105 protein-coding genes and 2 pseudogenes (2 of these 107 only partly in view) are annotated in these 115,343 nt (G+C 60.6%); 37 read left to right on the top strand and 70 right to left on the bottom strand.

Annotated features, from left to right (window positions below):
- Positions 1–613, top strand: partial view of an ABC transporter ATP-binding protein gene (locus A6U98_RS29710; protein ID WP_027667366.1) — the 3' portion only. 158 nt of this gene lie to the left of the window's left edge; 613 of the gene's 771 nt are visible here — the last part of the coding sequence; its start codon lies off the left edge, out of view; it ends in the stop codon at positions 611–613.
- 37 nt (positions 614–650) lie between these two features.
- Positions 651–788: a hypothetical protein gene (locus A6U98_RS36960; RefSeq protein WP_156667906.1), complete on the top strand. Its 138-nt coding sequence runs from the start codon at positions 651–653 to the stop codon at positions 786–788.
- A 21-nt stretch (positions 789–809) separates the two neighbouring features.
- Here A6U98_RS36960 and A6U98_RS29705 read toward each other — a convergent pair whose 3' ends face one another.
- The 5 genes from A6U98_RS29705 to A6U98_RS29685 form a co-directional block, all read right to left on the bottom strand.
- A complete protein-coding gene (locus A6U98_RS29705) occupies positions 810–1,718 on the bottom strand; it encodes a homocysteine S-methyltransferase family protein (protein ID WP_064654506.1) in 909 nt (302 codons plus the stop codon).
- 120 nt (positions 1,719–1,838) lie between these two features.
- Positions 1,839–2,528 carry an ABC transporter permease gene (locus A6U98_RS29700; RefSeq protein ID WP_064654505.1) on the bottom strand — a complete coding sequence of 230 codons (690 nt, stop codon included), beginning with the start codon at positions 2,526–2,528 and terminating at the stop codon, positions 1,839–1,841.
- A 12-nt stretch (positions 2,529–2,540) separates the two neighbouring features.
- Entirely contained in the window at positions 2,541–3,266 is a 726-nt protein-coding gene (locus A6U98_RS29695; protein WP_017992548.1) for an ABC transporter permease subunit, read from the bottom strand.
- Positions 3,267–3,278: 12 nt separating this feature from the next.
- Positions 3,279–4,052, bottom strand: a complete 774-nt coding sequence (locus A6U98_RS29690; RefSeq protein ID WP_064654504.1) for a transporter substrate-binding domain-containing protein — start codon at positions 4,050–4,052, stop codon at positions 3,279–3,281.
- Between the two features lie 47 nt (positions 4,053–4,099).
- Positions 4,100–4,879 carry an ATP-binding cassette domain-containing protein gene (locus tag A6U98_RS29685; protein ID WP_064654503.1) on the bottom strand — a complete coding sequence of 260 codons (780 nt, stop codon included), beginning with the start codon at positions 4,877–4,879 and terminating at the stop codon, positions 4,100–4,102.
- A 163-nt stretch (positions 4,880–5,042) separates the two neighbouring features.
- Between A6U98_RS29685 and A6U98_RS29680 the strand changes: the two genes are divergently transcribed.
- The 5 genes from A6U98_RS29680 to mctP all read left to right on the top strand — a co-directional run bounded on the left by A6U98_RS29680 (position 5,043) and on the right by mctP (position 9,589).
- Positions 5,043–5,507 carry an Lrp/AsnC family transcriptional regulator gene (locus A6U98_RS29680; RefSeq protein ID WP_003555489.1) on the top strand — a complete coding sequence of 155 codons (465 nt, stop codon included), beginning with the start codon at positions 5,043–5,045 and terminating at the stop codon, positions 5,505–5,507.
- Positions 5,508–5,628: 121 nt separating this feature from the next.
- Positions 5,629–7,014 carry a sensor histidine kinase MctS gene (gene mctS / locus A6U98_RS29675; RefSeq protein ID WP_064654502.1) on the top strand — a complete coding sequence of 462 codons (1,386 nt, stop codon included), beginning with the start codon at positions 5,629–5,631 and terminating at the stop codon, positions 7,012–7,014.
- Positions 7,011–7,655 (top strand): two-component system response regulator MctR, encoded by a 645-nt coding sequence (mctR, locus tag A6U98_RS29670; protein ID WP_064654501.1) that lies wholly within the window; start codon positions 7,011–7,013, stop codon positions 7,653–7,655. Before mctS ends, mctR begins: the two co-directional genes overlap by 4 nt.
- A gap of 271 nt (positions 7,656–7,926) precedes the next feature.
- Positions 7,927–8,124 (top strand): DUF3311 domain-containing protein, encoded by a 198-nt coding sequence (locus A6U98_RS29665; protein ID WP_064654500.1) that lies wholly within the window; start codon positions 7,927–7,929, stop codon positions 8,122–8,124.
- Positions 8,114–9,589, top strand: a complete 1,476-nt coding sequence (gene mctP, locus A6U98_RS29660; RefSeq protein WP_064654499.1) for a sodium:solute symporter family monocarboxylate transporter — start codon at positions 8,114–8,116, stop codon at positions 9,587–9,589. Before A6U98_RS29665 ends, mctP begins: the two co-directional genes overlap by 11 nt.
- 90 nt (positions 9,590–9,679) lie before the next feature.
- Here the strand turns inward: mctP and A6U98_RS29655 are convergent, their stop codons facing one another.
- The 13 genes from A6U98_RS29655 to A6U98_RS29595 all read right to left on the bottom strand — a co-directional run bounded on the left by A6U98_RS29655 (position 9,680) and on the right by A6U98_RS29595 (position 24,167).
- Entirely contained in the window at positions 9,680–11,641 is a 1,962-nt protein-coding gene (locus A6U98_RS29655; RefSeq protein WP_064654498.1) for a methyl-accepting chemotaxis protein, read from the bottom strand.
- A 528-nt stretch (positions 11,642–12,169) separates the two neighbouring features.
- Positions 12,170–13,240 (bottom strand): LLM class flavin-dependent oxidoreductase, encoded by a 1,071-nt coding sequence (locus A6U98_RS29650; RefSeq protein WP_064654497.1) that lies wholly within the window; start codon positions 13,238–13,240, stop codon positions 12,170–12,172.
- 59 nt (positions 13,241–13,299) lie between these two features.
- On the bottom strand, positions 13,300–14,670 hold the full coding sequence (locus A6U98_RS29645) for an LLM class flavin-dependent oxidoreductase (RefSeq protein ID WP_064654496.1): 1,371 nt from the start codon (positions 14,668–14,670) through the stop codon (positions 13,300–13,302).
- 37 nt (positions 14,671–14,707) lie between these two features.
- Positions 14,708–15,457, bottom strand: a complete 750-nt coding sequence (locus tag A6U98_RS29640; RefSeq protein ID WP_064654495.1) for an ABC transporter ATP-binding protein — start codon at positions 15,455–15,457, stop codon at positions 14,708–14,710.
- Positions 15,433–16,332: an ABC transporter permease gene (locus A6U98_RS29635; protein ID WP_064654494.1), complete on the bottom strand. Its 900-nt coding sequence runs from the start codon at positions 16,330–16,332 to the stop codon at positions 15,433–15,435. The genes A6U98_RS29640 and A6U98_RS29635 overlap by 25 nt, the downstream gene beginning before the upstream one ends.
- 34 nt (positions 16,333–16,366) lie before the next feature.
- On the bottom strand, positions 16,367–17,392 hold the full coding sequence (locus A6U98_RS29630) for an ABC transporter substrate-binding protein (protein WP_064654493.1): 1,026 nt from the start codon (positions 17,390–17,392) through the stop codon (positions 16,367–16,369).
- 313 nt (positions 17,393–17,705) lie between these two features.
- On the bottom strand, positions 17,706–18,044 hold the full coding sequence (locus A6U98_RS29625; protein ID WP_064654492.1) for a hypothetical protein: 339 nt from the start codon (positions 18,042–18,044) through the stop codon (positions 17,706–17,708).
- Between the two features lie 95 nt (positions 18,045–18,139).
- Entirely contained in the window at positions 18,140–19,237 is a 1,098-nt protein-coding gene (locus tag A6U98_RS29620) for a substrate-binding domain-containing protein (protein WP_064654491.1), read from the bottom strand.
- 51 nt (positions 19,238–19,288) lie between these two features.
- A complete protein-coding gene (locus A6U98_RS29615; protein ID WP_064654490.1) occupies positions 19,289–20,329 on the bottom strand; it encodes an ABC transporter permease in 1,041 nt (346 codons plus the stop codon).
- A gap of 18 nt (positions 20,330–20,347) precedes the next feature.
- On the bottom strand, positions 20,348–21,844 hold the full coding sequence (locus tag A6U98_RS29610; RefSeq protein WP_064654489.1) for a sugar ABC transporter ATP-binding protein: 1,497 nt from the start codon (positions 21,842–21,844) through the stop codon (positions 20,348–20,350).
- 107 nt (positions 21,845–21,951) lie between these two features.
- On the bottom strand, positions 21,952–22,845 hold the full coding sequence (locus A6U98_RS29605) for an NAD(P)-dependent oxidoreductase (RefSeq protein WP_064654488.1): 894 nt from the start codon (positions 22,843–22,845) through the stop codon (positions 21,952–21,954).
- Positions 22,835–23,392, bottom strand: a complete 558-nt coding sequence (locus tag A6U98_RS29600) for a gluconokinase (protein ID WP_064654487.1) — start codon at positions 23,390–23,392, stop codon at positions 22,835–22,837. Before A6U98_RS29600 ends, A6U98_RS29605 begins: the two co-directional genes overlap by 11 nt.
- 10 nt (positions 23,393–23,402) lie before the next feature.
- Entirely contained in the window at positions 23,403–24,167 is a 765-nt protein-coding gene (locus A6U98_RS29595; RefSeq protein ID WP_064654486.1) for an SDR family oxidoreductase, read from the bottom strand.
- Positions 24,168–24,302: 135 nt separating this feature from the next.
- On the opposite strand from A6U98_RS29595, the gene A6U98_RS29590 reads away from it, so the two are divergent.
- Entirely contained in the window at positions 24,303–25,244 is a 942-nt protein-coding gene (locus A6U98_RS29590) for a 2-hydroxyacid dehydrogenase (protein ID WP_064654485.1), read from the top strand.
- A 10-nt stretch (positions 25,245–25,254) separates the two neighbouring features.
- A complete protein-coding gene (locus A6U98_RS29585; protein WP_064654484.1) occupies positions 25,255–26,286 on the top strand; it encodes an L-idonate 5-dehydrogenase in 1,032 nt (343 codons plus the stop codon).
- Positions 26,287–26,355: 69 nt separating this feature from the next.
- Here the strand turns inward: A6U98_RS29585 and A6U98_RS29580 are convergent, their stop codons facing one another.
- Positions 26,356–27,432 carry a LacI family DNA-binding transcriptional regulator gene (locus A6U98_RS29580; protein WP_064654483.1) on the bottom strand — a complete coding sequence of 359 codons (1,077 nt, stop codon included), beginning with the start codon at positions 27,430–27,432 and terminating at the stop codon, positions 26,356–26,358.
- Positions 27,433–27,656: 224 nt separating this feature from the next.
- On the opposite strand from A6U98_RS29580, the gene A6U98_RS29575 reads away from it, so the two are divergent.
- A complete protein-coding gene (locus tag A6U98_RS29575; RefSeq protein ID WP_064654482.1) occupies positions 27,657–28,583 on the top strand; it encodes an SMP-30/gluconolactonase/LRE family protein in 927 nt (308 codons plus the stop codon).
- 59 nt (positions 28,584–28,642) lie between these two features.
- Here the strand turns inward: A6U98_RS29575 and A6U98_RS29570 are convergent, their stop codons facing one another.
- Both A6U98_RS29570 and A6U98_RS29565 read right to left on the bottom strand, forming a co-directional pair.
- Positions 28,643–30,763 carry a VWA domain-containing protein gene (locus A6U98_RS29570; RefSeq protein WP_064654481.1) on the bottom strand — a complete coding sequence of 707 codons (2,121 nt, stop codon included), beginning with the start codon at positions 30,761–30,763 and terminating at the stop codon, positions 28,643–28,645.
- A complete protein-coding gene (locus tag A6U98_RS29565) occupies positions 30,760–31,284 on the bottom strand; it encodes an RNA polymerase sigma factor (RefSeq protein ID WP_064654480.1) in 525 nt (174 codons plus the stop codon). Before A6U98_RS29565 ends, A6U98_RS29570 begins: the two co-directional genes overlap by 4 nt.
- A 225-nt stretch (positions 31,285–31,509) precedes the next feature.
- Here A6U98_RS29565 and A6U98_RS29555 point away from each other — a divergent pair, with 225 nt between their 5' ends.
- Positions 31,510–32,421, top strand: a complete 912-nt coding sequence (locus A6U98_RS29555; RefSeq protein ID WP_064654478.1) for an alpha/beta hydrolase — start codon at positions 31,510–31,512, stop codon at positions 32,419–32,421.
- Between the two features lie 3 nt (positions 32,422–32,424).
- On the opposite strand, the gene A6U98_RS29550 is transcribed toward A6U98_RS29555, so the two are convergent.
- From A6U98_RS29550 to A6U98_RS29505, 10 genes and pseudogenes are all read right to left on the bottom strand, one after another.
- Positions 32,425–34,428, bottom strand: a complete 2,004-nt coding sequence (locus A6U98_RS29550) for a CocE/NonD family hydrolase (protein ID WP_064654579.1) — start codon at positions 34,426–34,428, stop codon at positions 32,425–32,427.
- Between the two features lie 51 nt (positions 34,429–34,479).
- Positions 34,480–36,107, bottom strand: a pseudogene (locus A6U98_RS29545) (ABC transporter ATP-binding protein).
- Positions 36,100–36,927 (bottom strand): ABC transporter permease, encoded by an 828-nt coding sequence (locus A6U98_RS29540; protein ID WP_064654477.1) that lies wholly within the window; start codon positions 36,925–36,927, stop codon positions 36,100–36,102. The pseudogene A6U98_RS29545 and the gene A6U98_RS29540 overlap by 8 nt, the downstream one beginning before the upstream one ends.
- Complete coding sequence (locus A6U98_RS29535; RefSeq protein WP_064654476.1) at positions 36,924–37,928, bottom strand: ABC transporter permease; 1,005 nt, start codon at positions 37,926–37,928, stop codon at positions 36,924–36,926. Before A6U98_RS29535 ends, A6U98_RS29540 begins: the two co-directional genes overlap by 4 nt.
- A 97-nt stretch (positions 37,929–38,025) precedes the next feature.
- The gene (locus A6U98_RS29530) at positions 38,026–39,615 is read right to left on the bottom strand and encodes an ABC transporter substrate-binding protein (RefSeq protein WP_064654475.1); all 1,590 of its coding nucleotides are present in this window, start codon (positions 39,613–39,615) and stop codon (positions 38,026–38,028) included.
- Between the two features lie 118 nt (positions 39,616–39,733).
- The gene (locus A6U98_RS29525; protein WP_064654474.1) at positions 39,734–40,516 is read right to left on the bottom strand and encodes a carnitinyl-CoA dehydratase; all 783 of its coding nucleotides are present in this window, start codon (positions 40,514–40,516) and stop codon (positions 39,734–39,736) included.
- A gap of 6 nt (positions 40,517–40,522) precedes the next feature.
- Positions 40,523–42,577 carry an acetate--CoA ligase family protein gene (locus tag A6U98_RS29520; RefSeq protein WP_064654473.1) on the bottom strand — a complete coding sequence of 685 codons (2,055 nt, stop codon included), beginning with the start codon at positions 42,575–42,577 and terminating at the stop codon, positions 40,523–40,525.
- A 4-nt stretch (positions 42,578–42,581) separates the two neighbouring features.
- Positions 42,582–43,742, bottom strand: a complete 1,161-nt coding sequence (locus A6U98_RS29515) for an acyl-CoA dehydrogenase family protein (protein WP_064654472.1) — start codon at positions 43,740–43,742, stop codon at positions 42,582–42,584.
- A gap of 10 nt (positions 43,743–43,752) precedes the next feature.
- The gene (locus tag A6U98_RS29510; protein WP_064654471.1) at positions 43,753–45,243 is read right to left on the bottom strand and encodes a carnitine 3-dehydrogenase; all 1,491 of its coding nucleotides are present in this window, start codon (positions 45,241–45,243) and stop codon (positions 43,753–43,755) included.
- Between the two features lie 7 nt (positions 45,244–45,250).
- A complete protein-coding gene (locus A6U98_RS29505; RefSeq protein WP_064654470.1) occupies positions 45,251–46,153 on the bottom strand; it encodes a 3-keto-5-aminohexanoate cleavage protein in 903 nt (300 codons plus the stop codon).
- Between the two features lie 40 nt (positions 46,154–46,193).
- Between A6U98_RS29505 and A6U98_RS29500 the strand changes: the two genes are divergently transcribed.
- Positions 46,194–47,252: a GlxA family transcriptional regulator gene (locus A6U98_RS29500; RefSeq protein WP_082934016.1), complete on the top strand. Its 1,059-nt coding sequence runs from the start codon at positions 46,194–46,196 to the stop codon at positions 47,250–47,252.
- Here A6U98_RS29500 and A6U98_RS29495 read toward each other — a convergent pair.
- Positions 47,227–48,102 carry a LysR substrate-binding domain-containing protein gene (locus A6U98_RS29495; RefSeq protein ID WP_064654469.1) on the bottom strand — a complete coding sequence of 292 codons (876 nt, stop codon included), beginning with the start codon at positions 48,100–48,102 and terminating at the stop codon, positions 47,227–47,229. The two genes, A6U98_RS29500 and A6U98_RS29495, sit on opposite strands and share 26 nt — an antisense overlap.
- Before the next feature lie 112 nt (positions 48,103–48,214).
- Here A6U98_RS29495 and A6U98_RS29490 point away from each other — a divergent pair, with 112 nt between their 5' ends.
- Together A6U98_RS29490 and fdhA are read left to right on the top strand one after the other, a co-directional pair.
- On the top strand, positions 48,215–49,120 hold the full coding sequence (locus A6U98_RS29490; RefSeq protein WP_064654468.1) for an EamA family transporter: 906 nt from the start codon (positions 48,215–48,217) through the stop codon (positions 49,118–49,120).
- Positions 49,121–49,439: 319 nt separating this feature from the next.
- Positions 49,440–50,630, top strand: coding sequence for a formaldehyde dehydrogenase, glutathione-independent (gene fdhA / locus A6U98_RS29485; protein ID WP_064654467.1), 1,191 nt, complete (start codon positions 49,440–49,442; stop codon positions 50,628–50,630).
- A 130-nt stretch (positions 50,631–50,760) separates the two neighbouring features.
- On the opposite strand, the gene A6U98_RS29480 is transcribed toward fdhA, so the two are convergent.
- Positions 50,761–51,564: a transporter substrate-binding domain-containing protein gene (locus A6U98_RS29480; protein ID WP_064654466.1), complete on the bottom strand. Its 804-nt coding sequence runs from the start codon at positions 51,562–51,564 to the stop codon at positions 50,761–50,763.
- A gap of 105 nt (positions 51,565–51,669) precedes the next feature.
- Here A6U98_RS29480 and A6U98_RS29475 point away from each other — a divergent pair, with 105 nt between their 5' ends.
- Positions 51,670–54,060, top strand: a complete 2,391-nt coding sequence (locus A6U98_RS29475; RefSeq protein ID WP_064654465.1) for an EAL domain-containing protein — start codon at positions 51,670–51,672, stop codon at positions 54,058–54,060.
- A 79-nt stretch (positions 54,061–54,139) separates the two neighbouring features.
- Positions 54,140–54,724 carry a cysteine hydrolase gene (locus A6U98_RS29470; protein ID WP_064654464.1) on the top strand — a complete coding sequence of 195 codons (585 nt, stop codon included), beginning with the start codon at positions 54,140–54,142 and terminating at the stop codon, positions 54,722–54,724.
- Positions 54,725–54,816: 92 nt separating this feature from the next.
- Here the strand turns inward: A6U98_RS29470 and speB are convergent, their stop codons facing one another.
- A complete protein-coding gene (gene speB, locus A6U98_RS29465) occupies positions 54,817–55,872 on the bottom strand; it encodes an agmatinase (protein WP_064654575.1) in 1,056 nt (351 codons plus the stop codon).
- Between the two features lie 96 nt (positions 55,873–55,968).
- On the opposite strand from speB, the gene A6U98_RS29460 reads away from it, so the two are divergent.
- Entirely contained in the window at positions 55,969–57,132 is a 1,164-nt protein-coding gene (locus A6U98_RS29460; protein WP_064654463.1) for an aminotransferase, read from the top strand.
- Here A6U98_RS29460 and A6U98_RS29455 read toward each other — a convergent pair.
- The 4 genes from A6U98_RS29455 to A6U98_RS29440 form a co-directional block, all read right to left on the bottom strand.
- On the bottom strand, positions 57,109–57,648 hold the full coding sequence (locus tag A6U98_RS29455; protein ID WP_064654462.1) for a flavin reductase family protein: 540 nt from the start codon (positions 57,646–57,648) through the stop codon (positions 57,109–57,111). The genes A6U98_RS29460 and A6U98_RS29455 overlap by 24 nt on opposite strands.
- Positions 57,645–59,000, bottom strand: a complete 1,356-nt coding sequence (locus tag A6U98_RS29450) for an LLM class flavin-dependent oxidoreductase (RefSeq protein WP_064654461.1) — start codon at positions 58,998–59,000, stop codon at positions 57,645–57,647. The genes A6U98_RS29455 and A6U98_RS29450 overlap by 4 nt, the downstream gene beginning before the upstream one ends.
- Positions 59,001–59,110: 110 nt before the next feature.
- Positions 59,111–60,049, bottom strand: coding sequence for a LysR family transcriptional regulator (locus A6U98_RS29445; protein WP_064654460.1), 939 nt, complete (start codon positions 60,047–60,049; stop codon positions 59,111–59,113).
- Positions 60,050–60,079: 30 nt separating this feature from the next.
- A complete protein-coding gene (locus A6U98_RS29440; protein ID WP_064654459.1) occupies positions 60,080–60,787 on the bottom strand; it encodes a UTRA domain-containing protein in 708 nt (235 codons plus the stop codon).
- 215 nt (positions 60,788–61,002) lie between these two features.
- Here A6U98_RS29440 and A6U98_RS29435 point away from each other — a divergent pair, with 215 nt between their 5' ends.
- From A6U98_RS29435 to A6U98_RS29420, 4 genes are all read left to right on the top strand, one after another.
- Positions 61,003–61,830: a transporter substrate-binding domain-containing protein gene (locus tag A6U98_RS29435; protein WP_064654573.1), complete on the top strand. Its 828-nt coding sequence runs from the start codon at positions 61,003–61,005 to the stop codon at positions 61,828–61,830.
- A gap of 98 nt (positions 61,831–61,928) precedes the next feature.
- The gene (locus A6U98_RS29430; protein WP_064654458.1) at positions 61,929–62,570 is read left to right on the top strand and encodes an amino acid ABC transporter permease; all 642 of its coding nucleotides are present in this window, start codon (positions 61,929–61,931) and stop codon (positions 62,568–62,570) included.
- Positions 62,567–63,235, top strand: a complete 669-nt coding sequence (locus tag A6U98_RS29425; RefSeq protein ID WP_064654457.1) for an amino acid ABC transporter permease — start codon at positions 62,567–62,569, stop codon at positions 63,233–63,235. The genes A6U98_RS29430 and A6U98_RS29425 overlap by 4 nt, the downstream gene beginning before the upstream one ends.
- Positions 63,232–64,023, top strand: a complete 792-nt coding sequence (locus A6U98_RS29420; RefSeq protein WP_064654456.1) for an amino acid ABC transporter ATP-binding protein — start codon at positions 63,232–63,234, stop codon at positions 64,021–64,023. Before A6U98_RS29425 ends, A6U98_RS29420 begins: the two co-directional genes overlap by 4 nt.
- A gap of 48 nt (positions 64,024–64,071) precedes the next feature.
- Here the strand turns inward: A6U98_RS29420 and A6U98_RS29415 are convergent, their stop codons facing one another.
- The 9 genes from A6U98_RS29415 to A6U98_RS29375 are packed head-to-tail and all read right to left on the bottom strand — an operon-like array spanning position 64,072 to position 72,636.
- Positions 64,072–64,425, bottom strand: a complete 354-nt coding sequence (locus A6U98_RS29415) for a cupin domain-containing protein (RefSeq protein WP_064654455.1) — start codon at positions 64,423–64,425, stop codon at positions 64,072–64,074.
- Positions 64,418–65,086, bottom strand: a complete 669-nt coding sequence (locus A6U98_RS29410; RefSeq protein ID WP_064654454.1) for a cysteine hydrolase — start codon at positions 65,084–65,086, stop codon at positions 64,418–64,420. Before A6U98_RS29410 ends, A6U98_RS29415 begins: the two co-directional genes overlap by 8 nt.
- On the bottom strand, positions 65,086–66,636 hold the full coding sequence (locus tag A6U98_RS29405; RefSeq protein WP_064654453.1) for an ABC transporter ATP-binding protein: 1,551 nt from the start codon (positions 66,634–66,636) through the stop codon (positions 65,086–65,088). Before A6U98_RS29405 ends, A6U98_RS29410 begins: the two co-directional genes overlap by 1 nt.
- Position 66,637: 1 nt before the next feature.
- Positions 66,638–67,693, bottom strand: coding sequence for a cyanuric acid amidohydrolase (atzD, locus tag A6U98_RS29400; protein ID WP_064654452.1), 1,056 nt, complete (start codon positions 67,691–67,693; stop codon positions 66,638–66,640).
- The gene (locus tag A6U98_RS29395; protein WP_064654451.1) at positions 67,693–68,394 is read right to left on the bottom strand and encodes an isochorismatase family cysteine hydrolase; all 702 of its coding nucleotides are present in this window, start codon (positions 68,392–68,394) and stop codon (positions 67,693–67,695) included. Before A6U98_RS29395 ends, atzD begins: the two co-directional genes overlap by 1 nt.
- Positions 68,395–68,405: 11 nt before the next feature.
- Positions 68,406–69,422 carry a formamidase gene (locus A6U98_RS29390; RefSeq protein WP_064654450.1) on the bottom strand — a complete coding sequence of 339 codons (1,017 nt, stop codon included), beginning with the start codon at positions 69,420–69,422 and terminating at the stop codon, positions 68,406–68,408.
- Between the two features lie 12 nt (positions 69,423–69,434).
- On the bottom strand, positions 69,435–70,361 hold the full coding sequence (locus tag A6U98_RS29385; RefSeq protein ID WP_064654449.1) for an ABC transporter permease: 927 nt from the start codon (positions 70,359–70,361) through the stop codon (positions 69,435–69,437).
- Positions 70,361–71,488 (bottom strand): ABC transporter permease, encoded by a 1,128-nt coding sequence (locus tag A6U98_RS29380; protein ID WP_064654448.1) that lies wholly within the window; start codon positions 71,486–71,488, stop codon positions 70,361–70,363. The genes A6U98_RS29385 and A6U98_RS29380 overlap by 1 nt, the downstream gene beginning before the upstream one ends.
- A gap of 20 nt (positions 71,489–71,508) precedes the next feature.
- Entirely contained in the window at positions 71,509–72,636 is a 1,128-nt protein-coding gene (locus A6U98_RS29375) for a BMP family ABC transporter substrate-binding protein (protein WP_064654447.1), read from the bottom strand.
- A gap of 340 nt (positions 72,637–72,976) precedes the next feature.
- Here A6U98_RS29375 and A6U98_RS29370 point away from each other — a divergent pair, with 340 nt between their 5' ends.
- Positions 72,977–73,651, top strand: coding sequence for a GntR family transcriptional regulator (locus tag A6U98_RS29370; RefSeq protein ID WP_018246795.1), 675 nt, complete (start codon positions 72,977–72,979; stop codon positions 73,649–73,651).
- A 93-nt stretch (positions 73,652–73,744) separates the two neighbouring features.
- Here A6U98_RS29370 and A6U98_RS29365 read toward each other — a convergent pair whose 3' ends face one another.
- The 5 genes from A6U98_RS29365 to A6U98_RS29345 form a co-directional block, all read right to left on the bottom strand.
- The gene (locus A6U98_RS29365) at positions 73,745–74,542 is read right to left on the bottom strand and encodes an ABC transporter ATP-binding protein (RefSeq protein ID WP_025398334.1); all 798 of its coding nucleotides are present in this window, start codon (positions 74,540–74,542) and stop codon (positions 73,745–73,747) included.
- An 11-nt stretch (positions 74,543–74,553) separates the two neighbouring features.
- Positions 74,554–75,447 carry a nitrate ABC transporter permease gene (gene ntrB, locus A6U98_RS29360; RefSeq protein WP_064654446.1) on the bottom strand — a complete coding sequence of 298 codons (894 nt, stop codon included), beginning with the start codon at positions 75,445–75,447 and terminating at the stop codon, positions 74,554–74,556.
- A 56-nt stretch (positions 75,448–75,503) separates the two neighbouring features.
- Positions 75,504–76,817: a CmpA/NrtA family ABC transporter substrate-binding protein gene (locus tag A6U98_RS29355; RefSeq protein ID WP_064654445.1), complete on the bottom strand. Its 1,314-nt coding sequence runs from the start codon at positions 76,815–76,817 to the stop codon at positions 75,504–75,506.
- A 467-nt stretch (positions 76,818–77,284) separates the two neighbouring features.
- Positions 77,285–78,289 (bottom strand): inorganic phosphate transporter, encoded by a 1,005-nt coding sequence (locus tag A6U98_RS29350; protein WP_064654444.1) that lies wholly within the window; start codon positions 78,287–78,289, stop codon positions 77,285–77,287.
- On the bottom strand, positions 78,289–78,933 hold the full coding sequence (locus A6U98_RS29345; protein WP_064654443.1) for a DUF47 domain-containing protein: 645 nt from the start codon (positions 78,931–78,933) through the stop codon (positions 78,289–78,291). Before A6U98_RS29345 ends, A6U98_RS29350 begins: the two co-directional genes overlap by 1 nt.
- Positions 78,934–79,029: 96 nt before the next feature.
- Between A6U98_RS29345 and A6U98_RS29340 the strand changes: the two genes are divergently transcribed.
- Positions 79,030–79,566: an NUDIX hydrolase gene (locus A6U98_RS29340; protein ID WP_064654442.1), complete on the top strand. Its 537-nt coding sequence runs from the start codon at positions 79,030–79,032 to the stop codon at positions 79,564–79,566.
- A 67-nt stretch (positions 79,567–79,633) separates the two neighbouring features.
- On the opposite strand, the gene A6U98_RS29335 is transcribed toward A6U98_RS29340, so the two are convergent.
- From A6U98_RS29335 to A6U98_RS29280, 12 genes and pseudogenes are all read right to left on the bottom strand, one after another.
- Positions 79,634–80,545: an ABC transporter permease gene (locus A6U98_RS29335; RefSeq protein ID WP_064654441.1), complete on the bottom strand. Its 912-nt coding sequence runs from the start codon at positions 80,543–80,545 to the stop codon at positions 79,634–79,636.
- On the bottom strand, positions 80,542–81,642 hold the full coding sequence (locus tag A6U98_RS29330) for an ABC transporter permease (RefSeq protein ID WP_064654440.1): 1,101 nt from the start codon (positions 81,640–81,642) through the stop codon (positions 80,542–80,544). The genes A6U98_RS29335 and A6U98_RS29330 overlap by 4 nt, the downstream gene beginning before the upstream one ends.
- The gene (locus A6U98_RS29325; protein ID WP_064654439.1) at positions 81,642–83,162 is read right to left on the bottom strand and encodes an ABC transporter ATP-binding protein; all 1,521 of its coding nucleotides are present in this window, start codon (positions 83,160–83,162) and stop codon (positions 81,642–81,644) included. Before A6U98_RS29325 ends, A6U98_RS29330 begins: the two co-directional genes overlap by 1 nt.
- A 2-nt stretch (positions 83,163–83,164) precedes the next feature.
- Positions 83,165–84,262, bottom strand: coding sequence for a BMP family ABC transporter substrate-binding protein (locus A6U98_RS29320; protein ID WP_064654438.1), 1,098 nt, complete (start codon positions 84,260–84,262; stop codon positions 83,165–83,167).
- A 26-nt stretch (positions 84,263–84,288) separates the two neighbouring features.
- Positions 84,289–85,668 (bottom strand): amidohydrolase, encoded by a 1,380-nt coding sequence (locus tag A6U98_RS29315; RefSeq protein WP_064654437.1) that lies wholly within the window; start codon positions 85,666–85,668, stop codon positions 84,289–84,291.
- Between the two features lies 1 nt (position 85,669).
- Positions 85,670–86,329 (bottom strand): glutathione S-transferase family protein, encoded by a 660-nt coding sequence (locus tag A6U98_RS29310; protein ID WP_064654436.1) that lies wholly within the window; start codon positions 86,327–86,329, stop codon positions 85,670–85,672.
- Positions 86,326–87,171: an aromatic ring-hydroxylating dioxygenase subunit alpha gene (locus A6U98_RS29305; protein ID WP_064654435.1), complete on the bottom strand. Its 846-nt coding sequence runs from the start codon at positions 87,169–87,171 to the stop codon at positions 86,326–86,328. Before A6U98_RS29305 ends, A6U98_RS29310 begins: the two co-directional genes overlap by 4 nt.
- The gene (locus A6U98_RS29300; RefSeq protein WP_064654434.1) at positions 87,168–87,818 is read right to left on the bottom strand and encodes a Rieske 2Fe-2S domain-containing protein; all 651 of its coding nucleotides are present in this window, start codon (positions 87,816–87,818) and stop codon (positions 87,168–87,170) included. The genes A6U98_RS29305 and A6U98_RS29300 overlap by 4 nt, the downstream gene beginning before the upstream one ends.
- Before the next feature lie 155 nt (positions 87,819–87,973).
- Entirely contained in the window at positions 87,974–88,243 is a 270-nt protein-coding gene (locus A6U98_RS29295) for a hypothetical protein (RefSeq protein WP_064654433.1), read from the bottom strand.
- Positions 88,244–88,457: 214 nt separating this feature from the next.
- Positions 88,458–88,979 (bottom strand): annotated as a pseudogene (locus A6U98_RS29290) (nucleotidyl transferase AbiEii/AbiGii toxin family protein); the annotation flags it as partial.
- A gap of 64 nt (positions 88,980–89,043) precedes the next feature.
- A complete protein-coding gene (locus A6U98_RS29285) occupies positions 89,044–91,047 on the bottom strand; it encodes a CocE/NonD family hydrolase (RefSeq protein ID WP_064654431.1) in 2,004 nt (667 codons plus the stop codon).
- A 21-nt stretch (positions 91,048–91,068) separates the two neighbouring features.
- Positions 91,069–92,649, bottom strand: a complete 1,581-nt coding sequence (locus A6U98_RS29280; protein WP_064654430.1) for an ABC transporter substrate-binding protein — start codon at positions 92,647–92,649, stop codon at positions 91,069–91,071.
- A gap of 122 nt (positions 92,650–92,771) precedes the next feature.
- Between A6U98_RS29280 and A6U98_RS29275 the strand changes: the two genes are divergently transcribed.
- Entirely contained in the window at positions 92,772–93,557 is a 786-nt protein-coding gene (locus A6U98_RS29275) for a helix-turn-helix transcriptional regulator (protein WP_064654429.1), read from the top strand.
- Positions 93,558–93,762: 205 nt separating this feature from the next.
- Here the strand turns inward: A6U98_RS29275 and A6U98_RS29270 are convergent, their stop codons facing one another.
- Entirely contained in the window at positions 93,763–94,791 is a 1,029-nt protein-coding gene (locus A6U98_RS29270) for a LacI family DNA-binding transcriptional regulator (RefSeq protein ID WP_064654428.1), read from the bottom strand.
- Between the two features lie 327 nt (positions 94,792–95,118).
- Here A6U98_RS29270 and A6U98_RS29265 point away from each other — a divergent pair, with 327 nt between their 5' ends.
- The 8 genes from A6U98_RS29265 to A6U98_RS29230 all read left to right on the top strand — a co-directional run bounded on the left by A6U98_RS29265 (position 95,119) and on the right by A6U98_RS29230 (position 102,681).
- Complete coding sequence (locus A6U98_RS29265; RefSeq protein ID WP_064654427.1) at positions 95,119–96,084, top strand: substrate-binding domain-containing protein; 966 nt, start codon at positions 95,119–95,121, stop codon at positions 96,082–96,084.
- A 98-nt stretch (positions 96,085–96,182) separates the two neighbouring features.
- On the top strand, positions 96,183–97,238 hold the full coding sequence (locus A6U98_RS29260; RefSeq protein WP_082934009.1) for an ABC transporter permease: 1,056 nt from the start codon (positions 96,183–96,185) through the stop codon (positions 97,236–97,238).
- 11 nt (positions 97,239–97,249) lie between these two features.
- A complete protein-coding gene (locus A6U98_RS29255; RefSeq protein WP_064654426.1) occupies positions 97,250–98,074 on the top strand; it encodes an ATP-binding cassette domain-containing protein in 825 nt (274 codons plus the stop codon).
- Between the two features lie 89 nt (positions 98,075–98,163).
- On the top strand, positions 98,164–99,165 hold the full coding sequence (locus A6U98_RS29250) for a Gfo/Idh/MocA family oxidoreductase (RefSeq protein WP_064654425.1): 1,002 nt from the start codon (positions 98,164–98,166) through the stop codon (positions 99,163–99,165).
- Positions 99,162–100,121 (top strand): sugar phosphate isomerase/epimerase, encoded by a 960-nt coding sequence (locus A6U98_RS29245; protein WP_064654424.1) that lies wholly within the window; start codon positions 99,162–99,164, stop codon positions 100,119–100,121. Before A6U98_RS29250 ends, A6U98_RS29245 begins: the two co-directional genes overlap by 4 nt.
- Before the next feature lies 1 nt (position 100,122).
- Positions 100,123–100,896, top strand: a complete 774-nt coding sequence (locus tag A6U98_RS29240; RefSeq protein ID WP_156667905.1) for a TIM barrel protein — start codon at positions 100,123–100,125, stop codon at positions 100,894–100,896.
- A gap of 37 nt (positions 100,897–100,933) precedes the next feature.
- Positions 100,934–101,935, top strand: coding sequence for an inositol 2-dehydrogenase (gene iolG, locus A6U98_RS29235; protein ID WP_064654567.1), 1,002 nt, complete (start codon positions 100,934–100,936; stop codon positions 101,933–101,935).
- A gap of 431 nt (positions 101,936–102,366) precedes the next feature.
- Positions 102,367–102,681 (top strand): MurR/RpiR family transcriptional regulator, encoded by a 315-nt coding sequence (locus A6U98_RS29230; protein WP_064654423.1) that lies wholly within the window; start codon positions 102,367–102,369, stop codon positions 102,679–102,681.
- A gap of 881 nt (positions 102,682–103,562) precedes the next feature.
- On the opposite strand, the gene A6U98_RS29220 is transcribed toward A6U98_RS29230, so the two are convergent.
- The 3 genes from A6U98_RS29220 to A6U98_RS29210 form a co-directional block, all read right to left on the bottom strand.
- A complete protein-coding gene (locus A6U98_RS29220) occupies positions 103,563–104,990 on the bottom strand; it encodes an aldehyde dehydrogenase family protein (RefSeq protein ID WP_064654421.1) in 1,428 nt (475 codons plus the stop codon).
- A 166-nt stretch (positions 104,991–105,156) separates the two neighbouring features.
- Complete coding sequence (locus A6U98_RS29215; protein ID WP_037132637.1) at positions 105,157–105,567, bottom strand: helix-turn-helix domain-containing protein; 411 nt, start codon at positions 105,565–105,567, stop codon at positions 105,157–105,159.
- 255 nt (positions 105,568–105,822) lie between these two features.
- Positions 105,823–106,707, bottom strand: coding sequence for a LysR family transcriptional regulator (locus A6U98_RS29210; RefSeq protein WP_064654420.1), 885 nt, complete (start codon positions 106,705–106,707; stop codon positions 105,823–105,825).
- 114 nt (positions 106,708–106,821) lie between these two features.
- On the opposite strand from A6U98_RS29210, the gene A6U98_RS29205 reads away from it, so the two are divergent.
- The 5 genes from A6U98_RS29205 to fhuB all read left to right on the top strand — a co-directional run bounded on the left by A6U98_RS29205 (position 106,822) and on the right by fhuB (position 112,589).
- Complete coding sequence (locus A6U98_RS29205; protein ID WP_064654419.1) at positions 106,822–107,454, top strand: DsbA family protein; 633 nt, start codon at positions 106,822–106,824, stop codon at positions 107,452–107,454.
- 101 nt (positions 107,455–107,555) lie between these two features.
- Entirely contained in the window at positions 107,556–108,458 is a 903-nt protein-coding gene (locus A6U98_RS29200) for an MBL fold metallo-hydrolase (protein WP_064654418.1), read from the top strand.
- A 474-nt stretch (positions 108,459–108,932) separates the two neighbouring features.
- Positions 108,933–109,727, top strand: coding sequence for an ATP-binding cassette domain-containing protein (locus A6U98_RS29195; RefSeq protein WP_064654417.1), 795 nt, complete (start codon positions 108,933–108,935; stop codon positions 109,725–109,727).
- Positions 109,728–109,740: 13 nt separating this feature from the next.
- Positions 109,741–110,619: an iron-siderophore ABC transporter substrate-binding protein gene (locus A6U98_RS29190; protein WP_064654416.1), complete on the top strand. Its 879-nt coding sequence runs from the start codon at positions 109,741–109,743 to the stop codon at positions 110,617–110,619.
- Positions 110,619–112,589, top strand: a complete 1,971-nt coding sequence (gene fhuB, locus A6U98_RS29185) for a Fe(3+)-hydroxamate ABC transporter permease FhuB (protein ID WP_064654415.1) — start codon at positions 110,619–110,621, stop codon at positions 112,587–112,589. Before A6U98_RS29190 ends, fhuB begins: the two co-directional genes overlap by 1 nt.
- A gap of 262 nt (positions 112,590–112,851) precedes the next feature.
- Here fhuB and A6U98_RS29180 read toward each other — a convergent pair whose 3' ends face one another.
- Together A6U98_RS29180 and A6U98_RS29175 are read right to left on the bottom strand one after the other, a co-directional pair.
- Positions 112,852–114,996, bottom strand: a complete 2,145-nt coding sequence (locus A6U98_RS29180) for a TonB-dependent siderophore receptor (RefSeq protein ID WP_064654414.1) — start codon at positions 114,994–114,996, stop codon at positions 112,852–112,854.
- A 291-nt stretch (positions 114,997–115,287) separates the two neighbouring features.
- A protein-coding gene (locus A6U98_RS29175) for an alpha/beta hydrolase-fold protein (protein ID WP_064654413.1) crosses the window boundary here: on the bottom strand, positions 115,288–115,343 show its final stretch. The gene runs 823 nt beyond the window's last position; only the last 56 of its 879 coding nucleotides appear in the window; the start codon falls outside the window, past its right edge; the stop codon is at positions 115,288–115,290.

Here is a 115,343-nt window from a genome sequence, read left to right as displayed (position 1 = left end):
CAAGACGACCCTGCTCAGAGTTCTGGCAGGTCTTGAGGATTCCGACACGGGAGAGGTTCTCGTCGATGGCAAGGCGGTGCGAGGCGTCGGCGCGGAGCGTGCCGTCATCTTTCAGGAACCGCGCCTTCTGCCCTGGCTGACCGTGCTCGACAATGTCTCCTTCGGGCTGGAAACAAGAGGCCTATCGCGTGAGCAGGCGAGGGGACGGGCGCGCCACTATGTCAAGCTCGTCGGCCTTCAGCAGTTCGAGGCTGCCTATCCCCGGCAGCTCTCCGGTGGCATGGCCCAGCGCGTCGGCATCGCCCGGGCTCTGGCCGTCCAGCCCGAGATCCTGCTGCTCGACGAACCGCTCGGCGCGCTCGACGCGATGACCAAGATCGGCATGCAGCAGGAGCTCGCACGGATTTGGCGCGATGAGGATGTGACGACCATCCTCGTCACCCACGATCTCGAGGAAGCGATCTACCTGGCCGACCGGATCCTGATCCTGCCGCGGGAGAAGGGCGGCGAGCCGCGTCTGATCGAAATCGATCTGCCCCGCCCTCGCGACCGCAGCGCACCGGAATTCGTTCGACACCGCGAAGAGCTGTTGAACCTGTTCGGACTGCATTGACGTCTACAGGCGCGAGCCTCCGCAAAGAGCAAAGCACTTGCCCGGGACAGAACGGGTCGACGCCATATTCGCGGGTGATGTGCTGACCGCGACGCGCGATCTCCTCGGTGAGGGTCGAGCGGCGCAGCAGAAGGATGGTGACGGCGTCAAACGCGAAATGACAATTGCGACATAGCCGAGTTCCCGACGTGCCGCTTTAACCCAAAAGCGTCTTCCTCAAGCGATGGATATGGGCGGCGCCAATGCCGCAGCAGCCGCCGATGATGGTCGCGCCGGCTTCGGCCCAGGAGCAGGCATAACGCGAATAGGCGTCGTCATTCAGATCGGCGCGGGTATCGTGTAGGCCTTCATTGGCGGCTGCGTCGCCTGTTTCCCCTTCGAAGGCATTGGCATAGACGCCGATTTCGATGTGAGCATCCATCTTTCGGAAGACGCGCGCCGCCGTCTCCACAGCCGCCTGCATGACTTCGGGCTTGCTGCAATTGAACAGTAGAGCTTCAGCGCCCGATGAAACCGCCCAGGATGCCGCATCCTCGACCTTTTCTCCGGAGCGAAGCTTCGGTTCGCCGCCACTGATGGCTGCCTCGTCATCGGCCAATGTGAATGAGATCCAGAACGGCTTGCCTGATGTCGCCACCGCCTTGCGGACAGCCTCTGCCTCGGCGATCAGGCTCAACGTCTCGCCGAGCCATATATCGACGAAGGGAGAAAGGTTTTCGACAAGCACCTCGAGATAGTCCTGCACCCGCGAAGGCTGAAAATTCTGCGGCTCATATGAACCGAAGATCGGCGGCAGCGACCCGGCAACCAGCACCTTCCGATCGGTAACGGCATCCGCCGCCTCGCGCGCCAGGCGACCGGCGAGACGGATCAGCGCCGGCCCTTCCGTCTGGAACCGGTCCTCACCGATATGAAAGGGTACCAGCGCGTAGCTGTTTGTCGTAACGACCTCAGAACCGGCGGCGATAAATTCCTGGTGTACCCTGCGGACGATATCCGGCGCATTGATCAGCGCCAATGCCGACCATTCCGGTTGTTTCAGCTCGGCGCCCAGCCGCAACAGTTCGCGGCTCATGCCGCCATCGAGAATTCGCGTCGTGTTCATGAAGAAGTCTCCATTCAGGCTGTCGCGCCGTCAGCGGCGCCGGGCTTTCATCGTAAAGTGGGCGAGATGTACGTGGTTCGTGCGGGCGGGAGTTCATGACCAGTCTCTTTTCCGGTCAGCCTAGCGGCGAACCGGCACCTGCGCTTCGAGACCTCGAAAGACGCGGGCGATCACGGCGGTCAGCGCGAGATAGAAGAGGGTAACGACCAGCAGCGGTTCATAGACGAGCAGCGTGTCCTGCCGAACCTTGTTTGCCACGGCGTAGAGATCCATCACCGTCACCGTAAAGGCGAGCGGCGTCGCCTTGAGCTGCATGACGATCTCTCCCGCAATCGTCGGCAGGGCGATGCGAATGGCGCGCGGCAGCCAGATGCGGCGGGTCAGCATCCAGGGCGACAGGCCGAAGGCCCGGCCGGCTTCGAGCTCGCCCTTGGGAACGGCAAGCAGCGCGCCGCGCAACACCTCTGCCTCATAGGCTGCGTAGTTCAGGGTAAAACTGACGGCGGCGAAGAAGAAGCCCTCGCGCAGGATCGGCCAGAACAGGCTCTGGCGGATGCCGGGGACCATCGGCAGCAGCGAGCCCACCCCGTAGTAGAGAAGCCACAGCTGTATCAGCAGCGGCGTGCCGCGAAAGAAGGTGCAATAGCTGCGCGCCAGCAGCCGCGTCAGTCTGCCGCCGCTGACCTGCGCGAAGGCGAGGCCTATGGCGATGACGAAGCCGAACACCACCGAGATCACCAGCAGGCAAACAGTCTGCCAGGCGCCGGTCAGAAGCAGCGGCCAGTAGGAAAAGATCCAGGTGAAACTCATGGGGCGCTTTCTTCAGGCAAGGCGCGGCTGTCCCCGCCGTACCCGTCCCTCGATCAGTTTGAAGACGACGTTGGAAACAAGCGTGATGGCGAGATAGAGAAGGGCCGAAGCAAGGAAAAAGACGAAGTAATGCTTGGTGCTTGCCCCGGCAAGACGGGTGGCGAGCGCCAGTTCCTGGTAGCCGACGACCGCCACCAGCGCGCTGTCCTTGGTGACCGACATCCACAGATTGGCAAGGCCCGGCAGCGCGTTCGGCAAGAGCGCCGGCAGCAGGACCCGGCGGAACCTCAGCACCGGCCCCATGCCAAAGGCCTTGGCCGCCTCGATCTGGCCGACGGGAATGGCTAGGATTGCGCCGCGCAGCACCTCCGTCATGTAGGCACCCTGGACGAAGCCCAGCACGGCAACGGCCGCGACGAAGCCGTTCACATTGACCGGTGGCAGCTCCAACGCGGCGAGCAGCCGGTTGAGGCCATCGGTGCCGGCATAATAGAGCCCGACGATCAGGATAAGCTCCGGAACGGCGCGGATCAGCGTGGTGTAGAGATCGAGCAGGAGACGAAGCATGCGATTGCCCGAAAGCTTTCCAAGCGCGCCGCCCGTGCCGAGCAGCAGGCCGATCGCGAAGGCGCAAGCCGAGATGGCGACGGTGGAGACCGCACCTGCCAAAAGGACGCCGCCCCATCCCGGAGGATAGGGAGACAGCAGGTCCAGAATACCTTGTTGCGTGGTCGCCATCGTTCCGGTTGCTTACTTTGCGCCGTAGATGTCGAAATCGAAGTACTTCTTGTTGATGGCGTCGTATTGGCCACTGGCACGGACGGCGGCGATGGCTGTGTTCAGCTTGGCTTTCAGTTCCGTGTCTTCCTTGCGCAGGCCGCCCGAAACGCCAGCGCCGAGAATCTCCTTGTCGTCGGCAACGTCGCCCATCTTGGCGCAGCAATCCTTGCCGCCATCGCTTTTGAGGAAAGCGTCAAGCGCCAGTGAATCGCCGAAGACATAGTCGATACGGCCGGAAGCGAGATCCTGAAAAGCCTCGTCGAGCGTCTGATAGGTCTTTTCCTCCGCAACCTCGGCAAAGTACTTCTTGTAATATTCCGACTGGATCGTCGACACCTGGATACCGATGGTCTTGCCCTTCACGTCGTCGGCGGTGGCGCCCGGCTTCTGGTCCTTGGGACCGATCAAGGTGCTCGGGGTGTTGTAATATTTGTCGGTGAAGTCGATCACCTTCGAGCGTTCCGCGGTGTTCGACATCGACGACCAGATCACGTCGAACTTCTTGCTCTGGAGAGCCGGAATGAGACCATCCCAGGAAATCTCGACGATCGAGCATTTCTCCTTCATCTCTTCGCATACGGCATTCATCAGGTCGATTTCCCATCCCTGCCATTGACCGGAGGCGTCCTTGGCGAAGAAGGGCGGATAGGATTCGTTCATGACGCCGAAGCGGACTTCGGCCTGTGCGGTGACGGCGGAAAGCACGAGTGCGGCGCCGGCAAAAAGCGTGGGGAGCAGTTTCATACGCAGGATTCTCCTGGTTTGTGTTGTCGATGAGAGCTCGGAGTGCATCAGTGGGCGCTGAGGCCGGTGAATTCCCGGCAGCGGGCGCTGACGGGCGCCCCGAATATCTGCTCCGGCGGACCTTCCTCCTCGATCCGTCCCTGATGCAGGAAGAGAACACGGCTGGAGACATCGCGGGCGAAGCGCATTTCATGCGTGACGATCAGCATGGTCCGGCCTTCTTCCGCGAGATCGCGGATGACCTTCAGCACCTCGCCGACCAGCTCCGGATCGAGCGCCGATGTCGGTTCGTCGAACAGCATGACATCAGGATCGACGCAGAGGGCTCTCGCAATCGCCGCGCGCTGCTGCTGGCCGCCGGAGAGGAAAGCGGGATAGGCGTCGCGTTTATCGAAGAGCCCGACCTTGTGGAGCAGGGCTTCGGCCTTTTCGATGGCATCGCGCCGCGAAATGCCCATGACGTGCACCGGCGCCTCGATGACGTTTTCCAGCACCGTCTGATGGGCCCAGAGATTGAAACTCTGGAATACCATCCCCAGTCCGGTCCGTATCCGTTCGATCTGCCGCCAGCTGCGCGGCTGCAGCCGGCCGTCCCGCCCCATCTTCAGCGCGATTTCCTCGCCGTTTACGGCAATGCGGCCACGATCGGGCGTTTCCAGGAAATTGATGCATCTGAGAAAGGTGCTTTTGCCGGAGCCCGACGAGCCGATGATCGAAATCACATCGGACTTTGCGGCCTGCGTCGAGATACCCTTGAGAACCTCTTGCGAGCCGAAGCTTTTATGAAGATCTTCGACGCGAAGAGCAGGAAAGGGTTGATCTGGCATGCATGGTTCCGGGTGAATTGAGCTTGCAAAGGATAATGATAAAATAACGCGGTTTTTTCGCGCAGTTTTCATCTATTCTGCATATTTTATGCAAAATAATCTTCTTCGTGCGGCAAGTACGGCAGAATGCGCGAATTGTTGCGGCGAGAACTAGGATTGGACAATGGAACAGCTGGATCGTTTTGACCGGGACATTCTCGATATCGTTCAGCGCGACTGCCAGCTGAAAGCCGAAACGATCGCCGAACGGATCGGACTGTCGGTCTCGGCCGTGCAGAGGCGGTTGAAGCGGCTGCGCGAAGAAGGGATCATCAAGGCGGAGGTGGCCGTCGTCGACCGCAAGGCGACGGGAACAGCGATGGTGTTCATCGTCGGGATGGAGATCGAGCGGGACAATTACGACGCACTGGCGAAGTTCCGCCTCTGGGCGGAGAAGCAGGATCATATCCAGCAGGTCTATTATGTCACCGGTGCGGTCGATCTGATCGCAATCGTCACCGCCCGCGACGTCGAGCATTATGACGATATCGCCGCACTGATCATGGCTGACAATCCGCAGATCCGCCGCATGCACACGAATGTCGTGTTGCGGGACGTCAAGCTCGGCCTGTTCGTTCCGCTGGATTAGCGCACACGCGATGCCCACCGGCATTGGTTCCGGCTGCGACAGATCGGGCACCGACAAGCCGCTGGACACGCATTTGACAAAGGGCATAATTCCCGGCGCAAAATCTCGGGAGGAATGATCGTTGACGTTACGACACCAGATCATCGCATTGGCGATCGTTCCGCTCGTCATTTCGATCCTTGCGATCACCACCTTCATCACCTGGCAATCGGCAAACCTCGCCAAGAACAGCATCGACACGTTCGAGCAGAACATGCTGAAGACCAAGGAAGCCGAGATCCTCAACCTGACCAACCTTGCCCTGTCCGCCATCCAGGCGATCTATGACAACGCCGGTTCCGACGACGAAGCCGCCAAGCAGCAGGTGGCGGCGATCCTGACCTCGCTCGACTATGGCAAGGACGGATATTTCTTTGTCTACGATTACGACGGCAACAACATCGTCCATCCGCGCCAGAGTTTCCGCCATGGGCACAATTGGCTCGACCTTACCGACCCGGATGGCGACAAGGTCATCGCCGAACTGATCGCCACCGCAAGAGCGGGCGGGGGTCTGCATCAGTACAAATGGCAGAAGCCATCGACCGGGCAGATCGCCGACAAGCTCTCCTTCGTCGTCAGTCTCGACAAATGGCACTGGGTCGTCGGCACCGGCGTTTACCTGGACGACGTCTTTGCCCAAAGTGCCGCCGCCAACGCCGGAATGCGCGCCAACATAAAACGGACCTTCATCATCGTCGCGCTGATCGCCGTGCCTTCGGTGCTTGTCGTTTTCACGACCTGCATGCTGCTGACGTTCCACGAGCGCCGCATGGCCGACAGCCGGCTCAAGGCGCTAACACAGCGGGTCATCGATACGCAGGAAGAAGAGCGTGCGCGGCTTGCACGCGAGTTGCATGACGGCATTTCCCAAAATCTCGTCGGCGTGCGCTATGCGATGGATCTTGCCGGCCGCAAGGTCAGAACCAATGTCGATGATGCGGCTGTCACCATCGACCGCGGTGTCGAAGCGCTGAACGGCGCCATCAAGGAAATCAGGCGGCTGTCGCACGATCTGCGCCCGCGCGTGCTCGATGATCTCGGCCTGACGGCTGCCCTGGAGGCGCTGTGTTATCATTTTGCCGAGCGGACGGGGATCGAGACGAAGATCGAAGCTTCGGGCTTCACTGACACGCTGAAACCCGAAGCCAATACCGCCCTTTATCGCGTCGCCCAGGAAGCGTTCAACAATGTCGAGCGCCACGCGGGCGCCTCCAAGCTTGCGGTCAAGCTCTGGAGCGACAACGGCCGCGCCCGCATGACCGTCACCGACAACGGCACTGGCTTCGACGGCATCAACGACGGCGTCTCCGGCAGATCAGGTCTCGGCCTGCGCAACATGCAGGAGCGGATGGCCCACTTCCGGGGCCTGCTGCTGATCAACAGCAGCGAGGCCGGCACGACGCTGACGGCGATGCTGCCGAAATCGGCCAATCGTCCCGCCGACCAGCAGGCAGAAGCTGCATGACGGAACGCCCGAAAATCAGGGTGCTCTTGATCGACAATCATCCGCTGGTGCTGGACGGGTTGAAGGCCGTGCTCGAAACATTCGACCATATCGAAGTTGCCGGTACGGCCGGGCTCGCGCAAGGAGGGCTCGAGATCGGCCGGCAGGTCCTGCCGCAGGTCGTGCTGATGGACATCAACATGCCGAAGCTGAGCGGCATCGATGCGATCGAATTGTTCAGGAACGAACTTCCCCAGGCGCGGGTCGTGATGCTCTCCATGCATGACAGCCGCGAGTATATTTCCTCCTCGGTCATGCATGGCGCTGCCGGCTACATCCTGAAAGACGTTTCGACCGACGAGATCGTCTCGGCCATCGAGACCGTGGCGGGCGGGGGAACATATTTCTCGTCCGGCGTGTTCGACGCACTGATGGGCGAACGCGCAGAGGAGGGCAGCGATCCTCTGACGCCGCGCGAACGCGACATTCTCGGACTGATCGTTGCCGGCAGGAGCAACAAGGAGATCGCCGACGTGCTCGGGATAACCTCCGCCACGACGGAAACCCATCGCAAGAACCTCAAGAAGAAGCTCGGTATCACCACCACCGCGGGCCTCATCCGCTATGCGCTCGATCACGGCATCGTCTCGAAAGTCGGATAAATCGCGTCTACCCACTTCTGGGTAGGCCTCGGCATTTCACCGCCGCCTCGATCTTGCGAGCTTAAAACCGGCGTCATAGGACTCCATCCACGGCTGGCCAAGTGCGAGCCGTTGGGAGGAATTCACATGCGTTACATCAGCTTCCGATCGGTCGGAAAACCTCAAGCGACCCGAGCCGGGCCTGCCGCGGCCGCCGGCTGACAGACCTGCCTTCCACGCCGACAACTGGAACATGGCGACCGCGGACGCGGTGCCTGAAAGGTATCCCGACATGGAAAAACCACGTAGCAAGGCAGCGCTCTGGCTGCTTGTCATTCCCTATCTAGGTCTGCTCTGGCCGCCATTTTACAATGTCCGCGAGCCATCTCTTTTCGGCTTTCCCTTCTTCTATTGGTATCAGCTTCTCTGGGTGCCGATCACCGCAGCGCTGACCTGGATCGCCTATCGGAGCACCCACCATGACGACTGACATCAACGGCACGGCGCTCGCCGTCTTCCTGTTCTTCTTCGTTCTCGTCACCGTCATGGGCTTCGTCGCCTCTCGTTGGCGAAAGCCGGAAACGCTGGCGAGTATAGACGAATGGGGCCTCGGCGGACGCAACTTCGGCACCTGGATCACCTGGTTCCTCGTCGGCGGCGATTTCTATACCGCCTACACCGTAATTGCCGTCCCGGCGCTGGTCTATACCGTGGGAGCCTACGGCTTTTTCGCGCTGCCATACACTATCGTCGTCTATCCCTTCGTCTTCATGGTTATGCCGGTGCTGTGGAAACGCGCCAAGGAATTCGGCTATGTGACGGCTGCCGACGTCGTCCACGGTCAATACGGATCGCGCGGTCTCGAACTCGCCGTGGCGGCAACGGGCGTCATCGCCACCATGCCCTACATCGCCCTCCAGCTCGTCGGCATGACGGCGGTCCTCAAGGCGCTCGGCCTGCATGGCGAACTGCCGCTGGCGATCGCCTTCATCGTGCTGGCGCTCTACACCTATTCCGCGGGCCTGCGCGCCCCGGCGCTGATCGCCTTCGTCAAGGACATCATGATCTATATCGTCGTGATCGCGGCCGTCGCACTGATCCCGTCGAAGCTCGGAGGCTACGCCAATGTCTTCGCCTCGGCCGATGCGGCCTTCCAGGCCAAGGGTTCCGGCAACCTGCTGCTCGGTGGCAACCAGTATGTCGCCTATGCCACGCTCGCTTTGGGTTCGGCGCTCGCGGCTTTCATGTATCCGCATACGCTGACCGGCATCTTTGCCTCCAACAGCGGCAAGACGATCCGCAAGAATGCGATCATGCTGCCCGCCTATACGCTGCTGCTCGGCCTGCTGGCGCTGCTCGGCTATATGGGGCATGCCGCCAACCTGAAGCTCGACAGCGCCAATGACGTTGTTCCGACGCTGTTCAAGACGCTGTTTTCGGGCTGGTTCTCCGGCTTCGCCTTCGCGGCGATCGCCATCGGCGCGCTGGTGCCGGCAGCGGTGATGAGCATCGGCGCCGCCAATCTCTTCACCCGCAATTTCTGGAAAGCCTATGTCGATCCTGACGTCAGCGATGCGGGTGAGGCCAAGGTTGCAAAGATCACGTCGCTCGTGGTGAAGATCGGTGCGCTTCTTGTCATCATCTTCCTGCCGACGCAGTTCGCACTCGACCTGCAGCTGCTCGGCGGCATCTGGATCCTGCAGACGCTTCCGGCCCTAGTCTTCGGCCTCTATACCAACTGGTTCCGTGCGCCCGGTCTGCTTGCCGGCTGGTTCGTCGGTTTCGGCGGCGGTACTTTCCTCGTCTGGGATGCCGGTTGGAAGCCTCTGCATCTGATCAGCCTCGGCGGCGAACCCTTCACCGTCTACACGGGACTGCTGGCGCTTGCGGCAAACATAGGCGTTGCGGTTGTTGTCAATGCCCTGCTTCCAGTCAAGGCTCCGGCTCGGGCATAAGATTCAAATGCGAAGGGCAGCAAACGCTGCCCTTCGCAAAATTATGCTGCTTTGGTGTTCCAGCACAGACTGGAGGGATGTCAGGGCGACTTAAAACTCCTCCCAATCGCCGGCCAATGCCGCACTCCCGTTCGTCTGGAACGACTTGCCCACTTTGGCAATCATCTGACGCGCCGGCGAGGGCGCCGGTTGAGCATATGGCGCCGCGGCAGCGGGCTGCGATATGCGCTTCGGTGCCACCGCTCCGCCAATGTTGAACTGGCCCAGCAACTGGAACAACGCGTCGGCTTCCTTGGCGAGGTTGTGGGCCGCCGCTGTGGCTTCTTCCACCATGGCGGCGTTCTGCTGTGTGCCCTGATCCATCCTGTTGACGGCGGTATTGATCTCTTTCAGCCCCGTCGCCTGCTCTTGCGAAGCGCCGACGATGGCCCCCACATTGCCGTCGACCTGCTGTACCTGCTCGGCAATCTCCTTCAGCGCCTTTCCGGTCTCGCCAACCAGGGCCACACCGCTTTTCACGTGGCCATTCGAAGCGTTGATCAGTTCCTTGATTTCTTTTGCCGCCTTGGCGGAACGTTGCGCCAGCTCGCGCACTTCCTGAGCGACGACGGCAAAGCCCTTGCCTGCCTCACCGGCGCGGGCGGCTTCGACTCCGGCATTGAGCGCCAGCAGATTGGTCTGGAACGCGATCTCATCGATGACGCCGATGATGCTGCCGATTTCGGTGGCGGAGGATTCGATCTTGCCCATGGCATCGACCGCATCCCGAACGACGCTGCCCGAGCGCTCCGCACTGTCCTTCGTCTTGCGAACGAGCTGGCCGGCTTCCTGAGCCTTGTTGCTCGAGTCGGCAACGGTGGTCGTGATCTCTTCCAGGGCAGCGGCGGTTTCCTCGACGGAGGCTGCCTGCTGTTCGGTCCGCTTGGCGAGATCGTCCGAGGCAGAGCGGATCTCCTGTGCACCGCCCGCGATGGCGCTCGCGTTCTGGGCAACCTTCTGCATGGCGGCACGGAGCTTTTCGACCGCAGAATTGAAGTCGGCTCTGAGCTTTTCCAGAGACGGAATGAACGGAGTGCCGATCTGCTGCGTGAGGTCGCCGTCAGCCAGCGCCTGCAATGCATCGCCAAGCTGACCGACGGCTTGGTCCGTCTGCTCGGCAAGGGTGCGGCGTTCATCTGCATCCTGCTCGAGCCGATGCCGCTCCGACACGGCTCTCTTGGCCTCCGCGTCAGCTTCCCGTTCGGCCTTTGCCGAAATTGCGTCCCGCAGCCCGGCCACGGCTCGTGCGAGCTTGCCGATCTCGTCGCCCCGGGCTTCGAGGCGGCGATCGCCGTTAAGATTGCCGTCCGCCATCGCTTTCAGCGAAAGCTGAAGTTTTGTCAGCGGGCCGACGATCGTGCGTGCCGTCACACCGGCGGCAACCAGTGAAAGAACAGCCGCAATGCCAAGTGCGGTCAGGGCCAATGGCTTGAAGCCGCTTGCCGTGCTGCGAACCTCGCCGCCAATCGATTTGTTCAGCGCTTCCTGATAGTCGATGAATTTGTTGATGGCGCCAAGCCAGGCAACGAAGGCCGGCCGCGCCTGTTCAAGCAGGATCTTGCGGGCGGCCTCGCCGTCGCCCTTCTCCTGCAGCGCAATGATCTGGGCGACCAAAGGATTGGTTTTCGCCTGGATGTCTGCAATCTCGCCGAGAATGGTCTTTTCCTGTTCCGTCGCACCTGCCGGAGATGCAACCATATCCGCCATGCGCTTTTCATTCTCGGCGTAAGACGCTGCCAGCTTTTCGATCAATGCCTCGGCGGCCTTCCGTTCATCGGCAGACGTCACCAGAGTGACGTCGCGGATGGCAATCGCCCGATCATGCACGCTGCCGCGATAGTTGATGGCAAACCGCTGCTTCACGCTGTTGACGTCGTTGATGGTTCCAAGCTTATCGTTGATCTGCGCAACTTTTTCCGTCGAATAGATGGTCAAGCCGACCATCAGCAAAAGGAGAACGCTGAAGCCAAGCGCCAAGCGCGCTACAACCCCGAAACTCATGATATTCTTCATATGCACTCTCCCCTCGCGGTGAGGTTTGTTGGAAGGATGTCTCGCAGCCAGGATTGCTTGTCATATCTCGTTCGAATGCCGAGCCTCGGTATGTCTCCGAGTGCATTCCGACAGGCACCCCTGTGCCCGGAATCGCGCTTGAGATACGGAACATCCGTCAAAGCAATAAAAGCCGATTTCATGCGAAATTCGGGCACCTGGCCCGCCATCATGGCGGAGGTGACGGTCCTCAAGAACGTCGTCCCGATATCTAAAAAAAATTAGAGGAATATATTTTAGAGAGTGTAAACGGAGCCGACGGAGCATGCTATATCGCCATATCTGGATAGCATTTGCGCTTTTCGGACGGACTATTTGAGGAGCGCTCTCCCGATGGTTGCGAAATCCTCGGACTCCCCTGCGCAACAAGGCTCTGCGGCTTGCCTGCGCCTACGCGATGCGGTCCTGGCATCGGGTGGTGATTTGCTGAAAGGTCTCTGCAACGGCATGAATTGCAGCTGTGGTGCCGGAGCGTCGGCGCTTCCGGCTTCAGCCGCGTAGCAGCGGAAGAAGCTGATCGCCCTGCCGCTTGATCTCGGAGAGATACGGCGTGTCGGAGAGCACGAAGTGGGTGATGCCGAGATCCTGGTATTTCCGCAGCGAGCGGGCGACATCCGCCGCCGAACCGACCAGCCAGGTGGTGCCGGCACCACCGCCACCGAACTTGCCCGGCGCGGTATAGAGGTTGTCGTCGAGGACGTCGCCGCGCTCATGCAGCTCGAGCAGCCGCTGCTGGCCGACGGCGAGCACGCGCTGGTGATCGTGCCAGCCGGTACCCTTGCTTCTGGCCATCTCGGCGACCTTTGCCTCGGCGTCGGTCCAGGCCTGTTCGGTGGTATCCCTGACCAGCGTCGTTATCCGCAGGCCGAATTCCAGCGGCGGGAGGTCGCGGTCCAGCTCCCTGCTCAGCGCCTTGAGCCGCGCGATCCGTTCGCGGACACCGTCGAGCGGCTCGCCCCAGAAGAGCTGGACATCGGCCTCGGTCGCGGCCACGCGCTCTGCCGCTTCCGAGGCACCGCCAAAATAGAATTTCGGATGCCGACGCTCGCCGCGGACCTGGATGCGCGGCACCACGGTAGAGTCGGCAACCCGGAAGTGCTCACCCGCCGAAGTGACATTGTCCTCGATCCACAGTCTGCGGACCAGCCGCATGAACTCCTTGGTACGGCCGTAGCGATTCGCCTGATCGCCCTCGCTGTCGCCGTAGGCAGCCAGATTGTCCTTGCCCGACACGATGTTGATCCGCACCCTGCCGCCCGTCAGGTGGTCCAGCGTCGCCGCCGCGGAAGCGAAGTTCGCTGGTCGCCAATAGCCTGGGCGGATCGCAATGAGCGGTTCAAAGGTGGTCGTCCGGGCGGCGAGCGAGGCCGCGACGGTAAACGTGTCGGGGCGGCCCCAACCGGTGCCGATGAGCGCGCCCTTCCAGCCATGCTCCTCCAGCGCCCTTGCGTGGCTGGTCAGCGTATCGAGGCTATTGTGGTTCTCGACGGCGGAATCGCCGCGATGTCCGGCTTTAATGTCGTTCGGAATATACCAGAGAAATTCGGAATTATTGCTCATGCGATGCTGCGGTTCTGTCTGTGATTGAAACAAGGAAACCCGGGGCCCCCCTCAAGAGATCATACGGCCGCCTGCACCTGCTGCTCCGCCTGAACCACAAAGCCATTTGGCGGGCGTTGGAGGCCAAGATTCTCCCGCAGCGTCGTGCCTTCATATTCGTGCCGGAACAGGCCGCGCTTGCGCAGGATCGGGACGACCTGATCGACGAAGTCGGTCAGAGCGGTGGGCAGAATCGGCGGCATGATATTGAAGGCGTCGGCAGCGCCGTTCTCGAACCAAGTCTGCATCGCATCGGCGATCTGCTCGGGTGTTCCGACCACCGTCCGGTGGCCGCGAGCGGTGGCGACCGCCAGATAGAATTGGCGCAGCGTCAGATTGTTGCGCGATACCAGGTCGGAAACCAGCTTGAGGCGGCTTTTGTTGAGTTCGGTATTTTCTGGCAGGGGAGGGGCAGGATCATCCAGCGAGTAGCCGGAAAGGTCGACGCCCTTGTAGTGGCGGGCAAGGATATTCCAGGCGATGGAGGGATGAACCAGCGATTGGATATGGTCGTAGTTCGCCTGGGCTTCCGCTTCCGTCCCGCCGAGAACAGGGAATATGCCGGGACTGATCAGCAGTTCGTCCGGCCGGCGTCCATAGCGGGCCAGCCGCCCTTTGACGTCGGAATAGAATTCCTGCGCATCCTCGAAGGTCTGGTTGGCGGTAAAGATCATCTCGGCCGTGCGGGCGGCAAGTTCGCGCCCCGGTTCGGATGCGCCGGCCTGCACGATGACAGGATAGCCCTGAACCGGACGGCCGACGTTAAGCGGACCGGCCACCGAGAAGAATTTGCCCTTGTGATCGACGAGATGCACCTTGTCGGGATCGAGATAGACCCCGCTTTCCTTGTCGCGAATGAAGGCATCGTCCTCGTAGGAATCCCACAAGCCCTTCACCAGGTCGACGAATTCCTCGGCCCGCTCATAACGATCGGCATGGGCGGGATGGCCTGCGATTGAGAAATTCTTCGAAACATCCGCACCTGTCGTGACGACGTTCCATGCCGCACGACCCTTGGAGATATAGTCTAGCGACGCGAACCTGCGGGCGAGAAGGTAAGGGTCCTCGTAGGTCGTCGATGCGGTGGCGACGAAGCCGATATGTTTGGTCACCTGGGAGAGGGCGGCCCAGAGGGTCAGGGGCTCGAAATGCGCGCCCTGTGCGGTGCGGCGAAGCGCTTCCGGGTCCTTGGCGCGGTCCCATCCAGCCGGACTGTCGGCGACAAAGACGAGATCGAATTTGCCGCGTTCGGCGGTCTGCGCGAGCTCGCGGTAATGATCGATATTGAGGCCGGCATCGGCCTGCGCCTCCGGATGACGCCAGGCGGCGATATGATGGCCGGTCGCCATGATGAATGCGCCAAGCCGCATTTGCCTTTTCGATGTGCTCATTGGCTTATCTCCAGATCAAACTGAACTGTTGCTGATGTCAGGCGGCCTTGCGGCCCGGAAGCTCGACCCCGAGCCGGCTCAGGAGGTGGATTCGGAATTGCGCAAAGCGCGGATCGCCGTGGTCGCGCGGCGTCGGCAGATCGATCTTGAGGTCCTCGATAAGGCGCCCTTCGTCGAGAACCAGTATGCGGTCGGCCAGCGAAATCGCCTCGTCGACGTCATGAGTGACGAGCAGCACAGCAGGACGGTGTCTTGCACACAACTCCCGCAGCAGATCGTGCATTTTCAGCCGGGTCAGCGCATCGAGCGCACCGAACGGCTCATCGGCGAGAAGCAGGGCCGGTTCGCGCACCAGCGAACGGGCAAGCGCGACCCTCTGCTGTTCCCCGCCCGAAAGCTGGTTCGGCCACGCCGTTTCCCGACCCGCAAGTCCTACCTCCGCCAAAGCCTTCCGTCCGGCTTCCTGGCCAGAGGCGCCGGTCAAGCCAAGCGTGACGTTCTGGATGACGGTACGCCAGGGCAGCAGGCGGGCATCCTGGAAAACCACCGAAAGACTCTCCGGCGTCTCGAGGGTGCCCGTTCCCTCGACACCGTGATCGAGGCCGGCAAGAGCCCTGAGGAACGTGCTTTTGCCGGAGCCGCTGCGGCCAAGCAGGGCAACGAACTCGCCTTCCTCGATATCGAGGTCGACGCCGTTGAGGATCGTCTTCGTCGCAAACCGGCGTACGAGGTCTCGCACGTGGACGGCTTTGTTTGCGGGCTTCAGTTTGCCAGGGTGCGGCGCCATGAGAGGGCCCTCCGTTCAAGCAGGCGGACGAGACCGTCCGAAACGAGACCGAGCAGCACATAGACCACCAGGCCTACGAGAATGACGTCGGTCTGCCCGTAGTTGCGGGCAAGATCGATCATGTAGCCGAGCCCGCTGGTGGCGTTGATTTGCTCGACCACGACGAGAGAAACCCAGCAGAGGGTGACGGCAAACCGCAGGCCCAGAAGGAAACCCGGTAGGGCGCCGGGCAGCACCACCTGAAGGATGAAGTCCTTCTGGCTCATCCGCAGGGTCTCGGCCAGTTCGACATAACGGCTGTCGATGCTGCGGAGCGCATTGTGGGTGTGGATGTAAATCGGCACGATCACGGCAAGCGCGATGGTCGTGACCTTCATGCTCTCGCCGATGCCGAACCATAGGATCAGCAAGGGGATCAGGGCCAGCGTCGGTATCGCGCGCTTGATCTGGACCGGCCCGTCGATCAGGGCTTCGCCGATCCGGGAAAGGCCGGCGATCACCGCCAGCAACGTGCCGATCAGCAATCCGATGCTAAGACCGAGCAGGGCGCGGGTCGCCGACGTCACGAAATTGTCCTGCAAGCGACCCTGCTCTATCAGCCTTACGAAAGCCTCGACCACCGTCCACGGCGCCGACAGGATGCGCGGGTCGATCCATCCCAATGCCGAACCGACGACCCAGGTCAGGACAAGCAATACCGGCCCTATCTGCAACCCGAAAGGGATCGCGGGTCCGGGACCCAGCCTGCGCCGGGCGCGGGGGCCAGCACAGCTAGCCGGACCAACCGCCTTTGCCAGGCGTGAGCCTCCATGCGCAACTCTCCCGCCTGATGTCAGGGATAGTTTCGTCTCATCTGCATCCCAAGTGGTTGCCATGCTTCAGATCTCCTCTCCGAAGGAATGTCGAACATTATTGGCTCTTGGCCAAAGCCGCGGCGCCGAGCTTTTCGAAGCGATTGTCGAAAATCTGCTCCACATTGAGGGGCTTGTAGCCGAGCTCGTCTGCCAGCAGGTCGATGGTTTCCTGGTGGCGCTTCTTCACTTCGCTCCAATCGCTGGGAACGATCTGTTCGCCGGTCAGCTTGACGAGATATTCCCCGTCTTCCTGGCTCAGTCCCTGCTGACCGACGTAATATTCCTTGATCCAGAGGTCCGGGTTCCGGTTCACCCATTCCGTGGCGCGTGCCCACAGACCGACATATTCGGCGAGGGCTGCCGCCTTGGCGGGATCATCCAGAACCCATTGCGGCGCATAAAGATGGCTCGGATCGTCGCGCAGGCCATGCTCGACGAGGGTCGCGCCATCGGGTCCGTATTGGGTGATGTAGCGCCTGATGTAGACGCCGCCGAGCGGTGCGATGTCGACCTGCTTGCTTGCCAATGCCTTCGGATAGACGTCGCTGGTGCTTGGCAGTTCCACCAGAGTGACATCGCCGCTCTTCAAGCCTGCGGCATGGAGGGCACGCAGAACGAGCGTGCCTTGGGCCTGCCCCGGGCTGAAGGCGATGCGTTTGCCGCGGAAATCCGCCAGCGTCTTGACGGCCGCGCCTGGTGCGATGCCGAAGCGGTAGATCGGATTGGCGATCGGGTCACGGCGTTCGCGATAGGCGATGTTGCGGACGGGCAGGTTGTTCCAGTTAGCGAAGATGGAGGGGATCTCGGCTACAGACCCGACATCCAGCGCATGGGCGCGGAAAGCTTCCGAAGTCTGCGGCCCGCCGCTGATATTGGCCCATTTGACTTCGAAACTGAGCTCCTTGCCGAGGCCGGACACTTCGAGAGCTTTCTGAGTGACCGGATCGCCGATCGTCAGCACCGTGCCTGGCGGCACCTTGGGAAGGAGCGGAGCCTCTGCCTGAGCTGCCGCCGGACCGTGAACGGCACTGAGACCAAGCAGACTGAACAACGCAATTTTGAATGTCTTTGCCAATGTCATCGTCGATCTTCCCGTTTCGGATTGTTGTTTGCAGGAGCGATGCACGGCAAGATGGAACATAATCTACTAAATCGATAGACTATTTAGTTTAATGAAAGTGACGCTGAGGGAAAATTGTCCTCAAAAGTCGGGCAACCGAAACGATCGCATCCGTCGCGTCTGAGGATACTCGGTGCACCAGACGTGAAAAAGCGCCCGGGAGGCTCGTCCGCGGGCGCTTTCCGGGTCTTTGTTCAAACCCCTACTTTTGTTTAAGCCGGGCAGCGATCGGAGCGGTCGCCCAAGCCGTCACGGACGTCGGGATCACCTGATCTCAGGCAATATGCGGTGCATATTCGTTGGCCGCGAATACGTGATGATGCACCTTGCCGGTAAAGAGCTGCAGAAGTTCGCCGGTGACCTCGCGGCTCTCGGAGCGCACATCGGAGAGAAGTGCTGCGTTCACCGCGTCCATATCGGGATAACGAATGGCCAGCGCCATGGCATAGATCGGGGCGCCTTCGTCGCGCTCCATGCCGTCAAGCACCCGGATTTCCTCGGCGCCCGGAAATTTCGTCCAGAGAGGCACGAGCCGCTGCCGCACGAATTCGCGGAATTCTTTTTCCCGACCGGAATGGATTTCGCCTTCAAACAAAGCATAACGAATGATCATAGGTTCTCTTTTCCAAAACTCGCCGGAGCTGGATCGATGGTGGTGTGTTGTCGGAATATCAGGGCGTATCGGTCGATACGCCCTGATTGGGAGGGTTATTTGCCCCAGATTTTCTTGTATTGGTCGCGATAGCCGTTGTCGGGATCGAAGCTATTCTTCGGTCCACCGTCAAACTCGACGTTTTGGCTGGTCACCACATGGAGCGGCGACACGTAGCCCGACCAGGGAGCGCCCGCAAAGGCGCGGTTCAGTTCATCGACGAGCTGCCAGCCCTGGAGGTTGAGCGGCTCGGCGACCGTGACGGCCTGGAACTGCTTGGCACGGATACGCTGATAGGCGCTCTCCGAACCGTCGCCGGCTGCGACGTTCACTGGCTTTCCATCACCTGCAATGCCGGCCGAGGCGAGCGAAGGTCCCATGAAGTCGTAGTAGAGGTCGTTGATCGCCAGCGAATGCGTCCACTTCGCGCCATACTTCTGCAGAAGCGACGTGGTGAGCTGCGGCATGCGCTGAGAGGTTTCGGCAATCGGCGTGTCGACATATTCGAGCACCGTGCCGCCGAGATCCTCGATCTCCTTCTTCATACGATCGGCTTTGGCGATCGCGATCGCATAGGTGGAGTCGGTGAAGATGATGACACCCGGCTTGCCGGCGGCATCGGCGAAGGCCCAATCCGCCGCGGACTTCGAGACTTCCATCGCATCGGTGGTGACGTTTGCGAAGACACCGACTTCAGGGACCGGACCGACAGCCGAGGCGGCGTGCCAGGAAACCATTGGAATGCCGGCAGCCTTGGCCGCTTCCATCGCCGGCTTCTGTTCGACCGCGTCAAAGCCGTTGATGATGATGCCATCCGGCTTCAGTGCCATGGCCTGGCCGAACGCCGCGGTGCGCCCGCCGATCGAACCGGCGCCGTCAAGCGCCTTCACCGTCCAGCCGAGCGCGCCCGCCGCTTCCTGAACCCCATTCACCACACCGAGGATGCCGCCGTTTTTCATATCGCCGGCAAGAATGACGATGTTCTTTCCGGCAGCGGCCTTCGGGCCGCTCGTCGGGCCATCCCAGGCGCTCACCTTGGAAGCATACTTCTCGACCACGGCCTTGGCGTCGGCCATGGAATCGGCCAATGCCGGCATGCTGAGCATAACGGCGACGGTTGCGACCGTTGCCTGCAATAACATTCTGCGCTTCATGTTCACTCCTCCATTTTGTTTGTTATGAAATGCCGGGATGAGCCGGCATCCTCATTTGGATGCGGGTGTGATCCTCCTCACAGCTCCGCGCTTGCGCTGGGCGTAACCTGCTATGCCGATGGCAATCAGCAGGGTCACACCGTTGAACAGCGGTTCGACGAAGAATGACCCGCCGAATTGCTGAATTCCTGATATTCCGACCGCCAGGATGATGACGCCGATCAAGGTGCCCCAGACGTTCACCCGGCCGGGCTTGATCGTCGTCGATCCGAGGAACGCGCCGACAAGTGCCGGCAGGAGATATTCGAGGCCGACGCTCGCCTGGCCGATCCGCAGCTTCGAGGCGAGAAGGACCCCGGTCAGAGCCGCAAGCAGCCCCGAAGTGACGAAGGCGCCAATCACGAATTTGCGGACCGGAATGCCATTGAGGGCGGCCGCCTTGGGATTGGCGCCGATGGCGTAGAGATAGCGGCCGATCGGCAGGTATTCGAGCACGATCCACATGCAGATCGCGATCAGCAGCACGTAGAAGCCGGTGATCGGCAGGCCGAACAGCATGGTGCCGTTCAGCGCATAGAAACCATCAGGCAGGACGCCGACCACCTGCCGCCCGCCGGTGTGCCAGAGGGCGAGCGCGTATAGGACCGTTCCGGTGCCGAGCGTCGCGATGAAGCTGTCGATTTTCGCGACCTCGACCAGCAGGCCGTTGATGAAGCCGGTCAGAACGCCAAGCGCGAGAACGATAACGACCGCGACCGGCCAGGGCAGGCCGTAGGCCGTCTGCAGGCTGATGGCGAGGATGTGCCAGAGCACGATGCCATAGCCGACGGTTAGGTCGATGCGACCCGATGCCATCGGGATCATCGCGGCGAGCGACAGAAGCGCGATGATTGCCTTGTCGGATACAATCGAACGGACGTTCAACACGGTTGGGAAAGTATCGGGCAGAAGGATCGAGAAGATCACGATCAGACCGACGGTCAGGATCACCAGGCCGTAAACCGGGATCAGGCGCCCGATCTTCTGTCCGGTGGACAGACCGGCCATTTCGCTCTTGGTCGGCTCCAGCGCCGTGGATTCAATGGATTGCATGGCTGTTCTCCCGATGGCTCAAGCGGCTTCCGATGCGGATGCGGCCGTGATGACCGCCTCCGTCGTCAGAGCGCTTCCAGTCAGTTCGCTGACGATTTCGCCGCGCGAGAAAACCAGCGCGCGGTGGCAGATATGGGCGATTTCCTCGAAGTCCGTCGACACCACGACAACCGCGAGACCGGCCTCGAGCGCCTGGGTGATCAGACGGTAGATCTCCGCACGCGCGCCGATGTCGACGCCGGCAGTCGGATCTTCTGCGACCAGCAGCTTGCGGCCGGTCGCCAGCCAGCGGCCGACGACCACTTTCTGCTGATTGCCGCCCGACAGGGCCTCCACCGGCAGATCCGGGTCGTTCGGCCGCAGGCCGACGGAGTGGCCGATCTTATGGGCAAGATCGGCTTCGCCGCGCGGCGACAGGAAGGACAAAAGCCCACGCCCGACGGCTCCCGGATTGAGATAGGTATTTTCCCGGATGGACAGCGAGAGCGCCACGGATTCCTCCGTCCGGTCACGGGCAATCAATCCGATACCCGACGCCATGGCCCGCCGCGGGCTGGAAAGGTCGGGGGCCTCGTCATGCAGCAGAACCGAGCCGTTAAAGGGCTCGCAACCGAACAGGGCGCGGCCGATCCGTTCCTGACCGGCGCCGCGCAATCCAGCCAAGCCCAGAAACTCGCCCTCGCGGATATCGAACGATATCGCGCCTGTGCCGGCGCAAACGAGATCGCGAACCTTGACGATCGCCTTGCCGGGCGTGATCGCCGTCTTGGAAAAGAGGCTGTCACCGCTGCGGCCGATGATCATCGTCACCAGCTCGTCTGGGGTCGTCTCGCTGACCGGCTTCTGTCCCACCATGCATCCGTCGCGCAGAACGGCGACCCGATCGGCAATCCGGAAAATCTCGTCCAGCCTGTGGGAGACGTAGATCATGCCGACGCCGCGATCCTTTAAGGGGCGGATCGCGTTGAACAGCCGATCGACTTCGTCGGCGGGAAGGCTCGCCGTCGGCTCGTCGAGCACCAGCACGTCGGCTTCGACGGCAAGCGCACGGGCAATGGCGACAAGCGATTTTTCGGTGCGCGACAGCGCAGAGACCCGCGTCGTGGGGTCAAAATCACAGCCGACCAGTTTCAAGGCTTCCTTGGCGCGTGCCTGCGTCCTGTTCCAGTCGATCAGGCCGCGACGCATCGAGAAACCCTGAGATAGACCCATGTTCTCGCCGACCGTCATCCACTCGATCAAACCGAGATCCTGGTGGATGAAGGCAACCGGCTGCCGCTCGTTCGGCTTCGGGGGGCGATGATGGTAGCTCTGACCGCGAAAAAGGATGTCGCCGGCATCCGGCTTGTAGATGCCCGCAAGCGTCTTGATGAGCGTCGATTTGCCGGCGCCGTTTTCCCCCAGCAGCGCGAGGATTTCCCCCTCGCGCAGATCGATCGACACGTCACGCAGCGCCTGCGTGCCGCCGAAGCTCTTGGTGATCGACTGGAACTCCAGCAGTCTCTTGGCTTCCACTGTGGCTCCTCCCAAAGCTGCGGTTGTCATGGATGTATGTTATCGATAACATTTATGGATGGTCAAGCGGAAAGATGACGATCTCGAATTTCTCGGAGAGATTGACGTCAGCCGGCCTGAAATCCGTCGAGAAGACGCATCATCTCGGCGGAGTCCTTCGGCCCGAGGCCGGCAGCGCAAAGCAGGCGATGAATTTCGACCGCGGAGCCGGTCATCGGCAATGGCGTCTTCGTCTTCAGCGCAAAGGCCTGAAGCGAATCCAGGTCCTTCAACATGTTGTCGATTCTGCCTGTCGGCGAGAAATCCCGGGCAGCGAATTTTGCCATGAACTCCTGCATTATCCGGTTATCAGCCCTGCCGCCGGCAAGGGCTGCCGGAATGGCGGCCGGATCGACGCCGCCGGCTTCAGCGAGCTTGACCGCCTCCGCGACGGCCTGAAACAGCACGGCGCAAAACAGCTGATTGATCAGCTTCGTCGTCTGCCCGGCGCCCGATGCACCCATCAGCGTGTAATTGGCGGCAAGATGCCGCATCACCACACGCGCCCGCTCGAAATCCTCAGGGCTGCCACCGGCCATAATCGTCAGGCGTCCGCTCAGCGCACCTGGCACGCCGCCGGAGAGCGGGCAATCCACCCATGCCATGCCGGTTTCCCGACGCAGCCGCATCGCCATGTCGGCCGTGTCGGCGGGGTCGATCGACGACATGTCGATCAGCAGCTTGTCGGCATTTGCAGCGGCCGCAACACCCTTTTCGCCGAAGACGACAGCGCGGACGATATTTGCATGATTGAGGCTCAGCACACAAAACGCCGACCGTGAGACCGCTTCCTCCACGGAGCCGGCCGCGCGTGCGCCCTTGGCCTGCAAAGCCGCAACTTTTTCGGTATCCAGGTCGAAGACCGAGACCTTATGCCCGGTTTCGATCAGTCGGGTGACGATCGCCGTTCCCATGATGCCGGCACCGATGACGGCGACATCTGCTCTGTAGTCATCCTGCACGGTAATCTCCTCCCTTGATGGTTATGCCGCTCAGCCCCTTGCAAGCCAGCGCCACGATATCATCCAATGCATTATCGATCGCCACCGTCACGACACCAGCTTCACCGGTCGGCGGCTCCAGTGTTTCCAGCTGGCTGTCAAGCAAGGACGCCGGCATGAAATGGCCTTGGCGTGCCTGCATCCGCGACAATAGGAGCTCGCGGGATCCCTCCAGGAAAACAAAGACCAGCCGCCCGGTAGCCGCCTGCCGCAGCCTATCGCGATAGTGTCTCTTCAGCGCCGAACACGAAATCACCAATCCTTGCGACGCTTCTTGCGCGGTCCTTATTTCCGCGCCGATCCGGTCGAGCCAGGGCAAGCGGTCGTCGTCGGTGAGCGATATGCCCTGCGCCATCTTCTCAACGTTTTCAGCGGGGTGGAGTTGGTCGCCCTCCAGAAACGGCATGCCGTTTTGAGCGGCGAGACGTTCTCCGACCGAGGATTTGCCGCAGCCGCTGACGCCCATGACGATGACGGCCAGAGGTGGTGTCTTTTGCTCCAAGTCCATCGTCTCTCTATCAGAGGCAGGTCGTGATGCCGCCGTCGACATACAGCGTGTGCCCGTTGATGAAGGACGAGCCGCGGCCCGACAGGAAAACGGCGGCGCCGACCAGTTCCTCGACATTGCCCCAGCGTCCGGCCGGCGTCCGCTTCTCGAGCCAGGACGAGAACTCGGGATTGTCGACGAGTGCCTGATTGAGCGGCGTCTTGAAATAGCCCGGCGCAATCGCGTTGATCTGCAGGCCGTACTTGGCCCAGTCGGCGCACATGCCGCGGGTCAGATTGCGCACCGCACCCTTGGTCGCCGTATAGGGAGCAATGCCCGGGCGCGCCAATTCGCTTTGAACGGAGGCGATGTTGATGATCTTGCCCTGGCCGCGGGCGATCATGGGTTTGGCCGCTGCCTGGCCGACGTAGAACACGCTCGAAATATTGGTGGTCAGCAGCAGCTCCCATTTGTCCGCCGGAAAATCTTCCAGCGGCGTGCGAAACTGCATACCGGCATTGTTGATCAGGATGTCGAGCGGCCCGATATCGGCTTCGATCACGTCTATGCCTTCTTTGGCAGCGTCCTTGCTGGTCACGTCGAAGATCGCCGCATGGGCAGACAGGCCTTGATCCCTGAGACTGTCGACCGCGCGTTTGACACTTTCGGGCGTGCGGCCGTTGATGATCACCTCGGCGCCATGCTGCGCCAGGCCTTCGGCCAGGGCATAGCCAATCCCCTGGCTCGAGCCGGTGATCAGGGCGCGCCGTCCGGTAAGATCAAACAAGTTCTTCATGTAAATCACTCCTCCGGTCTCGCCGCAGGCGACGGCTTCGACTGCCGCTGACGGTGAAACTCACTTGACATCCCATTTCCGAATTATATGTTATCGATAACATAATCAACTGTCAAAATGCGGGATGGAAACGGAATGCCTGAGGTAGAAATCTTGATGACCGGAGCTTATCCGGAATGGGACATGGTGGATCTGGAAGCGAACTACCGCATCCATCGCCTGTGGGAAGCGACAGACCGGCAGGAGCTGATTTCCAGGGTCGGCAAGGATATCCGCGCCATAGCGACCCGCGGCGAACTCGGAGCGTCAGCAGAACTGATGGCGCAATTGCCGAAACTGGAAATCGTCTCCTGTTACGGCGTCGGCACCGACGCAATCGACTTGTCCTATGCCCGCGCCAACGGCATTCGCGTCACGAACACGCCCGATGTGCTGACCGAAGATGTCGCCGATATCGCCATCGGACTGCTGCTTGCCACGGCGCGGAAGATCCCGCAGGCAGATGTTCTCGTGCGCTCCGGCCAATGGGGCAGTGTCGCCATGCCGCTGGTGACGCGCGTCTCGGGCAAGAAGGTGGGGATCGTCGGCATGGGCCGGATCGGCAAGGCAATCGCCAGAAGGGCTGCCGCGTTCGGCTGCGACATCTCCTATTTCGCTCGCCATGACCACACGGATGTAACTTACGCCTATGAACCCGACCTGATCGCACTTGCGGATTGGGCCGATTTTCTGATCGTCATCGTCCCCGGCGGGGGGGCGACCATGAAGATCATCAATGCTGAGGTGCTTAAAGCACTTGGTCCGAACGGCATCTTGATCAATGTTTCGCGCGGGACGACCGTCGACGAAGAGGCGTTGATCGCAGCCCTTCAAGACCGCACCATCCAGGCGGCTGGCCTCGATGTCTTCCTGAACGAACCCAAGATCGATGCACGTTTCCTGACGTTGCAAAACGTCGTGTTGCAGCCCCATCACGGCTCTGGCACTGTCGAGACCCGCAAGGCCATGGGCCAACTGGTCAGAGACAATCTCGCTGCGCATTTTGCAGGCAGCCCGCTTCCAACTCCCGTCGTGTGAGGGTCCCGATATGAAAGCCATCGTCATTCATGCCGCCAAGGATCTCAGGATCGAAGAGCGCGAGCCGGAGGTTGCGGGCGCCGGGCAGGTGGAGATTGCCATCGAAGCCGGCGGCATCTGCGGTTCCGACCTGCATTATTACAATCATGGCGGTTTCGGCACCGTTCGCCTGCGCGAACCGATGATCCTCGGCCATGAGATCGCCGGCACGGTCAAGGCGCTGGGTTCCGGCGTCGCCGATCTTGCCGTCGGAGACCGTGTCGCGGTTTCCCCGAGCCGGCCGTGCAACCATTGCCAATATTGCCTGAAGGGGCAGCAAAACCACTGCCTCAACATGCGGTTTTACGGCAGCGCCATGCCGATGCCGCATATTCAGGGGGGCTTTCGCCAGCGGCTGGTAGCGGAACGCTGGCAATGCCACAAGGTCACGGACGGCATTTCCATCCATGAGGCAGCCTTTGCCGAACCCTTTGCGGTGACGCTGCATGCGGCAAACCGCGCCGGATCGTTGCTGGGCAAACGGGTGCTCGTCACCGGGTGCGGCCCCATCGGGATGTTGGCGATCGTTGCGGCGCGTGTTCTCGGCGCCCGCGAGATCGTCGCGACCGACGTGACCGACAGCGTTCTGGCGATTGCCCGCACCAGCGGCGCCGACCGAACGATCAATGTTGCCACGCATGCTTCCGACCTCGCGGCTTACAGCGCTGACAAGGGATATTTCGATGTCATGTTCGAAGCGTCAGGCAATGAGCGGGCCGTGCGCGCGGGCCTGGAGACGCTTAAGCCCCGCGCCGTTCTCGTGCAGCTCGGCCTTGGCGGCGATGTTTCCATTCCGCAGAACATGATCGTTGCGAAGGAAATCGAGATGCGCGGCACATTCCGTTTTCACGAGGAATTTGCCCTCGCCGTCGAACTGATCAACGCGCGTCGCGTCGATCTGAAGCCGCTGCTGACAGGTGTTTTCGGGATCGAAGAGGCAGTTGCCGCCTTCGAACTGGCAGGCGACCGCAGCAAGTCCATGAAAGTGCAGATCGCCTTCTGACCGACTGTATGATCCCTGCAGCCATTCAAAGTGTTGCATCGCCGCGCATCTGAAAAGACGCGCGGCGCTTCAATCGGTCGGCGCGCCGTTCCGGTCTGTGCTTTCGCGCAAGACAACCTTGTAGCCGGTCAACGTGATCTCATCGCCGGTCGCTTCGCCGGTATGGAGGGTATCCAGCAGGCGGGCAGCCGCCTGGCGGCCGATGCCATAACAGTCCACATTGATGGTGGTGATGCGCGGATGACAGATGGACGAGATCTCGTAATCGCCGAAACCGGCAATGGCGATGTCCCGCGGAACCTTCATTCCCCGGCGCGTGCATTCCATGATGGCGCCGAAGGCGGAAAGGTCTGAGACGCAGAGAACCACTTCCGTGTCCGGCCAGCGCTCCAGCAGACTGACGATCGCCTGGCCGCCTTGTTCCATGGTGATGGGCGGGACGCCGAAGGAAATCATCCGTCCTGGTCCGAGGCCCAGTTCTTCGACAGTTTTCTGGAAACCGCTTCGCCGCTGGCTGCCGCGCGTATCGCGCGCCGTCGTTCCGCCGATATAGCCGAACTTCCGATATCCCTGTCCGGCAAGCGTCCTCACCAGCAAGGCCATCGCCTCGCTGTTGGAAAAGCCGACGACCTGATTGATCGGATCTTCCGGAAGTTCCCAGGTCTCGACAACGGGAATGCCGGCTTTTGCGAGCATACGCCGCGCGCGCGCGGTGTGCGAACCACCGGTCAGGATGATGCCTTCAGGGCGGCGGCGCAGCATCGCCTCGATCAGCTCTTCCTCTTTCTCCGCCGAATAGTCGGTATAGCCGAGAAGAAGCTGAAGGCCGGTATTCTGCAGCGCATCGGTCATGCCCCGCGCCGTGTCGGAAAAATTCGAATTGTTGATGGAGGGTACCAGGGCGGCGATGAAGCCGCTCCGCCGCGACGAAAGACTGCCGGCAGACAGGTCGAGCACATAGCCGAGCGCGTCGACGGCTTCCATGATGCGCTTGCGGGTCTCCTCGGAAACGCTCGCATCCTGGCGAAAGGCACGCGAAACGGTCATGGCGGATACGCCGACATATTTGGCGACCTCCGCCATCGTCAGCTTTTGAGCCTCTCCCGGTTTGAGACGCTTGTCTTTCGGCACATCCTCGTTCTTCACTGGTCTCCGCTTTCGCACAGCTTCCGGGTTGGGGCAATTCAACACACGATAAAGTTATCGCTATCATCGCACAATCGATTTTATTGCAGCAACGCACCGAACCAACGGGCGAAAACCAAGATTCCTGGCACATTTTCGCAGAGACCGGCAGGCCGATGCCTATACGAAGCTCGCAAAACGCGACAATATGATATCGATAACAATTGATGATACGGAGGAGCATCATGTTCGGGCAAATTGACGGTACTGGGTTTGAGGTTCTCGACCCTCGCTTTGAAAGCTGCTTTGTCGGTCACGCTCGCGTTGAGCGGCTTTGGACGGGTGGCCGCTGGCTGGAGGGGCCGGCCTGGTTTGCCGCCGGGCGGTATCTGGTTTTCTCGGATATCCCCAACAACCGAATGATGCGTTATGACGATACCAGCGGGCACACATCGGTATTCCGCGCACCCAGCAACAATTCGAACGGCAACACTGTCGACAATCAGGGACGGCTCATCACCTGCGAGCATCTGACGCGCCGTGTCACGCGAACCGAATTCGACGGCACGATCACCGTTCTGACCGATCGAATTGCAGGCAAGCGGCTCAATTCTCCAAATGACGTCACCGTCAAGTCCGATGGAACCGTCTGGTTCACCGACCCGAGCTACGGCATCCTCCACGACTATGAGGGCGACTACGGCGAAGCGGAAATCGGCGGATGCCACGTCTACCGGCATGATCCGGCAACAGGCACGACCGATCAGGTCACGTCCGATTTCGTCAAGCCGAACGGGCTGGCCTTTTCCCCGGATGAGACGGTGCTCTACATTGCCGACACCGGGGCAACGCACCTGGCCAGCGGTCCGCGCCACATCAGAAAGCTCGCCGTGTCGAGCGATGCCCGGCTGACCGATCTCGGCGTTTTCGCAGAATGCACCTCAGGTCTGTTCGATGGCTTTCGCGTCGACCGCAAAGGCAAGATATGGACGAGCGCCGGCGATGGTGTCCACGCCTATGATCCGGATGGAACGTTGCTCGGCAAGATCCATATTCCTGAGGGCGTCTCCAACGTCACGTTCGGCGGAGAGAAACTGAACCGTCTCTTCATCACCGCGAGCACGTCTCTCTACGCTGTTTATCTGACCGCCAACGGGTCGAGACTGGGGTAACGCCGAATAGAGGCCGCCTTGGGACGGCCTCTCGTTTGCCGCGGTTTTTACGTCTTGCCTCACCGTTGACTGAGGCCGTCCGCCAAACGAACGAGGCCGAGGAAATCCGACCTGTAGCCGAAGGTGTCAGTCCCTCGCGATGCCGCGGCGAGATCGGCAATCGCCCGATAGGAATAGGAATCGACGGCGGCGATGTGGCTTAGTTTCTGACCGAAGGCGGCGACGGCCACCGAGAAGCGGACATCCTGCGGCGTGGCGTCGATGGTGGCGACCGCGTTGTTGTCGTCGACAGGCGTGGTGATGAGGGCGCTCTTATCCTCGCCCGGCCGCTTGTAGCGCATCTTGACGAAGGCAAGTTCGCCGTGATGGGCGCTGTCGGAGGCCTCGGCCGGCACCTTGTTGGCTGCGCCGTACCGCAGGTCGTCATTCATCACCGCCGGGCTTCCCTTGGGCGTAATCTCGTAGATTGCCGTGACGCTGTGGCCAGAGCCGATATCGCCGGCATCGACACGGTCATTGTTGAAATCCTCGCGGTTCAGCGCCCGCGTCTCGTAGCCGATCAAGCGGTATTCGGCGATCCGTTCCGGGTTGAACTCGACCTGGAACTTGACGTCGCTGGCGATCGGAAACAGCGTCGAGCCTGCTTCTTCGACCAGCGTCTTCTGCGCCTCGGCCAAGGTGTCGATATAGGCGGCGCTGCCGTTGCCGTTCTGCGCCAGTGTCTGCATCAGGGAATCGTTGAGATTGCCCCGCCCGAAACCGAGAACGGTGAGGAAGATGCCGTCCCTGCGTCTCTCTTCGATGATCCGCTTCAAATCCTCGTCGCTCGACGGGCCGACATTGAAGTCGCCGTCCGTCGCCAGCATTACGCGGTTGACGCCGTCCTTGACGAAGGCCTGTTTGGCAAGATCGTAGGCCGCCTCGATGCCTTCGGCGCCGCCGGTCGAGCCGCCGGGCTCCAGCTTGTCGATCGCCGACAGGATCTTCGATTTCTCCGCCACGCGTGTCGGGGACAGCACGGTGCCGGCATTGCCGGCATAGGTGACGATCGAGACGGTATCGTCGGCCTTCAGCCTGTTGACGAGGAGCCGGAAGGCGCTCTTCAGCAGCGGCAGCTTGTCCGGCTCGTCCATCGAACCCGACACGTCGATCAGGAAGACCAGATTGGCATGCGGCGTGGTCGCCGGCGCGATGTCATAGCCCTTGATCGCCACATGCATCAATTCCGTGTCGTGGTTCCACGGGGTCGGCATCACAGTCACCGTCGCCTTGAAAGGCTGGGCGGCATTTTCAGGACCCGGCCAGTCATAGGGGAAATAATTGATCATCTCCTCGACGCGAACCGATTGCGGATCGGGCAGCGCCCCGCCCGTCAACGAGCGGCGGACGAAGGAATAGGACGCGCTGTCGACATCGGCGGAGAAGGTCGAAACCGGATCCGTCGCGACGCTCTTGATCGGATTGGCCGCTGCATTGGCAAACCGCTCGCGATTGGGATCGAGCTGCATCTGCACGCGCCCCTCCGCAGGCGGCGCAGGCGAGGGGGCGATGGCGGCCATCGGTTCGGCAAACTGCCGCTGAGGGACGATGCCGGGAGCGGCCGGCGCAGCGCGTTTGGCCGCCCCGAGTGCCGCGGCAGAACCCTCCGGCTTGTTCGTGAGGGCGGCGTTGGCATCGAATTCGGATGTCTGCGACGCATCGGGTTTCGCGAGGGCCGGTGCCTCCTTGTCCTGCGGGGCTTGCGCGACAGCAACAGATTGCTCAGCCGGGCTGTCGTTCCCGGCCGGTATTTGCGGCGCAACCGCAACCGGCTGACCGGCGGTTGCAGCCGGTTGTTTCGACGCCTCACTTTTCGAAAGATTGCCGGCGATCTCAGTCTGGTCGGCGATCGGCAATTCGTTGCGAGTCAGCTCGATCGTAAGGTAACCGGCGGCCGGAATGACCAGCAGCGTCGCAAGCGCTGAACCGGCGAGGAATTTCTTGTTCATGGCAGGGCTCCATATCCAGTTGATAATGGAGCTTTGACGCCAGCCTTTTGCATTTCCTTGGGCTGCCTGCGCACTATTTTCCGCGGTGTCGAAGGCCTGCATCGCGGCAGTCAGCGCACGCGCACGCGCCTCCGGCGTCGCTGCCGGCGGTGTCAGGCGGGAGAGCTTTTCGAGTTCCTTGTCCACGGTCATACCTCTTCCTTGCCGAGCACGGCCTTCAGCCTCTTGCGCGCCTCATGAACCTGCCAGGACACGGTCGCCTCCGAACAGCCCATGACATCGGCGGCCGCCGAATGGCTGAGACCTTCGCCATAAACGAGCAGCACGGCATCGCATTGCCTTTCCGGCAAGGCGCGCACGGCTGCCCATAATTCGCTCGATAGCTCGTCGTCATTTCCATCAGGCGCATCGGGTTGCGGTTCGGCGGCGTAAGCTCGGAATGTCTGCTCCTCTCGTGCAAGCTTGCGTCTATGGTCGCGGGCGGCGTTGAGCGTCAGAGTATAGAGCCATGTCCTGAAGCGGCTGGCGCCGCGAAAGCTGCGGATGGCCGCGCCGAGCTTGACGCAGACCTCCTGGGCGATGTCGTCGGCATCCGTGGAACTGCCAGACCAGCGCCACGCCGTCGCATGGACGAAATCATAATGGCGCGAGACCAGTTGCCCGAAGGCCTCCCGGTCGCCGCCCTGCGCTCGTTCTATGAGCTCCGCGTCCAATTCCGCACCTACCCCATGCTACCAAGCAAGATGCTATTTCCAGATTGAGACGTTTCTCGGATGGCTTTCCTTGGGTCGATGGCGAAAAAATTATCGGGAATTTTGAGTTGGCGCGACATTCGCGGGTCGCGACCAGACAGGTCGTCCCCGCCACGAAGGCGCATGATGAGGACAGAGTCGGCCAGGGACATGATCTGTCATGTCCCAAATCGCGAAAGGACCTCCATGTCCGCTCAACCGCCTATCCCCACTGAAAGGGGCATCCTGCAGTTTCTGGCGATTTGCGATTCCTTCTATCCGCCGGACGCCGTTCAAGCATCGATCGAACAGCAGCGAGATTGGTACGACGCTCTCTGCGCACGCTTTGACCGCCCGCTGCCCCCGGAGATGATCTTTGCGGACGGGATGCTGCAGCGCATACCGATCCGGCGTTACCGTCCGCGGAAAATCAGCACGCGCACCATTCTGCTCTACCTTCATGGCGGCGGCTTCGTTGTCGGTTCGCTCGAGAGCCATCATGCCATCTGCGCCGAGATCGCCGATTTTGCCGGCGCGGAACTTGTGTCAGTCGATTACCGGCTGGCCCCTGAATATCGCTGGCCGGCGCAGACGGATGACGGCTTTACCGTGTTGAAGCATCTGCTTTCCGCCAACAGCAAGGTCGTGCTGATCGGCGACAGCGCCGGGGCCAATCTGGCGGCGGGCCTTGCATTGCGGGCGCGCGACGAGGGCCTGTCCGGCGTCGTCGGCCAGGTCCTGATCTATCCGGCGCTCGGCGGTGACCTTGCTGCAGGCTCCTATGTCGAAATGGCAGCGGCTCCCGGATTGACGACGGCGGATGTCGCCTATTACCGCGAGATCCTGCAGGCCCCGGCAGGCAATGAGATCGCCGAGCCGCTGCGGGCAGTTTCGCTTGCCGGGCTGCCGCCGGCCTTCATCACGGTCGCGCATTTCGATCCGCTCCGGGACGACGGCCGGCACTATGCCGCCCGGCTCACCGCGGAGGGCGTCGAAGTCTGGTTCCGGGAGGAGCCGCAGATGGTGCATGCCTGGCTCCGCGCCCGTCACATGAGCGATGGCGCACGCGACGGCTTCCGTGCCGTGTGCGAGGCCATAAGGCGTTTTGCGCAGACCTGACGATCACATCAGGTCACGCGCGATCCGCCTTTCCGCAAAGACCTTTTCGAAGATCTGCACGTCGTCCTCGAAAGCGGTGACGACAGCGCTGATGATCCAGTCGCTCCGGGTGCAGGCAATGCGCGCGGTCGCGACCGTGCGGACGAACCAGCCGGGGCGGCGCATATCGCAGGTCCAGGTCGATGTCCCGGTCATCGACTGGGGATTATCGGGCGCAATCGACCAGACCTCCTCCCGCAATTGCCGGGTCGAGAGACCTGTCTCAGGGTGTTCGGTGAGCCCGGTATCCTCGTGGATGTGATACTCCGTCCGGGCGGCCGAGAGATCGCGGACGACCTGCCGCTTCGTCGCGGCCGCCGCGTGCTCGATGTATTTCGGCAGCGGATCGGGATTGGCCGGTTCCTTGATGTCTATCCGCTGGTGCTCGCCGAGCATCGGCAGCCCCAGACCGATTGCGGCGATATCGACCTCGATGCCCTCGTCATCAGGCGGCGGCAGGATCATCGGCCAATATGCGGTGGACAGGGAAAGGCGGATGCGATGCCCTTTGCGGAAGCGATAACCGCAGGCATCGAGCACCAGCCGGATCGACACCTTCTCGCCTGGTATCAGCGGCTTGGGATCTGCATTGCCATCCCGGTGAGTGAGATTGACGACGCCGAAGGCGACACGCGTTGCCGTGCCATCCGGATGGACATCGACGAGCCGGGCGCAGAGATTTCCGCCCGCCGCCCGCGACCGCAGCACAAGCGTGAGCACAGGCCGGCCGAGATAGTCGTAGTCGCCGGCAAGCGGCATCGTATCGAAAATCAACGAGCCGGCATCGTCCGAGCGTTGATCGATCGCCATTTCGGCGTCGGGCTTCAGCGTGAAATATTCACCGGATGCCGTCCCGGTGTCGAGCGGAGAATGGAGATAGACGGGATGTTCTGGCGCGTGCGGAATCGGCATGCCTTCCGTCAGCTTGCCGAACTGCTCGACATAGAAGCACTGCATCTGTGGCGGCGACCAGACGTTCTTGGCAACCCAGAAACCCGGGTCGCTGTCACGGCGTGGGGCAGGGCGAATGGCATCGAGAATATAGGCGCGGGCTTGGGGCAGCCCGTCGATCCCATTGTCCTCGCCCCGCAACCATTTGTTCCACCAGGCGATCGCTTCGCCATGGAAATCCGTGCGCGGCTTCGGCCAGGCGAAGTGCGGATATTTGTGAATCCAGGGACCAATCAACGCCTTCGCTTTGCCGCCCAGGCCTTCGATCGCCATCAGAGGGGTATTGCGGTAGCCGTCAGCCCAGCCGGCGATGACAAGCGCGGGAATCTCCACGCTCGAAAAATCCTCTGAGATCGAGCCGTGACGCCAGAAATCGTCGCGCCGCTGATGGGCCAGCCACTCCTCCATGAAGAAGGGTTCGCCGGCCAGGCGTTCCAACCACATCTCCTTCCAGCGTTCGCCGACAAGTGCGGGATCGGGCGGGCGCGACTGGTAACCGAGCATCGTCGCCGCCCATGAGAGCTGGGCGGAGAGATGGCAGCCGTTCTTGTAGTGGATGTCGTCATTGTAGCGGTCGACGGTCGAGGCGATCGATATGACGGCTTTCAGCGCCGGCGGGCGCAAGGCTGCGACCTGCAGGCTGTTGAAGCCGCCCCAGGAGATGCCCATCATGCCAACCGCGCCGTTCGACCACGGCTGCGCAGCAATCCAGGCGATCAGCTCGCAGGCATTGGCAAGCTCGCATTCGGTATATTCGCCGTCAATGACGCCGTCGGATTCTCCTGATCCGCGGATATCGACGCGCACGCCGGCAATGCCTGCGGCCGCGAAGACCGGATAGGTCGACTCATCCCTGAGACTGGTTCCGTCCCGCTTGCGATAGGGCAGGAATTCGAAGACAGCGGGAACGGGATCTTCCCTAGCGCCATCCGGCATCCAGATGCGTGCGGCAAGCCGCGTCCCATCCTTCAGCGTAATCCATTCATTCTCGATGGTGGTGAAGCCGCGAGAGGTCATGCTCATTCCTTGATGCACATTCCGTGAGACGAGGGCTCTGCCCTCGTCGAGTCAGTTACCGGCGCTCTCCATGCGACGCGTGGCAAGCACCCGTTCCAGCCAGCCGATTTCCATTTCCGGTACGGATTTCAACAGCAGATCGGTGTAGTCGTCAAAGGGCGGCGACAGCGCCGTCGATTTCGGACCGAACCGCACCAGCTTGCCACGATGCATCACCGCCACGCTGTCGGCAATCGCCCGGACGATCGCGATGTCGTGGGTGATGAAGACATAGGACAGCTGTTCTTCTTCCTGCAGGCGCAGGAGCAGTTTGAGGATACCCTCCGCCACCAGTGGATCGAGCGCCGAAGTCGGCTCGTCGCAGAGGATGAGTTCGGGCTTGGCGGCAAGCGCTCTGGCGATCGCGACGCGCTGCTTCTGGCCGCCGGATAATTCGGCCGGGTAGCGATCGACAAAGCCCTTGCCCATTTCGATCTGGTCGAGCAGTTCCTTGACCCGGGCGGTTTTCTCGGCACCTCTCAAACCATAATAGAAGGTCAGCGGGCGGCCGATAATGTAGCGGACCGTTTGCCGCGGGTTCATCGCCGTATCGGCCATCTGGTAGATCAGCTGGATACGCCTCAGATCGTCGTTCGGCCGGCTCTTGAGGCCCGGCATCAGCGGCTTGCCGTCAAAGACGATGCGCCCGCTGCTCGGCGGCAACAGGCCGGTGATGACGCGCGCCAGCGTCGATTTGCCTGAACCGGATTCGCCGACGACCGCGAGCGTCTGCCCCTTCGGCACATGCAGCGAGACATCGTGCAGCACCTTGAAGCCGTTGGAATATTCAGCGCTGACATTCTCCACTTTGAGAAGTGCTGCTGGTCGGTGGCTTCCTCGCGGTAGGCCTGCCTGACATTGACGAGGGCGCGGGTATAATCCTCCCGCGGCGCCTCGATGATCTGCTGGACGCTGCCGTATTCGACTTGCTTGCCATAACGCAGGACCATGATGTCGTCCGAGATCTGGGCGACGACGGCAAGGTCGTGGGTGATGTAGAGAGCGGCGGTGTGCGTTTCCTCGATGGCATGCTTGATCGCCGCCAGCACGTCGATCTGCGTGGTGACATCGAGTGCTGTGGTCGGTTCGTCGAAGACGATCAGTTCGGGATTGGAGCAGAGCGCCATCGCCGTCATCGCGCGTTGCAGCTGGCCGCCGGAGACCTGGTGGGGAAAGCGCTCGCCGAAACTTTCGGGATTGGGCAGGCCGAGAACCCCGAACAGATAAAGCGCCCGTTTTCGCGCCTCCTCCTTGCTCATCAATCCATGTTTGACCGAAGCCTCGATCACTTGGTCGCCGAGTCTGTGCGCCGGATTGAAGGCGGCCGCCGCCGATTGAGCGACGTAGCAGACCCGGGCGCCGCGAATTTTCCGGATGCCGTTCTTGCCGAGCGTCAGGATATCGGCGCCGTCGAGCAAGACCTCGCCGCCGGTGATTTCGGCGCCACCACGGCCATAGGCAAGCGCGGAAAGGCCGATCGTCGATTTGCCGGCGCCCGATTCGCCGATCAGGCCGAGAACCTTGCCTTTCTGCAGGTCGAAGGAAACCCCGTCGACGATCGTCACTCGCTTCGGCGGCTCGCCAGGCGGATAGCTGGTTGCTTCGATCTTCAGATTGCGAACGGAAAGAAGCTCAGGCATCGCCGCGCCCTCCCTTGAGGCTGGATGTGCGTTTCAGGAGCCAGTCGACGACGAGGTTGACACAGACGGCAAGCACGGCAATCGCCGTGCCCGGCACCAGCGCTGCCGAGATACCGAAGATGATGCCGTCCTTGTTGTCCTTGACCATGCCGCCCCAATCGGCAGCGGGCGGCTGAATACCGAGGCCGAGGAAGGAAAGCGTCGAGAGAAACAGGATCGAGAAGGCGAAGCGCAGCCCGAACTCGGCCAGCAGCGGCGACAGCGTGTTCGGCAGGATTTCGCGGAAGATGATCCAGAGCTTGCCTTCGCCGCGCAGTGTTGCCGCCTCGACGAATTCCATCACCGCGACATCGAGCGCCACGGCGCGGCCGAGACGGTAGACGCGGGTGGAATCGAGGATCGCCATGACAAGGATTAGCACGATGATGTTCTGCGGCAGGACCGCAAGAACCACCAGCGCGAAGATCAGCGTCGGGATCGACATCATCAGATCGTTGAAGCGCGAAAACACCGTGTCGATGATGCCGCGCGAGACGGCAGCGGTGAAGCTCAGGATGATGCCGAGCGAGAAGGAGATGACGGTGGCGGCGGACGAGACCAGCAACGTCGTGCGTGCGCCATAGATCAGCCGCGAGAAGATGTCGCGGCCAAGATTGTCGAGGCCGAAGATATATTGATTATCCGGCAGCTGCCAGACGTCGCCGACGACCTGCGTCTCGCCATAGGGGGCGAGCCAGGGGGCGAAGAGCGCGAAGATGAAGGCGATGGCGATACCAGCCATGCCGATCCAGGCGGTGATGGGGATGTCTCTCAATCTCATCGCGGATGCCTCAGCCGGGGATTGGCGATAATCGCGAGGATATCGGCCGTCATGTTGAGGAAGATGTAGACAGCCGCGAAGATCAGGCCGCAGGCCTGCACCACGGGCATGTCGCGCACTGTGACCGCATCGACCATATATTGCCCCATGCCGGGATAGACGAAGACCACTTCGACAACGACGACCCCGACCACGAGATAGGCAAGGTTCAGCGCGATGACATTGATGATCGGCGCGAGCGCGTTGGGGGCAGCATGCTTGACGATCGCGCGGAAGGCGCTAAGGCCCTTCAGTTCGGCGGTTTCCATATAGGCCGACGACATGACGGAGAGGATCGCCGCCCGCGTCATGCGCATCATATGCGCAAGCACGACGAGCACCAGCGTCGCCGTCGGCAGCGCGATCGCCTTCAATCGCTCGACGAGACCCATGCTGTCGTAGACGGTCGCTGGAAAGGTCGCCATGCCGAGCTTCACCGCGAAGAACAGGATCAGCAGGTAGCCGATGAAGAATTCCGGCAATGAGATCGCCGCGAGCGAGATAATGTTGATGATCTTATCCGGTAGGCGGTTGCGGAAATGCACCGACAGCATGCCGAGGCCGACGGCGAGCGGCACTGATATCACCGCTGCGAAACCCGCCAGAAAGAGCGAATTGCCGAGACGTTTGCCGATCTGTTCGCTCACTGAATTCTTGCTGGCCCAGGAAGTGCCGAAGTCACCCTGGACGGCGTTGCCGAGCCACTCGACATAGCGCGTCGTGACCGGCCGGTTCAGCCCGAGATCCTCTCGAATATTGGCAACGGCCTGCGGTGTCGCCGACTGACCGAGATAGGTTGTGGCAAAATCGCCGGGCAGGGCTTCCAGACCACCGAAGATCAGGATGGAGACGGCAAAAAGCAGGACCAGGCTGAGCACGAAGCGCTCGAGGATAAGGGCAAGCAGCGGAAAACGCTGCCGGAACCCGAGGCCGGGCAAGATGCTTGGGGCAGGATTGGTCATGGCGAGGACCTCGCGCTAAAACGTCGGGAGGACCGCGGGGTTTCATCCCACGGTCCCGGCTTCGTTGGAGATCGGAGGGGCAAACGCCCCTTTGCCATCAGGCGTCCAGCCAGACGCGGGTCGCGACGTAGCCGTTCGACATGTCGTTGCCGATATCGTGGACATAACCCTTCACCTGCTTGGTGGAGGCGTTCACGAAGTCGTTGAACATCGGCAGGATCACGCCGCCCTCGTCGCGCACCATCATCGCCATGGCGCGATACAAATCCTTGCGCTTGGCTTCGTCCAGTTCGGATCGGGCCTGCAACAGCAGCTTGTCGAAGTCAGGACGCTTGAACTTGGTGTCGTTCCAGTCCGCCGTCGAGAGATAGGCGGTGGAATACATCTGGTCCTGTGTCGGCCGGCCACCCCAATAGGAGGTCGAGAAGGGCTGGACGTTCCAGACGTTGGTCCAGTAGCCGTCGCCCGGTTCGCGCTTGACCTCGATCTCGATGCCGGCCTTCTTGCAGCTTTCCTGATAGAGGACGGCTGCATCGACACCGCCGGGGAAGGCGACTTCCGAGGTGCGCAGGAGAACCGAGCCGCTATGGCCCGACTTCTTGTAGTGGAAGGCGGCCTTGTCGGGATCGTAAACGCGCTGCTCGATGCCCTCGGGGAACAGCGCATAGGTGCTGTTGATCGGGAAGTCGTTGCCGACCTTGCCGTAGCCGCCGAGGATCTTCTGCACCATGGTCTCGCGGTCCATGGCGTATTTGAGGGCCAGGCGCAGGTCGTTATTGTCGAACGGCGCCTTGTCGCAATGCATGATGAAGACGTAATGGCCGCGGCCGGCGGTCGAAAGAATCTCGACGTTCGGGGCGCGCTTCAGCAGATTGACGGTCTTCGGGTCGACGCGGTTGATGTAGTGCACCTGGCCGGACGACAGGGCTGCGATGCGGGCGGTCGCATCGTTCATGCCGATGATCTCGATCGAATCGACGTAGCCCCGGTCGGTGCGCCAGTCGTCCTTGTTCCTTTCGAAGGTGGCGCGGACGCCGGGCTCGAAGCTCGTCATCTTGTAGGGGCCGGTGCCGATCGAGGCCAGCGGATCATCGACGCCGCCGTTCGGCTGAATGACCAGATGGTAGTCCGACAGCAGCAGCGGCATGTCGGCATTGCCTTCGCTGAGCGTCAGCACCAGATTGCCGCCGTCGGCCTTGATCTCCTTGATCGAGCCGAGAACACCCAGCGCACCGGATTCCGACTTCGCGTCGGTGTGGCGTTTCAGCGTCGCAACAACGTCGTCGATCGTCAGTTCCTTGCCATCGTGGAACTTGACGCCCTTGCGGATCTTGAAGGTCCAGGTCACCGCATCCTTCGACGGCTCCCAGGATTCGGCAAGCGAGGGCACGGCGGCACCCGTCAGCGGGTCGGACTCGACCAGCATGTCGCCCCAGCAGCGGCCGATGCAGAACATGACCTGCGACAGGAACTTCGCCGGATCCTTGGAATCGGTGGCTGCGCCTCCTTCGAGGCCGAGCTTCAGGTGGCCACCGCGTTTCGGTTCGGCGGCTTCGGCGCTTTCGGTGAAGAGCTTATCGGCGACGGCAAGTGTGATGCCCGCCGCCATGGCGCGTCCCATGAATTCGCGGCGGCTGAGCCCGCCGGCGGTGACACGGCTTGCGAGATATTTCGTGTAGTCGTTCATTCCCCAGTTCCTTCTTTATGGTGCGTTGACAGAACTTCCGGGCAGGTCCGCAGGCAGTTTCCTCTCCACCTCCGGTGCCCGCATCATGCGGGAAAATAATGCGGTTGCTGCCGCCTGGTTATTTCCCTTTCCAAATGGGGCTTCGCTTCTCGGCGAAGGCCCGTGCGCCTTCCAATTGGTCCTCGCTCGAATAGAGCCTGTCGACCGTCGCAAACTGCCGCTTGGTGATCTTGTTCATGGCAGTCTGGAACGTCGAACCCTCCGCTTCGCGCACGATTTCCTTGATGGCCGCATAGACGAGCGGCGGCCCGCTCTCCAGCAGCCGGGCAAGCTCCCATGCTCTCTCCATCAGCCTGTCGGCCGGCAGGACCTCGTTGACGAAACCCCAGCGATGTGCCTCGTGAACGTCGAGCCAGCGACCGGTCAAAAGCATGTCCATGGCGATGTGGTAGGGGATGCGTTTCGGCAGCTTGATCGAAGCTGCATCGGCAACCGTGCCCGAGCGGATTTCCGGCAGAGCGAAGGTCGCATGCTCGGCGGCGAGGATCAGGTCGGCCGACAGCGCAATCTCCAGTCCGCCGCCGCAACAGATGCCGTTGACCGCACAAATGACCGGCTTGTTGAGGTCGCGCAGTTCCTGCAGCCCACCGAAGCCTCCGACGCCGTAATCTCCATCGACCGCATCGCCTGATGCCGCCGCCTTGAGATCCCAGCCGGCACAGAAAAATTTCTCGCCGGCGCCCGAGACGATGGCGACACGCAGCGTTGGATCGTCGCGGAAATTTCGGAAGATCAACCCCAGGGCACGGCTGGTCGCAAGGTCGATGGCATTCGCCTTCGGCCGGTCGATGACGACTTCGACTACTCCGCCGTCACGTCGTGTGCGAATGTGGTCGCTCAACCTATGCTACCTCCTCCGCCGTATCAGAGCATCGACTACGGCAACGCCACGCCCTTCGGGAAGAACCATCAATGGATTAATGTCCAGTTCCTCCAGGGATGTCGCGTTCTTTACGACATAATCTGCCGTTGCTGAGACAGCGCCGACAGCAGCTTCGAGATCGCCTTTTGGCCGCCCACGATAGCCATAGATCAATTTTGCAAGTTTGAGACGCGAAATTGCCGCGTGAATATCGGTTTTCGTCGCCGGAAGAGGCAAGATGATGGAATCTTCAAGCAATTCAACGAAGATTCCGCCCGCTCCAAGCGTGAGCGACAATCCGAAGACAGGGTCGCGGATGGCGCCGACAATGAGCTCGGCGACCGGTGGATCGATCATTTTCTCAACGAGATAGCCGGCATTCGGCGGCATTGTCGCCGCCGCATTCGACACAGCCTTAATATCCTTCAGGTTGAGTACGACGGCCCCAGCCTCGGTCTTGTGGGCAATGCCGAGCGCTTTGAGCACGACGGGAAAACCGAGCCGCTCGGCCTGCTCGGCCGCTTGACCGGGAGAAGAGGCCAACAGCCCGTGCGGAACCGGAAGGCCGAAGGCGGCCAGCTCCGCCTTCGCATCGGCCTCCGTCAACGTCTCGATTTCGCCATCCATAGGGGACACGTCGAGCAGCGGCAGGGGAGGCGGGCGATCCCACGCCTGGCCGATGCCGGCGGCGACTTCCGCTGCCGTGATGGTTTCGTCGATGCCGCAGAAGGCAACGATGCCATTTGCCATCAGCCGATCGGCGATCGGCTCCGGCATGTTTTCCGGAAGGGTCGCCAGAAGGCCGGCCAGCGCACCGGTTGCGGCGGCCGCCGTCATGACCGCGTCTACCGTCATCGCCCATTCGGACGCATCGCAGCGGTCACCGCGGGGGAAGTCGAGGACGACGAGATTGAGCGCATAGCCGCCCTCGAACATGGCGCTGAAGGCTTCAGTCTGGCGTGCGAGATCGCCCCAGACGAAGGTGTGGTAATCGAGCGGATTGGAAAGCGTCACCATCTCGCCGAGGACCCGCCGCAGACGGGGTAGCTGTTGCGGCTGCAGCGCGGGGAATTCCACATTGCGACCGACGGCGGCATCCGCCATCAGCGAGGCTTCGCCCCCCGAACAGCTCATCGACGAGATCGAATGACTTGCGAGCGGTCCGGCGACATGCAGCAGCTTCAGGGTTTCAAGCAGCGCCGGCAAGGTCTGGACACGGCCAAGACCGAGGCGGGCGAGCACGGCATCCGCGACGGCATCGCTGCCGGCAAGCGAGGCGGTATGCGACACCGCCGCGCGTTTTGCCTGCTCGGACCTGCCGACCTTCAGCACGACCACCGGCTTCCTCGACCGCCGGGCCATGGTGGCCAGGCGTTCGAGTGCAGAGAGGTCCCCGAAACCTTCGACATGAAGGCCGACCGCCGTGACACGCGGGTCGTCGATCAGTGCGCAGGCGACATCGGCAAGCGATGTCTGCGCCTGATTGCCGGCAGTGACCACATAGGCGATCGGCACGCCGCGGGTCTGCATGGTCAGGTTGATGGCGATGTTGGAGGATTGCGTGAGAATGGCGACGCCACGTTCGATACGCTGCATGCCATGTTGATCGGGCCAGAGCAGCGCACCGTCCAGACCGTTGATCAGCCCGTAGCAATTCGGCCCGAGGATCGGCATGTCGCCAGCCGCCTGCAAAAGGCCCCGCTGCAGCTCGGCACCGTCGTCGAGTTCCGCCGTCGCCTCGCTGAAACCCGATGCATAACAAACTGCACCGCCGGCGCCGGCCTCAGAAAGGCTGCGGACGATCTCGACGGTCAGCATCCTGTTGACGCCAACGAAGGCTGCGTCAGGCGCCTGGGGAAGATCGGATACGGAACGATAGCAGGACCGCCCGAGCACCTCGTCGAGCTTCGGATGGACAGGCCAGATCTCGCCCGCAAAACCCATGCGGTCGCATTGCTCGATCACCCTGCGCGCCTCGCGGCCGCCGAAGACGGCGATCGTTTGCGGTCTGAGCAGGCGGTCGAGCGGGCGAGGCGTCATCGGCTCACGCTCCCAACGGTCTAAGCAGATCGCGGCTGATGATATGCCGCTGGATTTCAGAGGTGCCGTCCCAAATGCGCTCGACGCGCGCATCGCGCCAAAAGCGGGCGAGCGGCAGGTCGTCCATCAGGCCCATGCCGCCAAAGATCTGGATCGCCTCGTCCGTGACGCGGGCCAGCATTTCGGAGGCGTAGAGCTTAGCCGAGGCGATCTGCCGGTCTGCGGGGTGGCCGGCATCGACCTGCCAGGCGGCGGCAAGCGTCAACCAGTCGGCCGCGTCGATCTCGGTAATCATGTCGGCGAGCTTGAAGGACACGCCCTGATTGGCACCGATCGGTTTGCCGAATTGCTTGCGCTCGGCGGCATAGGGCAGGGCCAGGTCGAAGACACGCCGCGCCCGGCCGACGCAGGTGGCGGCAACCGTCAGCCGCGTGCCGTAGAGCCATTGGTTGGCGATATCAATGCCGCGATGCACCTCGCCCAGCACTTGGGCTTCGGGAATCCGGCAATCTTCGAAGCTGAGCGTGGAGTTGTGGTAGCCGCGATGTGAAACGGAATCGTAGCCTTTGCGGATTTCGAAACCCGGCGTGCCGCGATCCACTAGGAAGGCGGTGATCTTCTTCTTGATGCCTTTCGGCGTTTCTTCCTCGCCCGTCGCGGCAAAGACGATGACGAAATCGGCGACATCGGCATGGGAGATAAAATGTTTCGTGCCGTTGAGGACGAAGTCGCTGCCGTCGCGGCGGGCGGCGCATTTCATGCCGCGCATATCAGATCCGGCGTCCGGCTCGGTGATCGCGAGCGCATCGATCTTCTCACCGCGCACCGCGGGCAGGAGATAGCGCTCACGCTGCTCGCCCTCGCAGGCCATCAGGATGCCTGAAGGCCGGCCGAAGAAAACCGTCAGCCCCAGGGAGCCGCGCCCGAGCTCCCGCTCGACCAGCGTGAAGGTGACATGGTCGAGGCCGGCGCCGCCGACTTCTTCCGGGAAATTGCAGGCGTAGAAGCCAAGATCGATGCATTTGCGCCGGATCTCGTCTCCGAGCTCCGGCGGGACGATGCCGCTGCGCTCGACCTCGTTCTCGTGCGGATAAATTTCGGTCTCGACGAAGGCGCGGACCGTCTCGACGATCATTTCCTGTTCTTCGCTCAGTCCGAAATTCATGCCGATCCTCCTACCGTTTCTGGCCGACGTGACGGCCAACACCTTCAGGCGCGACCAAATTCTCATGCGCTTCGGCGATCGCCTTGACCTTGTCGAGAATGACGGCCGGCGCCGGTGTGGCCCTGCCGGCCTTGCTGTCGACATGCAGCAACATGTGCTCGGCGGTTGCGAGAGCCTCGCCCGTCGCCGTGTCGTACAGGGTGTGGAAGACGTGCAGCCGCTTCTCGTCGACACCAAGGATCTGGCAGGTCGAATGGATGGCCTGGCCGAGCTTCGCCTCGCCGAGATGGCGGATGTGGGTTTCCACCGTGTAATAGCTCTGCCCCGCCTCGACATAGGCGAGATCGACGCCGATGAGGCGCAGCAATGCATCTGATGTATCGCCGAAAACCTGCAGGTAGCGGTGCTCGGTCATATGACCGTTATAGTCGACCCAGGCGGGGCCGACCTTCGTCTCGACGAGCTTCAGCGGCTTCGACGGGTCGAAAGAGGTGGTCGCTGTGCCGGCTGTTGCCCAGAGCGATTGCTCGAAGTCTTTCAACAGCTTGCCGGCGCCCCAGCCCTCGCCGCCGCGACCGCCCTTGAGGGCCTGCAGGATGCCGACGAGGTTTTCATCGCGGGTGCGTTCGAGCTCGCGGATCGACAGGCCCGCCGCCTGTTCATCGGATTGCCGGCCGATCTTTTCGATCAGCGCATCGTCGAGATCGACGACATCGGTGAGCTTGGTCCAGGGCCAGGCGAGGCATGGACCGAACTGGGCAAGGAAGTGGCGCATCCCGGCCTCGCCGCCGGCAATGCGGTAGGTCTGGAACAAGCCCATCTGCGCCCAGCGCAGGCCGAAAGAGTAGCGGATGACGTCATCGAGCGTCTCGACGGTGCAGATATCGTCGTGGATCAGCCACAAGGCTTCGCGCCAGAGCGCTTCGAGCAGCCGGTCGCCGACGAAGGCCTCGATCTCCTTGGCGATGTGGACGCCCTTCATACCGATCGGCACCAGTCTTTCCATCGCCGCCTGGATGGTCGCCGCCGAGGTCTGTTCCCCACCGACGATTTCGACGAGCGGCAGCAGATAGACGGGATTATAGGGGTGGGCGACGAAGAGGCGTTCGGGATGCTTCATGTCGCGCTGCAGATCGGTCGGCAGCAGGCCTGAGGTGGAAGAGCCGATCAGGGCGTCCGGGCGCGCCACAGCATCGATCTCCGTCAGGACGCCGCGCTTGAGGTCGAGCCTTTCCGGCACGCTTTCCTGAATCCAGTCGGCGCCGGCGACGGCTTCCTCGAGCGTCGTGCAGAAGGTCAGCCTGCCGCGCGGCGGCAGGGGTGCTCCGGTCAGCATGGCATAGGCTTTTTCGGCGTTGGCAAGCACTTCGCCGACGATGCGGCTCGCTTCCGGATGCGGATCGAACACGTTCACGTCGATGCCGGCCAGCAGAAAACGCGCGATCCATCCGCCGCCGATGACGCCGCCGCCGATACAAGCCGCCTTGTTGATCCCTGTCATGCCGTCCTCAGCGCTTGGTCAGTTTGAGTTTCTTGCGAACGTCTTCCGGGCCGATGATCCGGGCGCCCATGCCCTCGACCACCTGCACGGCCTTTTCGACGAGCTCAGCATTGGTGGCGAGCTGGCCCTTGCCGACGAACAGGTTGTCCTCCAGGCCGACGCGCACGTTGCCGCCGGCGAGAACCGCGGCCGCCGGATAGGCCATGGCGTTGCGGCCGATCGAAAAGGCCGAGAAGGTCCAACTCTGAGGCACGTTGTTGACCATCGCCATGAAGGTGTTGAGATCGTCGGGCGCGCCCCATGGGATGCCCATGCAGAGCTGGATCAGCACCGGGTCTTCGATCAGGCCTTCCTCGGCAAGCTGCTTGGCAAACCAGAGATGGCCGGTGTCGAAGGCCTCGATCTCCGGGCGCACGCCGAGATCCGTCATCTTCTTCGCCATGGCCCGCAGCATGGCCGGCGTGTTTGTCATGACATAGTCGCCGAGATTGAAGTTCATCGTGCCGCAGTCGAGCGTGCAGATCTCCGGCAGGCACTCGGCGACGTGGCTGACGCGCTCGGTGGCGCCGGCCATATCCGTGCCCTTGGGATTGAGGGGAAGGGGGCTTTCGACATCCCCGAAGATCAGGTCCCCGCCCATGCCGGCGGTGAGATTGAGGACGACGTCGACATCCGCCGAGCGGATGCGGTCGGTGACTTCCGTGTAGAGATCGTTGCGGCGGCTGGCAGCACCCGTTTCTGGATCGCGGACATGGCAGTGAACGACCGCAGCACCGGCCTTTGCCGCATCGATGGCGGACTCGGCGATCTGCTTGGGAGTGATCGGCACGTGGCTGGATTTGGAAACCGTATCGCCGGCGCCGGTGACGGCGCAGGTGATGAAAACATCGCGGTTCATCGCAAGAGGCATGTTTTTGTTCTCCCTCGTCTTGTCCGCATTACGCGACAGGATGCATAGCGATGCGTTGCATTTTCGGAAGCAATCGATACATTATCGGAACTCGAGGGAGGTGACCTTGCTGCAGCGATCGACGGAACGGCTCGATATCGACCTCCTCGTCCTGCCGGACGCGAACCTGATCCTGATCGCCTCGGTTATCGAGCCGCTGCGCGGCGCCAACCGCATTTCAGGCAGCGAGCTCTATCGCTGGCGGCTGCTCACGCCGGACGGAGCACCGGTCCCGACCACCAGCAATATCGCCGTGCCCGCCCAAGGCGCTTTCAAGGCGACCACCGAGGATACGCCGCTGTTCGTGCTTGCCAGTTACAACTGGCGCCGCAGTGCGACGCCGGCGCTCAAGATGCAGCTCTCCCAGGCCGCCCGCTACCGCACGATGATTGCCGGCATCGAATCCGGCACCTGGCTACTGGCGGAGGCGAGCCTGCTCAACGGGCTGCCGGCGACCGTCCACTGGGAGGACTACGAGGATTTCGCGCTGGCCTATCCGGAGGTGCGGGCCGTCAAGGATCGCTTCGTCATCGACGCCAAGCGGCTGACGACATCAGGTTCGCTTCCAACCGTGGATCTGATGCTGGAGGTGATCCGACGAAGGCAGGGTTATTCGCTGGCGCTCGAGGTCAGCCGGCTGTTCCGTTACGAGCAGCCCTCCTTCCATGCGGACGAGCAGCTTTCCGCAGCCTCGGCTGGGTTACGCATGCACGATCCTCGTGTCGCGCAGGCGGTGCGGCTGATGGAGGAGCATATCGAGCAACCTCTGATCCTCACGCGGCTCGCCCGCCGGGTGGGCATCAGTGCCCGACATCTGCAGGATCTCTTCCAGCACAGTATCGGCGCGCCCCCGCATGTGCATTATCTCGCCCTGCGATTGAATGCGGCCCGCCGCAAGGTGATCGAGACGACGGCCTCCTTTGCCGACATTGCGGCGGCAACCGGCTTCAACTCGGCCTCGGCCTTTGCGAGAAGCTACCGGGCGAGTTTTTCCGAAAGCCCGTCGGAGACCCGGCGCCGCTTGCGGCGCCGCATCACACCATCGGAAGCGCCGGCATAGGCTGGAATGCGTCCCGTATCATTTCGGCCAGTTCCCGAACGGCCTCGCTGCAACGGTAAGTGCTCCGGCGGAGCACGACCTTCGAGGAATCGACCGGCGGAAAACCGTCTTCGGCAGTCAGTTCCCGGCAGCCGGGCGGGATGTTGCTGCGGCACAGCGTGGTGACGGCAAGGCCTGCGATCACGGCATTCTTCAGCCCAGAGCCTGTATCGGCGATGAATGCGATCCGGTAGTTGCGGCCGATCTGCTCCAGCGACCGGAGCGCATAATCGCGTGACCACGCGGAGTTGCGATAGGTCGCTATCGGCAGGGGATCGATGTCGTGCAACCGATGGACCATCGACGTGACCCAGACTGTCGGATCGATGCAGATGACCTCGCCTTTGGTCTCATCGCTCCAGTCGAACACGACGGCCAGATCGAGTTCGTCCCGCTCGAGGGCGGCGAGGTTGCGGACGGTATAGTCGCAGGACACGGTGACCTCGACGGCCGGGTGGCGTACGGCGAAAGCCGCAAGGGCTGCCGGCAGCACCGTCTGGCTGTATTCCTCGGGAATTCCGATGCGCACCGGTCCATCCAGCGGCTTGCTGCGGATCGTCGCGGCGGCCTCGCTCAACAGATCGATGATCCGGCGGGCGTAGGGCACGAGCTGTATGCCTGGGCGCGTGAGCAGCACGCCGCGGGCGCCCCGCTCGAAAAGCGTTTCGCCGATCGTCTCCTCGAGCCTCTTGATCTGGCTGCTGACGGCCGATTGCGTCCGCCCGATGCGCTGGGCAGCCGCAGAGAAATTGGAGGTCTCGACAACGACCAGGAAGGTTCTGAGCAGGTCGCTCTCAATCGGTTCGTGCATGTGCTAGCCATAGAAAAAATCGATGACAGCTATCTCTACTATTCGTTTGTCTGATGTCAATTCTTGACGCACAAATGAGCCGCGTTCGACTTCCTTCTTTGAGAATATCTGCGTGACAATTGAAAATCCGGCCAGACGCCTCGCAGGCAGCGAGCACGAGAAGGGTGTGCTTCTCATCATTGCCGCGACGCTTGCCTGGAGCGCGAGCGGCGTCTATTCGCGACTCCTGACGACTGACGTATGGACGGCGATCGCTTGGCGGTCGTTGTTCGGCGGCCTGTTTCTGCTGATCCCCTGCTTTTTCCTCGAAGGGGGCATCTCACGGCAGCAATGGCGATCCGTCTTCCATCCGTCCGGTCTTGCGATGATCGCATGCCAGACCTTCAGTCAGGTATGCTTCATCGGGGCGCTCTATATGACCACCGTCGCCAATGTGACCATGATCTATGCGACCGCGCCCTTTATCGCAGCGTTGCTCGGCTGGCTCATCCTCAGGGAGAGGGTCTCCAAGCGGACGCTGATTGCCGGCGGCATCTCGCTCTTCGGCGTTGCCGTGATCGTCGCCTCGTCGATCGGCGGCGGGACCGGTTGGGGCGACCTGCTGGCGCTCGGCATGACGGCGTCCTTCGCGCTCGTCATCATCATTCCGCGCATCAATCCCGACGTGCCGAGCCTGCCTCCGACCGTCGTTAGCGCCTTCCTGACGCTGGCCATCTTTGCCCCTTTCGGTTCGGTCGGTTCGCTTGACCTGCACAACTGGATCGTCCTCGCCGCTTTCGGCGCGACCAATTTCTCCCTGGCGCTGGTGCTCTTCCTTGCCGGGGCGAAGCGGATGCCGCCGGCGGAGGCGGCACTGATCGGCACGATGGAAATCGTGCTCACGCCGTTCTGGGTCTGGCTGCTGTTTTCCGAAGAACCGCCCGTCGCCACCTTTTTCGGCGGCGCGATCATCCTTGGCGCCGTGCTCTGGCACACGGCCATCGACGTCAACCGCAGCCGGCGACCGCATCGCACCTAAAGCTTTTAGGCGGCGATCAAATCTTCCCGGACGATCCGGAAAACCGCCGTATTCGCGGGATCAATTATTTCCGCTACGCAGCGCTATTGCGACTTTGCCGACTGTCGCCTTTGGGTTGCGCCCATGTCGCTTTCTTGATCGCTGTTTTCCGTCAGGCATGGTTTGTTTGTGGTGTTCAAGGCGCTATCTCGCAAACTGGCGAAATGAACCGATATCCTGTGTTGTGGACACCGGGCTGCGGAGGAGGCAGTCCGGAGGGAAGGTTGCCATCGACTGCATCGGTTGCAGATCGAGGCATTCAAACAAGTGGGAGGAATCCATGAGCAAAAATAGAGGCGTCGTCTATCTCCGTCCTGGCAAGGTCGAAGTGCGCGACATTGACGATCCGAAGCTGGAAGCGCCCGACGGCCGCCGCATCGAACACGGCGTCATCCTGAAGGTGATATCGACCAATATCTGCGGCTCCGATCAACACATGGTCCGCGGCCGCACGACGGCGATGCCGGGCCTGGTCCTCGGTCATGAAATCACCGGAGAGATCATCGAGAAAGGCATCGATGTCGAGATGCTCGACATCGGCGATATCGTCTCGGTGCCTTTCAATGTCGCCTGCGGCCGTTGCCGCTGCTGCAAGTCTCAGGATACCGGTGTCTGCCTGACGGTAAACCCGGCCCGCGCCGGCGGTGCTTACGGTTACGTCGACATGGGCGGCTGGATCGGCGGACAGGCGCGCTACGTCACCATTCCCTACGCAGATTTCAACCTGCTGAAAATCCCCGATCGGGATAGGGCAATGGCGAAGATCCGCGACCTCACCATGCTCTCCGACATTCTGCCCACCGGCTTCCATGGCGCAGTGCGGGCAGGCGTTGGCGTCGGCTCGACCGTCTACGTGGCAGGCGCCGGCCCTGTCGGCCTTGCGGCGGCGGCTTCGGCTCGCATTCTTGGCGCTGCTGTCGTGATGATCGGTGATTTCAACAAGGACCGTCTGGCGCATGCGGCGAAGGTCGGTTTCGAACCGATCGACCTATCAAAAAGTGACCGTCTTGGCGACATGATCGCGCAGGTCGTCGGCACCAACGAAGTGGACAGCGCCATCGATGCAGTCGGCTTCGAGGCACGCGGCCACTCGGGCGGCGAACAGCCGGCGATCGTGCTCAATCAGATGATGGAGATTACCCGTGCCGCGGGTTCGATCGGCATTCCCGGCCTCTACGTTACCGAGGATCCGGGCGCCGTCGACAGCGCCGCCAAACACGGCAATCTGTCGCTCCGCTTCGGCCTCGGATGGGCCAAGGCGCAGTCCTTCCACACCGGCCAGACTCCGGTGATCAAATATAATCGTCAGCTCATGCAGGCGATCCTCCACGACCGACTGCCAATTGCCGATATCGTCAACGCCAAGGTCATCCCGCTCGACGATGCCGCCAATGGATATGAGAGCTTCGACCAGGGAGCGGCGACGAAATATGTCCTCGATCCGCATGGAGAGGTGGCGAAAGCCGCATAGCGATGCGACCTAGAGCAATTCCAGCAAAAGTGCGCAGCGGTTTTGCGTCTGGGATTGCGTAAGACAGGACTTGATAGAATGGCCGGGCGAAAACCCGGCCATTCCGCATTCTCGAAAATTGGCCGGCGAACTACTGGATGCTGAACGGGAAGTATTTTGCGTTGATCATGTCGTAGGTCCCATCCGCCTTGATGCTCTTCAGGGCTTCGTTCAGGCGCGTCAGACGCTCCTTGTCATCCAGGCGCAGCGCTATACCGGCGCCTTCGCCAAAATATGTGATGTCGACCAGATCCGGCCCCTTGAACTCGCAGCAGCTTCCGGCCTTGGTGTTGGCAATCCAGTCGTAGATGGCGAGTTTATCTTCGAGGATAATGTCGACGCTCCCCTCCGCCAGTCCCTTGTACAATTCGGGCGAAGACCGAAAAACCGTCTTCTTCATTTCCGGATAAAGATGGTTGGCATAGGATTCCTGCGCTGTTGATGACGTCACCCCAAGAATTTTGTCGCTGAGGGCGGCGGGGCTGACATCGCTGATCGACGAATCCTTCCGGGCGATGAACACCGACGGGCTGTTGTAGTATTTTTCAGTGAAGGCAACCTTTTGACGCCGCTCAAGGCTCATCGACATCGATGAGATGATCGCGTCGTACTTGTCGGCAACGAGATCGGGGATGATGTCGTCCCACTTCTCGATGATGAACTGGCATTCGAATTTGCCGACCTCGCACAGTGCATTGGCAATATCGATGTCGAAGCCCTGAAGCTTGTTGTTTGCATCGAGATAGTTGAAGGGCGGAAACGCACCTTCGACGGCAATTCTCATCGGTGTGCGATCCTGCGCAGCCACCTCGAGCGGCGAGGCCGCCAAAAAGAGACCGATCCCGCCCGCCATCAGCGCTCCGCGCAATATAGTCTGAATGGATATGCGCAACATCGTCGGGAGCTCCTTAGGGCATAGTCGATCTCGCGCCATAGTGGGTCACAGCTTTTAATTCTACGTGAACGCTTCTTTGTTAGCGTCGACGAATGCGCCCGCGTCGTGGTGTTCAGGGGTCTACGCTTGCACATCGTTCTTCCTTCCAGCTCCAACACGTTTCAGCAATCCTGGATCGCTTCGGGAAGAATTCTGTTTCTTATTGCCGTCAGCGGGCTTGGAGCGATCGGACTTGTCGTGCTTTCGGCGCTCTGGGCAGGAACCGAGAGCGACGCTGCAGCCCTTGATCGACAGCGCCAGCTTGTGAATGCCCGCCTGCGGGAACAGGTCGATCAAGTCGCCCATGTTATCGGCCAGTTCGGCAACGGCTACCTTACACGTGTTTATCCGGCCGCCCGCTCGACCGGAGGCTCCTCCAGCCTCGATGCCGTTCTGACGGCGGCGGCCGGCAGTGCGATCAGCCAGACCGCAATGTCCGCCTTCGGCTACGATCAGGCCTTTGTCGTCGACGATAAGGCGCAACTGCTCATGCTGGCGGACGCCCAAACCGAAAAGCGTTATCGCTGGATGAAGCCTCTCTTCTTGCCTCTCCTTCAGGATGCCCGGCTTGGAGTGAGACAGGGCACGGTTTCCAACGAGCGAACACCGTCCTCGATGGAAAGCCGCCTGGCGACTGCCGCCCGCTCCAACCGGGCGCTGGCCAATCTGATGCGGCTGGAAGGTCGGCCGACGATCGTCGGCGTCGTCGCCATCAACGAGGCCACTGAGAGGCAGCAGCAGCCGATGCGGCAATTCCTGATCGTCGTGCGGTTTATCGATGGTGCGGCGCTGGACGAATTGAGCCGGGAACAGGGCCTCAACGGCGCGCGCTTCGCGCGCACGGCCGATGCAGACGAAAACGAGGTTGCCTTCCAGATTGACGCCACGGCAAACGGCGAACCGATCGGCTTCATCGTATGGCAGCCCGATCTTCCGGGTTCGAGGGTGATTGGCCGATTGATGCCGGCGCTTTCGATTGCCGCTTTGATGATCGCGATCCTGTTCTCGGTCTTGCTGGTTCGCCTGCGAAGCAGTCTCGGCGAGTTGAAGAGAAGCGAGCTGCATGCAAGGCAGCTTGCCTTGCATGATGTGCTGACCGATCTTCCCAACCGCGCTTTGTTCGCGATGAGGTTCGACGAGTGCCTGGCCGAGACGCAGAATTCGACAGAGCGCTCGGCAGTCGCGCTTCTCGACCTCGACCGCTTCAAAGCCGTGAACGACACGTTCGGCCATGCCGCCGGCGATGAACTCATCAGGATGGCTGCGGAGCGGATCCGCTCGCTGCTTCGTCCGGGCGACACGCTTGCCCGGCTCGGAGGGGACGAATTCGCCCTGCTTCTCCGGGACATCAAAGATCATGACCACGTTTTGCCGGCAATATGCGAAGCGATCGTTGCCGAACTTGGCAAACCCTTCCCGCTTTTGAGGGGCGAGGCGGTCGCGCGCGTCGGCGGTTCGATCGGCGTGACCGTCGTGCCGGATGCCGGCCGGAATGCCGATGACATCATGCGCTACGCCGACGTCGCGCTGTACGAGGCAAAGATGGGAGGCAGAGGCCAGTGGCGTCTCTATTCACCGTCCATGGACGGCGGCCGGAATGCGCGCGACATTCTCAAGAACGAATTGCGGGAAGTTCTGGCCAAAGACACGGCCTCATCCGCCGACGGTCCGCGATCCGATCCGATTGTAAACAGGCCGGACTTCGGATCGCTCGAGGTCTATTACCAAACGGTACATCGCGCTGAGGCAGGATATGCGGCGTCGGGCGCGGAGGCTCTGGTGCGTTGGCGTCACAGCCAGCGCGGGCTGTTGACGCCTGCCAGCTTCATCCCTGTGGCCGAGGAGGGCGGCCTCATCGACGCTCTCGGTTTCTGGGTCTTGCGCGAAGCCTGCAGAGCCGCCTGCAAATGGCCGGAAGGCACATTCGTTGCGGTCAACGTGTCTCCCGCCCAGTTGAGAAGACCAAATTTCGCCGAGGAAGTCTTCGGCGTGCTTGAGGAGAGCGGCCTGCAGCCGTCCCGGCTCGAGCTCGAGCTGACCGAGTCCTCGCTCATCGAGGACAACTCGGATGTCTATACGGTGCTGAAGTCGCTGCGCAGCCGGGGTGTTCAGGTTTCGCTCGACGATTTCGGAACCGGCTTTTCATGCCTCAGCCATCTGGTGCGCTTCGATATCGACCGTATCAAGATCGATCGTTCGTTCGTCTCACAGCTCGGCACCAAGGCCAACGGGGCGGCAATCATCGGCGCCATCGTCGCGCTCAGCCGCAACCTCGGTATCTCGACGACGGCTGAAGGGGTCGAAACCGAATATCAACGCGACTTTCTGGCCGCCCTCGGCTGCACCGACCTCCAAGGCTACTTCTTCTCCAAACCGGTTCCTCTTCGCGACCTTGATAATTTCCGGAAAGCTGAAAGCGCCGGGTTATTGACGAACACTCCCGGCGCCGTCGCCTGAGCGGCTTCTGATCTCCGCTGGTTAGGGGAACTTTCACCCCGTGCCGCGGTTGACGCCCGAAGACCGAATGGAGAATGTGATGGGCGAAGTCGGGGAGTGGCGCCACCTTTGCGTCGACATGCAGCGGATGTTTGCCGAAGACACGCCGTGGCACGTTCCCTGGATGGCACGGATCTCTCCCCAGATCGAAGAAGTGGCCGGGCGATACCCCTCCCGAACGATCTTTACCCGCTTCCTGCCGCCCAGGCATGCCGATGACATGCCGGGGAAATGGCGAGATTATTACCAGAAATGGTGGATGATGACGGGCGAACATCTTCCGCGCGGCTTCATCGATCTTGCCCCATCGCTGGCGTCGCTGGTTCCCCCGGCAAGGCACTTCGACAAACGCACCTATTCACCTTGGATCGACGGCCGCCTGCATCCCATCCTTCAGTCGGAGCGGGTCGATACGCTTGTCATAACGGGTGGTGAAACCGACGTCTGCGTATTGGCCACGACGCTCGGCGCGATCGATCTCGCCTATCGTGTCATCGTGCTCAAGGACGCCGTCTGCAGCGGTGCCGACGATACGCATGACGCGTCACTTGAACTTCTGCACGATCGGTTTTCTGTGCAGCTCGAACTCATGGAGACCGAAGAGTTTTTGAGGGTCGTTGGTTAAAGCATGTCGCGCAAAACTGTGCGGCGGTTTTGCGCGAACGACATGGTCTTGGCCCATCCGGCCAATTGCCAGAGATGACCGCAAGGTCGGCCTTAGCGTTTGCCGATCGATGGACTAAACACCATGAGGCTCAGAATCTCAAAGAGCACCTGTGCTGCGGCGTGCGCTGTGTTGGTCGTTGCGTCATATTGTGGGGCAACTTCGACGACGTCACCGCCCACCAGATTTACCCCTTTCAGCCCGCGTATCAGTTCAAGGACTTCACGCGTGGTCAATCCACCGACCTCGGGCGTGCCCGTGCCGGGCGCAAAGCTCGGATCGAGGCTGTCGACGTCGAAGGAAAGATAGGTCGGGCCGTCGCCGACGATGGATTTTGCCTTGGCAACGACAGCCGCAATCCCCATTCGGCTGATGTCCTCTGCGTGGATCACGGTCATCCCCGAGGCATAGGAGAATTCCCACAAATATTCCGCCGAACCACGGATGCCAATCTGGATCGTCCGTGTCGGATCGAGCACGCCGTCCAGCACCGCATTGCGGAACGGCCCGCCGTGATGAAACTTCGTCTGATCGAAGGCACCGCTTGTATCGCAATGGGCATCAATATGAATGAGGCCGACCGGTTGCTGCCGACCGATGGCCTTCAAAATCGGGTGGCTGATGGAATGGTCGCCTCCGACGGAAAGCGGGGCCACGCCGGCATCGACGATCTGGCCGATGCGCTTTTCGATGTCGTCATGGCTGAGTTCCAGCCGGTAACGGCTTTGGAACGATATGTCGCCGATATCGGCGACCCGAAGATCGAAGACCGGCGCCGTGGCGAGGACGTGATTGTAGGGGCCGATCCTTTCGATGGCGCGAAGTGCTCTCGGTCCGAAACGCGAGCCTGGACGATTGGTGACGCCAAGATCCATGGGGATCCCGGTAATCGCAACCTGGAGATTGCCGAAGTCCGGACCCTCGGCCGCGACCTGCATGTAGGGTGCGCTGAGGAAGGTCGGCACTCCGGCGTATGGCGCCAGTCTCGTGCCGCTCTTGGAGATGATCTTCTCCGCCACTTTGCGAAACTTCTCATCAAATATCTCGCCGCCATTGGCGTCTGCAAATTCTGCGCGCAGCTGTTCCAGCCGCGTTTTGTCCCACACCATGCGCATGTGTCTCCGCTTCAGGTCCGTCTCGTCAGACAAAGAGGTTGAGAAAACAATTGGTATCGTTGTAGCAATCGGTATCAAAGAGAAATCGATATGATCGCTGCAAAACCCAATTCTCTCGTTGCCCGCCTCTCTGCCCCGCCCATTCCTTCCGTCGTCGCCTGGAGTCGCGAATACAAGGGGGAAAAAGGGCCGCTCATCGATTTGTCGCAAGCCGTGCCGGGCTATCCCGCGCATCCGGAGATGCTGCGGCTTCTTGGCGAGGCGGCCGGACAACAGGCCATGACCGGATACGGGCCGATCGAGGGCGAACCTCTGTTGCGCAAGACCTATGCGGCTCACGTTGCCGAGCTTTACGGCGCCGACCTTTCCGCCGGCAATATCCACATTACCGCCGGCTGCAATCAGGCGTTCATGTGCGCAGCGATCGCGCTTGCGGGCACCGGCGATACCGTAGCGCTGACCAATCCCTTCTATTTCAATCACGATACGACGCTGTCGATGCTGGGGATCGGGCGTCGATTGGTCGATTGCGACCCCGCCGTCGGCTTTCTTCCCGATCTGAGTTCGGCCGAGGCGGCCCTTGCCGCCGGCGCGAAGATGCTTGCCGTCGTGACACCCAACAATCCCACAGGAGCGGTGTATCCACCAAGTCTGCTTCACGAGCTTTTTGTTCTCTGCCGGAAATATGGCGCCTGGCTGATCCTCGATGAAACCTATCGCGATTTTCTTGGCGAGGATGACGGACGGCCGCACTCTCTTCTGTCCGAGCCGGGCTGGGAGGACACGCTCGTTCTTCTCTACAGCTTTTCGAAATCCTTCTGCATTCCCGGTCATCGACTGGGTGCAATCACGGCAGGCCCTAAACTCATCGCCGAAATCGCCAAGGTGATGGACAATATGCAGATCTGCGCGCCGCGTTCGGCCCAGATCGCCGTTGCATCGGCGATCCCCGCACTCGCCGAGTGGCGAGCCGGCAACCGGCTGGAGATCGCTCGCCGGGCGGACGCTTTGAGGCAGGTCTTTTCCGGGCTGCCGGATTGGGAGATCGGAGCAATCGGCGCCTATTTCGCCTTTGTCCGCCATCCCTACGCTGATCGATCGTCTTCAGAGGTTGCCGAAAAACTCGCCAAGGAATCCGGCATCGTTTGTTTGCCCGGCGCCTATTTCGGCGAGGGCCAGGAGCGCTACCTCAGACTTGCCTTTGCCAATGCGGGTGTCGCTTCGATAGGGCTATTGTCCGAGCGCCTTCCCTAGACCGTTTTGATCAACCTCCGCCGGAAGTTCATGATAGCCGCCGCGCCAATATAGCAGCGGCCCTATGCCCTGCCGGATTTCGATCGCGCAGACATGTCCGACCAAAATCGCATGGGAATTATAGTGGAATGCGGTTTCGAGCTTGCAGTCCAGGACCGTCAGGGCATTTTCAAGGACCGCCGCGCCGGTCTTGAGGCGATACCATCCGGCGTTGCCGTAGCGTTCGGCGCCCTTTCGCCCGTCAAGACCGGCAAAGGATTGTGCCACCTGCCGCTGGTCGGCAGCGAGCACGTTGACGCAGAAGCAGCCGTACCGCTGCAGTGCCGGCCATGACGACGACGTTCGGTTGACACTGACGATGACGGAAGGCAACTCCGCCGAAAGCGAGGAGACCGACGTTGCGGTGAAGCCGGTGCGGTCTTTACCGTCGCCGACCGTGATGACGCTGACCGCACCCGCCAGATGACGCATCGAAAGCTTGAAGTCCGCCTCGCTGATCAAAGCCTCGGCACTCATCGGGCTGGCTCTTTCGTTTTGGCAAAACGGTTTACCGGCATTGAAAGACCAAGGTTTTCGCGCAAGGTCTTGCCCTCGTATTCCTCACGGAACAGCCCGCGACGTCGAAGCTCGGGCAGGACCAGCCGCACGAAGTCGTCGAGACTGGACGGCAAGGTCGGAAACATCAGTATGAAGCCGTCGGCGGCGCGCGTCTCAAACCATTCCTCCATGAAGTCGGCAATCTGGGCTGGCGTCCCCGTCATGCCATTTCCGGTATGCTTCTCGGCATAGTGCCGGATGAGTTCGCCGACGGTGCGGCCGCTTCTGACGAAATCGACCAGTTCGTCGAACAGAGCGCGTGATCCCTTCGGCGCCGCCGGCAGCCGATCCATGGGGAAGGGTTTGTCGAGAGCGACATCGCGCAGGTCCGCCTCCAGGAATTCGGAGAGCATCAGCCGGCCGACATCCGGATGCATCTTGTCGATCAGATAGTCGACCTTCGCCTTTGCCTCGGCTTCAGTTTCACCGACGTTGATCACGATACCCGGCATGATTTTCAGGTCGTCCGGATCGCGCCCATGGGCCGGCATCCGGCGCTTGACGTTGTCGTAGAAGGCCCGGTTTCGGTCGATATTCGATGCGAGGCTGAAGACGATCTCGGCGGTGCGTGCCGCCATGTCCATTCCGGGTTCCGAACCGCCCGCCTGGGCGATGACAGGACGGCCCTGAGGCGTTCGCGCGATGTTGAGGGGGCCGCGAACCTGGAAGTGCTTGCCTTTGTGATTGAGCGTGTGGTGCTTGTCCTTGTCATAGTAGACACCGTTTTCACGGTCGAGAAGCAGTGCGCCTTCCTCGAAGCTGTCCCAAAGACCGAACACGACATCGACGAACTCGTTGCCGCGCTCGTAACGCAGTGCATGCGGGTCGAGCCCCTCGCGATTGAAGTTGTAGCCGGTTTCGTCGTGATCTGACGTGACGACGTTCCAGCAGACGCGCCCCTTGCTCAAATGGTCGATCGAGGCGAACAGACGCGCGACATTGTATGGTTCGTAATAACTCGTCGACACCGTCGCCACGAGACCGAGATCGTTGGTGGTGACCGCCAGAGCCGAGAGCAGCGAGAGGGGTTCGAAACGGTTCATCTTGGTCGGAATGCGGGCAAGCGCCTTCGGGTCGCCGACGGCGGCGGCAGGAGAATCCGCCATGAACATGAAATCGAACTTGGCCGCCTCGGATCGCTTGGCGACATCGAGCAGATGAGCGAAGTCGTTGGCGCCGTTGACGTCACTTGCCGGATGCAGCCAGGAGGCAGGATGAAAGCCGAACGTATAGACGAAAGTCCCAAGTTTCATCTTGTCGGTTCGCGCCATCGAGTTCTCCTGCTTTGTCGGCCATGCCGCCAAGGAAAGGCGGTTGCGCAAATTATCGTCAGGCGCAAATTTTCATCAATACCGCGCAGCTGGGTTCCGTTTTAGTTTTTCTAAAGTATCGGCCTAGGCGCGGATGCCACTGCCTGCTGACGGGAAATAGCGACGAGCCAATCGCGGAATTCCCGCCCGTGGGGCTTCTGCAAGGCCGCCCGGTCCCAGGCGAGAAAATAGCTTTCACGCAGTGCAATGCGCATGTCGACCGGAATGACGAGCGTTTGCGCCTCAAGCTCATCTGATATCATCGACATTTGTGCGAGCACGACGCCTCGCTTGTTGACGGCTGCGTCAATCGCACTGCTCGACAAAGTGAAGGAAAGGCCCGGCGTCGACACATCGAAGGAGACGCCGGCCTTGGCGGCAAACTCCGCCCAGCTGGGGTAGGGGGTGAAGTGTCGTTCCCACTCGACATGGAGGAGGGGTTGTTCGAAGAGATCGCGCGCCGCGTGCGCGCGATCCTGCATCAGCGCCGGCGAACAGGCTGGCACCACCCAATCGCGAAACAGTTCGGTATAATGTTCGTGCTGGAGGACGTCCGATCCGTAGCTGACGCGGAAATCGACATCGTCGAAACCGATCCGGGGCTCTTTGTCGCGTCCGATAATCCGCACTGGAACTTCGGGATGAAGCGCCTGCCAGTCGAAGATCCGCCTGCCGATCCATTTGTTGACGACGGAGGAAAGCGCACTGAGGACCAGCGCCGTCTCGTTGCGCGCCTTTTCCAACAGTTGCTGGGCGAGCGCAAATTGCTCGAACCCCTTCGATATCTCCTGATGGTAGAGCCGGCCCCAGGCGGTCAGCTCGACGGTTCGCCCGCTGCGCTCCAGAAGCGAAATTCCAAGAAAGCTTTCGATCTTGCGAATCTGCTGGCTGATGGCCCCCGGCGAAACCCTTAGCTCCAGTGCCGCGGCGGTCACGCCGCCGCAGCGCCCCACCGCCTCGAACGCCTGCAAACTTTTCAGCGGGATCGCCTTGAGGCGCTCATCGGTCACTTGCAGAACCTCTCGTGATTTGCGTCGAACTCAATTTGCTGCCGGATGAAACGTCCCCGCAAACTGGAACCGGTCGCCCGGATGGGTAAACTCGACATAGGTCACCGTGCGGCCGTTCTGCCAGGTCTGGCGGATGAGGCTAAGACAGGCCTCGCCCCTCTCCGTCTGCAGGATTCGGGCCGTCACGGTATCCGCCGAGACGGCCCGAATGACATGCTTGGCCTTGGACCAGGGCACCTCGTCAAGCAGCCATTTGCCGGGCGGGATCGAGGCGAAGCTCTCTTCTCTCGCCCGTGGCACGGCGTCGAGCATGATGATCCGCCGCTCGATGGCATTCGGTCTGCCATCGACGATATGCAGGCACTGAAGCCTGAGGACTTCCGCATCGGCAGGCTCCGACAGCTGCTGCGCCTCCGCCTCTCCAAGGCGCTCGATCTTGCGGGCGAGGATTTCGAAGCGGTGTTCGTGCCCGGCCAGTTCCGCTTCGGTGCTGATATCCTGGATATCCATCACCGTGCGGTCGATCTGAGGCGATGCGACAAACGAACCTGTCTTGCGCCGTCTGACGATCATGCCGCGCGCGGCCAGCGTCGACAGCGCCTTGCTGACGGTCATGCGCGAACACCGATATTCGGCCACCAGCTCGTGCTCGACGGGAATACGGTCGCCGGGCCGCCAATCACCACTGATGATCTTCGTCTCGATATCGGTGAAAATACGCTGAGAAATCGACACCAAGTCCGCACCTCATCCGGCATCAACGATCATAGATCCGGAACGATCATCACGGCCACTCGGCACAAATTTTGCGTTCCTCGTCTTTTACATTGACACTCTAGGCCCGCCTATATCTATTTGTATAGTCAAAAGCGGAGCATAGAAATCCGCGCAGAGGAAATCGAAGTCGGGAACCAAAACTCCTCCGCCGGGGGAAAAAAACTGGAGAGATGATCATGAAGGCAAATTCACTGCTGAAGGGTCTGGTCGGCGCTGCGTTCCTCATCGGAGCAGCCGTTTCCGCCCATGCAGCCGACACGCTGGCCGCCGTCAAGGCAGCCGGCACCCTCAAGGTTGGCACCGAAACGGCTTTTGCACCGTTCGACTATATCGATGCCGGTGAACATACCGGCTTGAACGTCGACCTCTTTGCCGAGATCGGCAAGGAACTCGGCGTCAAGATCGAGTGGGTCGCTCTTCCTTGGGACGGCGTCTTCCCCGCGCTCGAGGCCGGTAAGTTCGATGTCGTCGCAGGTCCTGCAACAATCACCAAGAAGCGCTTGGAGCGCTATCGCTTCACGCCGCCGATCGCCGAGGCAACGATCGCCATTCTGAAGAAGGCGGGCGACACGACGATCAGCAAGCCGGAAGATATTGCCGGCAAGACGATCGGTGTCGGCAAGGCCACCGCCCAGCTCGACCAGTTGAAGGAATTCTCCGGCACGCTGCCGACCAAGGTCGACGTGCGCGAATATCCCGCCTTTACCGAATCCTACGCCGATCTCGCAGCCGGCCGTATTGCCGGCGTTGCCAATTCGCTGCCGAATATCGCCTTCGTCGCCAGCCAGCGAAAGGGCACGTTCGAAGTCGTTCTGCCGCCATTCGGCAAGAAGTCCTATTTCGGCTTCATCGGCCTCAAGGATGCCGATCACGCCCCGCTGATGGATGCGATCGATGCCGCGATGCTCAAGATCAAGGCAGATGGGCGCATGGCTGAGCTGCAGAAGAAGTGGTTCGGTGCATCTTTCGATACGCCTGATGCTGTCAAGGACCCGGCATTCTGATTGGCTGCCGGTGAAACGAACGCGCCCCGCCAGTGGTCGGGGCGCAATCCGCCGTGGCATCAGAGTTCACGGCCGCAGCGCCCAGGCAAGCACCGCCCATGTCCATCAAGCTATTCGAACTGCTTCTGCAAGCCTCGATCTATACGGTGACGATCAGCGTGGTGTCCATCCTGATCGGCTTTGCGATCGCGATCGTCATTTCAGCCATGCTGCTCTCACGGCAACGGCTTTTCATGCTACCGGCGCAGATTTTCATCAGTTTCTTTCGTGGTGCACCGCTGCTGGTCCAGCTGTTGCTGATCTACAATCTGTTGCCGGTGATCGGCATCAACGTGCCGAGCATCGTTGCGGCCGTCGTTGGCCTGTCCTTGTGTACTGCGGCCTATCAGGCTGAAAATCTGCGCGGTGGTTTTTCCAGCGTTCCCGCAGGCCTGGTCGAATCTGCCGAAATGGTCGGCATGACTCCCATTCAGATCTTCCGCCGTATCAGGGCGCCGATCGCCCTGCGCCTGACTTTCCCGGCGCTCGTCAACGAAGCGATCCTTATTCTGAAGGCGTCTTCACTGGTCTCCGTCGTCGGAATCGTCGAGCTGACACGCATGGCTCAGGACCTTGCCGGCAGCACCTTCCTGCCGCTCGAGATTTTCGCTTCCGCGGGTTTGATCTATCTCATCATCAATTGGATCGTTGCCCTTGCGGGCGGCCTGATCGAACGCTCCCTGCCAGGAGTGCCGCGATGACCTTCGATACCAATGTGATTTTCAACAACTTGCCGGAGATCCTCAACGGTGCGTGGGTCACCATCCTCATCTGGATCGTCACCACTCTTGCCGCAGCCGTACTGGGTTTCCTTGTCGCTGTCGCGCGACGTTTTGGCGGCGTGCTGTTGGACAGGGCGTTCGGCATTGTCATCGCGGTGCTGCGCGGCACGCCCTTCCTGATTCAGATCTTCCTCGTCTATTATGGCGGCCCCTTCGTTGGATTGTCGCTCGATCCGATCCCGGCCGGCATCGTCGGCCTTTCCATCTACGGCGCGGCTTACTTCAGTGAGATATTCCGCTCGGGCTTTGCCGCCGTCCCGAAGGGACATATCGAGGCTGGCCTGTGCGTTGGCCTGACACAAGGGCAGATCATCCGGCGCATATTGCTGCCGGAGATGACCATGCTGGTGTTGCCGCCTTCGGTCAACATGACGATCATCCTCATGAAGGAGACGGCCGTTCTGTCCATTATCACCGTGCCAGAGTTGACGGCGACACTCAGCGCCATCGGCTCGCAGCAATATGCGTTCGTCGAGGCGCTCTTCGTGCTTGCGCTATTTTATTGGGTACTGGTCGAAATCACCGGCTGGCTCGGCCATCTCGCCGAAACGAAACTCACCAGATTCAGGTTTTTCAACATATGAGCGTTCCTGCGATCGCAGTCAAAAATCTCGTCAAGACGTTCGGCGGTTCCACCGTGCTGCACGGCATCGACCTCGAAATCGAGCAGGGACAAGTTTCCTGCGTCATCGGCCCGTCGGGATCCGGCAAGAGTACACTGCTGCGCTGCATGGCGTTTCTGGAGGAATCGACGAAGGGGACGATTACCGTCAACGGCGAGGTGCTTGGCTTTGCGGAAAACGCCAAGGGTGTCCGTGAACGGGTGCCAGCGGCGGTGAACCGGCAGATTCGATCGCAGATCGGGATGGTTTTTCAGCAGTTCAATCTCTGGCCGCATATGACGGCGCTCGGCAATGTCAGCGAGGCGCTGAAGACGGTTCACAAGATGAGCCGTAGGGATGCAGAGGAGCGGGCCATGGCCCAGCTCGTCAAGGTTGGCTTGGAGGGCAGGGCCGGGCACTATCCATCGCAGCTCTCGGGAGGGCAGCAGCAGCGTGTCGCTATCGCCCGGGCGCTTGCCCTCAACCCGAAGATCATGCTGTTTGACGAGCCGACCTCGTCACTCGATCCCGAGCTGACCGGCGAGGTGCTCAACGTCATGCGCGATCTCGCCGCCGAAGGCATGACGATGGTCGTCGTCTCCCACGAGATCGGATTTGCCGCGACGGTCGGACAGCAGATCGTCTTTCTCGATCACGGCAAGGTGCTGTTCACCGGCCCGCCGCAGGACGTCTTCAAACGACCGAGAAACCCCCGCCTCGAACAATTCCTGGACACCTATATCGATCGCGGGGCCTCGATGCTGCTGTGAAATTCATGTCCTTCCCGGTCGGGCAGACCTCCAAGGCCGGCGTCGGGTTCAGGCAATTTCATCTTCGAGTATTTTCACGGGCCGGTCCCACTGGATGAGGACGACACAGCCGGTATCGCTCCAGACCGAGTGTTCGCTGCCCGGCGCATTGACGATATAACTGCCGCTGATGTAATCGCCCGTCTCGTCGGATTGAACGCCGTCGAGCACCAGGATGGTCTCGAGCCCTTCGTGGCGATGGCGGGGAACGGAGGCGCCGGGCTCATATTTCAGCAGCGCCACGCCCGGCTGATCGCCTTCGAAGGGGCGGACCCAGTGAATGGTGACGGCATCGCGGAAGGGGCCGAATTCCAGCGCCTTCCAGCCGCCTGAGATCAGGCTTTCGCGGGTCGTTTCAGGCATGGGCGATGCTTTCCAGAATGTCGTCGACATGCGCGGTCCAGCCGACGATCGCGCCTTGGGCGCGGATCATGGCGATGGCTGCGGCTTTGAATTCGGGGAAGTAGCTCTCCGTCGCCTCCTCGGCGAGCAGGCATTCATAGCCGCGGTCGTTTGCTTCGCGCATCGTCGTCTGCACGCAGACTTCGGTGGTGACACCTGCAAAGACGAGCTGACGAATGCCCTTCTCTTGCAACACGGTGCCAAGTTCGGTGGCGTAGAAGGCGCCCTTGCCGGGTTTTTCGATGACGACTTCGCCCTTCACAGGAGCGAGTTCCGGAAGAATTGCCGTGCCGGGTTCGCCCGAGATCAGGATGCGGCCCATCGGACCTTCGTCGCCGATCTTGAGCGACGGATTGCCACGGTCGCGTTTGGCCGGCGGCAGGTCCGAAAGGTCCGGCCGGTGGCACTCCATCGTATGGATCACAGGCAGGCCGGCATTGCGGAAGCCCTGGATGAGGCGTTTGACATCAGGCACGATCCTGGTGATGCGGCTGACATCATTGCCGAGGCTTGCACCGAAACCGCCGGGCTCGGCGAAATCACGCTGCATGTCGATGACGATGAGGGCGAGCTCATCGTGCTTCACCGGAAAGGCGAAAGGTTCAGCTTTGATCTTCGCCATCAATGATGCCCCGCCATGTGGGCGCCGATCACGCCAATATCGGCCGAGCGCGCCGGTGTCTCGTAGACCAGCTTGCCTTCCGAAATGACCATGATGCGGTCGGACATCTCGAGCAGCTCGTCGAGGTCCTCGGAAAGCAGCAGCACGGCAGCGCCCAAATTGCGTGCCTTCATGATGCGGGCGCGGATTTCGGCGACGGCCGAGAAATCGAGACCGAAACAGGGGTTCGAGACGATCAGCAGATCGACATCGCCGGTCAGTTCGCGGGCGAGCACGGCACGCTGCACGTTGCCGCCCGAAAGCGCTGCGATCGGCGAGGCGGAAGAGGCCGTCTTGACCTTGAAGTCGGAAATCAGCGCCGAGGCACGCTTCTTCATGCTGCCCTTGTTCAGCCAGATCGCGTCCTTGCCGTCCTGCTTCAAGTCGAAGGTGCGGAATGCAAGGTTCTCGCTCACGGTCATCTTCGGCGCACAGGCATTCTGCAACGGCTCTTCGGGGATGAAACGCACCCTGTTCTTGCGGGTCTCGTCGCGGGTGGCGCCATAAGCCTCGCCGTTGACCATGACCTGGCCGCTATCGGTCGGGCGCTGGCCGGCCAGAATTTCGGTCAGCTCCTTCTGGCCGTTGCCCGATATGCCGGCAATGCCGACGATCTCGCCCGAGCGGACCATAAGCGCGTCGATCTCGATGGTCTTCAGGCCGGAGCGATCCGGGGCCTTCACCTGGCTGACGGTCAGCACCGGTCTTGCCGCTTCCGCCACCGGCAGACGGCTGTCGAGCTCGGCGAGCTTGACGTCGCCGATCATCATCGCCGCCATCTCGGCGGTGGAGAGCTCGCCAACCTTGCCGGTGCCGACCAGCTTGCCGCGCCGCAGGATCGAGACGGCATCAGCGAACTTCGTCACCTCGTGGAACTTGTGGGAAATCATCAGCACGGTGAGCTCGCCGCGCTCGGTCATCCCGCGCACGATGCCGAGCATCTCATCGGCTTCGGCCGGCGTCAGCACCGAGGTCGGTTCATCAAGCACCAGGAAGCTACGGCCGAGATAGAGCTGCTTGACGATCTCCAGCTTCTGCTTCTCGCCGGCGGCAAGCTCGCTCACCGGCCTGTCGAGCGGGATCTGGAAGGGCATGCGCTCCATGAAGGCTGCGAGGTCCTTGCGCTCCTTCGCCCAGTTGATGATTGAAGGCACCTCGGTGCGGCTGATGACGAGGTTCTCGGCGCCTGTCAGCGAGGGAACCAGTGTGAAATGCTGGTAGACCATGCCGAGGCCATAGGCCGCGGCATCCTTGGGTGAGGCGACCGCCACCTCGCGGCCGTCGACCGACAGCGAGCCTGAGGTTGCGTGATAAAAGCCCATGATGCATTTGACGAGTGTCGACTTGCCGGCGCCGTTTTCACCGAGAAGCGCGTGAAAAGAGCCGGCCGGAACGGCGATCGAGACGTTGTCGAGCGCGGTGAAGCTGCCGAAACGCATGGTCATATCGAGCGTCTCGATGCCGACGGCCTTGCCGGCTTGCGGAAGGGGCGTGTCGCGGACTGTGCTCACTTCATTGCTCCTTTTCGACGATGATGGCGACGGGACCGCCGCCGGGCGGACCCTGGTGTTCGGCGCCGCCGGACACATAGAGATCGGTAATGCCGAAGATGCCGGCGAGAACGCCGCCGACGAAGGCACGGGCATGGCGGGTGCCTGCAATATCCGAGTCATCGAGCATCGTGTGGCGCCTGCCGCCGATCCTGCCGGACGGGTCCGGCTCGGCCTTGGCGAGAACCGCCGCCAGCCGGCTGTTTTCCGGCAGGCGTTCGCGGGCTTTCCTGACGGAATGCGCGTCGATCGCATCCCGCATGACTGCGTGGTCGATCGACAGCGGACCGGACCATTTTGCGCTCATGCCGAGAACGATGATTTCGTGATCGGTGAGTTCGACCCCGGACGAGGTTGAGGCGCAGCGGGAAAAGAGATCGAAACGTGTGCAGATGTCGGCATCGCCGATCGATGTCGCATCTATCTCGCCGAGTGCCACGGCGACGCCGAGAGCCGAAGCGCCGCGCGAGAGGCCCATGGATTTCAGCGTGTCGTGGGTTGCGACCGTCCTGCCTGATGCCTCGGCCTCTACAATCCGGCGCGAGGTGAGCAGCGGACACTTGATTTGCACGAAATGGACATCGGCGGGATCATCGATGCCGGCATCCCTCATCGCGGACTTCACGCCTTCGGCAACGAGCAGGATCTGTTCCCGGCGCCCGAGATGTTCGGAGGGCAGGGCGGGGGTACGCGACACACCAATGGCCAGCGCCCGTTCGCCTGGGGTTTCTACGGTTTCACGCGCAAAAACCGTCCAATGCGGCGAGAGCGCACCCTCGGTGCCGCCGGACATGATGATCGAGACGCCGTCGACGCCATATCTACTGAACAATGTCTCGAAGCTGCGGGTGGCATAACCGCGGGTAAAATCATTGACGCAGCCGTTGCCTTCCGTCTTGCCGAGAACGGCGACGACGTTGTTCGCCTGAAGGCCGCTGGCAAAGAGCGCCTCGACGCCGGCAACGTCATCGGGGCCGTCGGCTGGCACGCGAAAGACATGGGCACGCAATGACGGCATCAGGGCAGCGCCTCGACTAGAGCCACGGAACTGGAGACCGAGCCGAAGACGCCGCCCTGCATCTTCACCATCTTAATGGCAGCGAGGTGGTTTCCATAGTCGGTCGCACCACAGCAGTCCTCCAGCAGCAGGCATTCGTAGCCGCGGTCGTTCGCCTCGCGCATCGTCGTCGAGACGCAGACATCGGTGGTGATCCCGGTGAGGATAATGTTCTCGATGCGCTTCTGGTTGAGGATGAGTTCGAGGTCGGTGGCGCAGAACGAACCCTTGCCGGGCTTGTCGATGATCGTCTCGCCTTCGACCGGGTAGAGTTCGGGGATGATGTCCCAGCCGGGTTCGCCACGCGTCAGGATGCGGCCGCAGGGGCCGGGATCGCCGATGCCGGCGCCGATCCGCTGCGAGCGCCAGCGCTTGTTGGCCGGCAGATCGGCGAGGTCGGGGCGATGGCCCTCCCTTGTGTGAATGATGTGGTAGCCCTTGGCTCGCATGGCGGCAAGCACACGTTTGATGGGTTCGATCGGCGCCTGCACCAGCGACAGGTCGTAGCCCATGTGGTCGACATAGCCACCCTTGCCGCAGAAATCCGTCTGCATGTCGATGATGATGAGGGCGGTGTTATCAGGCCTCAGCGCGCCATTATAGGGCCACGGATACGGATCGGCGTCGATAAAATGCCCTTTGGTTTCGACCATCGCGTCCATCATTCTCTCTCCTATTCCGCGGCAGGTTTGAGGGGTTCGCCGTAACGGCGCATCGGCTTGTCAAATCCGCAGGACGTGCCGTCCTTGACCTTTATCTCGTCTTCCCATGGCAGGCGGTATTTGCCGGCGGCAAGGTCGTGCATGTAGGTGTAGGGCGCATCCTGGGCGCCGCCGGCGACGGCGACGTAGCCGCGATGACCGAACTGGTAGATATTGTTCTCCACGCCCCAGCCGAGCCGGGCCTCGCGAACGAGATCGGGACGCACCTCCGCGGTGATGATCTCGTTGACGCGGCCGGAGGTTCCGTGGGCGATGATCGTGCCATCGAAATTGCAGACCATGCCTTCACCCATGGAATCGAACGTGCCGTCCGAGCCGCACATGCAGACATTCGCGGTGATCATCAGGTTGCAGAAGGCGTTGGCCTGGTTGGTGAAGCGCCAGGCATCGCGGATCGGCGCCGTATAGCCCGCCGTGCGGATCATGATTTCGGCGCCCTTATAAGCACATTCGCGCGCCATCTCCGGGAACATGCCGTCATGGCAGATGATCAGCGCGAGCTTGGCGCCCCGCGGGCCCTCGATGACAGGGATGCCAAGATCGCCGGGCTCCCACGGCTCGACGGGGATCCAGGGATGCATCTTGCGGTAATAGAGCTTCAACTCGCCCTGATCGTCGATGACGATGCCGGAATTGTAGGGCATGCCGCCAGGGTTCAGCTCCATGATCGAGAAGCAGCCCCAGATCCGGTGGTCCTTGCAGGCCCGCTTGAAGGCCGCGACCTCCGGCCCGTCGAGCGTGCACATGATCTCCGGATTGATGTCCATGGAGAGGCCGTGCAGCGCGTATTCGGGAAAGACAACGAGGTCCATGCCCGGCTGGTTGCGCCGCGCTTTGGCCACCAGATCGACGATCACCTGCGTCTGTTTTGCCAAGTCCGCTTTGGTGACGGTCACCGGCAACTGGAGCTGTACCAGGCCGACACCGACGCCGTGTTCGGATTTGTTGAGACCGCCAAGTCCGTTCATCGGGATGCTCCGTTATTTCGTGAGCGACAGCGCTCCCGGCGCACCGGCGAGCGAGCGGGTGGGCGAGGAGGTGGCGATCAGGATGATGAGGGTGAGCACGTAAGGCGCGGCGTAAAAAAGATAGTAGCCTTGTGTAACGCCGACCGATTGCAGCGCCGGGCCGAGCGCGCCGGCGCCGCCGAAAAGCAGGGCGGCCAGGAAGCAGCCGATCGGGTTCCAGCGAGCGAAGATCACGAGAGCCACAGCCATCAGGCCTTGGCCGGACGAGATGCCTTCGTTCCAGGAGCCCGGATAGTAGAGCGAGAGATAGGCGCCGCCGATTGCCGCCAGCGAACCGCCCACTGCCGTTGCCAGCAAGCGAACGCGGTCCGGGTGAATGCCCATGGCCCGGGCCGCGTCGGTGCTGTCGCCGACGACGCGTAGGATCAGGCCAATGCGGGTGTTCTTGAAGGCCCAGAACAGGAAGAGGGCAAGTGCCGCGCCGATGAAGAACAGCACGTTGATATTGAGCGCCGCCTGGACCTGCGGAGTGCTCGACCAGCCGCCGAGCGGGATCGAGGGCAGTTTCGGGGCAACCGGCTGGATGAAGGATTTGCCGAGGAAGAACGCCATGCCGAGACCGAACTGCATCATGGCGATGCCGATGGCGATGTCGTTGACCTTGGGGAACTTGCAGATCCAGCCGTGGATGAGGCCGAAGATCGCGCCCGCCATCATTGCGGCCAGCACACCGAGGGTCGGGGAGCCAGTCATGACGGCCACCGCATAGGCCGTCATGGCGCCGAAGACGAGTGTGCCTTCGAGGCCGAGATTGATGCGGCCGGAGCGTTCGGTGATCGTCTCGCCGAGGCTGACGAAGATGAAGGGCGTGGAAACGCGAATGGCGCCGGCAAAGATCGCCAGCGGCACGCCCCAGATGCCGATGCCTGTCTCTTCCATCAGAGGCTCCTTTTCCAGAGGTCGGGATTGAAGATCTTGAAGCGGCCGTAAAAGGTCTCGCAGAAGAGAATGACGATGAAGAGCGTCCCCTGCAGCACCAGAACCGTCGCATCCGGCAGGCCCATGCGCCGCTGGATGAGGCCGCCCGAGGCGTCGATGCCACCGAGCAGGATCGCCACCGGAATGATCGCCAGCGGATTGTGCCTGGCGAGGAAGGCGACGAGGATACCGGTATAACCGTAGCCGGCGGCAAGCGAGGCATTGGCACTTCCTTGCACCGCCGCCACTTCGATCATACCCGCCAGACCGGCAAAGCTGCCGGCAAGCGCGGTAAAACCGGCGATCAGCTTGCCCACCGGCAGCCCCTGGATCTGCGCGGCGCGCACGTTGCCACCGGCGATGCGGGCGGCAAAACCGTAGCTCGTCGCCTCGATCACGATCCAGGAGACCATGCAGGCGAGGATGCCGATGACGAGGCCCCAATGCACGTCCATGCCGGGAATATTGCCGAGCATGTATTCCGCCGGCAGCGGCCTAGTCGACGGCTTGTTGAGGCTTGCCGGATCGCGCAGCACTCCTTCGACGAACTGGTTCATCAGGGCAATGGCGATATAGGAGAGCAGCAGCGAGGAGATGGTTTCGTTGACCCCGCGGTAATGGCGCAGGAAACCGGCAAGGCCGATCCAGATACCGCCGACCGCCATTGCAGCGATTGCCATCAGAATGAGGGTAATGAAAACAGGCGCGGTGCCGGCGAGCGGCAGAGCCATGGCTGCGGCGGCAACGCCGCCCAGCACGACCGCTCCTTCCCCGCCGATGATGACGAGGCCGAGACGGGCGGGCAGGGCGACGCAGAGTGCCGTCAGGAGAAGGGGTGCGGCACGACTTAAGCTGTTCTGCACCGAAAACCAGCTGCCGAAGCCGCCGGTATACATCAGTTGGAAGAGGGTGGCCGGCGACTTGCCGACCGCCAGGATGAAGAGGGAGAAGAACGCAAGACCGATCAGGATGGCCGCGAGGCCGATGACAACAGGCTCGGCTCGCCGCGCGATCCATTCGAGGACGGGGCGCAGCGAAGCCGGTTTTTCCACGATGGCTATTGCGGGATCATTGGCCTCGATGGTCATGGCACTTCTCCCTTCGCGGTTTACGCTGTGGACCCGACCACGCCCTCGACCAGATAATTCATGCTCTCGAGCTCAATCGCGTCTTCGGCGTAGCTCTTGTCGGCAGCCACGACAGTGTCGCCCTTGTTGTCCTTCAACGGACCCTTGAAGACCGAGAAGCCGCCCTTCATCATCTCGGCTTGCGTGGTTTCGAAGGCCTTGCGGCCCTCCGCGGACACGGCGGGGCCGAGCGCGCTCATCTTCACGAAGCCGTCCTTCAGGCCACCACGCACGAAGTTGCCGAGCTTTTCGCCGGCCTGCGCCTTCTTGACGAAGTCGCTGTAGACGTTACCCCAGGCCCATTCGGCGCCGGTGAGGTACTTTTCGGGAGCAAGCGGGCTCTGGTTGGCGTGATAGCCGCAGACGAAGGCGCCGCGGCCGGCAGCCGTCTCGACGACCACTTTGGGGCTGTCGACGTGGCAGGTGATGACGTCGGCGCCCTGATCGACCAGCGCATTGGTGGCCTCGGCCTCCTTGACGGCAAGCGACCATTCGCCGGTGAAGATCACCTGGCAGGTGATACCAGGATCGACCGTGCGTGCGCCGAGCAGGAAGGCGTTGATATTCTGCAGAACCTGCGGGATCGGCTTGGCGGCGACGAAGCCGATCTTCTTGCTCTTCGTCGCATGGCCGGCGGCGATGCCGTTCAGATACTGGCCCTGGAAGATATAGCCGAAGTAGGAACCCGTATTGGCCGGGTTCTTGCCTTCCTGCCAGAGGCCGCCGCAATGCCGGAACTGGATGTCGGGATGTTTGGCGGCCACGGCCAGCATGTGTGGGTCGAAGTAGCCGAAGGAGGTCGGAAAGAGCAGGGTCGCGCCGTCCAGGTTGATCATGGATTCCATCGTCTTCTGGACGTCGACGGTTTCCGGCACATTCTCTTCTTCGACCAGCGTCACGCCCGGCAACGCCTTGATGACGGCCGCGCCTTCCGCATGTGCCTGGTTATACCCGTAGTCGTCCTTGGGGCCGACATAAATGAAGCCGACGGTCAGCGCGGTTTGGGCTGCGGCGGAGGAGGCGATCAGGCCCGGCATGGCGCCGGCAAGCGCACCGGCGGCGGAAGCCTGGAGGAAATTGCGGCGGTTCATGGAAAGGAGTTTGGTCATCGGAAATGCTCCTTGCGGCGCTGGGCCGGTTGTGAACGGATACAGAAAAGTGCATGCAATGCATGTGCCAGAAATTAATCCATTGTTTTTTATAATTTATCCGCTATCGCAAGACTTGTGCGCTGCAAAGTGCATACAGATTGATCGAATTCTTGCGCAAAAAGTAATCAATAGATATTTCTTGTTCATTGCCACTGCGCGGTTGGCACAAAGTCGAGTTACCCGAGGTATATCGGGCATCAGAAAGCGAAAATTTAACAATATCTTCGCCGCCCGATTTGACTTATCGAGTCTCGAACGTCATCTGTATGCAGAGTGTTGACGTGAGCAGATTCGTATCGTGAAGCAGACCAGGCGCAGAGAAGTGATCCGCACCGGAACCACCGTCGAACAGATGGTGCGGGCGATTGCCGACATGATCGTCACAGGTGAAATCCTGCCGGGCGCGAAGTTGGACGAGGTATCGCTCGCGGTTCGTTTCGACGTTTCGCGCACGCCGGTGCGCGAGGCTCTGCGTGAGCTCGGCGCCATGGGATTGATTGCGCGCGAGCCGAACCGCAGTGCCGTCGTGACCAATGTAACCGAGGCCTATCTGCATTCGATGTTCGAAGCGATGGCGGAACTCGAAGCGATCTGCGCGAGGCTCTCGGCCGAGCGTATGACGGTCGACGAGCGGCGCGCGCTGGAGCTGGAGCATCGGGGATCGGTGAGGCTCGTGCATGCCGGCGCGGAGGAAGAATATTCAGCTCACAATACCGAATTTCATACCCGGCTTTATCGCGGCGCGCATAATGATCATGTCTTCGAGATGGTGACGCAGACACGGGCGCGGCTTGCGCCTTTTCGGCGGGCGCAGTTCCGTCTGCCAGGGCGTCTGGCAAAATCCTATGAGGAGCACGGCCGGATCGTCACCGCGATCATGCGCGCGGACGCCGCCGCCGCGGGGCAGGCGGCATATTCCCATGTGGAAATCGTCAGCGATGCCAGCGCGGTCTTTGCAACGCCCGGGGAGTAAAGAGGGCGCGACGCCCTAAATCAGGCGCCGCTAGGCCCCGCTACGAAGGCGAGAAAACCACGACCGACAAACGCCGAGGTTATTTCCCGGTCTCTACTCCGCCGCTTCGATGAAGCGGTGGCGTTCGTAGAGGAACTTCAGCACGGCTTCACGGCATTTGAGATATGTCCGGTCGGAGGCGAGTTCGATGCGATTGCGGGGACGGGGCATGGTCACATCGAGCACTTCGCCGATGCGGGCCGCCGGGCCGTTGGTCATCATGACGATGCGATCGGACAGCAGCACCGCCTCATCGACATCATGGGTGATCATCACCATCGTGTTGCCAAGCCGGGCGTGGATTTCCATCACCGCGTCCTGAAGATGGGCGCGGGTCAGCGCATCGAGCGCGCCGAAGGGTTCGTCGAGCAGCAGGATCTTCGGCTCCATTGCAAGCGCGCGAGCGATGCCGACGCGCTGTTTCATGCCGCCTGAAATTTCCGAAGGTCGCTTATCCCTCGCATGCGCCATCTGCACGAGGTCGAGGTTGGCCATGACCCAGTCATGCCGCTCGGCCTTGGTCTTCGTTCGGTTGAAGAGTTTGGAGACGGCGAGATTGACGTTCTCGTAGACCGTCAGCCAGGGCAGCAGCGAGTGGTTCTGGAAGACGACGGCGCGCTCCGGACCGGGTCCGTTGACCTCACGGTTTTCAAGCAGCACGGCGCCCGCCGAAACCGGGGTCAGGCCGGCGATGAGGTTGAGCAGGGTAGACTTGCCGCAGCCCGAATGGCCGATGATCGAGACGAATTCGCCCGCGGAAATCGTCAGGTTGATATCCTTCAGGACCTCGGCGCGCACGCCGCCCCGATCGAAATGTTTGTCGATATGATCAAGCTTCAGATAGGCGTTCATAGGTGCGTTCCTCAGTTGGCCATGGCGCCGCGGGTGATGAGTTTGCCGAGTGCTGCCACCAGCTTGTCGAGGGCGAAGCCAACGATGCCGATATAGGCGAGCGCGACAATGATGTCCGGAAGACGCGACGAGTTCCATGCGTCCCAGATGAAGAAGCCGATGCCGACGCCGCCCGTCAGCATTTCGGCCGCTACGATGGCGAGCCAGGAGAGGCCGACGCCGATCCTGAGGCCGGTGAAGATGTAAGGCGCTGCCGAAGGCAGCATGATCTTCCAGAAAAACTCGAACTGGTTGAGGCGCAGCACCTCGGCGACATTGCGGTAGTCCTGCGGGATATTACGCACGCCGACGGCGGTGTTGATGATCACCGGCCAGATCGACGTGATGAAGATCACGAAGATCGCCGAGGGATTGGAATCCTGGAAGGCTGCGAGCGACAGCGGCAGCCAGGCGAGCGGCGGGACCGTGCGCAGCACCTGGAAGATCGGATCGAGGCCACGCATCGCCCAGATCGACTGGCCGATGATCGCACCGATGATGACGCCGGTGACCGCGGCAAGGCCAAAGCCATAGAGAACGCGCTGCAGCGAAATGAGCACGCGCCAGCCGAGCCCGATATCCTGGGAGCCGTAGTTGAAAAACGGATAGGCGATCAGGTCATAACTATCCTGCCAGACCCGATGCGGCGAGGGCAAAGACGCATCTGCCGACGAACAGAGCACTTGCCAGACGAGCAGGATGAGTGCCAGCACGACGACTGGCGGAACGACATTGCGAAGTGCGGTCAGTGCCGCTCGACGAAAATCGATCCGCGATCCGTGCTTGCCGGAAAATGGCAGAACCTTTGCCGCCAGCTTGGCAGAGGCTGCCGTGGAGGGATTTTCTTTATTTGCCAGGGCGGACATCAACGTGCTCCTCACGTGAATGAAAGGCCGGCGCGCCGGTCGCGCGCCGGAGCGGGTCAGGAGACAGCCTTGATCGAAAGGCTGTCGAGATAGGCGGAGGGATTTTCAGGGTCGAAGACCTTGCCGTCGAAGAAAGTCTCCTTGCCGCGAGAAGACGATGCGGGAATATCGGCCGCCGCGACGCCGAGATCCTTGGCGGCCTCGCGCCAGATGTCTTCGCGGTTCACCTGGTTGACCAACGCCTTGATGTCGGTGCTCGCCGGCAGATTTCCCCAGCGGATGTTCTCCGTCATGAACCAGGTATCGTGGCTCTTGAACGGGTAGGAGGCGCCGTCCTTCCAGAACTTCATATAGAGGTCGGTGGCCTTGACCTCGCGGCCATTGCCATAATTGATATCGCCCTTGAGGCGGCCGAGCACGTCCTTCGTCGGAACGTTGAACCATTGGCGCTTGCCGAGAATGTCAGCCATCTCCGCCTTGTTGTCCGTGCTTTCGCACCACTGCTGAGCCTCCATGACAGCCATCAGCAGGGCCTTGGCAGCATTGGGATTCTTTTCGATCCAGTCGGCGCGCAGTCCGAGCGCCTTTTCAGGATGCCCCTTCCAGAGCTCGCCGGTGGTAGCTGCGGTAAAGCCGATGCCCTGGTTGACGAGCTGCTCATTCCACGGTTCGCCCACACAGAAGACGTCCATGTTGCCGACCTTCATGTTGGCAACCATCTGCGGCGGCGGCACGACGATGGTCGAAACGTCCTTGTTCGGATCGATGCCGCCCGCGGCGAGCCAGTAGCGAATCCAGAGGTCATGGGTGCCGCCTGGGAAGGTCATGGCGGCCTTGATCTCCTTGCCCTCAGCCTTCTTTTTCTCGAATGCCGCCTTCAGCTTGGAGGAATCCAGCTGCACGCCGGTGTCGGCATATTCCTTGGCGACGGAAATACCCTGGCTGTCGAGGTTGAGCCGGGCGAGGATAGCCATCGGCACCGGCTTATTGTTCTGCGTCACCTTGCCGGTATGCATGAGATAGGGGAGCGGCGAAAGGATATGGGCACCGTCAATGCCGTTTGCTGCGCCGCCCAGCACGAGATTGTCGCGGGTCGCACCCCAGGATGCCTGTTTGGCCACATCCGTTTCCGGAAGGCCATGCTTGTCGAAGAAGCCCTTTTCCTTGGCGATGATCAACGGTGCGGAATCCGTGAGAGCGATAAAGCCGAGCTTGGCACCTTTCACCTCAGGGCCTGCTCCGGCTGCGAAGGCCCCGGACGGAAAGGCAGCCTTGACGGCGCCGATGAGGGCAGCCGCTGCGGTCGTCTTGAGCATGCTGCGGCGGGTAATGCCGGTTGTCGAAATCCCAGTCTGCAAATTCTTTGTCATGCGCAGGTTCCCTCTGCTGGCTGAATTTGGACACAAAAAAACGCCGCCGGAAATTGCGTCCAGGGGATGGGAGAATCCCGGAGCAAAGACCTTGCGACGTCGGTGTCTAATGTAGGCGCTTATGCCGCGCCTATCCGCGCCGGTCGCCATTGACCGATGCGTCTCAGAACTTGCAAGCAGCGTGCCAATTTCGAGAGGAATCGGTAACGGCATGAAGTAAAAGGGGAATTGGCAAGAAATGACGAATGCCTATTTCTTAGGCCTTTTTATTTTTTGCTTCTGTTTTGTGCGATTGCTAACGTAATCGCAGTCATGGGAGCGCTCTATTTGTGCAGTGCACGCAATATCGAAGCCGCGATGACTCAGACGGCAGAATGGATTCTGCCCACTTTATTCGTCGGTATTTGCCGGCGGCAAAGCTCAAGAGGGAAGGGCAAACGTAGCGATTGCCTCGCCATCACCTCATTTCATTGCAGCAAGGATACGAGGCCGTAGCACGCTGCGGATATTGCTGCAGCCGCCGGCATCGTTACGATCCAGGCTACCACGATGTTGCCGGCCAACCCCCAGCGTACGGCTGAGACACGACGAGCCGCGCCCACCCCAATGATTGCTCCGGTGATGGTATGCGTCGTCGAAACGGGAATACCGAGCCACGTCGCTCCGAAGAGTGTCAATGCTCCGCCCGTCTCCGCGCAGAAACCTTGCATGGGGTTGAGCCGGGTGATCTTCGACCCCATGGTATGAACGATCCGCCATCCGCCAAAGAGCGTACCGAGAGCCATTGCCGACTGGCAGGAAATGACCACCCAGAAAGGCACGTAGAATGTCGGGCCGAGATATCCCTGGCTGAACAGGAGCACCGCGATGATGCCCATCGTCTTCTGCGCATCGTTTCCGCCGTGGCCAAGCGAATAGAGCGAAGCGGACACGAACTGCATGACGCGAAATGTCCGATCCACCGCAAACGGCGTTTGCCGGACGAATGTCCAGGAGACGGCGAGCACCAGCACCAGGGCAAGCAGGAAGCCGATGGCTGGCGAAAGGAAAATGGCACCGACGGTCTTTAGAAGGCCGTGCCAGACGATCGAGCTGAAGCCCACCTTTGCCAGACCGGCCCCCACCAGCCCACCGACCAGCGCATGCGACGAACTCGATGGAATCCCGAAAATCCAGGTAAGAATATTCCAGATGATCGCGCCCATCAGTGCGGCGAAGATCACTTGAGGCGAAACGATCGCAGGATCGATAATGCCGGTGCCCAGTGTTTCGGCTACATGCAGGCCGAAGAACAGGAATGCGATGAAATTGAAGAATGCCGCCCAGGCGACCGCATATTGCGGCCGCAGGACGCGGGTCGAGACGATCGTGGCAATCGAATTGGCCGCATCATGCAGACCGTTGAGAAAATCGAAGAACAGGGCGACAACGACCAGGCCGACGAGCAGCGGCAGAGCGAGGGAGGCATCCATCAGACGTTCTCGATGAGAATGCCGCTGATTTCATTGGCGACATCCTCGAAGCGGTCGACAACTTTCTCCAGCTCTCCGTAGATTTCGCTTCCGATCATGTAGGCCATCGCATTGCCGCTGGCGCCATGACGCAAGAACAGATCCTTCAAACCCTGGTCGTAGAGCTCATCGGAACGTCCCTCCACTCGGGTGACTTCCTCCGCGATGGCCGTGAGCCGCTGCGCATTGGCTCCCAATCTGTCGAGGAGAGGGATCGCTTCCGCGACAAGGTTTGCCGCCTTGACGATTTCGCTGCCCATCTGCTGCATGAGCGGATCGAAGCTCGATTGCTCGAACAAGCGGATCGTCTTGACCGTCTTGTGCATCATGTCGATCGCATCATCCATCGACTGGATAAGATCCTTGATGTCACCCCGGTCGAAGGGCGTGATGAAGCTTCGTCGAACGGCAAGAAGAACCTCACGCGTGACATCGTCGGCCTCGTTTTCCAATGTGACGATGCGTTCGCAGTTTTTCTCAACGTCATTGCCCTTCAGGAGTTGATCGAGGGCGTGCGCGGCGGCAACGACGGTCTTCGAGTGCTTGGAAAACATTTCAAAGAATCTGTCTTCCCGTGGCATCAGCTTGCGAAAAATGCTCATCATGCCTGGGAACCTTCCTCGTGCGGCCGATTGTCATAAATCTGTCATAAACACGCCCAGGCAATTGAAGCAACAAGCAAATTCGGTAATTCATTCACTATGACGCCGAGCAAAAAAAACAGGAAGCCCCGACCGGACAAGTCCCAGCCACTGCTGCGGCAGCTCGCTGCTGTTCCTGAAATGCTGTTCGCCGGTGCATTCCGTCAACAATACGGCGCACTTTGCTTCCGCTACGGCAATGCCGGATCCGAGGTTGAAATCCTGGTGATCACATCTCGGGAGAGCGCACGCTGGGTCATCCCGAAAGGATGGCCGATGAAAGGGAAAAAGCCTTTTGAAGCAGCAGCAATCGAGGCCTGGGAGGAGGCAGGCGTGCGCGGGGTAGTGAAGAAGAAACCGGTCGGCCGCTATACCTATCTGAAAGAACTCGACAATGGCGATGTGGCGCCCTGTATCGTCGACATGTTTCAGATTGAAGTCACGGACATCAGCGGCGACTTCAAGGAGCGGGGTCAGCGTATTCTCGAATGGGTCAGCCCGGATGAAGCGGCAAGACGCGTTCGCGAGATCGAACTCAAGTCGCTGCTCGTCCAATTTGATGCGCACGGCCGCAAGAAGAAACGCGATCGCGGCTGACCACGGACTTTTTCACCGGCGCGTTGCGAAGGCGTTTGATCCCGAAAACCGCTTTCCGCACTATGCCTTATCGCTCGAATGGTTCGCCGAGCGAAGCGACACCGTTCAGTTTCAGCAGGCGACGGTCGGCGGAGATGATGCCGAGCACGATGATCGTGACAAGATATGGCAGGCTCGAGAGCAGCTGTGAGGGAACGTCCAGTCCGGTTGCCTGAGCTGCAAGCCCCATCAGCGAAACCGCCCCGAAGAGGCAGGCGCCGAGGAAGATACGGCCGGTGAGCCAGGTCCCGAAGACGACCAGGGCGATGGCGATCCAGCCGCGCCCAGCGATCATCCCGTCGGCCCAGAGCGGAGTGTAGACCACCGACGCATAGGCGCCGGCGAAGCCGGCCATCGCGCCGCCGAAGGCGATGGCGAGGACGCGGACTGAGATTACCGAATAGCCGATGGCATGGGCGGCCTTCGGGTTTTCGCCAACGGCGCGAACGATGAGGCCAAGCTTGGTGTAGGCAAATATGGCCCAGAGGGCGAGAGTCGCGGCGAGCGAAATCCACACGACGATGTCCTGCACGAAAAGGCCGCCGACAACCGGCAGTTCCGAAAGCCCGGGAAGGGCAAGCTTGGGGAGTCCCCTGACCGTGAGGCTTTCATAGGTCTTGCCGAAAAGCGCAGAGAGGCCCTGGCCGAGAATGCCGATGGCAAGACCTGCAGCCACCTGATTTGCCCGGAATCCCAGCGTGACGAAGGCAAAGAGCAGGGAAAGCACAGCGCTGCCGAGCCCGGCGACGACGAAGCCCAGGAGATGTCCGCCGCCCTGGTAGACGATGATGAAGGCGAGCACGGCGCCGAAGGCCATCAATCCCTCGACCCCGAGGTTGAGGACGCCGGCGCGCTCGGCCACCAGTTCGCCGAGTGCTGCCAGAAGAAATGGTGTCGCAGCCGCGAGCATGCCGGCAAGAATGAACTCGATCGCGTTCATGATGGGCTCCGGTGGGCGGCGCGGCGCCATTCAAGGCGATAGCGTACGAAGGCGACGGCGATGAGGTAAGCGAGCAGCAGACTGCCCTGGAAGACACGGACGGCAGCAATTGGCAGGTTGGCCGAGACCATGGCATTGTCGCCACCGATATAGATGACCGCCATGACCAGCGCCGAGACCACGATGCCGATCGGATGCAGGCCGCCGAGATAGGCGACGATGATGGCCGCATAGCCATAGCCGCTCGCGACCGAACGCTGCAGCTGGCCGAGCGGGCCTGCGACTTCGGCGGCACCGGCAAGACCGGCCGCAAAACCGCCGATCAGCAGCGACAGCCAGATCGCCCAACCTTCCTTAAAGCCGGCATAGCCGGCAGCCCGCGGCGCCAGACCGCCGACCTGCAGTTTGTAGCCGATGAAGCTCTTCTGCATGAAGACCCAGGCCGCAACCGACAAAGCGAGCGTAATCAGGAACGAGACATTGACGCGGGTCCCGGCAATCAAGGTCGGCACCATCGCATCATACTGAAACATCACCGACTGGGGGAAGTTGAAACCGTTCGGATCCTTCCAAGGGCCGAGCAGCAGATAGTTCAGCAGCTGCGCCGCAACGAGGCTCAGCATCAGTGAAACGAGGATCTCGTTGGCGTTGAGGCGCACGCGCCAGAAAGCGGTGAGAGAAGCCCAAAGTGCGCCGCCGATGGCACCGAGCAGCAGCATCACCGGCCAGATCCACTGGCCCGTCGCTTGCGGAAACCAGACCGGAATGGCAGAGGCGAAGATCGCACCGAGAATGAACTGGCCTTCGGCGCCGATGTTGAAGACCTTGGCGCGAAAGCCGATCGCCAGTCCTTGGGCGATCAGAAGCAGCGGTCCTGCTTTTAAAAGCACTTCCGAAAATGAGGCCCAGGAGAGGAAAGGCTCGAAAAGCATCGCATAGATGACCGCGACAGGGTCACGGCCCATCAAGATGTAGAGGCCGAGGTTGATCGCGATCGCTATGACAAGTGCTACGACGGGCGCCAGCAAGGTTGCAGCAAGCGAGGCGCGCTCCCGGCGAACCAGGGTGGGAACGAAAGCAAGGGACCAAGCGCTCATTACTGGACTTTCTCAGGCGAGGCTTGTGCCCCGATCATGTGTCGGCCGATCTCCTCGGGCTTCGTGTCCCGCGTTACGAGCGGCGGGCTGAGCCGGCCGTGATGCAGCACCTGGATGGAGTCGCAGAGCTCGAACAGTTCTTCCAGCTCCTCGGAAATGACGAGGATCGCCATGCCCTGATTGCGCAATGCGACCAGACGGCTGCGGATGGCGGATGCGGCACCGATATCGACGCCCCAGGTCGGCTGCGCCAGGAAAAGCAATTTGGGAGCCAGCATGATTTCGCGGCCAACGATGAACTTCTGCAGGTTGCCGCCCGATAGAGTGCCGGCCTCCGCATCCGGGCCGGGTGTGCGCACATCATACTGACGGATACAATCCTTGGTGAACGCCAACGCCCGCGCCCTGTCGACGAGACCGTGCCGCAAAAGTTTGAGCGGATGGGCCGTCAGCAGGCTGTTGAGGGCGAGCGACATTTCGGGTACGGCGCCGCGTCCGAGCCGGTCTTCCGGAACGAAGGCAAATCCGAGCGTCCGCCGCGCAGCGGCATCGAACCTGCCGACGTCGATCCCCATCATGTAGATCCGGTCGCGTTGGTCGCGCCCCAGTACCGTCTCACCTGAAATCAATGCAGCAAGCTCGCTTTGGCCGTTGCCCGAAATACCGGCAATCCCAAGGATTTCGCCAGCACGCACTTCGAGGCTGATGCCGGAGAGCGGCACAGCAAAGGGATCGTCGGGCTGATAATCCAAACCGATGATCTCCAGCCGCTTTTCCCCGCCAGACAGCGGCAGTGCCGAGATGGGTGCGGGCATGTCGCGACCGATCATCATGCGGGCAAGGTCATGGGCATCATGTTCGCGCGGGTCGACATCCCCGGTCACCCGTCCGCCGCGCAGGATCGTCGCCCGGTCACAGATCGCCCGGATTTCCTCGAGCTTGTGGGAGATCAACAGGATGGAGACGCCGCCGTCGCGCAGCCGGCGGAGCGTGTCGAAGAGCTTCTCCACCAATTGCGGCGGCAGGACAGAGGTGGGCTCGTCGAGGATCAGCAGCTTCGGATTGGTCATCAGGCTTCGGATGATCTCCACCCGTTGCCGCTCGCCGACGGACAGCGCATGCACATGGGCGAGCGGATCGACTTCGAGGCCGAACTCCCGTCCAAGCGTCCGAATGCGTTCCTTGAGCTCAGCCTTGCGGCCCGGCACAACCAGCCGAATATTCTCCAGGACGGTCAGGGTCTCGAACAGCGAAAAATGCTGGAAGACCATACCGATGCCGTGGCGCCTCGCCTCGGCGGGGGAGGCGAGGCGCAAGGGTTTGCCTTCCCAGACGACGTCCCCGTCGTCCGGTTGCTCGACGCCGTAGATCAGCTTCATCAGCGTCGATTTTCCCGCCCCGTTTTCTCCGAGGATCGCATGGATCGATTGCGGAGCCACGTCCAGATCGATTGCCTGATTGGCGTGGATCTGGCCGTAGCTCTTCGAAATGCCGCGCAGCGACAGGAGCGGGGTCGTCATGACTATTTCGGCAACGGCGTGGACACGCCCTTGACGTGCCAGTTCATGGCGATGATCTCGGGGTCGGCCATGGTTGCGCCGGATGCGACACCCTCGCTGCCGTCGGCCTTGGTGATCGGCCCAGTGAAGGGCGAGAAGCTGCCGTCGGCGATCTTTGCCTCGATCTCCTTGATCTTGGTCATCACGTCAGCCGGAACATCCGGATTCCAGTCGACCACTTCGACGACCTTGTCGGCGACGCCGAGGAACGCATTGGCGCCCTTGAACGTGCCGGCGAGATGGGCGTCGACCGAAGCCTTGAAGAACGGCGACCAGTCCGTCGAGATGCATCCGAGATAGGTTTTCGGTGCGTATTTCTTCATCGAGGAGTTGAGGTTGAAGGCGTAGACGCCGGCTTCCTCGCAGGCCGAGATGACGGACGGCGTGTCCTGGGCGTTGGAGAAGATCACGTCGCACTTCTGCGCGATCAGGGCTTTGGCGGCTTCCTGCTCCTTGGCCGGGTCGAACCAGGAGTTCACCCATACCACCGAGACCTCGATATCGGGCTTGACGGCCTGGGCGCCGAGGGTGAAGGCGTTGATCGAAGTGATGAGTTCGGGAATGGCGAAGGCAGACACAGAACCAAGCTTGCCGGTCTTGGAAAGTGCTGCGGCAGCCATGCCGAGCAGATAAGTGCCCTGGAAATACTTGGCGGCGAAAGGCGAGAAGTTCGGAGCGACCTGGAAGCCGGAAGCATGCAGCACCGTAACACTCGGATCGCGGCGGGCGATCTGCAGGGCGCCGTTCTGATAACCGAAAGAGCCGGCAACCAGGAACTTGTTTCCGTCGGCGACCGTCTTGTTCATGATGCGGTCGGCATCCGGGCCCTCTGCGATATTCTCGAGCACGGTGACCTTCACCTTGTCGCCGTAAGCGGCCTTGATCGGCTCGAGACCGGCGGCAAGCGCATGCCCCCAGCCGACATCGCCGATCGGCGACGGGATGACAAGCGTGATGCCGAGCGGTTCGTCGGCAGCGAAAGCAAGGCGGCTGCCGAGCGCGCCGGCAAGGCCGGTGGCGGCAGCAGCCGTCATCAGGTTTCTGCGGGTCAGTTTGGTCATGTTCTCAGTTCCCTCTTTTGGTTTTTTTAAAATTCCACGGCGGATAGTGCGGCCTCGGCATCGGCGGACAGCTTGGCCTCGTCGAGCCCGGGAAATTCGCCCTTCTGCCAGACGATGCGGCCATTGATCATGGTCATGTCAGTCGCCATGCCGATACCGACGCGGGCAAGCAGGCTCAGCGGATCGTGCCGCGTGCCGACATAATCCATACGGCGGCTGTCGATCACAAACAGGTCGGCGGCCATGCCGGGCGCCAGCCGGCCGATATCTCGGCGGCCGAGCAGACTGGCACCTCCTGTCGTGCCGTAGCCGAGGAAATCGACCGGCGGCGGCACGGGATGGGCGCGGCTGGAGGCGACGAGGCATTGCAGCATGTAGGCGGAATGCAGGCAGTGCATCAGGTTGGAATTGTCGTTGGAGGCAGCGCCGTCGCAGCCGAGGCCGACGCGCAGGCCGAAGGCGGCCATGGCGGGAATGTCGGTGACCTCAGCGCCGACCAGATAGACGGGTTCCGGGCAATGCGCGACACCGGTGCCGCTGGCGGCCATCTTCCTGAGTTCGTCGTGGGTGAGCTCCCAGCAATGGGCATAGAAGGCGTCGGGTCCGGCAAAACCAAGTTCTTCCACATAGTCGACCGTGCGCATGCCGTGGCGCGCCTGAATGACCGGGCTTTCGCCTTCGCCAACATGGGTATGCATCATGACGCCGCGATCGCGCGCCAATGCCACCGATTCCACGAAGGTCTCGCGGTAGCAATTGACCGGCTGGCAGGGCGCGACCACGACCTGGCGCATGCTGAAGGGGCTGGTATCGTGATAGGTCTCGATCAGCCGGGCGCAGTCGGCGATGAATTCGTCGGTCGTTTCCAACATCTCGTCGGGAATGGTCGAACCTTCCGACTTCGGCAGGGTATTGCCGCCGCGCCCGGCATGGAAACGCATGCCGAGCAGTTCGGCCGCCTCGAACTGACGGTCGATCAGCCGCTTCCCGGCATGCCGGGGGAAATTGTACTGGTGGTCGAAGGCCGTGGTGCAGCCATGCTTGATCATCTCGGCCATCGCCGTGACGGAGGAGTGGTAAAAGCACTCCTCGTTGAGCTGCGAAAAGATAGGGTAGATGCGGTCCAGCCACTCGATCACCGAGAGCTTCGTCCAGTCGAGATCGGCGCGGTTGCGCACGAAGCACTGAAAGAAGTGATGGTGGGTGTTGACGAGGCCGGGATAGACGAACCAGCCGGCAGCATCCTCAACGGTCGTGCCGGCAGGCAGTGCGTCCGCCCCTAGATTTTCGCCGATCGCCACGATCGCCGGACCGTTGGTCAGGAGATCGACATTGCGATGGACGACCGGCCCCTTGCCCTCGTCGACGATCACGGCTGCGCAGTTCTTCAGGAGGTAACCAGCCATCTCACGCCTCGCCCGGTTCGATCTGGGGTTCGGGCTTCAATTCGTGCAGCCGGTGAATGCCCGGCATCTCGATAAACCTGTCGAGGGCGCGCAGCGCGCGGGACCAGAGCCGGATGGCAGGATAAGCGTCCAACGTGACGCCGCCATCGGGTGCCAACGCCACGTAGGGAAAGCACGCGATGTCGGCAATTGTTGGCCGGTCGGAAGCGAGGAAGCGCATGCCGCGAAGGCCCTGCTCGATAAGGCCGGCTTCAAGCTCGCGAAGCGTGGCGATGCCCTGGGCCTGCAGCGCGCCGATATCGCCCGGCCTCAACAGCATTTCATGGAGCCGTGCACCGCCGAGGCTTGCCGTCAGCCGGCCGGAGAAGGACAGCCATTGCTGCACCCGCGCCGCTTCCTCGGCCTTACCGCTGCCGAGCCATTCGGGTGCTGCCTTGGCGGCGAGATAGACGAGGATCGCCGACGATTCCGTCAGGATCAGATCGCCATCTTCCAGGATCGGAATGGAGCCTGCCGGGTTGAGCGCAAGCAGCTCGGGGCCGCGATGCTCGGCGCCGGGATGGAAATCCACCGGGCGCAGGTCAAGCTTCACGCCGGTCAGCGCCGCCATCAGGCGCACCTTGTAGCAACTGGGCGAGAGAATATAGTCGTAGAGCTTCATTGCGCCACCAGCTGTGCGCCGTAGGTATAATTGTGGCGCTTCAGCCAGCGCCGGTAGGCGATCGATGTCAGATCGGCCCGCGTCGGGATTTCCATGCCGGGGTCGAGCGGCAGGAGCCGCGGGATCTGGTTTTCGAGGATCGAACGGTCCTGCAGAAAGATCGTCTGCTGGAAGTGGATCAGGTCGGTCATCGCGGTTTCGTCGTCGAAGAGCGCCATCCATGGCCAGACGTCGCAGAGGTCCTCGGCCAGCGGCTGCACAAAGAGCGTGATGACATCCCATTCGCTCGGGCGCGGCGGGCAGGTCTTGTAAAGCACCGAGCTGGTAGGTGCCGGCACGCGGTACATATATTCCGTCGTGATCCCGCCGCTTGCCGACTTGGCGGCCTGCGGCTGGTAGAATTTCACCTGCGTTGCCCAGACCTCGTCTTCTTCCTCGCGGATCTCGACCTTGTAGTTCTGGACCTCGGTGTGCGGCTCCGCGCCGAGAATGTCGGTGTGGACGAAGGGGAAATGGGCGATGTCGAGGAAGTTCTCGACGGCGCGCAGCGGCGAGCAGCGCACGCGCACCACGCCGACATCGACGAAGCGGCGACCGGGCTGATCGGCCTCGGGAATGGGGAAAAGTTCCTTCTGCGGCTGGCCGAGGGAAGACCAGACATGACCGTAACGCACACGCACCGGCAGAACACGGCCGTCGTTGCCCGTCACCTTGGCATTGCCATCGGCATCGCGCGTCACTTCGATCGGCTCGCCCATCAGCGCCGTCGTGCGGCCGGCGCTGTCGAGCTGGCTGAAAAGCCCGACCGGATACCATTCGTCGATCATCGCCTGCATGGTCATTGCGCGATCTCCCTCTGAAGACCCTCAGCCCGGCGGCGCAGGCTTTCGGCGGCCCGTGTAGCGCCGATGCCCGCGGCAACGCCGGGATCACCCTTCAACAGCACATGGATCAACGTCTGTCCGTCTTCCCAAGCGGATAATAGCAGACAGACGGCCCCGATGGATGCGTCGATTTCGACAAGACCGTCAGGGCTCGCCTTCGCACCGGCCGCCGCCTCGATCGCCGCGATGCCGGCGAACGCCGTCATGGAGCGCAGGGGAATGAGGCCCTCGAGCTTCGGCGGCTTCGATGCGGGCGTGCCCACGGCCACCCAGATCACGCTATCTGTTTCCTCGACGTCATGGGTGGCGACGCGAATGGTTTCCGGTGGCGTCAGCCCCGGATGGGCCGGAATGCGGAGACAGTTTCCGGCCTGTCCATAGCTCCAACCGTGATAGATGCAGGAAAGCGTCTCGCCGCGCACGAAGCCGTGAGACAGGCGCATGCCGCGATGCGGACAGCGATCCGCCGAGGCCGATATGCGCCCCGAAGCGCTGCGCCACAGGGCAATCGATCCGGCTGCCGTCCGTGCCGGTATGACGGTTCCGGCTGGCAAATCCCGGGAAAGGGCGACTGGCGTCCAAAAGCCGGTCGTAGCGGATGGCATGACGAGAGTTCCCAAACAAAATCATATGCTTGCCGAGCACGTTTTACCTCGGCATCGAGGCAATTCCGCTCAACCTTATCAGGTTTGCATAATTATTTCGCATTGGCAACATTGAGTAAATAATATGCACGGGGGAAATAAGCGACCGGCCGGTGCTAAGTCCTTTCGCCGCTGATCGCCATGCGATCTATCCTCTCGACCCATACGTCGATAGGCCCAAGAGAGCAGCCCATCTCCATCATGTCGATCAACTCCTCCGGCCCAGCAACCTCAAGTTCGATCCGCATGGAACTCGTATGAGATATGGTGTGCGAGAGCCCAAGCTTGGCGGCATGGCGCCGGATCCAGGGGACAAAGGAGGCGACCTCGAGATCCCCGACAATCGTCATCCGCTCCAGGGGGTGGCTTGAAACTTGTTCCGTCATCGGGATGTTCGCCCTTGGTTTCCCATAAACATAGCGCCTGATTGAACTTGCGGAAGGAATTATCGTCAAGGCGAGGATATGGCCGCCGCAGACCCAGTAAATCAGGTCCGGAGGCAAGTTCTGCGGTTCGCATCTCTTCAAGGCGAGGCTTCGCGAAGTATATTTCTCATCGTGTAGCGTTCGCTCGCTTAGCAAGATCTGCGCATTTTCTCCATCAGTTCATCAAATGGCTCCGCGCTCCCACCAGGAGGCCATCACTCACCAGATGAGCGTAGTCCTCCGCCAACATGGCTCGAGCATCTTGCTCGGGCACAAGATGAAGGCCGCCATCAACCGCTCGCTCATAGTCTATCAAGATTTTTTCTGAGTCTTTCTCTGGAAAAAACATGGCCTTGTGATTTGGCGACCGCATTCGCGATGTCGCGATCACTGATGGTTGCCTCACCGTAGCCGACGGCGTCCAGACGCACGAGATCATACCGATGCCTGGCATAGCGTTCACCACGAAGACGCCCTTGCAAACAGAAGACATGAACTGCTGTCGCTTTTTCCCAGAACGTTCTCTCCGCGCGCATCACGCCCGCGGGTGTGCCATGGAAAACTCAACACCGCCAACGAGCGCCGCAGCGTCACAGGTGACATCGGCTTCGATACTAGGCTCGCCCGTCGAGCGCGCGCCGAACTCAAGCATTACCGCGGGGCTGACATATCCCGTTCCGGTCGTCCGCGGATCATGCCGCGGTTTCTCGCCCCTGTGAACAGACCCTCGGCGGCGAGCCGATTTGCCTGTCAGCGCTGATTTACATCAGGTCGCGCGCGATGCGCTTCTCTTCGAATATCTTCCTGAAGATCTCCGTCTCGCCTTCATAGGCAATGACCGAGGCGCCGATGATCCAATCCTTTGCCGTGCAGGCTATGGATGAGGTCGCGACCGTGCGAACGAACCAGCCGGGGCGCTGCATGTCGCAGATCCAGGTCGAGATGCCGGACATCGACAGCGGGTCATCCGCCGCAATCGACCAGGTTTCCTCGCGCAGTTGCCGCGTCGACAGGCCGGTGCCGGGATGTTCGAAAAGGCCGGTATCCTCTAGGATTTCATAGCGGGTAAGGCCGGCCGAAAGATCGCGCACCACTTGCCGCTTCGTCGAGCCCGGCGCATGTTCGATATATTTCGGCAGCGGATCGGGATTGTCAGGCTGCTTCACGTCGATGAGCTCATGCGGCCCGAGAATTGGCAGGCCAAGGCCGATGGAGGCGATGTCGATCGTCAGACCAGGATCTTCCGGAGGCGGCAGAACCATTGGCCAATAGGCAGTCGATAGCGATAGACGGATGCGGTGCCCCTTGCGAAAACGATAGCCGCAGGCATCGAGGGTCAGGTTCACAGTCGTGCGTTCACCCTTGCTCATCGGTTCGGGCGTGGCGTTGCTATCGCGATGGGCGAGATTGAGCAGGCCGAAGGAGACACGGGTTGCCGTGCCGTCCGGATGGATATCGACAAGCCTTGCGCAGAGATTGGCGGTTTCGGCATCGCATCTGAGCGCCAGCGTCAAGACCGGACGGCCGAGATAATCATGATCTTCGGCCAGCGGCGCGGTCTGGAAGGTCAGCGACCCGGCGTCGTCGAGGCGCTGATCGATCGCGAGTTCCGCATCCGGCTTCAGCGTGAACCACTCGCCCGAGGCGGTGCCTGTGTCGAGCGGCGAGCGCATATAGACGGGGTGCTCTGGCGCGTGCGGGATCGGCATGCCTTCCATCAGCGTGCCGAACTGCTCGACATAGAAGCACTGAAAGTCAGGCTGCTGCCAACTCTGCTTGGCGATCCAGAAGCCGGGATCGAAATCGCGGCGCGTGGCGGGCTTGATGGCATCGAGCATATAGGCGCGCACAGATGGCATGGCCTCAGCACCGTTATCCTCGTTTCGCAGCCAGCGGTTCCACCAGGCAATGGCTTCGCCGTGAAAATCAGCGCGCGGCTTTGGCCAGGCGAGGTGCGGATATTTGTGGATCCATGGTCCGACAAGCGCTTTCGCCTTCTCGCCGAGGCCTTCGACTGCGAGCAACGGCGTGTTGCGATAGCCGTCCGCCCAGCCGGCAATGACGAGGGCTGGAATATCGAAGCTGTCGAAGTCCTCACAGATCGACCCATGTCGCCAGAAGTCGTCGCGGCGCTGATGCTGAAGCCATTCCTCCATGAAGAAGGGTTCCTGCTTAAGGCGCCGTAGCCACATCTCCCGCCAATCTTCACCGACGATAGCCGGATCGGGCGAGCGCGATTGGTAAGCAAGCATGGTTGCCGCCCAGGAAAGCTGAGCGGAGAGGTGACAGCCGTTCTTATAGTGGATGTCATCATTGTATCGATCGACCGTGGAGGCGATCGAGATCACTGCCTTCAATGCCGGGGGCTTCAGGGCCGCGACCTGCAGGCAGTTGAAGCCGCCCCAGGAGATGCCCATCATGCCGACCGAGCCGTTCGACCAGGGCTGGGCGGCAATCCAGGCTATCAATTCGCAGGCATTGGCGAGTTCGAGCTCGGTATATTCGCCATCGATGATGCCGCCGGACTCGCCGGAGCCTCTTATATCGACGCGGACGCCGGCGATGCCGGCCGCGGCAAAGACGGGATAGGTCGATTCATCACGCGAGCTTGTTCCGTCACCCTTGCGGTAGGGCAGAAATTCGAAGACGGCGGGAACGGGATCGCTGTCTGCGCCATCGGGCATCCAGATGCGGGCGGCAAGCCGCGTGCCGTCCTTGAGGGTGATCCACTGATTTTCGATAGTGGTGAAGCTACGCTCGATCATGGGATTCTATTCTGAAGAGGTTTAGGCATTAAAGTACACACGGCTGCCGATATATCCGTTGGACATATCGTTGCCGATGTCGTCGACATATCCCCTCACCGTCTTCGAGGCGGCCATGATGTAATCGTTGAAGACCGGCAGGATCAGACCTCCGTCGTCTCGCACCATCAGCGCCAGTTGCCGATAAAGCGCTTTGCGTTTTGCCTCATCGAGTTCTGACCTTGCCTGCAGCACCATCTTGTCGAAGTCGGGGCGCTTGAAACGCGTGTCGTTCCACTCGGCGGTCGATAGATAGGAGGTGGAATAGCGCGAATCCTGTGTCGGACGGCCGCCCCAGAAAGAAGCACAGAAAGGTTGCTTGTTCCAGACGTTGGTCCAGTAGCCGTCTTCCGGTTCGCGCTTGACATCAAGTGTGATGCCGGCCTTGCGCGCACTCTCCTGGAACAGGATCGCCGCATCCACGGCGCCGGGAAAGGCTGCATCGGATGTGAGCAACTGAATTGGACGATCGAGGCCCGATTTCTTGAAATGGAACGCGGCCTTGTCGGGATCATAGGGGCGCTGCTCGATGCCGGTCGGCGCTAGGGCGTAGTTGGAATTGACCGGATAGTCGTTTCCGATCGTCCCGTAGCCGCCCAATACCTTGTCGAGGATCGACTGGCGATCGATGGCATATTTCAGCGCGAGGCGAAGGTCGTTGTTGTCGAAGGGCGCCGTGTCGCAATGCATCAGAAAACTGTAAAAGCCCTTGCCGGCACTGCGGACGATATCGACATTCGGTGCTCGCTTCAGCATCGGGACCGTCTTCGGATCGACATTGTTGACGAAATGAACCTGACCGGAGGCAAGGGCGGCGATGCGAGCGGTGTTGTCATTGATGACGAGTATTTCGATGCTGTCGACAAAGCCGCGATCGTCGCGCCAATCCAGAGGGTTCTTCTCAAAGGCAGCCCGAACGCCAGGTTCAAAGTTCTTTAAGATGTAAGGGCCAGTGCCGATGGCGGCCGCGGGCTTATCGACCCCACCCTTCGGCTGGATGATCAGGTGGTAGTCGGTCAGAAGGAGAGGCAGGTCAGCATTACCCTCCGAGAGCGTCAGGACAAGGTCACCTGCCTTTTCCTCAATACCGATGATCGAGGCCATCAGCCCGAGTGCACCCGACTGCGAAGTGTTGTCCGCATGTCGCTTCAACGTCGCGATGATATCGGCGACGGTCATCTTGCTGCCGTCGTGAAACTGCACGTCGCTCCTGATCTTGAAGGTCCAAACGGATGCGTCTGCCGATGGCGTCCAGGATGATGCCAGTGACGCCAAGGGCGCGCCGGTCTTGGGATCGGACTCGACAAGGGTATCGCCCCAGAGCCGACCAATGGCGAACAACACGGATGCGCTGTAAGTCGCCGGATCGAGCGTATCGCTGGTGGCGCCACCCTTAAGGCCGAGCTTCAGGTGGCCACCACGTTTCGTTGCCTGAGCGCGAGCGTCACGCGGCATCAAGAGGCCCGAGGTCAGGCCCGGCAAGGCACCGAGGGCGACGGCACCGCCGAGAAATCGGCGGCGGTCGATTTTCAGCTGCGAAGATTGATCCTTTTGATGCGTCATGACGGTTCCCTCTTTTTCACTTGTAAGTTGGGAACGTAGAGGCTGGGCCGGCTCACGCAATTTCGCGACTTGACGCATCCTTAAGCGAGTTTACGCTAGTTCACGAGAAGACGGAGTTACGGATGCCTCACCTGGTCGAGAACCTCAAAATCGCCTGCGCAACGCAACGTTCAATTTCGCATCTGTGCCGTGCAATCGATATCAACCGGCAACAATTCAACCGATATATCAACGGTCAGACGAGGCCTTCCCCCCACAATCTGGCTCGCATCGCCAACTATTTCGATATTGATACAGACGATTTTGGCCTCGCTCCCAGGCTCTTTCGCGAGCGCCTTCGCAAATCCGTCCTCGGCGTCAATGAAGGTTCTGAGCTTCTCAAAGCGTTTCCCGGAAACCTGACCGCGCTCAGGCGGCACATCGGCTATTTCCAGACCTATCATCGTTCGCCATCCTGGCCCGGGATGGTTGTCTGTTCGTGCAGCCGCGTCATCGAGCAGGGCGGGTTGGTGCACGTCAAATCAATGGAGCGTCTTCGGGACCCTGGAAACGGAATCCAACAGTTTTCGAAATATGTGGGCCTTGCGGCCTTCTATCGGAACCGGATCTTCATTACGGAGCGTGTCGTGGGCCCGAACTCCATGTTGTCACAGACGATCCTCCTGCCATTCGATCAATATCAACGCGTCTATCTACGCGGAACGACAATGGGAATTTCCTGGCGAAGGGAAAACCTCCCCTATGCTTCACGGATGATCTGGCGGCATGTTGGCGTGGAGCCAGACTTACGTGAACTTCTTGCGCGCTGTGGACCTCTGCCGCTATCGTCGCGTCAACTGCCGCCGACGGTGCGCTCATTCCTCGCGGATCCGTCTGCAGAAGTCTATGCGGTGCCGGCAGAGTATTGAGGCTCGATTGTCTGATTTGGCCTGCAGTGAGATCTGGGAAAGATGTGGTCGGCCGTGGAACCTGTGGGGGAGGTTCAGAACGATCAGGCCATCGAGTGGAGGATAAAAGGACTTGACCCCAATGCCCGATTAGAGAAGCGGACGTGAAGACGTAGGTGCACCCCAGCCTGCCATTTGGATGGCCAACTTAAGAGCCAGGTCGTCATCAAACGCTCTCGGGGCTGTACATATCGAATGGAAACGTGATCCTAAATACCCCGTTATCAGGACCTGCGTTCTTCGCTTTCACCAGAGTTGCAATAGTCTCAGATGCAAAACGCTCTATGGGGTGTGACAGGATCAGCGAAATCGTACCGTCTATCAAAGCAGCCCGCGTATCTTCAAAGAGCTCATAGCCTACGGTAACGAAGTCTTCCCGTTTCGGAGTAGCCCTGAGTGCGGCTATCGCACCTGTCACACCACCCCCTGAGATGAATAGTCCGCACATATCCGGATGGTCTGTCAGTAGATTTTCGACATGTTCACGGGCAACCACGGCTGACTCGTAAGTTGGCAACGGTTCGAGCAGCGTGAATCCCGAATTATGTTCACGGAAGTAAGAACGAAACCCGCTTTCGTTCATTTCCTGGTTTCGCAATCGGTGGCTACCCACAAGAATGCCTATTTTCCCCGGCTGTCTCACCATGCGGTCAAATGCCCAGGCAGCGGTGCGTCCTACTTTCCAATTATCGAGCCCGACAAAGCTGATGCCTCCCTTGGCCGTGAGGGGGCCGATAAGTGAAACGACCGGCACGCCGCTTTCAAGAACTGCGTCAATCGCGTCAGCAACGGCAGGATGCTGCGGCGCTACAATCGCAAGTGCTTCGCACCGCCCGCCGAGCGACTGAATATGTGCCGCGACTTTCTCCGGCGTGAGGTCTTCCATGTACTCGACCGTTAGATTGAGATTGCAGGCCGTATAAGCTTCCGCAGCTTGCGCAATTGAATCGCCGAGCAGGCGATAGAAGCGTCTCTCCCGTCGCTGCAGCAAAACCCCGACGCGGTGGGTCACCTCTTGTGCCTTCGCCGCCTGCTTGATGGTGCCAAGCCCGTAGAAGCCGATTTCCTCGGCTGCTGCCAAAACGCGTGTGCGCGTATTGCTCCGGACCGATTCAGGCTCGGACAGTACACGATTGACCGTTGACACGGATACACCTGCAGCTTTCGCCAAGTCTGGAATGGTTGGTCTCTTCATGTCAAAAATCCCATTACTCCGCTGCCGGACACCTCAAAAAGTATCATCCATTCAAATTGCCGAAATGATTTGAGACGATTTTCTGAAGCGACAGTAATCCAGATTGACCTGAAAGATGTCAACGTAGCATTCATTGCACGTTGACAGTGCTTAGGGATCTAGGAGCCGTCAGCGCTTTGGGGGGAGGCCCAGCGCAATTTGGACGAGGAGGCTCAACGTCGTTGTGTTGAGATCGCGGACCTGTGCGTGCCTACCGGGATGGGCCGCAGGGCCAAAAAAATATGTCGAGCCGCAGCCATGCGGCTTTAACCTGAGGAGGAATTCGACATGTCATTCACCAAGAAAATCGCCACCGCAGCCATGGCATTCATTCTGGCATCCAGCGCTCATGCGGGTGACACGGATATAGCCGTCATCGTTGGTTCGGCCCAAGATGGCTTCTGGAACATGGTCAAGAAGGGCGTCGATGATGCTTCGCTGATGGTCAAGGCTAACGGCGGCAGCGTCAATTTCATGCAGACCCAAAACTATGACAACTTCGGCCCGGACCTCGCTTCGCTCATCGAACAGGCTGTAGCCCAGGGTGCTAAAGGTATCGCTATCCCGAACTGGCTGCCAGAATCCGAAACTCCTGCCCTCAAGGCTGCGCGGGACAAGGGCGTGGTGATCATCTCCTTCAACGCTGGCCAGAGCGAGATGGATAATTACGGCTCGCTCAACTATTTCGGGTCGGACGAATATCTGGCAGGTGTTGAGGGTGGCAAGTATCTCGCTTCTCATGGTGCAAAGAAAATCCTCTGCCACATTCAGAACCCAGGCGCCGTAAACCTCGAAACCCGCTGCAAGGGCGTTCAAGATGGTGCCAAGAAGGCTGGCGCAGACACCTTCATCCTCCGCGTTCCTGCTAACCTTGACCAAGACATGAATGGTACCTCTGAAGCAATCAAGTCCGAGCTGATCGCCGATCCGTCCATTGACGCCGTCATCACGCTCGCTGCCTGGGCTGCAGATGCTGCCGCCAGTTCCATCGATCAGCAGAGCAAGACCGACAAGATTCAGCTTGGCACCTTCGATATGTCCGCCTCGGTTCTGGATCGCATTACGAAGGGCACCCAGACATTCGCAATCGACCAGCAGCCCTATCTGCAGGGGTTCCTCGCAACCTCTATGCTCTTTGCAAACCTGAGGTTCGGCACTGCGATTGCAACGAAGCCGGTTCTGACCGGTCCGGCGATTGTCGACAAGACCAATGTTGCTTCCGCAATCGAAGGCGTGAAGCTCGGCGCACGTTGAGGCTGGCCTGAGGTTGAGACCTGGCCGCTAACCTGGCCGGGTCCCATCCCTGCTCCCTCTATGTAACTTCGTCTGCGTCAACTGAGGATTTTGCTTCCATGACCGCCACAAACCTAACACCCAGCACCGTTGAAACGCCCGCCGTCGAGAGTGAATCGGCCATTTCATCCATTAAGGCCTTTTTTCGCACCCCTGCCGCCGGTGCTTTCATGGGTTTCGTGGCTGTATTCATGCTTTTTGCGATGTTCGGATATAGCCGCAACTTTTTGTCAGTAGCTGGTGTAACGACGTGGGTGAACTTCGCCTCACTCATAGGAATGATTGCAATTCCGGTCGGGTTCCTGATGATTGCCGGAGAGCTCGATATTTCAACCGGTGCTGTACTTCCCGCGTCTACGATGACAGTTGCGATTGTCTGCGAGCACTACCAGATGCCGGTGCTAGTCGGTGTAGCTGCGGCGCTTGCCATCGGTGCACTGATCGGCTTCATCAATGGATACATCGTCACTCACACGCGCGTGCCGTCGTTCATCGTGACACTGGCGACACTCTTCGCAGTGGCGGGCATCACGCTCTACCTGTCGATCTTCTTCATCAACAACACCAATTCCTTCTATCACGCGCCAGATTGGGCAAAATCGCTCTTCGGCGGGAAGGTATATGGCTTCAATTCTTCCGTCTTCTGGTGGTGTGGCCTTATCGCAGCATTCGTCTTCTTTCTGCACTACTCTCCGAAGGGAAGCTGGGTCTTCGCTCTTGGTGGTGACCAGGAAAGCGCGAGAAACGCAGGTATTCCTGTAAGCAGGATGAAGATTGCCCTCTTCATGCTGTGTTCCACGTCCGCGGCCTTTGCTGGTGTCCTTCAGGTGATGACATTCAGCTCCGCAACGTCTCAGGCTAATTTTGGCCTCATCTTCAACACCATTATCGCCGTGGTCGTCGGTGGCGTTCTCCTCACGGGTGGTTTTGGTACTGTAATGGGCATTGTCTTCGGGGTGCTCACCCTTTCGATCGTAACCCAAGCTATTGGTTTCACAGAGATCGACAGAAACCTGTCCTTCCTGATCATCGGCGTCATGCTTTTGATCGCTGTCCTGCTCAACGACACGTTTCGTCATTTGGCCACCAGCTGGTCGACGTCCAAGAAGAAATAAGGAGAGCGAGAATGTCCGCTAAGAAACCCGTTCTCGAATTTCGAAAAGTCGACAAATCGTTTGGTCATATTGATGCTCTGAACGATATCAGCATCAAGGTGGTCGAGGGCGAAGTGCTCTGCCTCCTTGGCGACAACGGCGCTGGTAAGTCGACGCTCATCAAAACGCTGTCGGGTGTCTATCAGCCGACGCGTGGCGAAATTCTGATGGATGGCCAGCCCGCACTTTTCTCCAGTCCCCGCGAGGCTCAGGAACGCGGGATAGCTACGGTTCACCAATTCGGTGGGACATATCCCTTGATGTCCATAGGACGTAACTTTTTCATGGGTTCGGAGCCGACAAAGGGTTGGGGGCCGTTCAAATATTTCGACCGCAAAACCGCCAACCGAGTCGCCGTTGCGGAGGTTCAGAAAATGGGGATCACACGCATTACCGACGGGGATCGGTTGGTCGGTGGTCTTTCCGGAGGCGAACGTCAGTCGCTCGCGATTGCCCGTGCCGTCTATTTTGGAGCCCGTGTTCTCATCCTTGACGAGCCGACGGCAGCCCTCGGCGTCAAGCAGGCTGCTCACGTACTGCGTATCGTCAATGAAGCCAAGCGTCGTGGCCTCGCGGTCATTTTCATCACCCACCAGGTGATGCATGCAATGGCAGTGGGCGATCACTTCGCAGTGCTCATTCGTGGTGCAATCGCGGCTGACTTCCGCAAGGGACAAAAGACACGCGAGCAGATCGCTGATCTGATGGCCGGCGGTGAATCCATGGCTAGTCTCGAAGCCTCTATTGAAGGCTATAGGGAGACCCATGACGGTCTTCCGCCACCGCCCGCTCACTGACTGAATATTGGCATAGCCGCCAACTAGTGGAATTTGTTGAATGAAAGCGGTTGGGCTTTTGTGTCAACCGAATGGAAGGAGTTTGTCCAATGGTGCGTATAGCAGTCATTGGTGCAGGGCTGATGGGCGCTGACCATGCCAAGATCGTCGCGGAGGAATTGCCGGGCGCGAGCCTTCAGGTCGTCTGCGACATGGATGAAGTCCGCGCTCGCAAGGTGGCCGATGCCCACGGTGCAGCAGACGTTGCAAGCAATCCCGAAGCCGTGATTTCCCGTGCTGATGTGGATGCGGTGATCGTTGCGAGCCCGGACTTTACTCATGCGCCGCTGTCACTCGCCTGCATCAACGCGGGCAAGAAGGTGCTCTGCGAAAAGCCCCTATCGCAGTCCTCGGCCGAATGTCTCTCGATCATGCAGGCCGAACAGGAAATTGGTCAAAAGTTCGTCCAGCTCGGCTTCATGCGGCGCTACGACCAGTCCTATGTCGAGATGAAAGAGGCAATTGAAAATGGCACGCTTGGCCGAGCCCTGATGATGCACAACTTCCACCGCAATGTGGAAACGCCAGCCTCCGACTTCACCGGTGCCATGGCAATCACCAATTCCGCCCCGCATGAGTTCGACGTCGTGCGCCATGTACTTGGCACCGAATATGCCTGGATCTCTGCCTTCCAACCGAAGCGCTCTGATCGACGCGTCGCGCCAGTCTTCATGGTCCTCGAAACCGTCGATGGCCAGCTCGTCAACATCGAGATCAACAACAACGCTGCGTACGGCTACGACGTTCGTGCAGAACTCGTGGGCGAGCAGGCGAGCATTTCCATGAGCCATGTCGCTTATACCCATCTCGAACGCTCGCTTGGCGTCCACACCGGCTACGATGCCGATTGGCGGACCCGCTACTTCGACGCCTATCGCCGCCAGAACCGCGCCTTCCTACGCTTCGTCGACACAGACGTGTTTCCCGAGATCGCATCAAGCTGCTGGGATGGCTATGCCGCAGCAGCTGCCGCCGAGGCAGGCGTAACGGCACTCGCTTCCGGGCAGAAGCAGCTCGTCACAATGATTTCTAAGCCGGAGTTCTACGCATGAAACTGGGTTTTGTATCTGACAGCCTCGGCGGCATGCCGCTCGAAGACCTTCTCGACAACGCTGCCCGCATGGGCGTCTCCGGTATAGAGATCAACACCTGCGGCTGGTCGACGGCACCGCATTTCGATCTCAAATCCATGCTGGGTAACGCGGTCGCGCAGAAGGACTTCCTCAAGGGCTTTTCAGATCGTGGGCTTGATGTGATCAGCCTTAATGCCAATGGCAATCCGCTTCACCCGACCGATCCGGCTCAGGGCGAAGGGCTGAAGAACACCATCCGGGTCGCAGGCGAGATGGGCATCAATACGGTCTGCACCATGTCTGGCCTGCCTGCGGGCAATTCGTCCGATACCATGCCGAACTGGGTAGTCTCTTCGTGGCCTCCGGAAACGCAAGCTATCCTCAAATACCAGTGGGAAGAAAAACTCTTCCCGTTCTGGACCGAGATCGTGGCGCTAGCAAATGAATGCGGTGTGGGAAAGATTGCGCTCGAACTGCATGGTAACCAGTGCGTCTACAATGTGCCGTCGCTCCTGAAACTCCGTCAAGAAGTCGGCCCTATCGTTGGCGCGAACCTCGATCCCTCGCACCTCTTCTGGATGGGAGCCGATCCGCTGATAGCAGCCGAGGCATTGGGGGAGGCCGTCTATCACGCCCATGCCAAGGACACATTCCTGAACGCGCCCAAACAGGCAGTGACCAGCCTCCTCGAAAACGGCAACCTGACCGACATTCCAGCCCGCTCCTGGTCATACATCACACTCGGCTTCGGCCACAGTGAGGAGTGGTGGCGACAGCTTTGCTATCGCTTGAAGATGGCTGGCTACGACGGCTGGCTTTCAATCGAGCATGAGGACGTGCTTCTCAACTCACTTGAGGGCCTCGAAAAATCCGTGGCCCTTCTCAAGGGTGTCATGCCGGTTGCACCGGCCGATTTCAAACTTCAGGAAATCTAAGATGAGCTTCCAACTTGCCGCTTGCGCCGAAATGCTCTGGCGCGACAGACCAATCGAATGGCGGGCAAGCCGCCTGAAGGAAATGGGCTTCGGCGTCGGCCTTTGGAACTGGCCCGCCTGGAATCTTGATGCGCTTGAAAAAACCGGTGCCACCTTCACTATCATGAATGGCTATCTCGAAGGTCGGCTCACCGATGCAGAAGGTTGTGAGATGCTTCTGGCGTCTGCCACAGAAACGGCGAAGGTCGGCAAGCGGCTCGGTGTCCACCGGCTCAATCTGCATGGCACAGGGCTTGGCGACATGGGCATTCCGATACCGAAGATCGGTGCCTTCGCGCCGGGCATGGAACAGCGGGCTCACGATACACTCAACCGCATCTGCGATCTGGTAGAAGCCGAGGGTCAGGTCTTCACGTTGGAAAACCTCAACCCAATCGATCATCCCGGCTGCCCCTTCGGCTCGACGGCAGAAGTGCTTGCGCTCGTTGCAGCCGTCAACCGCCCGCAACTGCGAATTAATCTCGATCTCTACCATACCCAGATCGGCGAAGGTGATCTTATCCGCTGGTGCGAGGCCTGCCTGGCCTGGATCGGCGAAGTTCAAGTGGCCGATAATCCCGGCCGTTGCGAGCCGGGCACGGGCGAAGTGAATTGGCACGGCGTCGCAAAGGCTCTGAAATCCATGGGCTACGCGGGGCCGGTCGGTATGGAAGCCTTTGCCTCCGGTGATCCGGAAGCTGCACTCGAAGCCTTCCGCACCGCTTTCACTATCTGATGTTGTTTTCCTAAGAGGATCATCCGTGTCATCCACCATCCTGAACGTCGGCCTTTTGGGCGCAGGCCGTATTGCTGGCGTCCATGCCACCGCCATTTCCACCAATCCCGGCAGCCGCCTTGCGGCTGTCTCCGACATCAATCAGGCCACCGCTGAGAAGATCGCCGCTCAGTATGGCGCCGAAGCCCGCTCGACCGATGCAATCCTCAATGATCCCGCCATCAATGCCGTGCTGATTGCCACCTCCACCGATACGCATTCGGACCTGATCGAGCGGGCGACGGCAGCGGGCAAGGCCGTGCTTTGTGAAAAGCCTGTCGACCTCAGCCTTGCAAGGGCACAGGCTTGCCAGAAGGTGGCCGCCGCTACCGGCAAGCCGGTGATGATCGGCTTCAACCGGCGTTTCGATCCCAACTTTGCGGCTCTCAAGGCAGCAGCCGACCGTGGCGAAATCGGCAAGACGGAACTGCTCTCGATCACCTCTTTCGACCCCGCGCCGCCGCCGATCGCCTATATCAAGGTTTCGGGTGGTCTTTTCCGCGACATGATGATCCATGATTTCGACATGGCTAATTTCATTATGGGGGCAGCGCCGGTCTCCGTCTCGGCGGTGGGTACATCGATTGTCGATCCGGAAATTGGCGCGGCAGGCGATGTCGATACCGCCGTGGTGACCCTTGCCTATGGGGATGGCCGGATCGCCGTGATCAAGAACAGTCGCAGAGCCGTTTATGGTTATGACCAGCGGCTGGAGCTTCTCGGCTCTGAAGGGCTGCTACAGGCGCAGAACATGTTGGAAAACACCTTGGTCAAGTCCACGACTTCCGGTGTCATAGGCGCAAAGCCCACCTATTTCTTCCTTGAACGCTACATGCCCGCCTATGCGGCGGAATGGGCAGCATTTGTCACCGCTGTGAACACAGGCTCGGCTCTGCCGGTCACGCTCGATGATGGTGTAGCAGCGCTCGCCATGGCGGAAGCTGCAAGCCAGTCTGCAAAGACCGGATCCCCCGTGAAATTGGCAGAGGTTCTTCGCTGAGCTTTCGGAGAAGCAAAACGGTCTCTGTCGGACAACTCCTCCTGTCCGATCTTGCGGCGGCCCGAACTTCGGATCGAGCCGCCGCATACTACTGGTTACCGGAGGGCGGTGCGACGCGAAGGACTTGATCAACGAGCTGCTGCAACTACAGGTACTGGCCGCCGGATATCAGTTTCAGCGATGGTGCGGACGGGAATGTTCGCCGTCCGAAGGGACGGTTTCGTAGACCCGATCCGGTCGTCCGCTTTGTGAAGAACGCGAATTGTGCCGGATCACTCGTCGTCGAAGCGGGCGTGACCCCACGATCGCGCCTCCGAGAGAGTACATGGCGCAGGCCTGTGGTTCCATCCAGGCAAAGTTCAGGGGTTAGATGTCAACCTCCGACTCCCTCCCCAATTAGTCACAGCCGAACATGCATCGGAAGCACGATCATGAGCACAGAAAAAACCATTCGAAAGCCGACGGCCATCGCCGAGCTCAAGGATATGATTGTAGCAACCGGGCTTAGTCTTCCATATCAACAGGAGCGCGTCGCACGCACGGCTCTCGCCTATCCGGAAATTGTAGCATTCGGTACCGCGCAATCGCTTGCGGACCGATGCGGAGTGTCGCCCTCAACCGTGGTCAGAGTGGCCACTGCTCTCGGGTTCGATAACTTCAGGGAGTTCCGACAGGTTTTCCGTCAGCACATCCGGGAGATTTCGATACGAGCCGCGAACCCTATGCTGACAGGAAAGCCGCAATAACCGCCACAAATGAGTTCCATAAACCGTTGTCCAAGGTGAAGCTAACCGATGATCGGTTCTTGGTTCGACCCTTGTAGAGTGTGATCTGCGGCCGCTGGGGCTTTCGGCTCGGTACTGGTCTTCCATATGATCCGGCGAGGCGGAGCCTGGTTGCGGATTGAAGGGCGCCCCATGCCCCCCTCAACGAAGGCGACCTGGTTGTCCTGAGTGATGGCGTTGCTCACGCACTCGTTGACAGTCCGCAGACAACGGCCGAACCGGTCGAGCAGTTCGCTCGCCGTCGTTTCGATTGGCCGCAAATGACAGAGCTCTCGGGCGGCCTTTGCACCACGGTTCACCGAACGTGTTGGCGACACGCCGCTGGGCTATCTTACAGCTTGGCGCATGACTTGGCTGCACGGCGTTTCCAGGGCGGCCAACTACCGCCCAGGGTCGTGGCGTCGGAAGTCGGGTATCGGTCTGAGGCTGCATTTAGCCGGTCCTTCACGAAGTATCATGGCGTGCCACCCGGCAAATATCGCATCGCTGCGGGCGCCTGACAGCCGGTAGCCGATGGCGGCAATCCGACCTAGACCTGGACCGTCATCATCTTCGTATGCATTTGTAGGAGACGAGTTGCATGTTGCCGTCGTGACCCTGTCGCTGACAGGGCAGGTCGGAAGACTTTAATGGCCGGAGAAAGGCCCGAGACCCCAACATCAATGGGCGGGGTAATCCTGCCCCGGTCCGCATTCTTTCGCATCGTTTGCAGGTTCCTCCACAATAAAGCCACCACCGGCATCACCAATGCGTCCGGCAAATAAAGGAAGGACCACGGAGAAATTCGCAGGATGCCCGGATCAACCCAGTTCCGGACATCCACTTTCAAAGCGCTTGGGCCGTCAAGCTGCGTTACGGAAACCAATGATCGCCTTGATCTCAAGGAATTCGGCGATTGCCATCGGACCCCATTCACGTCCGTTGCCGGACTGCTTGTAGCCGCCGAAGGGCGCAGCCAGATCAAGATTAACATTGTTCAAGTAGACTTGGCCGGCACGCAGGCGACGCGCGATAGCTTCGGCCGCAACCCGCTCACCCTGAACATAGGCAGCAAGGCCATAGGTCGTGTCGTTGGCGATCCTCACCGCCTCCTCTTCGTCGGAATAGGCGATGATGACCAGGACTGGCCCGAAGATCTCTTCACGCGCGATCGTCATGTCGTTGCGTACACCGGCAAAGATCGTAGGCCGGACGTAAAAGCCAGCATCAAGTCCGTCGGGACGGCCGAGCCCTCCAGTCACAAGCGTGGCGCCTTCATCGAGACCCGACTGGATCAGACGCTGGATCTTGTTCCATTGTGCTTCTGAAGCCACCGGTCCCATCTTTGCATTGGAAGAAGGATGGCCGACCGACCAGGTTTCGGCGGCCGCCTTGGCATAGCTGATTGCTTCGGCAACCTGATCGACATGGACCAGCATCCGAGATGGTGCGCTGCAGTTCTGTCCGCTGTTCAGCATCATCTGCGCCACGCCCCCTTCGACAGCAGAAGCGAGGTCCGCGCTACGCAGGACGATGTTGGGTGACTTCCCCCCCAGTTCCTGGTGCACCCTTTTGACTGTGAGCGCACCGGTGCGAGCGACCTCGATCCCAGCCGCAGTTGAGCCGGTGAAGGAGACAAGGTCGACGTCGGGATGGCTCGTCAAAGCATTGCCGACAACGCGGCCATCTCCATGAACAAGGTTGAACACGCCCTTGGGTACTCCGGCGTCATGGAGGATCTCGGCAAGGATCGTACCAGAGAACGGCGCGATTTCAGACGGTTTCAACACCACGGTGCAACCCGCAGCAAGTGCAGGTGCCACCTTTGCGGCCATCAGCATCAAGGGCCAATTCCATGGCGTGATCAGCGCGCAAACGCCGATTGGCTCGCGCACGACTTCGCTTGTGCCAAGAGGCTCATCAAAACGGTAGGTCTCAAGCGCTGCTCGTGCAATCTTGAAATGGGCAACGCCGACGGTCACCTGCAATTGCTCTGAAAGCCATTGCGGCGCGCCCATTTCATCAGTTACCGCTAGGGCTAGGTCGTTCGCTCGCTTGTCGTAGGCAGCTATAATCCGGTCGAAGAGCGAAATTCGCTCCTTAATCGAGGTGAGTGAATAGGTTTCAAATGCCTTTCGCGCGGCTGAAACCGCGTCGTCCACGTCACTCGCATCGCCCAGCGCGACTTGACCAATAACGGCCTCGTCCGCGGGGTTGATAACATCGATTACTGTTGCGTCTTTGGGCTGTACCCAGGTTCCGTCGATATAGAATTGAAGATTGTTACGCATGCGAAAGCTCCATCATTGTTGACGGAGACATAAGTATCTTTTGTAAACTTGGCGTCAATTAGGCACTTAAAGTAGCCCTGGTAGGGCACGGTATACCTGGTCCGAGTTCTCTTTTCACGAACCGCCGCGAGCCAGTATCGGACCTCCTGCAGTCGTTCTCGTCGCTTCACAGGCGTAACTGGATCAGCGATCTATCCGCGCCCTTCTGCCCGCCCTCTATGCTGTCGAAAGCCTCTCTTGCCGCGGTGACCTCCGGCAGTTTTACCAGTGTCCATTTGTGAAGTTCCTGGAGTGGCTCCCGCAACGTGCGGCCGAGCGGCGTCACCTGATACTGAACGGCGACCGGCGAGAGTGAAATCACCTCTCTCGCGATGAGACCGTTGCGCTCGAGGCGGCGGAGGCACTGAGTGAGGGCTTTTTGCGTGACGCCTTGCAGCCGACGGCGAATGGCGTTGAAGCGCTGCGGTCCGTCGTCGAGTACGGCAAGCACCATCATCGACCACTTGTCAGCAATCTGGTCGAACAAGGCCCGGCTTGGGCATTCAGAAGAAAAGCAGAGCGGTTCAAGTTCGAGCATGATGGTTTCCTTCGATAGACCTAGGCGACTTGAAGTGCCTGATTGACCCTAGGTTTACATAATATACCGGCGGGTCCGTTAAACGCAACGGAGTTCTACCGAGGGGCAGTCCCGATACAAGCAGTCTTTTCCGCTCCATCGCCAACCGATCGCTTGAACTCAAACATCGCATAGTTAGTTTCCGTATACCTGCGCGTTGGCGACGCGACGTAGCGGAGATAACTCAGGCTGCGCGATGGCGCAGCCTGAGCCGCGCTAGCAATCACCAGTCAGCATTGCGACAAAAGCCGTGACCTTGGGCGGACGAAACCGAGCTGCCGGATAGACGACATAAATTCCTCCGGCGGGCAGGGTCCAGTCCGGCAACAATCTTATCAGTCGGCCAGCCTCTATATGCTCTCCAGCCAGAAAATCCGGCAGGACGGATATGCCTGCCCCCGCAAGCGTGGCCGCGAGAACCGCAGGCGTCGAATTGCTCATAAGGCTCTGCTGCATCCGCACGGTCCGCCGGTCGTAATCGCCCTGGATAAACCTCCAGACCACCGGCTCCTTGAGAGCCAGGTTGGCGATAAACGGCTGGCCCGCCGCATCCTCCGGGCTGTTCAAACTGAGCGTGGCGGAGAAGCTCGGAGACGCAACAAGAAACTGCCGGAACGAACCGATCCGTCTCGCTTGGTGACTGGAGTCATCGAGCCATCCCACGCGGATCGACAGGTCGATCTGATTGGCGAGCAGATCCATCTTCGTATCGGCGAGCAGAAGCTCGACCCTGCAAGCGGGGTACTTCCGGATAAAGGCCGCAGCAATCGGGGCGATCGTGCTCGCACCATAATCATTGGGCGCAGCAATGCGTAGCATGCCTGTCGGCTCGGCATTTGCGCGGGTGATTTCATCGACAGCGTCCCCGGCTTCGCGGAAGATCATGACGCAGCGCGCGTAGAGAAGCTTGCCGGCCTCAGTCGGCTCGACGCGTCGTGTTGTCCGGAGAAGCAAGCTGGTTTTCAACTCAGCTTCCAGCCGCGCAACCTGCTGGCTGACGACCGTCTTTGTGATCGCGAGGCGCTCGGCAGCTTTCGTGAACGAGCCGGTATCGACGACGGCTGCAAAATAGGCCAGCCGATTGAGATTGACAGCCTCCATAACCTTCTTCCATTTAATTGTAAGTCTTTGACATACATTCTGTCACATTTAACAATATTTATCACTCAATAGAAGTGCACTATCTGTTGTCCATCGCTTCAAGGATGGTCCGATATGCATCTCACCTATCTCTACGATCCGCTTTGCGGCTGGTGCTATGGTGCGGCGCCCGCGCTCGACAAACTGGCCATGCTCGACAATCTCACCGTCGAGCTTGCGCCCAGCGGGCTCTTCGCGGGCGAAGGCGCGCGTCCGCTGGATGAACGCTTCGCAGCCTATGCCTGGCATAATGACCAGCGGATCAACCGGCTCACGGGACAGGTCTTCAGCCAGCTCTATCGCGATCAGGTTCTCGGGGGCGCAGACGGCATGTTCGACTCCGCCCCTGCGACGCTTGGGATAATAGCCGTCGGGGTGACGCAACTCGACAGGGAAGGTGATGCCCTGAAGGCACTTCAAAGCGCTCGCTACGTTGACGGCCGCGACACCTCGGAGATCGCTGTCGTGGTCGACGTTCTCGATCAGGCTGGGTTTCCCGATGCCGCCGCTCGTGTCCGGGCTCCGGACGAGGCTCTGCTCGACGCCTATCGCAACAGGATCGGGAAGTCCCGCCAACTCATGGCTGCATTCCGGATGGATGGTGTCCCCGCGCTTTTCATTGGCGAGGGCGATAAGCGCCGCATGCTGCGCAGCGATGCCTTATTCGGCGGCTTTGACCGACTTGCTGCCGAGCTTCAGGCGGCTTGATCGTTCATTTTCAGCAGACCGTTCCATGAACCTAGCGACAAACCCCGCCGCAGGGCAACACCTCGCAGCAGAAATCGAACTGACGATCATCGGAGACAACCATGTACTCAAGGAGAGAAATGATGAAAACCACCCTCGCAGCCGGCGCCGTTGCCGTCTTTGCGCCTGCCGGCCTCGGCAACGCGACTGGATCAAAGCTGGCGTGGAAGCACTTCCCCGCCGGTCAGAATGGCTTCTTTCGCGCGCCGGTGCTGCTGACCGGCCCCAGCGAAGCGTTGCTAATCGATGGCGGGTTCAGCTATCCCGACGGCCGTGCGCTGGCGGAAGCCATCAAGGCCACGGGCAAGACGCTGACCGCGATTTATGTCAGCCAGTCCGATCCGGACTATTACTTCAGCCTGAAGCCGGTCCTCGAAGCTTTTCCCGGCGCAAAAGTGCTGGCCTCTTCCGATACGATTGCAGCGATTAAGGGCAACGTCGAGAAAAAGCTTGCCGTTTGGGGGCCGCAGCTCAAGGAGAACGGCCCGCAGACGCTTGCAGACATCGTCATGCCGGAAGCCTTCGACGCTCCAAGCCTCACAGTCGATGGTGAAACCGTCGAGATTGTCGCGGCCGAAGCAGGGTTAAGCAATCGCCGGTACCTGTTCGTGCCGTCGCTGAACGCCGTTTTCGGGGGCGTCATGATTTTCTCCGGCGTTCATGTGTGGACGGCCGACACCCAGGCTCCGGAGGAGCGTGCCGCTTGGGTGGCCACCCTCAACAAGATTAGCGCCCGTAAGCCGACGATTGTCGTTCCCGGTCACATGATGCCGGAGGCGGCAACCGATCTGTCTGCCGTCGAGCACACAAAGAGTTATCTGCTCGCTTTCGAGGAAGAACTCGCCAAGGCAGCCGATTCCGCCGCACTGAAGACCGCCATGGAAGCCCGGTTCCCCGGTCTCGGCATGGGCGTCGCGCTCGACATAGGCTCCAAGGTTGCCAAGGGAGAAATGAAGTGGGGCTGAACGGCCGATCTTCAAACTGATCCGAGGGGCCTGGGGGCCCCTTCACCTCCAGAAAGGCCGCAAAAGTGGTGACGCAGCCGTCAGCACTTAAGTAGAGCTTGCCATCAATCGTCGAAGTTCGATTGAAAGCCGACAGCATAGTTCCATAATTCAGCTTATGCAATTTTTCACAATCTGTGATTGCTTAGTCTTTCGACGTCTTGTCGCGAGAAATCCAACAAGCGACTGCTAAATAACAAGAATGTCAAAAATTTCTTCGGCAAGATGCACGCATTAGGTGATCTAGGTTTTCCTCGTTCTCAGCCGCTATTAACGTCAGGTGGCACAGAACCCGGCTTTGCTGGCCGAAAGGCGGCCGCCTGCACGAGATGGCGAGGACCTAGGCGGAGGAATAACGAAAATAGTTGATTGCCGCTCTCATCTTTAGTACCGACCTATCACCCGGTTAAAGGATGTCACGTGGCTATACTCCCGATGCAAGATCCGCCTCGAACGGCTGAAACTTTTGTCGCCGAAAATATAGGTCTTTTGATAGAGCGGAACGAAATTCTCTGCGACGTCAGTCTTAAATTTCCGGCAGGAGAAGTTGTCGCGCTGGTCGGCCACAATGGCTCAGGCAAATCCAGTCTTCTCAAAATGTTAGCTCGCCAGCTTGCGCCGAGCACTGGATCGATCTCTTACGGAAACCAGGATCTGAAGATGTATAGCGAACGCGCCTTTGCGCGTTCGGTCGCATATCTGCCACAGGATGTCACGACCGGATCGGAAATGACGGTCCGCGAGCTTGTGGGATGCGGTCGTTATCCGTGGCACGGAGCGCTCGGCCGGTTCACCAAGAACGATGAAGAGAAAGTCGAGGAAGCCCTTCGAGCCACGCATATCGAGACGTTCGCCGACCGTATCATGGGAACACTATCGGGCGGCGAGCGGCAACGTGCCTGGATCGCGATGCTGATCGCTCAGGATGCTCGCTGCCTGTTGCTCGACGAACCGACTGCGGCACTCGACGTTGCTCACCAGGTCGAGGTGCTCTCACTTGTGCGACGTTTGGCGCACGAGGGTGGAAGGAGTGTCGTCATCGTTCTCCACGACATCAACATGGCCGCTCGCTTCTGCGATCGGATCCATGCATTGAAACGCGGTCGCGTGGTTGCCAGCGGAACACCGAGCGCGATCCTCGCGCCGAACACGCTGCAAGAGATCTATGGGATCGACATGGATGTGATCGCCGCGCCCAACCTGCCCTATCCGCTCGCCTATGTTTGCTGAGGCCTGGCGTTCAATGGAGGTTTCGCGGCGCTCCTTTTTGCAGTTCGCGACTGCCTCGCTCATTCCAGCTCCGCTGTTTGCACAGTCGATGGGCCCAAGGATCGTCAGCCTCGACTACGGCCTTGCGTCCACTCTTTTGTCCCTCGGATTGCCTCCGGTCGGGATTTCGGACCTCGCCGATTGGGACAGATGGGTTGTCGAGCCGCCGATGCCAAAATCCGTCGTCGATATCGGCAGTGCGTTCGAGGTCAATTTTGAAATTCTCGTCACGCTGAAGCCCGACATTATCTTGACCACACCCTACCTGGATGAGCTGTTGCCCAAGCTGCAGTCGGTGGCGAAAGTCGTTCGGCTGGAAATCTTTACGCCGGGCATTGGATCCATTCTTCCCGCTGCCATCGCGGCAACGCGGAAATTGGCTGTTGAGCTTGGCCGTGAGAATGAAGCGGAACAGTTTCTCGCGCGAGCCGACGCCTTTTTTGCGCAATGCCGCAGTCGCCTGGGGGGCAAGAACCTGCCGCCGGTCGCCCTGGTGAATTTCATGGATGCCCGCCATGTCCGCATCTACTCGAGTCCCGGGCTGTTCCACAATGTGCTCGAGCGCATCGGTGTCCGCAACGCCTGGACCAGAGAGTCAAATTACTGGGGTTTTGAAACGATCGGTATTGAAGATCTCTCCAAGATCACCGATCCGGACGCGCGTCTGATCGCCTTTGATCCCGTTCCTCCGGACGTTCTTCCGAAACTCGCTCAGAGCCCGCTGTGGAACAGGCTGGCGTTTGCGCGTCCGGGCCATCTGTCGATTCTGCCGCCAGCCCTGATGTTCGGGATGGTGAACGAGGCCATGCGCTTTGCGGGTCTCTTGACGGATCTTCTGGAAAAGGAAGCTTGATGGTATCTCGCCGCGACAATATCGGGCCAGCAATTGTCTTCCTCCTCCTGATATGCGGTGGAGGCGTGGCATCGTGGTTTCTTGCCGCTCCGGCGATGTCAGAAATGGCTCGACCGGATTACGATGTCACGCGAATGGTGTTCACCTATTCGACGCTTCCCCGCCTTGCGACGGCGCTGATTGCCGGAGGCGCACTTGCCTTGTCCGGAGCGCTGTTTCAGCAAGTTTTGCGAAACCCGCTCGCCGATCCTACCACCCTCGGCGTGTCGGCCGGAGCAAACCTGGCGCTGGTGGTAACATCGCTGTTTCTTCCCGACTTGCTTGGCGCCGGCCGCGATCTTGTCGCTCTGATCGGCAGCGCGACCGCTGCTGTGATCGTTGTCAGCCTGGGCGCGCGCCGCGGTTTTTCGCCTTACTCGCTTGTTCTGTCGGGGCTGGTTCTCAGTCTATGGTGCGGCGGACTCGCTGCCATCTTGACCTATTTGAATCAGCGCTACCTCTCGAGCCTGTTCATCTGGGGCGCCGGCTCGCTGGCACAGCAAAGCTGGGTCATTCCCTTGTCGCTTCTTTGGAAGTTGGCTGTCATCGCCATCGGCTGCGCTTTCGTGATGAGACCGCTTTCGCTGCTCGATCTTGGCGAGAGCAGCTCCACGGCCCTCGGCGTCAGATTGGTCCGCCTGCGTTTTATTGTCGTCGCCCTTGCCGTAGCACTTGCTGCATTTGTCACGAGCGCCGTTGGGGTGATTGGGTTCATTGGACTGGTCGCGCCGACGATTGCGCGATTGTCCGGAGCACGACGTCCCGCGCAGCTCATCCTGTGGTCTCCCCTGATCGGCGCCGGACTGCTGTTCTTCGCCGACTCCATCCTGCAGCTCGTCGCCGGCGGTCTTGGTGATTTCTTACCGACGGGGGCGGTGACAGCCATCTTCGGGTCGCCGCTGCTTCTCGCGCTCCTGCCGCGGCTGAAAATCCGTCATCGACTGCCGCAATCGCCAGCGTTCAGACGGCCACGTCGATGGGAGGGAAGCGCACCGGTCATCATCGCGGCCGCCGGCCTGCTTGTCCTGTTGATGGTCAGCGTTTTTCTCGGACGCGACATCAATGGCGGCTGGGCTTTTACATCCGGCGAATTTTCGCACGATGTCCTTGCTATCAGGATACCTAAAATCCTCGCCGCCCTGACGTCGGGCGCGATGCTTGCTGTCGCGGGTTCGATCCTTCAGCGGCTGACCGGAAACGAAATGGCAAGTCCCGAAGTTCTGGGAATCAGTGCCGGCGCGACCTTCGGTGTTGCAATTGCCCTGTTTGCCGTTGCTCCAGGGTTTTCCGGGCAATTTGCCTTTGCCGTGGCCGGTGCGATCAGCGTTCTTTTTGTCATCTTCATCAGCTCCCGGCGATCGGCGTTCGCGCCCGAGCGAGTCCTGCTTGCGGGCATTGCCTTAAGCGCGATGGTCGATGCCGTCGTCGGCGTGTTGAGCTCGACGGGAGATCCGAGAGCAGTTCTGCTGATGCGGTGGATGAGCGGGTCCACCTATCTTATCGAGGGGTCGACCGCCGCAATGGAGGTGGCGCTCGGCGCCGTGCTGATCGCCGTCTCGCTCGCCGTTCGCCGCTGGCTTGACATACTTCCCCTCGGGCCGTCGCCTTCGGCGGCGGTCGGTATACCCTTGGCGAAATCGCGATTTGCGCTTTTTGGCCTCGCAGGATTGTTGACGGCGGCGGCGACCCTCACGGTTGGCCCACTGTCATTCATCGGTCTCATGGGACCTCACCTCGCGCGGGAGGCGGGATTGACACGCGCGCTGCCGCAAATGGTCGGCGCCGCTCTGATCGGAGGGGGGCTTATGGTTGCTGCCGATTTCGTCGGCCGCACGATCGTATCGCCCTACCAGATCCCGGCCGGTCTCGTTTCCGCGCTCATCGGAGCGCCGTTCTTGATGTTGATGATGCGGAAGCGCGGTGCCGGCTAAGGGTTGCGCATAGGGAGGGAACGGCCACGAGGCAGGCACCCGCAGGGCTGTGGGTGTCATCGCGGCGATGAAAGTCCGCCATCAATAGGAGCGTTTTTGCTCCGTCAGCGAAGATCCGCAGACAAACGATCATCCACGACGCCGGCTACAGCGCCGCGCGTCTTTTCAGAGGCGCGGCGCTGTAACGCTTCAATGACTGCATAATTCCGACGCTCAGATTGCGGACGCCGCCTTGATCGGACAAAGGCGGCCTCCACCGCTTTTACCAGGAATACTTCAGCGTGCCGACGACCTTACGCCGATCGCCGTAGAACTCAGTTCCGTAATAGCTGGTGGCGAGATACTTATGGTCAAAGAGGTTCGTTGCATTGACGGCCAGCGTCACGTCCTCGGTCACCTTGTAGCTGACTGCGGCATCAACCAGCGTATAGCTGGCAAGCGACACCGTATTTGCATCGTCACCATAGGTTTGACCGACATAGCGAACACCTCCCCCGATCGTCAGGTCACCGCGCCATCCATCTCCCGGAATGGTGTAATCGAGCCAGGCCGATGCCAGATGTCGCGGCACGCGGGAAGGCCGGTTACCGACATTGCCGCCTGTCCCGTCTTCGCGGATTTCAGCATCCCAATAGGAATAAGCAAGCGTCAGATTGAGCCTGTCGTTGATTGCGGCTTTGCCTTCAAGTTCGATGCCGCGCACACCGACCTTGCCGATCTGCTCCTGCACCAGAGGGCTGACATAGCTCGGCACATTTGTTTGGGTAAGATCAAACAGCGCCAAGGTGAAGAGGCCATCAAACCCATCCGGCTGATATTTGAGGCCAACCTCGTATTGTTCACCCTGCTGCGGTTTCAACGAACCCGTCACAGCGTAGCCGTTTGCGGTCTGCGCGACGAGCGGCTGGAAGCTTTCCGAATAGTTCGCATAGACTGCGAGATTCGGCGTAAATTTATACGTCAGTCCGGCCCGCTTGGTGAAAGCCGACGCCGTGTCGTCGTCGCTTGTCCCGCTATCGAGATAATCCGCAGTCGTGTGAACCTGGTCCCATCGTCCCCCCAGGGTAACGATCCATCGATCGTCGAACGTCAATTGCTCCTGAGCATAGATCCCGAGCGCCTGCTGCTTGACGCGCCAGTTCACGTAAGGGCCAAGGTTGATGCAGGAAAGACCGCAATAGACCGGATTATCAATATCGATCGGCCCCGCCGTGCCGAACAGGATGTTTTCGCGCGTATTGTCACTGGTGTAATCGACGCCGACCAGCGTCTTGCTGTCGATCCCGTCCCATCCGGTATCGTACTGCAGCTGATTGTCGAAGGCGTAGCGATTGGACATGCCGTCAACCGAGAACGCCGTTCGATTGGCGGTCGGATCCAGCGATGCGCCATAGACTTCGGCATAGTCGAGTTCGAGATGCGTATAGCGGGCATTCGAGCGGAAGGTCAGGTTGTCGTTGATCTCGTGCTCGAACTGATATCCGATGTCGACCTGCTCCGTATTGAAGCGATTGAAGTCCGGTTCGCCGAGGAAGGTGTCGATATCGATATTTACGCCGGTCGGAACGCCTCGCGCGCCCGTTCCATCGCGTTTATAATAATCGGTCAGAATGGTGAGCGAGGTCCCCTCTTCCGGCTTGATCGTCAGTGCCGGTGCAATGTAGGTGCGGTCGTCGTTCGAATAATCCAAGCCTTGCCCACCGTCCTTGGCAAGTCCGGTAAGCCGGTAGGTCCAAACGCCATCGGCATCGATCGGGCCGCCGAAATCCGCACCTACTTCCTTGGTACCATCCCCGTAGGACGTGTAAACCTCACCATGCTTCTCATCCAAGGGACGCTTGGTGATCGCATTGACAAGTCCTCCCGGACCGTTGAGGCCAAAGAGGGTCGACGTCGATCCTTTCAGGACCTCCACGCGCTGAAGACCATAGGGTTCGAGGCGGCTGGCGGTGAACCAGGCGGGAATACGCGCCGCCAGTCCATCCCGGTAGGTGCCGAGCGCCGTCTGATCGAAGCCGCGAATTCTTATGTAATCGTAGCGATCGTCGTTACCGAACTCATCCGAAAAGACGCCGGCGGTATAAGCGACCGCCTGCTGAAGATTGTCCACATGACGCTCTTCCAACTCTTTTTGCGTCACCACCGATACGGACGCCGGTACATCGACGACCGGAGTATCTGTTTTGGTGCCTGTGGCGGTATCCTTGGCAACGATGGTGCGATCAGGGCCAACCACACGGTCCGATTTGCCGGTTATGACGATCGGGGCCAATTGCGTCGCCTCTTCCGCCGAATTGTCTTGTGCCCAGCCAATGCCTACCGATCCGAACGACACTGTCATCAAAGCGCTGCTCGCAATCAATCGGCTTGTGAACACGCGCAACTTCCCCTGTAGTCCTACTGTCATATTATCCCCTGTCAGACCAATATCGAGCAGTGTGACGGCCGCCCCTCCGGCCACTGCAGCGAGACCGTTTACTAAAACAGGAGAATTGGAGTCAACTTAATAATCACGCTTTTGTGACCATATTTGCTCCTGGTCGGGACCATGAGGTTTAGCGGCAACACGGAGCGAGGATGTAATCCTGAACGCCCCATCTGGCACTGACCTTGACGAGTGCACGCGCGAGGACGTTCATCTCAAGGACGATCGTCTAACCGCCGGATCTATTCACCGATGAGGCCCTTGCAGAGAGCGTCACATGTTCAAACTCTGGACGGCGAATGCGATGCCAACCGCACGATTCACGGCCG

This window comes from Rhizobium sp. WYCCWR10014 (genome assembly GCF_001657485.1).
Lineage (GTDB): Bacteria > Pseudomonadota > Alphaproteobacteria > Rhizobiales > Rhizobiaceae > Rhizobium.
The sequence above is the reverse complement of the archived record's forward strand: the minus strand, read 5'-3'. Positions and strand labels throughout refer to the sequence as shown.

Coding starts and splice junctions, on each gene's coding strand:
- A6U98_RS29705 (WP_064654506.1), bottom strand. CDS start 1,718: ATGAACACGACGCGAATTCTCGATGGCGGCATGAGCCGCGAACTGTTG.
- A6U98_RS29700 (WP_064654505.1), bottom strand. CDS start 2,528: ATGAGTTTCACCTGGATCTTTTCCTACTGGCCGCTGCTTCTGACCGGC.
- A6U98_RS29695 (WP_017992548.1), bottom strand. CDS start 3,266: ATGGCGACCACGCAACAAGGTATTCTGGACCTGCTGTCTCCCTATCCT.
- A6U98_RS29690 (WP_064654504.1), bottom strand. CDS start 4,052: ATGAAACTGCTCCCCACGCTTTTTGCCGGCGCCGCACTCGTGCTTTCC.
- A6U98_RS29685 (WP_064654503.1), bottom strand. CDS start 4,879: ATGCCAGATCAACCCTTTCCTGCTCTTCGCGTCGAAGATCTTCATAAA.
- A6U98_RS29680 (WP_003555489.1), top strand. CDS start 5,043: ATGGAACAGCTGGATCGTTTTGACCGGGACATTCTCGATATCGTTCAG.
- mctR (WP_064654501.1), top strand. CDS start 7,011: ATGACGGAACGCCCGAAAATCAGGGTGCTCTTGATCGACAATCATCCG.
- A6U98_RS29665 (WP_064654500.1), top strand. CDS start 7,927: ATGGAAAAACCACGTAGCAAGGCAGCGCTCTGGCTGCTTGTCATTCCC.
- mctP (WP_064654499.1), top strand. CDS start 8,114: ATGACGACTGACATCAACGGCACGGCGCTCGCCGTCTTCCTGTTCTTC.
- A6U98_RS29655 (WP_064654498.1), bottom strand. CDS start 11,641: ATGAAGAATATCATGAGTTTCGGGGTTGTAGCGCGCTTGGCGCTTGGC.
- A6U98_RS29650 (WP_064654497.1), bottom strand. CDS start 13,240: ATGAGCAATAATTCCGAATTTCTCTGGTATATTCCGAACGACATTAAA.
- A6U98_RS29645 (WP_064654496.1), bottom strand. CDS start 14,670: ATGAGCACATCGAAAAGGCAAATGCGGCTTGGCGCATTCATCATGGCG.
- A6U98_RS29640 (WP_064654495.1), bottom strand. CDS start 15,457: ATGGCGCCGCACCCTGGCAAACTGAAGCCCGCAAACAAAGCCGTCCAC.
- A6U98_RS29635 (WP_064654494.1), bottom strand. CDS start 16,332: ATGGCAACCACTTGGGATGCAGATGAGACGAAACTATCCCTGACATCA.
- A6U98_RS29630 (WP_064654493.1), bottom strand. CDS start 17,392: ATGACATTGGCAAAGACATTCAAAATTGCGTTGTTCAGTCTGCTTGGT.
- A6U98_RS29625 (WP_064654492.1), bottom strand. CDS start 18,044: ATGATCATTCGTTATGCTTTGTTTGAAGGCGAAATCCATTCCGGTCGG.
- A6U98_RS29620 (WP_064654491.1), bottom strand. CDS start 19,237: ATGAAGCGCAGAATGTTATTGCAGGCAACGGTCGCAACCGTCGCCGTT.
- A6U98_RS29615 (WP_064654490.1), bottom strand. CDS start 20,329: ATGCAATCCATTGAATCCACGGCGCTGGAGCCGACCAAGAGCGAAATG.
- A6U98_RS29600 (WP_064654487.1), bottom strand. CDS start 23,392: ATGGACTTGGAGCAAAAGACACCACCTCTGGCCGTCATCGTCATGGGC.
- A6U98_RS29595 (WP_064654486.1), bottom strand. CDS start 24,167: ATGAAGAACTTGTTTGATCTTACCGGACGGCGCGCCCTGATCACCGGC.
- A6U98_RS29590 (WP_064654485.1), top strand. CDS start 24,303: ATGCCTGAGGTAGAAATCTTGATGACCGGAGCTTATCCGGAATGGGAC.
- A6U98_RS29585 (WP_064654484.1), top strand. CDS start 25,255: ATGAAAGCCATCGTCATTCATGCCGCCAAGGATCTCAGGATCGAAGAG.
- A6U98_RS29575 (WP_064654482.1), top strand. CDS start 27,657: ATGTTCGGGCAAATTGACGGTACTGGGTTTGAGGTTCTCGACCCTCGC.
- A6U98_RS29570 (WP_064654481.1), bottom strand. CDS start 30,763: ATGACCGTGGACAAGGAACTCGAAAAGCTCTCCCGCCTGACACCGCCG.
- A6U98_RS29555 (WP_064654478.1), top strand. CDS start 31,510: ATGTCCGCTCAACCGCCTATCCCCACTGAAAGGGGCATCCTGCAGTTT.
- A6U98_RS29550 (WP_064654579.1), bottom strand. CDS start 34,428: ATGACCTCTCGCGGCTTCACCACCATCGAGAATGAATGGATTACGCTG.
- A6U98_RS29540 (WP_064654477.1), bottom strand. CDS start 36,927: ATGAGATTGAGAGACATCCCCATCACCGCCTGGATCGGCATGGCTGGT.
- A6U98_RS29535 (WP_064654476.1), bottom strand. CDS start 37,928: ATGACCAATCCTGCCCCAAGCATCTTGCCCGGCCTCGGGTTCCGGCAG.
- A6U98_RS29530 (WP_064654475.1), bottom strand. CDS start 39,615: ATGAACGACTACACGAAATATCTCGCAAGCCGTGTCACCGCCGGCGGG.
- A6U98_RS29520 (WP_064654473.1), bottom strand. CDS start 42,577: ATGACGCCTCGCCCGCTCGACCGCCTGCTCAGACCGCAAACGATCGCC.
- A6U98_RS29515 (WP_064654472.1), bottom strand. CDS start 43,742: ATGAATTTCGGACTGAGCGAAGAACAGGAAATGATCGTCGAGACGGTC.
- A6U98_RS29510 (WP_064654471.1), bottom strand. CDS start 45,243: ATGACAGGGATCAACAAGGCGGCTTGTATCGGCGGCGGCGTCATCGGC.
- A6U98_RS29505 (WP_064654470.1), bottom strand. CDS start 46,153: ATGCCTCTTGCGATGAACCGCGATGTTTTCATCACCTGCGCCGTCACC.
- A6U98_RS29500 (WP_082934016.1), top strand. CDS start 46,194: ATGCATAGCGATGCGTTGCATTTTCGGAAGCAATCGATACATTATCGG.
- A6U98_RS29495 (WP_064654469.1), bottom strand. CDS start 48,102: ATGCACGAACCGATTGAGAGCGACCTGCTCAGAACCTTCCTGGTCGTT.
- fdhA (WP_064654467.1), top strand. CDS start 49,440: ATGAGCAAAAATAGAGGCGTCGTCTATCTCCGTCCTGGCAAGGTCGAA.
- A6U98_RS29480 (WP_064654466.1), bottom strand. CDS start 51,564: ATGTTGCGCATATCCATTCAGACTATATTGCGCGGAGCGCTGATGGCG.
- A6U98_RS29470 (WP_064654464.1), top strand. CDS start 54,140: ATGGGCGAAGTCGGGGAGTGGCGCCACCTTTGCGTCGACATGCAGCGG.
- speB (WP_064654575.1), bottom strand. CDS start 55,872: ATGGTGTGGGACAAAACGCGGCTGGAACAGCTGCGCGCAGAATTTGCA.
- A6U98_RS29460 (WP_064654463.1), top strand. CDS start 55,969: ATGATCGCTGCAAAACCCAATTCTCTCGTTGCCCGCCTCTCTGCCCCG.
- A6U98_RS29455 (WP_064654462.1), bottom strand. CDS start 57,648: ATGAGTGCCGAGGCTTTGATCAGCGAGGCGGACTTCAAGCTTTCGATG.
- A6U98_RS29450 (WP_064654461.1), bottom strand. CDS start 59,000: ATGGCGCGAACCGACAAGATGAAACTTGGGACTTTCGTCTATACGTTC.
- A6U98_RS29435 (WP_064654573.1), top strand. CDS start 61,003: ATGAAGGCAAATTCACTGCTGAAGGGTCTGGTCGGCGCTGCGTTCCTC.
- A6U98_RS29430 (WP_064654458.1), top strand. CDS start 61,929: ATGTCCATCAAGCTATTCGAACTGCTTCTGCAAGCCTCGATCTATACG.
- A6U98_RS29425 (WP_064654457.1), top strand. CDS start 62,567: ATGACCTTCGATACCAATGTGATTTTCAACAACTTGCCGGAGATCCTC.
- A6U98_RS29420 (WP_064654456.1), top strand. CDS start 63,232: ATGAGCGTTCCTGCGATCGCAGTCAAAAATCTCGTCAAGACGTTCGGC.
- A6U98_RS29415 (WP_064654455.1), bottom strand. CDS start 64,425: ATGCCTGAAACGACCCGCGAAAGCCTGATCTCAGGCGGCTGGAAGGCG.
- A6U98_RS29410 (WP_064654454.1), bottom strand. CDS start 65,086: ATGGCGAAGATCAAAGCTGAACCTTTCGCCTTTCCGGTGAAGCACGAT.
- atzD (WP_064654452.1), bottom strand. CDS start 67,693: ATGCCGTCATTGCGTGCCCATGTCTTTCGCGTGCCAGCCGACGGCCCC.
- A6U98_RS29395 (WP_064654451.1), bottom strand. CDS start 68,394: ATGGACGCGATGGTCGAAACCAAAGGGCATTTTATCGACGCCGATCCG.
- A6U98_RS29390 (WP_064654450.1), bottom strand. CDS start 69,422: ATGAACGGACTTGGCGGTCTCAACAAATCCGAACACGGCGTCGGTGTC.
- A6U98_RS29385 (WP_064654449.1), bottom strand. CDS start 70,361: ATGGAAGAGACAGGCATCGGCATCTGGGGCGTGCCGCTGGCGATCTTT.
- A6U98_RS29380 (WP_064654448.1), bottom strand. CDS start 71,488: ATGACCATCGAGGCCAATGATCCCGCAATAGCCATCGTGGAAAAACCG.
- A6U98_RS29375 (WP_064654447.1), bottom strand. CDS start 72,636: ATGACCAAACTCCTTTCCATGAACCGCCGCAATTTCCTCCAGGCTTCC.
- A6U98_RS29365 (WP_025398334.1), bottom strand. CDS start 74,542: ATGAACGCCTATCTGAAGCTTGATCATATCGACAAACATTTCGATCGG.
- ntrB (WP_064654446.1), bottom strand. CDS start 75,447: ATGTCCGCCCTGGCAAATAAAGAAAATCCCTCCACGGCAGCCTCTGCC.
- A6U98_RS29355 (WP_064654445.1), bottom strand. CDS start 76,817: ATGACAAAGAATTTGCAGACTGGGATTTCGACAACCGGCATTACCCGC.
- A6U98_RS29350 (WP_064654444.1), bottom strand. CDS start 78,289: ATGGATGCCTCCCTCGCTCTGCCGCTGCTCGTCGGCCTGGTCGTTGTC.
- A6U98_RS29345 (WP_064654443.1), bottom strand. CDS start 78,933: ATGATGAGCATTTTTCGCAAGCTGATGCCACGGGAAGACAGATTCTTT.
- A6U98_RS29340 (WP_064654442.1), top strand. CDS start 79,030: ATGACGCCGAGCAAAAAAAACAGGAAGCCCCGACCGGACAAGTCCCAG.
- A6U98_RS29335 (WP_064654441.1), bottom strand. CDS start 80,545: ATGAACGCGATCGAGTTCATTCTTGCCGGCATGCTCGCGGCTGCGACA.
- A6U98_RS29330 (WP_064654440.1), bottom strand. CDS start 81,642: ATGAGCGCTTGGTCCCTTGCTTTCGTTCCCACCCTGGTTCGCCGGGAG.
- A6U98_RS29325 (WP_064654439.1), bottom strand. CDS start 83,162: ATGACGACCCCGCTCCTGTCGCTGCGCGGCATTTCGAAGAGCTACGGC.
- A6U98_RS29320 (WP_064654438.1), bottom strand. CDS start 84,262: ATGACCAAACTGACCCGCAGAAACCTGATGACGGCTGCTGCCGCCACC.
- A6U98_RS29315 (WP_064654437.1), bottom strand. CDS start 85,668: ATGGCTGGTTACCTCCTGAAGAACTGCGCAGCCGTGATCGTCGACGAG.
- A6U98_RS29310 (WP_064654436.1), bottom strand. CDS start 86,329: ATGAAGCTCTACGACTATATTCTCTCGCCCAGTTGCTACAAGGTGCGC.
- A6U98_RS29305 (WP_064654435.1), bottom strand. CDS start 87,171: ATGACCATGCAGGCGATGATCGACGAATGGTATCCGGTCGGGCTTTTC.
- A6U98_RS29300 (WP_064654434.1), bottom strand. CDS start 87,818: ATGCCATCCGCTACGACCGGCTTTTGGACGCCAGTCGCCCTTTCCCGG.
- A6U98_RS29295 (WP_064654433.1), bottom strand. CDS start 88,243: ATGACGGAACAAGTTTCAAGCCACCCCCTGGAGCGGATGACGATTGTC.
- A6U98_RS29285 (WP_064654431.1), bottom strand. CDS start 91,047: ATGATCGAGCGTAGCTTCACCACTATCGAAAATCAGTGGATCACCCTC.
- A6U98_RS29280 (WP_064654430.1), bottom strand. CDS start 92,649: ATGACGCATCAAAAGGATCAATCTTCGCAGCTGAAAATCGACCGCCGC.
- A6U98_RS29275 (WP_064654429.1), top strand. CDS start 92,772: ATGCCTCACCTGGTCGAGAACCTCAAAATCGCCTGCGCAACGCAACGT.
- A6U98_RS29270 (WP_064654428.1), bottom strand. CDS start 94,791: ATGAAGAGACCAACCATTCCAGACTTGGCGAAAGCTGCAGGTGTATCC.
- A6U98_RS29265 (WP_064654427.1), top strand. CDS start 95,119: ATGTCATTCACCAAGAAAATCGCCACCGCAGCCATGGCATTCATTCTG.
- A6U98_RS29260 (WP_082934009.1), top strand. CDS start 96,183: ATGACCGCCACAAACCTAACACCCAGCACCGTTGAAACGCCCGCCGTC.
- A6U98_RS29255 (WP_064654426.1), top strand. CDS start 97,250: ATGTCCGCTAAGAAACCCGTTCTCGAATTTCGAAAAGTCGACAAATCG.
- A6U98_RS29250 (WP_064654425.1), top strand. CDS start 98,164: ATGGTGCGTATAGCAGTCATTGGTGCAGGGCTGATGGGCGCTGACCAT.
- A6U98_RS29245 (WP_064654424.1), top strand. CDS start 99,162: ATGAAACTGGGTTTTGTATCTGACAGCCTCGGCGGCATGCCGCTCGAA.
- A6U98_RS29240 (WP_156667905.1), top strand. CDS start 100,123: ATGAGCTTCCAACTTGCCGCTTGCGCCGAAATGCTCTGGCGCGACAGA.
- A6U98_RS29230 (WP_064654423.1), top strand. CDS start 102,367: ATGAGCACAGAAAAAACCATTCGAAAGCCGACGGCCATCGCCGAGCTC.
- A6U98_RS29220 (WP_064654421.1), bottom strand. CDS start 104,990: ATGCGTAACAATCTTCAATTCTATATCGACGGAACCTGGGTACAGCCC.
- A6U98_RS29215 (WP_037132637.1), bottom strand. CDS start 105,567: ATGCTCGAACTTGAACCGCTCTGCTTTTCTTCTGAATGCCCAAGCCGG.
- A6U98_RS29210 (WP_064654420.1), bottom strand. CDS start 106,707: ATGGAGGCTGTCAATCTCAATCGGCTGGCCTATTTTGCAGCCGTCGTC.
- A6U98_RS29205 (WP_064654419.1), top strand. CDS start 106,822: ATGCATCTCACCTATCTCTACGATCCGCTTTGCGGCTGGTGCTATGGT.
- A6U98_RS29200 (WP_064654418.1), top strand. CDS start 107,556: ATGTACTCAAGGAGAGAAATGATGAAAACCACCCTCGCAGCCGGCGCC.
- A6U98_RS29195 (WP_064654417.1), top strand. CDS start 108,933: ATGCAAGATCCGCCTCGAACGGCTGAAACTTTTGTCGCCGAAAATATA.
- A6U98_RS29190 (WP_064654416.1), top strand. CDS start 109,741: ATGGAGGTTTCGCGGCGCTCCTTTTTGCAGTTCGCGACTGCCTCGCTC.
- fhuB (WP_064654415.1), top strand. CDS start 110,619: ATGGTATCTCGCCGCGACAATATCGGGCCAGCAATTGTCTTCCTCCTC.
- A6U98_RS29180 (WP_064654414.1), bottom strand. CDS start 114,996: ATGACAGTAGGACTACAGGGGAAGTTGCGCGTGTTCACAAGCCGATTG.